The sequence below is a fragment of the Fibrobacter sp. UWR3 genome, from assembly GCF_900143055.1.
Lineage (GTDB): Bacteria > Fibrobacterota > Fibrobacteria > Fibrobacterales > Fibrobacteraceae > Fibrobacter.
Genome location: NZ_FRCW01000009.1, coordinates 57,672 through 167,059 on the forward strand (window position 1 = coordinate 57,672; position 109,388 = coordinate 167,059).

Here is a 109,388-nt window from a genome sequence, read left to right on the forward strand (position 1 = left end):
GCCATCCGCAACGAGACATCCATCGCCCCGAAGCCCGTACAGTTCTCGCCGTTCCTCATCATCGAGGACGTCATCAAGAAACTTTCTCTCACGCTCCCCGCAAACGTCCACATATCGGCAGACAACCTGGACCACGAACTGCAAATCGTCTGCCTGCCCGCGGCACTCGACCGCATTTTGAGCAACCTCGCGAACAACGCCATCTTCGCCATGAAGGAGACCGGCGGCACCCTCACGTTCGCGCTCGAACGCGAAGAGGTCAAGCGCAAGATTACACACCCCTTCTCGGACCCCATCGAAAAGGGAATTTATGCGAAATTCACGATTGCCGATACGGGCTCGGGCATGGATTCCAACACGCTGGAACGCATCTTTTCGCCGTTCTTCACCACAAAATCGCCCGGCGAAGGGCTCGGGCTCGGGCTTTCTTCGGCGCTTAGGTTGTTAAAAGACGGCAATGGGCGATTCACAGTGACCACCACCCTCGGCAAGGGTACTAAATTTAATCTATATTGGAATCTAGCAAACGAAAAAACGGAGGATGCGTAATGTCCACCATCTTGATTATCGACGATGACGAGCAGTTCAACCTGATGATGAAAACCGCTCTCGAGGTTAAAGGGTACGAAGTAGAAACCGCAAGCAACGGTAAGGAAGCGAAGGCCCTGTACCAGAACAAGAAGTACGATGTCATCGTGACCGACATCATTATGCCCGACGTGGACGGCTACGAGGTCATTCTGGACCTACGCCGCATGGGCATGAGTGACCGCACCATCGCCGTGAGTGCCGGCAGACGTACTGCTGCAGACGACTACCTGCTCACCGCCAAGCATTTCGACGTGGCATGCACGTTCAACAAGCCCATCGACATCCAGCAGTTCCGCGACAAGGTCGAAGAAATCATCAAAAGCCACCAGTAATCCATGCCGATGAACATCCTGATTGCTGATTCCGACAAGGAGTTTATCAGCGACATTCGACGTTCCTGGAACCTGGACGACACGGAGATTATCCTCTGTGACGACAAGGACAATTTGATGCCACTGGTAAAGAACGACCCGATAGACCTCGCGTTTATCGAGGTTCCGCTCCTTACCTTCGACAATATGGACTTGGTCAGTTTTCTCAAGGAGAAAAATCCCGGCATAGAGATTTTTGTCCTGTGCGACAACAAGAACTGGCCCGGCGCCACGAGCGCCATCAACCGCGGTGCAAACAGCTTCCTCATGAAGCCGACCACCGTGAACCAGCTGGAAGAGACGGCAAAGAAAATCCAGACCCTCCAGCAGAACAAGTCCACGCACCAGCTCATGGAATCGCAGGTGCTGGACAGCCTCCTGGGCGATACGCCCGAGATGCGGAAGATTCTCAAGACGGTCTACAAGATTGCCCCCACCACGAGTACCGTGCTCATTACCGGCGAATCCGGTTCGGGCAAGGAATTCCTCGCAAACGTGATCCACCGCTACAGCAAGCGGGCGGGCGAACCGTTTATCGCGGTCAACTGCGGGGCTATTCCCGAAAACCTGGTCGAAAGCGAACTCTTCGGCGCAAAGAAAGGGTCGTACACCGGGTCCACCGCCGACAAGAAGGGCCTGTTCGAGGCCGCAAACGGCGGCACGCTGTTCCTTGACGAAGTTGGCGAACTTTCTGCCGCAACGCAGGTAAAGCTCTTGCGCTTTTTGCAGAATCACGAGATACGCCGCGTGGGCGAGACCGAGGCGCGCTACCTCGATATCCGCATCATTGCGGCTACCAACCGCGACCTGCAGGCATCGATGCTCGAAGGTTCGTTCCGCGAAGACCTCTTTTACCGACTGAACACGTTTCACCTCACGCTCCCGCCGCTGCGCGAACGTAAGCCGGTAATACCCACGCTTATCCGTTACTTCATCCTCAAGTACAAGGAAGCGCACGGCAAGAACATTACCGATATAGAACAGGCAGCCCAGTACGCGCTGACCAAGTACCACTATCCGGGCAACATTCGTGAACTCGAGAACATCGTGGAACACGCGATTGTACTTTCGGAAGGCGGAATTATCCGGCTCGAAGACCTGCCCGAAAACGTGCAGGAAGAGGCCCGCGAAAAGATGCCCGCCATCCCGCACATCAAGGACGGGAACGGGAAAACGCTCGCGCTCCCCGCAGGCGAAAGCGCGCCCGCAATCCATATCCAGGGTGGCGATACGCAGGGCAGCCACGACACAGATGCAGGCGAAGAAATCCTCTCGCTCGAAGAGGTGGAACGCAGGCACATACTGCATGCACTGAGCGTGTGCAAGAACAACAAAACCGAAGTCTGCCGCAAGCTCGGCATTAGCCGCGCCACACTCTGGAGAAAACTCAAGGAACTGCAGATCCAGATGGACGGCGAAGAAGACTAGGACGCACCTCACGGATATTTTACCATGATGCGAATAAACAAGTTTATTTCCCTGTGCGGTATAGCAAGCAGGCGCGCAGCCGACACGCTCGTGCAGGAAGGCCGCGTGCAGGTGAACGGCTCTACTGTCAAGGACCTGGGCCACCAGGTAGACGAGAATACGGACGAGGTTCTCGTGGACGGGAAGAAGGCGACGCTCCCGAAGAAGACGAAGGTCATCATGTTCCACAAACCCGCGGGTTGCGTGTGCACGAAAGATGACCCGCAGGGGCGACGCACCGTATATGACTACCTGCCGCCGGGGTATGCCTCCTTCAAGTACGTGGGAAGGCTTGACCTGCAGAGCCGCGGGCTATTGCTGTTTACCGATGACGGGGAACTGCTGCACCGGCTGACGCACCCGAGTTTTGAAATCCCCCGCAGTTACTATGTGTGGACAACGCGCCCGCTGAGCGATGCCGCCGCGCAGAAACTCGTAGACGGCGTAGACATCCGTGACCCCGAAGACCCGAACGCACAAGAAGAAATCGCGTTTGCGACCGACGTGTATCTTGAAAACGGGTTTGCGGAACTCGTGCTTATCGAGGGCAAGAACCGCGAAATCCGCCGCATGATGCGCGCCATCGGGTATGAGATTCGCGACCTCAAGCGCGTAAGCTACTGCAAGCTCCAGCTGGGCGACTTGCCCGCAGGCGAGTTCCGCGAGCTCACCGCCGACGAGATGAACAAGCTCAGGCAAGCAGTACACATTTAGACGAAAGATAGATGCTTGCATTTATCCATCATCAATTATAAACCATGTCCAGGACTCTTTACATAGGTGACGTTCACGGTTGCGCAGATGAACTCGAGCGCATCATCGATGCTTTCGGGTTCGTGCGCGGGAGCGACACGCTCTACCAGACGGGCGACATCATCAACAAGGGTCCCGATATGTGGCGCGCCCTGCAGACCGTTCTCGACCTCGGGATTCTTACCGTGCGCGGAAACCACGAAGAGCACCTCATCCGCATGATGGAAACGCCGGAGAACACCTGGACCGACAAGCAGAGGAAACGCTTCAAGGCGCTCCCGCTGGAGCAGTGGAACTTTATCCGCGATACGGTGAAAGACTGGCCCCTCTGGCGCGACACCCCGCACGCACTCCTAGTACACGCGGGCCTCGAACCCGGCAAGGCACGCCTTGAGGACATGAGCCCCGAGGTGTTGCTTTCTATACGCAACTGGAATGACCGCCCGTGGTTCGAGCAGGTCAAGTGGAACAAGACGGTCGTGTTCGGGCACTGGGCCAAGATGGGCTTCGTGAACGTTCCCGGATTCATCGGGCTCGATTCGGGCTGCGTGTACGGCAAGTGCCTTACCGCCTGGTGCCCCGAAGAAGACAAGTTCTACACCGTGCCCGCCGCCCGCGAGTACACTCCGGTAAAGGACAAGGCGAAGGAATCCGAAGGCGCCCCCTGCAAGGTGCTGGGCGACAACACCCCCGAATCCGTACCGCCAAAAACATTCGACGAAATCAAAGCGCGCATTGAAAGCGGGGACATCGCACCCGCCAAAGATTCGCCCGAAGATGCGGCCATACGCAAGGCGAGCCCCTCCATAAGCGCGGAATGGGCCGGATACTAAGCAAGCGCAAAATCCCCAGTTTTTCCGCTAGTCGAAGCACAACGCTTTTTTGTATATTTGTACAGCAATTGGGGTATTTGGGTAAAGGAAAACATGAAGCGTTTTATTATTATACTTTCACTGTTGTTTGCAACCGTATCTTTTGCCGAAGATGCTTGGCCGCGTACATTCTTCGGCAGCGTAGGCATGGGCCTTTACGCAAGCAAGGGCGACCTTAACGAAAGAGTCCTTTCCCTGAAAGATACTTCCGGCCAGAAGCAGACCATCCATTCCCCTGCACTCAATATCTTCGCGAGCCCGGATTTCACTATCGGCGTGAACGTGCGCGAATTCACCATCGACCTGAACTTTCAAATCTGGGAATCCGAGCAAATCATAAACGGGTTCCCCGACGAATCCGTAAGGGGCAACAGCCTGTACTGGCGCATAAGCATGGAATTTGTATACAACCTGTTCTGGCCTGAATTTTTCCAGGTAGGGCTCGGCGGGTCACTTTCCTACACGACGCTCACCACCGACAACACGGCCTATTCCGGCGACGAGGTGAGCGAATCCGAATTCATGGGCTCGTCATTCGGTTTTATCGCCAATATCAAGTACTACGTGCACGACAACATTGCCATTGTTCCCTATGCCAAGATTTACGAGAACTGGTTCAGGAACGTGTACACCGAGGCCAGCGGGCTTTGCGACCTCGATTCGTACATGTGGCAGACGTTCTTCTTTGTGGGCGTAAATCTCCAGTTCCAGTTCTAGCCCCCGAACGCACCTGGCCCCATTTTCTATATTTGGCGGCGTATGAAAACGCTTGCCAAGTACACTATCGCAATTTTAATGGGAGCATCCACCTTCGCACCTGCCATGGACGAAGACGGATGGGCATCCATCTACGAATCCATCGCCGCATTCGAAGACCGCCCCGGCGGAGACGCCCGCATCTTCAACCGCCCCGGCTACGTAAAGCCCATCATCGAGAACCTGGGCAACGTACTCAACAGCAACTGGTACGTGAGTGCAAATGTGCCGCAGAGCCTCAACTTTGAATTCGGCCTTCCCATTTCGCTTATCCCGATAGGCGATGACGACCGCACATTCAGCGAGACAAGCCTCATCTACGGCGAGCGCGACGTGCCCACAATTTTCGGCGACAAGTGGGACGCGACTGCGGACCCTGCGAACCTGAACAATTTTGTCTACGGCAACGAGACCCTGAACGGGCTCGGCGTATTCACCTACCCCTACCTGCAAATCGGCGTGAGCGCATTCCACGCGCGCGTGGTGCTTCGCGGAATGTGGCTCCCGGCAGTAAGCGAACTGCGCGGTTTCAGCCTGCTCGGCTTTGGCCTGCAATACAGTTTTGGCAGGTGGTTCCAATACATGCTCCCGCCGGCGGCACAGGGCCTCGACGTGAGCCTTGTTTTCGGTTATAACTCGAGCAGCATTGGCTACAGGCCCAAGGATTACAATGGACAACTCGACCTCGACGTGAGCGCAACGACATTCGACCTGGTTATCGGATACAAGCCGTTCAACTTCTTCGAAGTCATGATGACGCTCGGCTACCAGTCCGCAACGATGGAATCTTCGGGACACCTGGAATTCAAGGAAAACCCCACCGGCATGTTCATCAACCCGAATATTTCTGTTGACGGGAATTGCGGATTTAAGTTCGGCATCGCTATAGCACTCCAGCTCGGCAAGAGCTATCACCCGGTTGTCGGGTTCGATTATGCGGGCAAGTCGAGCTTCACGACGAACATCCTCTACCTGCGCCAGCAATTCGGCGAAGACAAGACGCCGGATGAAATCGCGAAGGAGAAGGGCTACGTGCGCGGCGCCAAGAAAGAAGACAAGGCAAACGAAACTGCAGAAAAGAACGCCGCTACGGAAGAAGCAAGTAGCGAAGCCCAGCAGGAACTGAGCCAGGAGACAGAACAGCCCGCAGAACCTGAACCGAGTGAACCCGCAGAATAGTTTTTAACTAAAAAAGAAGGCATAACATGATTACATTCCTTATCGGTGTCGCCATACTGATTGGCGGATACTTTACCTACGGAAAGTTTGTCGAACATGTCTTCGGCCCTGACGACCGCAAGACTCCGGCACTCGCTAACCCCGACGGCGTTGACCGCGTCCCGATGAAGCACTGGAAGAACATGCTCATCCAGCTTCTGAACATCGCGGGTATCGGCCCCGTCATCGGCGTGATTCTCGGCATCAAGTTCGGCGCCATCGTATTCATCATCCTCCCGCTGGGTAACGTATTGGGCGGTGCGGTGCACGACTACTTCAGCGGCATGATAAGCATGCGCAACAACGGCTACAACGTGCCGGCACTTTCGCGCAAGTTCCTGGGCAAGGGCCCCTCGAAGGTGGTGATGGCGCTCATTTCCATCGCGCTCATCCTCGTGGGTGCTGTGTTCACTAACACGCCGGCGCAACTCATCAACACGCCCATCATCGCGGGCTCCGCAGTCTCCCCCACGCTCTTCTGGGTAGCGGTCGGCGTGATTTTCGCCTACTACTTCGCAAGCACATTCTTCCCCATCGACAAGATTATCGGCCGCATCTACCCGATTTTCGGCGGCATGCTCATTCTCGCCTCCCTCGGAATCATGATCGGCATCGCGCCGCACCTCAATGTGCTTAGCGAATTCAACCTCTCCGACATCGCCTCGAACTTCACACAGCATCCGGCACACCAGCCCATTATCCCGATGCTCTTCGTGACGATTGCCTGCGGCATCATCAGCGGTTTCCATAGCACGCAGAGCCCGCTCGTGGCCCGCACCGAAGTGACCGAGAAGACTGGCCGCCAGACGTTCTACGGCATGATGATTATCGAAGGCCTCATCGGCATGATCTGGGCCGCGGGCGGCATGTTCATCTACCACATGCAACCCGAACTCATGGCGGCTGGCGGCGTGAAGGTATTGAGCGTACTCGTCTCTACCGTCATCCCGTTCGCCCCGATTTCCATTCTCGTGGTGGTGGGCGTCATCATCCTCGCGATTACGAGCGGCGACACGAGCCTGCGTAGCCTGCGCCTCACGATTTCGGAACTCTTCGGCATCGACCAGACCGACCCGAAGAAGCGCCTGCTCCTCACCGTGCCGATGTTCGCCATCTGCCTCGTGATTATCTTCTGGAGCAACCTGAACCCGCAGGGTTTCAACATCCTGTGGAACTACTTCAGCTGGAGCAACCAGCTCATGGCCGTGTGCAGCCTGTGCGTAGCAACAGTTTACCTCCGCAGCAAGAAGAAGAACTACGTGATTGCGCTTATCCCGTGCATGTTCATGGCATTCATCTGCTTCGATTACATCCTGTGGGTAAGCCCCGAAAACCTGAAGGGCGCCCCGCTCGGATTCGGGCTTGACTACAAGACGGCCCTCGTGCTCGCTATCGAGAATGCGGCCGTGCTCGGTGCGCTCCTGTGCCTGCGCGGCAAGAAACTCGCCTCCCGCAAGGAATTCAATCCCGATAAGTGGGACAAATCCATCGACGAGAAGAACGACTACGAACCGGATTAAGGAGCGCTAGCCTCTGCAGCTCGAAGGAACCATCAAGAGCGTTACGTTCCACAGCGCCGATAGCGGGTTTTCCGTTTTCCGCGTGACCGTGGAAGGCGAAAAAGCCCCCGTCGTGGTGACGGGGACTTTTCCCGATTTGGGGAGCGGCGAAAAGCTCCTGATGGAAGGGGAATGGGGGCGCCACCCCAAGTACGGCAGACAGTTCAAGTGCACCTCGTACAAGGTCGCGGCCCCGCAGGACAGCGATATCGGCGCATACCTCGCTTCGGGTATATTCCGCGGCATCGGCCCCAAGACGGCAGAAGCAATCGTGAAGGTGTTCGGCGACGATACCGCGGACATCCTCGACAACCATCCGGACATTTTCCGCAAGGCAAAAATCAAGGGGCTTACGGGCAAGAAGGTCGAAGCCTTCCTCGCCGCATGGCAAACAAACCGCCACAGCAGGGAAACGATGCTGTTCCTGTACGGGCACGGCATCGCGGGCAGTGTCGCGAAACGCCTGTGGAACCAGTTCGGCGCCGAAACGATTTCCCGCATTACCGAGAACCCGTACCTGCTCTGCGAAGAAATCTGGGGCATCGGGTTCCTGAAGGCCGATGAAATCGCGATGAAGGTCGGCATCCCGAAGGAAAGCCCCAAGCGCCTGCAGTCCGCCCTCATGTACGTGCTGCAGGAATCGAGTTTCAGCGAAGGGCACGTGTACCTCCCCAAGGATATCCTTCTCGAAAAGACCTTCCGGATTCTGCGCATCCCGATGGAAGACGACGACGCCGTCTACGGGCTCATACAGCAGTTCGATTACCTGTGCGAACGCGAACGCATCAAGCGCGTCGACGATGACTGCTTCTACCCGCCGATATTCCGCGCCGAGCAGAGCATTGCAGACAACATCCTGTACCGGCTTGCGGGCAACGCGCTCCCCACCGCGGGCTTCGAGCGGGCACTCATGGACTGGGAAAACCAGCACAAGTTCGCATTCGACCCCATCCAGCGGCAAGCTATCCAGATGGCGCTCGCCTACCGCATATCGATTATCACCGGCGGGCCCGGCACCGGCAAGACGACTATCCTGAAAGGCATTTTGCACCTCGCGCAGAAGATGGACGAGAGCGTGTTCCTCGCCGCCCCCACGGGCCGCGCCGCCAAGCGCATGGGCGACCTCTGCGGATTAAAGGCCCGCACCATCCACCGCATGCTCGAGATGGACCCCGCCACAAAGAAATTCAACCGCAACGCCGAAAACAAGCTGCCCTGCGATTTGCTCATCGTCGACGAGTTCAGCATGGTCGATACCTGGCTTGCGGCGGCGCTGTTCGAGGCGATTCACGCGAAGACCCGCATCGTGCTCGTGGGCGACGCGGACCAGCTCCCGAGCGTCGGCCCGGGCAACGTGCTGAACGACCTCATCCGTTGCCCGAAAATCCCGACGACGCGCCTGCAGCACATATTCCGGCAGGCGGGCGGGAACGACATCGCCGACAAGGCAGCGAAGATAAACCAGGGCATTGTGCCCTCGCCCATCGACGGCCCGAACTTCCACTTTATCCCGTTCGAGGAACCCGAGCAGGCCAAGCAGATTATCGCGGACCTTCTCGCTACGGGCGTGCGGAGCAAAATCGATATCGACCAGAAGGCCGACCTGCAAATCCTTACCCCCATGCGCAAGGGCCCGCTCGGCATCTTCGAGCTGAACGCCTTCCTGCAAGAATTGCAGAACCCCGGAGTCGCCCGCCACAGGATTATGGGAGTCCCCTGGAGCGACGGCGACAAGGTGATGCAGATAAAGAACAATTACGACAAGAACGTGTTCAACGGCGACGTGGGCGTAATCTTCAAGGTACACAAGAGCGACGACAAGGTGACGGTGTTCTATGACGACAAGACCGTCGAGTACGAGGGCGACGAACTGGAACAGCTCGCGCTCGCCTACGCCTGCACCATCCACAAGAGCCAGGGAAGCGAGTACCCGGCGGTCATCGTGATTCTCGATTCGAGCCACTACATGATGCTCCAGCGGAACCTGATATACACGGCGATCACCCGAGCGAAGGGGCACGTGTGGGTACTTTCTGCACCTGGCGCGTTCGCGACCGCCGTCCGCAACAACAGGAGCGTGCGCCGATTTACCCGCTTGACTGAGCGGCTCGGGTAGCGAAATCACAAAAAGCGCCCTTTTTCGAGCATTTTTCGCCTTTTTAAAGTAAAAAAAACATTTTCTCCTTTGCTTTTTCGTTCATTTTTGTTTATTTTCATAGAAAACAAACAGAGGTAACTCATGAACTTCAAAAAGATTCTTCTTGGCTCGGCTATCGCCGCAGCTTCTTTCGGTTTGTATGCTTGCGGTGACGACTCCAGCAGTCCCGATACTCCGGTCAATCCCGACAATCCGGGTGCCGAGATCATCGACCTTCCCAAGCAGTCTGAACTTTCCCCGGTGATTTTTGACAACCTGAAAATCACGGTTATGTCGGGCATCAACTCCCTGCGCGGTTCCCTCTCCGGCATGATCAAGCTCGACGACACGTTCCTCGACACGAGCGAGCCCTACACTGCCGATGTCGACGTCAAAATCGATAGCGTCGGTTTTGCCGTGGGTAGGCTCATCGATGGCAACGCGTTCCAGGAAAAAATCAACATCCACCTCGATGGCGTGGTGTTCCCGACCGAACGTGTTTCCCTGTCGCAGAAGTACTTTGAATTCTCCGACCTGAGCGGCTGTGGCGAATTCAAGCTCTACATCTTTGTGTACTCGAGCAGCAAGGAAGAAGGCATCCAGACCTCGCTCTACACGAGCGTCTATGACCAGCTCACCTTCACTCGCCCCGAACAGGAATGCCAGGCAGCCCTGCCGCCTTCTTCCTCTTCTGAGGTCCCGCCTGCACCGTGCACTCCGGTTACCGCACACCCGGTATCCCTCTCCAACAGCATGGGCACGAGCCAGAGCGCCATTAACTTCGAAACCGGCCTCGCCGACAATCCGCACATCACGATCAAGTTCGCGAACAACATGGCCACTATCGTTCCGGGCGCAGGCGTGACCGTTTACGAAGACAACTCGCAGACCACCGGTCTTGACGCCGAACCCAAGGCTGGCCAGACCCAGATTTGCCGCGAAGACTTCGTGAAGTCGAACTTCCAGCTCGAAGACGAACTCACCAGCGGTCTCTGGATTGACGTTGTCACGGCTGACGGCAAGATGTACCCCGTAATGATTAAGAAGGCTATGTTCGAAAGCGCCACGAAGGGCACGGTCGACATCGTCTACTACAACTAGTCTCGAATAAAGACCTTTACAGGAGCCCTCCCCTCACGGGAGGGCTTTTTTTTCTATTTTTACCCGCGTAATTTAAAAATGGAGTAAATCATGCTCAAGAAACTTTCCAATTTTCCCGGCATCAAGGGACCGGTCGTAACCATCGTGATGGATGGTTTTGGTATCACCGATAGGGTCGAAGGCAACGCCATCAAGGCTGCCCGCACCCCGACTCTCGACAACCTCTTCAAAATGTACCCGAACGTGCTTTTGAAGGCTCACGGCCGCGCCGTGGGTATGCCGACCAACGAAGACATGGGTAACTCCGAAGTGGGCCATAATGCCATCGGTGCTGGCCAGGTGTACAACCAGGGTGCCGCCCTCGTGCAGGACGCCATCGTCTCCGGCGACATCTTCGGCCGCGACGCCTGGAAGGAAATCGCCTCCAACGTGCGTGACCACGGTTCCGTGCTCCACTTCATCGGCCTCTTCAGCGACGGCAACGTCCACTCCAACATTTCTCACCTCAAGGCCATGGTCGCCCAGGCCAAGAAGGAAGGCCTGAAGAAGGTCCGCGTGCACATCTTGCTCGACGGTCGTGACGTTCCCGAAACTTCCGCCCTCGATTACGTTGGCCCGTTCGAAAAGTTCCTCGACGAACTCCGCAGCCCGGAATTCGACGTCTGCATTGCTAGCGGCGGTGGCCGTATGCAGATTACCATGGACCGTTACAACGCCAACTGGAAGATGGTGGAACTCGGCTGGAAGACCCACGTGCTGGGCGAAGGCCGCTACTTCGACAACGCCACCCAGGCTATTGAAACCCTCCGTGGCGAAACCAAGGCTATTGACCAGGACCTGCCTCCGTTCGTGATTGCAAAGGACGGCGCTCCGGTCGGCACCATCAACGATGGCGACTCCGTGGTGTTCTTCAACTTCCGTGGCGACCGCGCCATCGAAATCACGCGCGCCTTCGAAGAAGAATCCTTCAATGAATTTGACCGCAAGCGTTTCCCGCACGTCTGCTACGCCGGCATGCTCCAGTACGACGGCGACCTCAAGCTCCCGAACCGCTTCCTCGTGCCGCCTCCGGCCATCAAGGAAACCAGCGGCGAATGGCTTTCCGAAACGGGCGTGAAGCAGTTTGCCTGCTCCGAAACGCAGAAATACGGCCACGTGACCTACTTCTGGAATGGTAACCGTTCCAGCAAGTTCGACGGCGAAACCTACCTCGAAATCGAATCTGACGTTGTTCCGTTCGAACAGCGCCCGTGGATGAAGGCTGCCGAAATTACCGACGCCATGATTGAAGCCTTGAAGAGCGGCAAGTACCAGACGCTCCGCTGCAACTTCCCGAACGGCGACATGGTGGGCCACACCGGTAGCTTCCGCGCCGCTACGATGGCTATCGAAGCCGTGGATATCGGTCTTGCACGCCTCCTCCCGGTGATCGACGCCCTCGGTGGTGTCGCTATCATCACGGCTGACCACGGTAACGCCGACGAAATGTACGAAATCGACAAGAAGACCGGCATGCCGAAGGTCAACAAGGACGGCACCTTCAAGGCAAAGACCAGCCACACCCTGAACAAGGTTCCTTGCATCCTTTACGATAACGTAACGGGCGGCAAGCTTTCCCTCAAGGAAGGCGACTGGGGTCTTTCCAACATCGCTGCAACGACCGCGAACCTCCTCGGCCTCGAAAAGCACGAAGCGTGGGATGACAGTATGTTAATCATCAAATAATTGATGATCAACATAAAACAAAATTAAAAATGGACCCCGTAAGGGGTCCATTTTTGCCACGCTTCCAAATCCTTGTTAAGAGCTGCGGCAGCCATAGGCTGGCGCATCTCTAATAACAACGATTTCGTTCGACGAACGGAGGGCATAAAGCCCTCCTCCCGCACCATAGGTGCGGAGTCTCACGAGAAGCGTGGGACGACTCGATGCTCATCATCAAGTAAATATTCGTCATCCTGAGCCCTTCGACAAGCTCAGGGTAAACTCCGTGCCAACGGCACGAAGTCGATATACAAGACTTGGGGCTTTAGCCCCATAGTCGCGTTAGGTTCGAAGGAGCAGGATCCAGACCAGAACTAGATTCTCGCCTCCGCGAGAATGACGAATGAAAGGGAACCCGCAAGGGTTCCTTTTTTGCATTAACATAAGAATAAAAAAACGCTCCCGAAGGAGCGCGTTTGGTCATAAAATCAAGCGATTACTTGCAAGAACCCTTCGGGCCAACTTTGTAGATTGCAAACTCACCCGGATCACCATCGGCAGCATTTTCTTCTCCCTGAATCTTGAACTTAAGAGAAGAAAGCTGCTTGGCAGACTGAGCACCGGAAAGAACCTTCGTGGCCCATTCAGGAGGTGCAAACGATGCCCAAGAGAGATCCACAACCTTCTTGGCAGTAGATTTCGGCAACTCATAGAAGGCGTTTGCGCCGCCATCAATAGTCTTTTCCTTAGCCGCCGTAAGACCAAGTTCCAAGTGGATGGGTGCAGTAGAAGTGTATTCCACACAAACACCAAGCATCGCGCTCGCATCACCGGAATACTTATTGTCTGGCCCGAAGCCGAACGCAAAACCGATGAACGGCTGCCATTCATTGGTACCCACGATTAGAGTGTACGAGCCACAGAGAGAGCCACCGCACGCTTCAAGCACGGGAGTCATGTCACCATTAGTGCCCGGCTCACCTCCCCAAGTAATCGCGGATTCACCACCATTGTTACTATCGTCGTAGCCATACCACCAGCCACCTTTCTTATTGCTGACAGGGACTTGCGGTTTAAGTTCAGAAGCATCCCACAGTTCCATAGTGATGGTTCCGTCATCTACAGCGGCGGAACTCTTCGGGACAATTGCGGAGGAACTAGACCTAACAATCGCAATGCTGCTGGAGCTTGCGAAAGAGGAACTGGACACGGTCGGGAAAACCATGGAGCTGCTGGACAGCGGCATAATAGCGGAACTGCTCAGGAAGAAGTCCACGGACGAGGACGAGAACGGGTCGATTGCGGCAGAGGACATTGCCTGCGCCGCGTTAATCGAATCGAGCACATGCTGGTAAATGGAGTCGGCATTCACCTGCTGCTGGTTCGGGTCCTGGTAAGCGTTCTGATTGCCGCCCGATACGGGAGCAACTGCGGTTTCGCCGGATTCATTGCAAGCCACAAGAGTGCAGATTGCCAAAAGTCCGAGTATCTTTTTCATCTTGTTTTCCTCACTGTTGTAAATTCTAGTTAGTGAATATATATTTTTTTGTTACAAAAAGCAAAATGCCTTCCGTTTTTTTACATCACGAAAGACACTTCTTGAACATTCCCGGTATATTCCGCTACTTTACGGAGAAAATCCGGTTAAAGTTACCGTCCTTGACCACATACAGGCCCTTTTCGATGTTCATCGCATCGAGTTTCGCCTGCACGTCGCCCATGCGGGTTGCCTTCAGTTTGCACACGAAGGCGCCCTTCATGTTGTACACGCTGAACGTCCTTTCTCCCGCCTGCAGCAGGGCCTTGCCCGCAATGGAGGTTGTTCCGCCGCCGACTTCGGATTCGTCGATTTTTGCAATAACAACGTTGTCTATATACACGCTCCCCTTCGCAAGGCCCGCATTGAAGGAAATGCGCCCGTTCTCGTCGGTAGATTCCTTCATGGTGAACGTTATCTCGAAGTTCTTCTTGTCAGTCCCGAGGTCAAACGTCTTCGCTTCGCCCAGGTAGCTGGTCCACGGGTCGGTATCCTTCTCGAGGTTCACTTCGAGCGACCTTGCCTCGGAGGCGTACGCATCGAAGGTCAACTTGTAGCTCTGGCCCTTCTCGTAGTGCATCCCGTTCTGGATCATCTGGATGTCGTATGCATTCGTACCCACGCTGGTCACCTTGATTTCGGCCATGCCTTCGGTATGCTTCAGGGAGCCTTCGCCGCCATGGGTCTGCAACTTCCATCCGGCAAGCTTGAGCGAATCCGAGAACGTTCCGTTGAAAACGGTATCCCTGTTGGTCGGGACCTCGATTGCCCCCGCAACGCCGTCGAGCGAGAACATCTTCACGAAGTTCCAGATATCCGAGACATCTGCCTTGGAGGGGCTATGCATACGGCCCTCGAGTTTCAAGTGCTTCACGTAGACACCGTCATCGCACGGGCCCCAGGAATAGAGCGTCGCCCTGTTCTCGCTATTCGGGTGGTTTTCCTCGACTTCCGCCTGCGCGGGGCAGTTGAACTGCTGGCGGTAACTCTTGAGGTTGTTTTCGAGATTATTGTAGCCCACCACATCGTCGCTGGTTCCATGCGTATGGAAAATAGGCACCGGACGCATGGCCTGGCCCGGGCCGCCCATCAGGTAGCCGGAGCAGGGGGCGAACGCAGCAATTTTGTCTGCAATCTTGCCCATCGCATGGTAGCTGAGCATGCCGCCCATCGAGAAGCCCGACATGTAGACGCGCTTGGTATCGATGTCGTAGTCCTTGGCGAGCTGGCTAATAATTTCGGTAATCCACTTGGTGTCCTTGTCACCGCTAATGTCCCACGTGCTGTAGCCCGTAGCGCCCTTGGGGTATGCCACGACAAAACCGGCCGTATCGGCGACCGCCTCCCAGTGGGTATTCGACTGCTGATAATTGGGGTCCTGGTCCATGCCATGGAAAGAAAGCAGCAACGGGCTCTTTGCCGCGACACCGGACGGCGCGTAGACATAGACGTCCCGGCCCGAAACCGAGACCCTCTTGTAATCGTTAATGGATTTTCCACCGCCTCCCCACTGAGCGAAGGAAAGCGTAACGGCGGCTAACAGAAGTATTGGAAACTTCATATCTGTACTCCTCAGAATTTCCAGTTTTTACATCGTGTTGGCCTCCATATACCTACCCATATATAATGTATATCAATAATGTAGGAATGGGACTGCGGCCAACCAAATTGCGGTGTAAACGACTACAACGCAGTAAATGGCGAAATTATCATAAATTAGGCGGTTTTTCGATATTTCACAACAAGCAGTTGGGTTTTCCCGAGAAACACAGGCGTGTTGACATTTTTCAGTACAGTTTGTATTTTCGTCGCAAGCAACGGTACACCCCTTGGAAAAAGTCTTCTATCACATTCCCGGACTGTTCGAGTTCTACGACCTGTACAAGGCCTTCTTGCCGCTATGGCGCGACCACCGGGAATACTTTTACGACTGGTGTGAAATCGGCTCCATCTACGGGGCACCCAGCGGCTGCCTCTGGGGCGGCGGGCGCGTCGGTTTCGGGGATGCCGAGCCAGAAAAGGTTGCCGCACTCGTGAAGGAATACGGGATTTCGGCTCGGCTCACCTTCAGCAATTCATTGATTCGCGAAGAGCATCTGGCCGATGTAGAGTGCAACGCATTGTGCAAGATGTTCGAGAGCGCGGATACTGGGCTTGTAGATGGGAGGAACGGCGCTGGAAACGGTGCGGGTTTGAACGGCGCCGAGTTCGATGTAGGTTTGGACGGTGCGGGCATCATCGTCCACTCGGACCTTCTGCTCGATTACATCAGAGCGAAGTACCCCGGATTCTATTTCATATCTTCCACCACGAAGGTGATTACGGACTTCGGGCAGTTTGTCGCCGAGCTGAACCGCGACGAATTCCGTTACGTTGTTCCGGATTTTCGACTCAACAGGCAAATTGACAAACTGAGCACGCTTACGGACGCGCAAAAGCAGAAGGTCGAGTTCCTGTGCAATGAATGCTGCTGGTTCGGCTGTCACGACCGCAAGGCCTGCTACGAGAACGTAAGCCGCAAGAGCCTCGGCGAAAACTGCGAAGACCACGTTTGCGTTTCGCCCACCGCCCAGAGGGGCTACCGATTCTCCGACGCGATGAAGAACCCGGGATTCATCGGAATTGACGACATCCGGAACGTGTACGCGCCCGCGGGATTCAGGCACTTCAAAATCGAAGGCCGCAGCCTCGGCAGCGCGCTCATTCTGGAATTTCTGCTTTACTACATGACCAAGCCCGAGCACCAGTTAAAAGTGCGCGAAGAAATCTACCTGGACAGTTCTCTGGATTTGTTCTAGCGCAATCACGCAAATATTGGGCAACTGCATTTTTTATGAATGTCATGTTTTGACATTCTGTTATTTATATTTGATCGTGAGCAGTACAAAAGCGACATCAAATACGAGGGAGCCAATAAAACTTTTTCTTAGAAGCAAGCACTTATAATTGTATTTTGGCATAATTTTAAAGTTATTTAGCGTATTGACAATTTGTAATACAATTTGTATATTAATTATGAAAATCATAAAACACACATTTGAAAAATTGACGGAGATATATGGATAGTCGTATTAGAAAAAGACCTGTACACAGTCGTCACGGCAAGGCGTGCACACAAAGACGAGCAAAATCTATGGCATTCAAGGTAATGGAAAAGCCCGACATGACGGAAGAAGAACTCCGCTATTTTAACGAGCACGATTTTGCAGAGGAATTCCGCAAGGGTTTGGAAGATGGCACAACGATCGTCAGCAACGGCCCCTGGGAAGAAACCGTAAAGGAAATCAAGGCCCGCAAGGCCCGCGAAGCAACGAAGATGGCATCTTTCCGTTTGCCGACTTGGGTCATTGAAGGGCTGAAGCGCAATGCAGCAAAAGGCGGCGTCAAGTACAGCGAATACGCCATCGAGGTCTTGTCAAAGGCCGCTGTATAAATTTATATTCAAGGTATGAAACTCCTCGACCAGTTCAGCTTTACGGAACTCATGCCCGTCCTCTCGACCGAGGGGATGCGTGCACTTGACAAGGCGGCCAAGGAAGCGCTCGCCAAGGACGTTCGCCAGACAGACGCCCCAATTGAAGGTGAGACGCGCGCGGCGATTGAGGCCGGTTATGAACTGATGAAACAGGCGGGAGCCGCGCTGTTCAAGAAGGTGGTCGAGGTTTTAGATGCTTATCGCGGGGCCGGGAATGCACCGCGATCGGTGGCGGTGTTTGTCGGCGGGGGCAACAACGGGGGTGACGGGCTCGTACTTGCGAAGTTGCTTATCGAAGCGGGAATCCCCTGCACAACGTATTCGCTTGCCGCCGCAAGCAAGTTCCAGAACGAAGCCAAGATGGCTTTAGAGGATTTTTCGCAGGCGGGCGGAAGGTTGATTGCCTATTCGCCGGCCGATGACAGTTTATCGCAGGCAGAAACTGCGTCGGAAGGTTTGGCGCGGGCTGAAACTGCGCCGGAAAGTTTACCGCAGGCTCCAAGATTCGCGGGCTTCACGCTGGCCATAGATTGCATGCTCGGGAACGGAGCGCACGGCGAACTGCGGGAACTGTACGCAGCCGCGGTCCGCGACATTGCCGCGTCGAAGGTCGCGGTTGTCGCGGCCGACGCCCCTACCGGATACGACTCCCAGGAACACGTGCGTCGCGAACCCTGCATACACGCACTTGAAACCCTGATGTTCGGGTTCCCGCGGCTGGATGCATACACGCGCGAAGGCGGGCCCGCATTCGGGGAAGCCTCGGTCGCGCCGCTCGGCTACCCCGCAGGCATCGTCGAGCAGTTCAACGAAAACACGTTCCTCGCCACCGAATCGCTCATCCCGCAAATGTTGCCCGAGCGCGACGACTGGGGCGACAAATGCAAACATGGCTGCGCCATGATTGTAGCAGGTTCGGGCGATATGCCGGGAGCCGCCGCGCTCTGCACGCAGGCCGCCCTCCGGAGCGGCGCCGGCCTCGTGACCCTCGCGAGCCCCGAAGCCGTGATGCCCGTACTGCAAGCGAAACTCTCGGAACCCGTATTCGTGAACCTGCAAGATATCGCAGGTCAAGATGCGGATTCCACGGACGACCGCGCCACAGCACTCTCGCCCGCGCACATCCCGCAAATTCTCGAGAAAGCGAAGCACAACCAGGCACTCGCCATCGGGCCGGGGCTAGGGAGCGCCGAATGCACGCGCGACGCCGTAATCGAAATACTCCCGCAGCTCAACTGCCCGCTGGTCATCGACGCCGACGCGCTGAACGCCATCGCCACACACAACAAGACATCCGCAAGCCCCACTTCGGGCGCGGCATCTTACCTTCACAGCATCGAAACTGCGGCAATCCTCACGCCGCACCGCCGGGAATTCGAAAGGCTTTTCGGAGCGCTCCCGACAAACGATATCGACATACCCAAACTACTTCGTGACATCGCCCGCAACACGAAAAAGGTCATTCTCCTGAAGGGAGCGCCCACCTTCGTCGCCGTTCCCGACGGACGCGTGTTCATCGCGCCCGCACACAACTCGGGCCTCGCCAAGGGCGGCTCGGGCGACGTGCTTACCGGCATCATCACGGCTCTGCTCGCACAAGGCTTGCCCACCTGCGAAGCCGCCGTGCTCGGTGCGTTACTGCACCAAAAAGCGGGTCGCATAGCCCGCACAAAAATGGGAGCATTCAGCATGCTCCCAAGCGATGTCATCGACGCACTGTCGCAAGCATTCGGTCGATAAATTTATCCTTAGAACTAATCCTTGAGGCAACGGACAGAAAAACCGCTGTACTTGTCGCTGGAGCCCACGTCCGCATTGACGTCGTTGTAGTGGTACAAGCTCATGAGGTACGCACCGTAGCTAAGGAATTCAGTAGAACTCCAGAAAGATGCATCGTAGCCCGCATTGTAGAAATCCTCACTGTAGCCCCTGTTGCCAGCAGGCAACGCCGAGAAAGAATAGGCGTCCGTACCGTTGCCGCCATCGTCCCAGCCGCTCGTAGACTTGAGTATCTCGCACGGCGTCGATTGGTCCCCGACTGCAACAAACAACGTATTCCATTCCGTTGTATCTGGCAAATGCCAACCTTCGGGACAAATGCCGCGCACCGGATAAGTCAGTGTACATGTCACATTATAGCCGCACCCCTTGCCATTCGTACCCCACTCGCCTACGCTGTCCATCGCGGCTGCCCACGTATAAAGACGACCATACTTGAAACAGTTGGCTGGGTCATTGCCATAGCACCAACTAGTGGAATCGGAGGTATAGAGGGTATCCCTATAGGTGTTTTTATAGGGGACGTCAGTATATGCGTAATTCAGATTTTCCGCCATCCATACTTGGTCACCGATGGTTACAGTCTTGTAAATTTGACCGTCGCGAAAATCCGTAAGGGTATTATTATCCGCATCATACTCGCTGCCATCGTTTTTTGTCTTGCTATCGCTCGATTTCGGCGAGATGCTCGAAGAAGAAGCCCCGCTAGACGACGATTCCTTCCCGTCCGGACGTGTCGCAAAATCGCTGTCGTCATCGCCGCAGGCGGCCAGACACAATAATGCAGCCAGGGCAAAAATTCTCCATTTCATAGCGGTTCTCCCTTTTTACACAATGTAATAAAAAGCGCCCGCTGTTACGCGGACGCCGGTATTTTGGAGGAGAAATTTTTCGTTTAGCGGGCATTCACGCGCATGGCGCGCGGGCCGATTTTCAGTATAAACGTTCCCGTATGCGGGAGTAGCGCCGACTCGACGGAAGTCGCTATGCGTTTTGTCAAGAGCAGGCGGCCCTGCATGTCGAAAATCGCCATCGTATTGCCCGCTGCATTCTGGACTTGCAACAGGCGACCTGCGGTAGAGACCGTGAACTGCAGGGCAAAATCTGTTCCGCGAATTGCATCGGAAGCCTCGCTGCTGCTGGACACGTCTGTCTCGCTATCGCTCGACTGCGGTGTGACGCTACTGCTGGACTTTGCAGAGGAACTCGATGCAGGCGCCGTGCCGTTCCCCGTCACGGTAATGGTCCCGCTCTTCGAGGCATTCGTCGTAGCGCCCGTCGTAGTAACGGTGAACTTGTACGCACCCGGCGCCACCGTCGCAGAGACCGTTCCCGAAATGTAGAAGTCAGAACCCTTGAGCGTACCCGACACGCCATCCGGAAGGCCCGTCACCGTGGCACCCGTCGCGCCCGCGATCGTGTAGTAGAATTCCGCAATCGATTCGCCTGCGGCAACCGTCTGCGTGGTGCTGCCCGAGCCGTGCTTGGTAAGGCTAGCCTCGCCCGCGACAGGCGTCTGCGACGAGCTGGACTTTGCAGAAGAACTCGATGCAGGCACAACGCTGCTGCTGGACTTCGCCTGTGAAGAACTGGACGCAATGCTGCTGCTAGACTTGGCCGAGCTCGAACTTGCCGGAGTCACCACAGGACTGCTGCCCGGATCCGGGAGTGTAGCACCTGCATACAACTTAATGGAATCGCGCAGGGCATACGCCTTCGCCTGCGTGCTCACGTCGGTAAGGCTCATGGAATAGCTCGGCTTGAACGCCGTGCCCGTACCGGCTTGCGGCTTCTTCACGTTCTCTTCGTAATTTTCGATCATCTGCGCCGCCGTGATAGCGCCATCGCTCGTGTAGAGGTCAAGCGCCTTCTGCACGCCAATGAACACGTTCCTTTCGATGCGGATGTCCGCCTCGATGGCCGCACGCACGCAGTAGCTCGCGTCCTTGCTGTCGAAAAGGTTGTTCGCCACATGCACCTTGCCAAAGCGCACGCGCGGCATGCGTTCCACCACGCCGTCCGCCCACCACGTATGGTGAATCGTCACGTTCAGGTGCCCGCGGTCGCTCGTCTTTGTCTTGCTGTTACCAATCAGGTTGCTGAACTGGTGGCCGGTCGATGCCGAAGTGTAACTGAACTTGGTCCACGAAATCGTCACGTAGTCCGAGGCGTTGGTAATGTCCAGGTTGCCATCGTGACCGTCATACACGTCTACGTGGTCAATCCACACGTTCTTCGATTCGTGATTCACCTGGAGGCAATCCTCGTCGTCGTCGTCATGCGCGCCCACGCCCTTGAATTTCAGGTTGCGGATGATGACGTTCTTCGAGCCGCTCAGCTTCATGGCGCTACCCGAGCTGGGCTGTGCGATGATGGCGCCCTGGTAACCGTAAATCGTCACGTTGCTACCGACTTCCACCGGACCCATGTATGTACCCGGCTTCACGTAAATAATCTTGTTGCCCGCCTTGGCGTAGCTCTTAAGGTCACTCACGTTGTCCACCGTGACCTCGGAATATCCCTTGCCGCCCGTGGTGCCGCCATTCTGCGTGGCAAATCCCGCCATCGGGAAGTCCGGCGAAGTGACCGCGAACGCGGAAGTCGCCGTACCGACAACCGTCGCCCCGCACACAAGCAGCGCCGAGAGCGACATTTTCAACGAATTACAACCCATAACATCCATCCTTTTTTTGAGTCGCGGACAACCCGCCCGCATTGTTCTCAAAATTTTTCTCAAAATTTATATTCAAAAAAGGAAAAAGTCAATAGGAAATTTTAACATTTTGCCGCTCTTTCACCCGTAATTAGCCACAAAACAAACAAAAATGGCGAAATCAAAAGAAATTCGCCATTCTTAAAATGTTCTCAAAAATTTATTTTACAATTACAACAGGTCGGGCACCCGAGAAAACACGCGCCTACACAAGTTCTTGAACGAGTTTGTCCATCGCCGCTTCGGATTCGGCGCTGAGCGTCGACTTCACCGTCACCACCGTTTCGGCAAGCGTCACGTTCTTGAGCGTAGCGAGAATTTCAGTCATCTTCTTGGCGGCCATCGGAGCCCACGTGCCGTTTTCCACGATGCCCACCTTGCGGTTACTGTAGTTCTTGGCCTTCAAGTGATTCAAGAAGTCTTCCATCACCGGGAAAAGGCCCGCGTCGTACGTGGGGGCAGCCACCACCATGCGGTCGTAGCGGAAGGCGTCTTCGATGACTTCGGCCATGTCGCTGCGGGCAAGGTCAGAGACTACCACCTTCTCGACACCGGCGGCCTTGAGCTTTTCGCCGAGCAATTCCGCGGCCTTCTTGGTTCCGCCGTAAATCGAGGCGTAAGCCACGAGCACGCCCTTGTCTTCGGGAGCGTAGCTGCTCCAGGTGTTGTACTTGTCGATGTAGTAGCCGAGGTTTTCGGTGAGCACCGGGCCATGCAGCGGGCAAATCGTCTTGATGTCGAGCGTGGCAGCCTTCTTGAGAACCGCCTGCACCTGGTTGCCGTACTTGCCCACGATGTTGAAGTAGTAACGGCGGGCTTCGCAGGCCCAGTCATCCGGGTCGGCATCGTACACGCCGAACTTGCCGAACGCATCGGCCGAGAGCAAGACCTTTTCGCTCTGCTCGTAGCTGAATAGGACTTCGGGCCAGTGCACCATCGGGGCACCGATAAACTGCAAGGTGTGCGCACCGAGCGAAAGCGTCTCGCCTTCCTTCACGGTCTGCTTCTTGACCGATTCAGGGAGAGCCATGAACTGCGGCAAGAGCGCGAAAGCCTTCGCAGACGCCACGAGCGTCGCCTCCGGGTACTTCGCCACGAAATCAGCGATACCGCCGGCGTGGTCCGGTTCCAAGTGGTGAATCACCAGGTAATCCGGCTTGCGGCCAGCGAGAGCAGCGTCCAGATTGGCAAGCCACTCGCCCACCTTGTGGGCATCCACCGTGTCCGTCACGGCAATCTTTTCGTCCACAATCACGTACGAATTGTACGCCATGCCCTCGGGCACCACGTACTGGCCTTCAAACAAATCCAAGTCGCGGTCATCGACTCCGATGTACTTGATATTTTCGCTAAAGTTCTTCATACCGACTCCTATTTTTTTTGAAATTTAGAAAAAAACACCGACCGCCAATTTTGCCCTCACTTTTTTTCGCTATTTTGCTTGATAGAGGGTGCTGGGTGTCATCTTTTCCTAATCTTCCAAGAAATACTGCACGTTCGTCACGACGCGGACTTTCTTGATGTACGGCGTATTTTCGTCGCGGTTTTCAATGGAGAACACGCCCTGCGTAGCCGTCTTGATTTTGCCAAGCTTGCTGTCGGAATCCTTGGCAAATTTTTCGGCAGCGGTGCGCGCGTTCTTAGTCGCTTCGTCAATCATGGCAGGCTTGATTTCGTTGAGGCCGTTAAAGCTATAAATGGTGCGGTACTGGTAATCGCTACCGCTAAAGGCTATTCCATGTTTCAGGAGTTCGCCCTGCTTTTCCATGGTCTTGCGGACAAGGGCCACATCGTTTGTCGCAACAGTTGCAACCACGGTTGCCACATAGCGGTAATTATGTTTACCGCCGCTGTACAGTTCGCCATCGGCATCGACTATGGCCGGGGTCGAGTAAGTAATGTTTTCTTTTTTAACGCCGTTTTCGAGCAGGAACTTTTCAAGTATCTGCGTCTTGGACTGTAGCGTTGCAGAAAGTTCCGCAAGGTCGTTGCCCACTTCTTTGTAAACGATCGGCCAAATCACGAAATCAGCCGGTACTTCGCGTTCAGCAAGGCCGCGCACGAACACCACGCGGTCGCGGTCCTTGACATCGATTTGCGCGCGATAGAAAAATGCACCCAGGCACAAAATGGCCACTGCCAGAATGACAGTCTCTTTAACTCTTGATTGCATATTCAACTCCTTTTTTCTTTAAGTCAATATACAAAATTTTATATATTACCAAAGTAAAAAAGGAAAACAAGATGATTTGTCCTAAATGCGGCAGAAAATACGAAGACGACATGCCCCAGTGCCTGTGGTGCGACGCCCCCAACCCCAAAAGAAACAAGGAAACGGAAGAAGTTTACGAAAGTTCGGAATTCTCCGAAACGGCAGAATCCGAAGATGACGGCAAGCCCCGCAAAGGAACGCTTATTTTCTGGATGAGCATCATTCTAGGAGAAGCGGGCGTACACTGCTTTATGAGCGGGAGATCCTTACGAGGATGGTTGTACTTCATTTTTGGCGGAGTTGCATTCAGCTTTTGGGTGGGAGTTTTAAGTCCCTTCGAAATATATTTCCCGGTCGCAGTACACTTCATCATGTACTTTACGTCCATTGCAGTCTCCGTACTCACCTATATTGACGCATGGAAAATCGCACACGGGAAATACACGAACACCAAAAAAGGCTTCAATTACACAGGCGCCAAGTGGATGACGGTCATCACCATTTTGAGCATCGTCTTCAGTGCGGCTTACACATCAATTAGCTTTGTCGGACATGCCAAATCCGGATTCCTAAACATTGAATCCTACAACAAGGACTTGAGAGAAAAAAGCATCAAGGAAAAAAGCAAAAGTGACAGCGAAAGCATCGCCGCCGTCATCGAGACTTACATACTAAAGCAGGAACAATTCTTTAAATCGGAGAATAAACTCGGCCGCTTTAAAGAAATTGGCTTTGCAGATACGACGGCTTCCATGTATTTCCAGATACAGGACCTGGGCGCAGGTATCGGCGTCACATACAAAAGCATGTTTGGTTGTTCCAGGAATTCAACGTGGCTTTACACGACTTCCATTCAAGACGGCAAGCTCACTTGGTACACCTCTGCTCCCCAAGACGAAAACTGCAAGGAAGCATTCCCAAAGCTTTACATCTTGACTCCGAATTCTGAATGCGTCAACCAGGAATAACGGGTTAAATTTCTACATTCAAAAGGTTTCGATGATGCACGGCTACTGGGGTGCGGTGCTCCGCATTTTGGCCCAGCACAAATCTATATTTCAGTAAAAATATTTATCCTAAATACGATAAACCTTGGCACAGGCTCCGATGTGTTCCTGACTTTACACGTTTCTCGGCTAATTTTTCACGCAACGGACTGATACTCCCATATTCCGGTCTGTATAATTGAGTGACGCATAGCTAAAAGTCAGGTCAAACATTGTCGCAGAATCGTCCCCGATTTCCGTTGAGCTCCACTTAACAAAAAAAAAAAGACGAAAGCTTTATTTTTCGGCATACATACTTCTCAAATGGCGCAAGGTAAGGCTTGTGCCATTTTTATTGTAGTCGACCTACGGCAACTCTCCGCCATTTATCAATATACCTTTAGGCCCCACTTTCAGCTTCGTTTTTAGCCAAAGGCCCGATTTTGACGTAAAACAAGCGATTTTTAGTCTAAATCTATAATAATTTATAAGATTTAGACTAAAAATATCACACATTTAATCTAAAAGTCGAACATTTTTATATATTTAGACAAGAAATCTGAAAACAGGGGGCTTAAATGCACATTGTCGGCAGAAAAAAGGAAATCCTCAGACTTGACCGGTTCGTTGAATCCAAGCGCTCCGATTTTGTCGTGGTCTATGGCCGCCGCCGCGTGGGCAAGACATACCTGATTCGGGAATACTTCGACAACACTTTCGACTTTCAGGTGACGGGCATTTGCAACGGCAGCAAGGAAATGCAGCTTGCCAACTTCGGACTCGCCCTGCAGAAATACTTCGGCGAGTCGCGAGTTCCCAGGACTTGGCTTGACGCGTTTTCGCTTTTGCAGGCGGGGCTAGAAAAAAAGAATACCGGCGAAAAGCTGGTCGTGTTCCTTGACGAAATGCCGTGGATGGATTCCCAGAAATCCGACTTCTTGAGAGCGTTCGAAGTCTTTTGGAACGGCTACGCCGCCTGGGACAACAACATTTTGCTGATTGTATGCGGTTCGGCAACCACATGGCTTACGGACAACATCTTGAACAATGTCGGCGGGCTTTACAACCGCGCCACTGGCCGCATTTTCCTTGAACCGTTCACCCTGGGAGAGACCGAAGAGTTCCTGAAGGACAAGGGTATCGTCTGGAGCCGTTACGACATCATCCAGCTCTATATGGTCATGGGAGGAATCCCCTTCTACCTGAGCCACTTGCAAAAGGAACTGTCCCTGGCGCAGAACATCGACGAGCTGTTTTTCAAGCCGCACGGAAAGCTCTGGAACGAGTTCAATAACCTTTACGCAACTTTGTTCAAAAATGCGGACGCGCACGTCAAGGTCGTGGAGGCGCTTTCCCAAAAGAACAAGGGACTCACCAAGAAAGAAATTTCCGAAGCGACAAAGTTGCCCGAAAACGGAACGCTTACAAAGATTCTCGACAACCTCTCCAATTCAGGATTCATTCGCCCCTACAACTACTACGGCAACAAGAAGAAACAGATGACTTACCAGCTCGCCGACTACTACACCCTTTTCTACTTCCGGTTTTTGAAAGACCAGAACGGCAAGGACGAGAATTACTGGCAGAATACGCTGGACAATCCGGCGAAACGGGCGTGGTGCGGGTATTCCTTCGAGCAGGTCTGCAAGGACCATATCGACAAAATCAAGGACAAACTCGGCATCGCGGGAGTCCTTACCGAAAGGTCGTCGTGGTCCAGCAAGGGGGAACCCGGCGCGCAAATTGACCTGGTCATCGAACGCCGCGACAGGATTATCGATCTGTGCGAAATGAAGTTTTCCCAGTCCGAATTTGCGATTGACAAGGAATACGACCTGATTCTTCGAAACAAGGCGGAAACCTTCAGGACGGAAACGAAGACAAAAAAAGCGTTGCACCTGGTCTTTATCACCACCTACGGGCTAAAACGCAATATGTACAGCGGCATTGCCCAGGCCGAAGTCAAGGGCGACGACCTGTTCTGAGTCCTCCTTTTTTCTACATTCAAAACATGTCTGAAAAAACTCTACTTTTGCTTGACTCCTACGCGCTCGCGTTCCGCATGTTTTACGCCTATTCGCAGAACCCGCTGAAAAACAACCAGGGCGAAGAGGTCTCGATGATGCACGGTTACTGGGGTGCGGTGCTCCGCATTTTGGCCCAGCACAAGCCGACGCACTTTGCGATTGCGCGCGACGTGGCACACACCAAAACTTTCAGGCACGAACTTTACCCGGACTACAAGGCCAATCGCGGTCCCATGCCCGAAGAGATGGCGGCGCAGATGCCGCTATTGGGCGAAAGTCTGGAAGCGAGCGGAATCCCGCTACTTTCGGAGCCGGGCTACGAGGCGGACGACGTGATGGCAAGTACCGCCACGGCCGCCGTCGAAGCAGGCTTCGACCATGTGGTGATTTTAAGTAAAGACAAGGACATGTCGCAAATCGTAACCGACAAGATCCATCTTTTCCACCTGACAAAAGGTGCCGACGGCATTGACTTCGGTCCGGAACAGGTGCTCGAAAAATACGGGCTCCCACCGGAGAAAATCCGCGACTACCTGGCGCTCATGGGTGACACAAGCGACAACGTTCCCGGCGTGCCGAAGGTGGGGCCCAAGACGGCCATCCAGTTGCTGAACGATTACGGCGACATGGACAACCTGTATGCGAATCTCGACAAGATTACCAAGAAGGGTTTGCACGACAATTTGGCGAACAACCGCGAAAAGGCATTCCTCAGCCGCGAACTGGTGACGCTCCAGACCAAGCGCGCCTTTAGCGGAAACTTGGACGCCCTCGAATACAACGGCCTGCACGTGGATACCTTGGCGCAGATGTTCAAGGACCACGAAATCAACAGTCTGCTTCGCCTGCTTGAGAAGGTCCCGAGCAAGGCGGGATTCGTGCGGGATGGAGAAGGTGCGGAAGGCCCTTCGGCTAATTCGACAGGCTCATCAACCGGCTCAGGGACCTTAAACGGGGATGCCGCGATTCAGGCAGCATTCCCGGTTGACGTTCCTCCCCCGTATATTTGCGTTGATACCGACGAAATCTTTGAGCAGATGAAGGCGGAATTTTCCGCATCGTCTTTGATTGGCGTAGACACCGAAACAGACGGCCTCGACCCGATGCAGTGCGGCCTCGTGGGAATGTGCCTCGCCTCCGCCGACAGCGATGGCAAGGTTGCGAAGGGCTACTACATTCCCCTTGCGCACACCGACGAAATCGGGTTCCCGCTCCCCGCGGGCAAGGGCGGCAACTTCGACTTCAACAAGGCGAAGGAGTGGTTCAAGGAATTTTTCGCGGGCGCGACATCTCAACGCGCGTTCGTATTCCATAACGCGAAATTCGACTTGCACGTTCTCGCACGCGCATTCAAGATTCCGCAATCCGTTATCGACAACGCAAACATCATCGACACGCTCATTGCCGCCTGGATGCTTTCGCCGGGGCAATCTGGCCTCGGGCTCGACAACCAGGTGATGCAGCGCCTGCAGCACGAGATGATTCCCATCGAGAACCTTATCGGGCGCGGCAAAAACCAGATTACGTTCAACCGCGCGCCAATCAAGGACGCCACCGAATACGGCGCCGAAGATGCAGTCTACACGCTCCGCCTTTGGAAACCGCTCAAGCAGGAACTCGAAAAGCTCGACTACGTGAAGTATTTCTTCGCGCAGGAGATGCCGCTCTTGAAGGTACTGTACCAGATGGAATCCGTGGGTGTCGCCATCGATGTTCCGGCCCTCAAGACGCTGGAGCAGGAACTGGCCCGCCGCATCGAAAATCTGGAGAAAGAAATTTGCGACATGGCCGGTGTCGAGTTCAACATCGGAAGTCCAAAGCAGCTGGGCGACGTGCTTTTCGATACGCTCGGACTCCCCGAAATCAAGAAGCGCAGTACCGACGCCGTGGTTCTCGAAGAACTCAGCTACAAGGCGCCGCACCCGATTGTCTTTGCCGTCATCGAGTACCGCGAGCTCAAGAAAATGCAGAGCACCTACATCTCGGTGCTCCCGACGCTCATCAATCCGGACACGCACCGCATCCACACGAGCTTTATCCAGTGGGGTACCGCGACAGGCCGCCTTTCGAGCCGCGATCCGAACCTGCAGAACATTCCCGTGCGTAGCGACTTGGGTAAGAAGATTCGCGCAGCATTTATCCCGCAGAGTAAGGACAACGTAATTCTTGCGGTGGACTACTCGCAGATTGAACTCAGAATGCTTGCGCACCTGAGCGGAGACGAAGCACTCATCGAAAGTTACAAGGAAGGCATAGACATTCACGCCCGCACCGCCGCCGCGATTTACGGAGTTGACCTAAATGCCGTCACGAGCGACATGAGGCGCGATGCAAAAGTCGTGAATTTCGGCGTGCTCTACGGGATGACGGCCTTCCGCCTTGCCCGCGACCTAAAAATCCCGATGTCGCAGGCAAGGGATTTTATCGACGGTTACTTCGGGATGTACCAGGGTGTACAGCAGTTTATTGAAGATACCAAGGCGGCCGCCCACCGCGACGGCTACGTAGAAACGCTTTCGGGCCGCCGCCGTTACATTGCAGGTATCGACAGCAGCGACCGCATGGAATCGCAGATGGCCGAGCGCATGGCCGTGAATACTCCCGTCCAAGGCTCCGCCGCCGACCTCATCAAGATTGCGATGATTCGCATCCAGAAGCGCATCAACGCCGAGAACCTCCCGCTCCGCATGATGTTGCAGGTGCACGACGAACTCGTGTTCGAATGCCCCCGCGACCAGGTAGAGGCGATGGCCCAGATGGTGAAATCCGAGATGGAAGGCGCCATGCAGCTCAAGGTTCCGCTCGTTGCAAGCGTCGGCTTCGGCGAGAACTGGCTCGAAGCGCACTAAGCGACCGTTCGGCTCACACTCCCGTAAGGCTTCTCCGGCTTCGCCTCACTCCCACCTAAAGGTGGCCATGTACACTAAGCGCTAAAGCGCAAGTGTCCAAAGGTCGCCGACACGACTCGTTAATACGAGTCGCTTACGGCTCACCAAGCGCGCGAACTAGCCTACGCCTATTCCGCGTCCTTTATGCAACGGACGCTATACGCATCCGTTATCTTGCCTCCCGAAACGGAGCTAGAAACAAAGTTTGTTTCCTCGCTAGACAAATACAACGCTTCATACTCGTTCAGCGAGCAGTCCTGTGCATACCAGAACCATGCTTCCTGCGTAGCGCTTCCATACGAGTTCTCTCCATACATGATTCCGCCAGGGAGAGCCGTAAAGCCCAACACATCCGTTCCATTATTGACATTGTCTGAATAATCTAACCAGCCATCCTTCGCCCGCAAACCACTCTGCGGGTCACCACCCATAAGCACTATAAAATTGTACAACTCAAACCAATCCGATATCGACGGCAAATGCCAACCCGCAGGGCATACCTGGCTGGACAATTCGCAGGAATAGAAAGAGCCGTAAGCGTCGCACTGTTCTGCCTCATTGCCGTAGCACCAGCGGTTCCCTTCCAGTTCGGGCTTTGCAACCGAATCCCTGTAGTCCAGGTTTTCAGCCATCCATGTCTGGCCCCAGATGTCAATTGTCTTGTACACCCTGCCGTCGCGCGCATCCGTGAACGAGCCATATCCCCATGCGGTCGAATCTATTTTCCAGCCCTCTTCGCCACACACGAAATGCGTATTGTTCACCGTAATTTTCTTACCGTAGATATAACTGGTACAGCCTAAATTCAATCGCATTTCCCTTTCCGTGGGCAACCGGAATCCGCCATTCTCGCAAACGTAGACGCGGCCTGCAGCTCCGTTATGCTCATCGTGGAACGAGCCGTCGCCATACAGCCCTGTCGCGTTACACTCGTCACGATCATCGTAGGTATCGTTGTAAATCTGCGGAGCCAACTGCCAACTCCTGAATACGGTACCCCAGGTTTGCTTTTTGCAAACATAGTACTCATCGTTGTACTTTACTGTGGATGTATCGCCTTCCACAAGGCACGCCGTTCCGCCCAATGACACCATGATGCTGTCCATCCTGGTGCCTTCGCGCCACTTGCCATCCTGGAACACACAGTAGCGGCGCGTCGCAGGGCATCTCAGGACTTCGCCTTCCTCGTAGTCTGTGCCCAGCAGTATTGAGTCCGCCGTTTCGTCCTCAACATTTTTCCATACGAAATTATCGCACATGTACCACATGTCATTATTAGACGATCTTTCCACTGCACCCTGGCGCGCTGCCGTGCAGCCCCGAAATCCCAGCAGGCAATTGGAACTATCTCGTTCGTGCCAGGCTCCGCTCTCGTACACAAAGCATTGACGCGGAATTGCATTTTCCCTCCACTTGACCTGGCTTTCTTCCCCTACCGTCCAGCTGAAGTCTTCATATTCGTCATTGCTCATCGGAATCCAGTTCCCGTTCTGGCAGACATATACCGCAATGTCATTGTAGTGGACCGCCGTATTCATGGTCGCATCATTGCAAGGCATGGACATGGGGGCATCCTAGACGCAGCGAACAGAAAGGTGCATCGTGCTACCCAGCGTTCTCGCCATGGACACTCCCGTTTTTTGAAATATCATGTAATACGAAAGTTTTTCTTCTATAGAATTGTAGTAGAATGAACTTGTCCAGAAATGCGTTTTCAACTGTCCGGGAGGAATCAGCGTCATGCCAAACCTTTCAAAGTCCGATGCCTCCAATCCTCCTACAGACCTAAACAGCTCATTCCATTCTTCCATGCTCGGCAAGTGCCAACCCGCAGGGCAAGCTTCCTTGGCATCGTCCCAATAATATTCAGAGCTTTCTCCGTAGTTCAAATCATCGGCCATCCAGTTCTGGATCCCTATTTTGATGGTATGGTAAGCCTGTCCGTCACGGGCATCCACCAGCTTGCCGTAATCGAAGCTTACCGTATCCTTATTTTCTGTCGTATCCTTGACAACCGTAGTGTCTGTAACACCTGTCGTATCCTTAACACTTGTCGTGTCCTTGACCTGTACCGTATCCGCAACACCCGCAGAGTCCTTAACGTCCGTAGAATCCTTACTGTCATCCCCCCTCCTTTCGGGGATCCACTTGCCGTTCTTGCATATAAAGTAAACACCCCTATTTGCACTGTAGGGATTGTCGTTCAGCCATGCGGCCCCATCCAACGTTGAGTCGCACGCATCGAACCCATAGATTTTCCACCAGAAGGAATCTATGTAAGAAACGACCTGCGTACGGAACGTATCGAACTTGCCGTTCAAGCCCTGTTCCACCGCCCAGTCTGCCATATTTGCGGCGGTGCGCCCGTTTTTCCATAGGCCATCCTTTTCAAGGTCTTCTGCAAAATCCGTGATTCGCTCAGCAAGTTTCGAGTTTTCCTCGCCATCGTCATTCTTCGTTGCAAGGCCGAACGGGAGTCCGGATCCGCCATCCTTCTCCAGACCACCCAGCATAATCACGCTTATCGCTAACAGTGCCGCATTTCCGTCGCCATTGCTATAGATATTCAGGTCTTCGGCCAGGGCAAAGTCGCCACTGATTCCAAAGGCCCTGAGCACCTCTCGCTCCGCCTGCATTTTCGCTTCCGCGACGGTCAAGCCCTCTTCCCTTACAAGGTAGAGTACGCGCAAATATTCCAGGTGCGTAAGCAAGTTCACGTTCGCCGACTTGCGGGCAGTAAGGTCTACCAGCGCATTCAAGGTCACCGTCGCTTTTGATTTTTCACCCGTGAGTTCATCGCGGTACGTACCCACGGCCGTAAGCAGTGCATACGGGGATTCGAATTCGCTGAATTCCAGGGAGTAGGTCCCCTCGTCATTCAGCACCCCGCCCTCGGAAACATTCCCCACCGGCAGGAGCGTAGTTGCCTCCAGTTCCTGTATGGAAATTTTCGAACCCTTCGAGAACGGGCCCTTCTGCACAAAGCCCGCGAGCGTTCTTTTTTCGGTATACGGGGAATCCAGTTCTTTGTCGGTACCGCTATCACCGCACGCACCAAGCAAAGCAAACAGCGTCGCATATACAAGAGCAGCAAAAAATGTCCGACCAAAATGAATCATCCTAGCCCGCCTTTTTCGAGAAAAACACCCTATTGGAAATATAAAAACTCTTCTCGCAACAAAAAATTTACACTTTGTTGTAAATCGTTCAATAGTATTTGGGCAGGGCAGTCAATTTTTCGCGCACTCCTGCCATTTTCAATATACATTTGAGGCGTGTAGTGTTATTAGGGTTACTTTCAGAGGAATCCAAATGAAGCAAATTCTCGCAAAAACAGCCATTTTCGCCATCGCGGGCGCAATCTCTGCAACGGCGGCGCTCCCCACTGCAAAGCAGGTCCAAGCCAACATGGGCATGGGGTTCAACATCGGCAACTCGATGGAAGTGCCGAACAACCCGACCGCATGGGGCAACCCCTTCCCCACGCAGGCCCTGCTCGACTCCGTGAAAGCGGCAGGCTTCAACACGGTGCGCATTCCCTGCGCATGGGATAGCCACACGAGCGGCGGCAAGGTCACCGAAACCTGGCTCGATTCCGTAAAGACAGTCGTTGACTACGCGATGCGCGCGGGCCTCTACACGATTTTGAACATCCACCACGAAGGTGAAGGCGGCTGGTTCCAGACAAACATCGGCACGAGCGTCAACTCGACCGTCGACAACAAGATGAAGACGTACTGGACGCAGATTGCGAACAAGTTCAAGAACTACAACGAACGACTGATTTTTGCGGGCGCGAACGAGCCCGGCCCGAATGTGAACACCTGGACGGCCCAGCATGTAAGCACGCTGATGCACTACTACCAGACGTTTATTGACGCCGTGCGCGCCACCGGCGGGAACAACGCCACCCGCACGCTCATTATCCAGGGCCTCAACACCGACATCGACAAGTCTGTCGCGAACGCTCCCGTTAGCACGTTCCCTAAGGACAAAGTAACAGGCTACCTGATGTTCGAGGTGCATTACTACGACCCGTACCAGTACACGCTCATGACTAGCCAGCAGGACTGGGGCGCAAGCGAACCCATCATGCCGCAGTACTACTACGGTAATTACCAGAAGGCGAGCGAACCCAAGCGCAACGCGGGCTACAACGCGTGGGCAGGTTCCATCGATTCCAAAATCGCAGGCATCGGCCACCCGCAGGAACAGTTCGCCAAGATGAAGACAAACTACGTGGACAAGGGTTACCCGGTCATTGTCGGCGAATTCGGCGCGAACGTGCGCTCTCCGGAACTGAGCGGTTCTGACCTGAACCTCCACAAGCAGGGCCGCGTGCAGTGGCACAAGGACGTGGTGAGCGCGGCCAAGCAGTACGGGCTCACCCCCATCCTCTGGGACATGGGCAACGAGAGCAATTCCGGCTACGACAACATGGCCTACATCCGTCGCCAGAGCAGCCCTGTGGGCAAGGTGCTCGAAACCGACGTCATCAACGCGATGCGCAGCGTGTACAACCTCGGCAACTATGTGAACACGGGCGTGACGCACGTAGAAGACTTCATTACCGGCGGCAGCGAGAACCCGGCTACGAGCAGCAGCACGGTCGTTCCGCCGGCATCAAGTTCTGCAATCGCGCCCACATCAAGTTCCGCAATCGCGCCTGTTTCCAGTTCAGCAATCGCGCCGGCATCGAGCAGCACGGAAATCTACCCCTGCGATGCCATGATTCCGGAATGCGGCTGGACGGGAATAACGCCAGACGTTCTCGCGGGCAGTCACGTTAACGCGAATCTCGTACGCGAGGGAAGCATGCTCCGCTCGAACGCCACCATCCGCCTGTTCGACCTGAACGGCAACATGGTGCGGGAGGCAAGCGCAGAAATCGCAAGCGGCCATAGCGAAATGGACCTGCGCGGGCTCCGTCAGGGCATGTACATTGCCCGCAGCGGCTCGCAGACCCTCCGCGTGCAGGTGAAATAACGCGAACTGATGCGCCAATAGCGTGCGAACAGATGCGCGGCCCCAAAAGCCGCATTACAAGCTTTAAAATAACACCCTTTACATACCACCATATAGCAAAACAACCCCACGGTATGTAAAGGGTTGTTTCTTTTTTTCCGGTTTACATACTTTTCCGGCTTTTTCAGGCAAAAATCAGCAAAAACACGCCTAGAAGTCGATTTTTCACACGATTTTCGGCCATTTTTACATACTAAAAGCGTGTTTTCATGCATTTGGTATGTAAAGACGCCTAAAAACAGCAGTAAAACCGGCAAAAACAACCCGAAATCGGCCCTGTTGTACCCCGTTGAGTATTCTACACCGCAAAAAACACGCTGGAACACATTTTTCTTTATTTTCGGTGTCCCAGAATCTAATTTCATAGAAAACAGACAACCGGGCAAGTCATGCCCACACATACCATATAAGGAGTCAAAATGTTTGGTATCGGAAAGTTTGGTCTCGTGTTCGGCGCGCTCTCGCTCGCAAGCACGGCTGCGTTCGCCCTCCCCAAGGCGACCGAGATTTACCCCGACATGGGTCTCGGCTACAACATCGGTAACACCATGGAAGTGCCGGGCAACCAAGGTGGTCCAACAGGATGGGGCAACCCCTTCCCGGATGCCGCTTACGTGAAGGCAATCAAGGACGCCGGCTTCAACACCGTTCGTATTCCCTGCGCCTGGGACAGCCACGCCTCTAACGGAACAATTAATGCCGGCTGGCTTGACTCTGTAAAGACCGTCGTCGATCTCGTCATCAACAACGGCATGTACGCCATCTTGAACAGCCACTGGGACGGCGGTTGGCTCGAAGACCACGTGTTCGACGGCGAAGGCTACGACAAAACTGGTCTCGTGAACAGTTCTGCAGCAACCGTTGCCGCCAAGCAGGAATCTTACTGGAAGCAGATCGCTACCAAGTTCGCCGCTTACGACGAACACCTGATTTTCGCATCCGCCAACGAACCCGGCGTGAACGACCCATGGAACGGCGGTGCGGACAACGGCCAGTGGGCCTTCGACGAGAACCGCATGAAGGTTCTCAAGCAGTTCCATGAAGCATGCATCAAGGCAGTGCGTTCTACCGGCGGAAACAACGCCACCCGTATCGTGGTCGTGCAGGCCCCGCGTACCGAAATCGACAAGTCTCCGCTCCTCGCCTCCATGTACCCGACTGACCCGGCTGGCGACGGCTACACCATGGCCGAAGTACACTTCTACCCGTATCAGTTCTCGCTCATGACTGGTGGCGACGAAGACTGGGGCAAGATGTTCTACTACTGGGAAGACCAGACTCCGGGTAACGACGCGGCACACACCTGCTCCGGCACGGCCCTCGGTTCCAAGAAGTCTATCAACGAACTGTTCAGCGGTCTCAAGAGCCGTTTCTACGACAAGGGCATTCCGGTCGTAATCGGCGAAATGGGCGCAGTCAAGCGTTTCTCCCTCACAGGAGACAACCTGAAGGCGCACCTGAAGGCTCGTGCCGCCTGGTACGGCTACACAGTCGCTGCAGCCAAGCAGAACGGTCTCGTTCCTTGCGTGTGGGACACCGGTGACGAAGGCGATGGCAACTTCACCATCATCCGCCGTCAGGTGAACAAGTTCGGCGGCAACGTGGGCGACATTACCGACGTCGAAACTTTGAACGCCATGCGCGAAGCATACGGCCAGGCTGCGCTTCCGGGTGGTTCCATTGATTCTCTCGTCAACCAGAACCCCGACGTTCCCGAAGGTTCCGGCAAGGGTGTCGAAGTTACCTACAAGACTGCAACATCCGACTCCAGCGAAGTGGGCACGCTCCGTATCAACCTTTCTGGCACCAAGAAGGATCTTTCCCAGTACGTGGGCATTGAAATCCGTCTGAAAGGTTCCGTCGAAACTGCAGGCCCCTGCACCGGTGCAGGCGATGGCTGCGGTGAATACGGCTGGACCTCCATGGACCTCTTCATGATGACCGGTGGCAGCTGGGCATGGTTCGACGCTCCCGTGCTGGAACAGGCCGACCAGGAACTCGATGCGACCAAGTTCCAGACCATTCAGGTCAAGTGGGATGAGTTCCGCACCGAACCGACCGACCTCAACTCCGCAAACGCCATCGGCCTGAACCTCTATGGTACGCAGGTCACCGGCACAATCACTTTTGACTACATCGCGGGCATCAAGGCCGACGGCTCTACCGAAATCATCGATGACTTCGACAAGAAACCCGGACTCGAAGGCACCGCCACCGGCAAGGTTGTCGCCCTCAACGGCACAGGCGACATCGGAGCGAACGCCATCAAGCCCACACGCGTCGCCAGCAGCAAGATGCTCGTGAGCGTACGTCCGAGCTCGGTGACCGCCTCGTTCAGCGCCGCCACCGCAGGCATGGCAAGCGCCACGCTCATGAACTTCATGGGCCAGGTCATCGACCAGAAGAACTTCAACGCAAGCAAGGGCGCGAACAGCGTCGAACTGCAGAGCAACTACCGCGGGGCCGCAATGCTCATCGTGAAGCAGGGCAGCCAGCGCTACGCCCAGAAGGTTCTCCTGAAGTAACATAAAGCCCGCAAGGCAGGAGTGTCCTTGTCGGGCTAATCCCCAAGAGGGATGTGTGGAAATCCCCCGCAGCGAATGCCGCGGGGGATATTTTCAGACCGCTCGTTCGTCGTATCAGGAACTGAACCTACGGTTTCTCACTCACTCTCACTGCAAAGGCCCGTTTATCACGGGCCTTTTCCGTTCACGGAGACCGCTCGTTCGTCGCGGTCCTTACCACATCTTGTCGAATTTCTTGCGGCTCTTTTCCTCGTCCTTCTTCTCCTGCACAATCGCGTCGATTACGGCGGCGACCGTCAGGTTGAAGATATCGTGCACGGAGGCGTCGGAGTCGGTGAAATGCACCGGCTTGTTCAGGCCCATCTGCACGGGACCGATGGACTCGCCCACGCCCATCTCGAGAAGCATCTTGCAAGTAGTATTCGCAGAAGAGAGGCACGGGAAGATAAGCGTGTTGACCGTCTGGCCCTTGAGCTTGTTGAACGGGTACTTGGTATCGCGCAGCTGCTTGTCGAGCGCCACGTTCACCTGCATTTCGCCATCGATCATGTAGTCCGGGAACTGCTCGTGAATCATCTTCACCGCATCGCGGGCCTTGTTTGCCGTACCGCGGGCCGCTTCCTTGTCACTGCCGAAGTTCGCGTAGCTGAGCATCGCCATCACCGGTTCGTGAGCGAAGAACCGCACCGCGTCGTGCGTGAGCTTCACGACATCCACGAGCGTTTCGGCATCGGGGTCGCGGTTCACGAGCGTATCGGCCAGGAAGAACGTTCCCTTGCGCGTGCTCAGGATATGCATTGCACCGAAGTGCTTGTATTCCTCGCGGATGCCGATGATTTCCTTCGCAAGTTCAATCGTCTCGCTGTACTTGGAGTAGCCGCCCGTAATGAACGCGTCGGCATCGCCCGTCTTGACCATCATCATGCCAAAATGGTTCGGTTCGAACATGTCGTCGCGGGCCTCGTCGAGCGTCACGCCGTTGCGGCCGTTTTCCTCGGCGTAAATCGTCGCGTACTTGCGGCGGCGTTCGAATTCCTCGGGCGAGCGCGGGTTTACAATCCTGATGCCCGTAAGGTCGAGCTGTTCGCGCTGGGCGATAATCTGGATGCGTTCCGGGTTGCCGAGCACAATCGGGTGTGCAACGCCTTCCACCTTTGCCTGCACGGCAGCCTTGAGCATGTTCAGGTTGCTCTCGGCGAACACCACGCGCTTCGGGTTGCTGCGGGCGGTATCGCTGAACTGGCGGATAAGCTTGTTGTCGTAGCCCATCATGTCGCGGAGCCTGTCGTAGTAAGCGTCCCAGTCGGTAATCGGCTTGCGGGCCACACCGCTCTCGATGGCCGCCTTCGCCACCGCGATAGAAACTTCCGTAAGCAGGCGCGGGTCAAGCGGCTTCGGAATCAAGTATTCCTTGCCGAAGGTAAAGCGCTGCGCGTTGTAGGCAATGTTCACCACGTCGGGCACCGGCTGGTGCGCAAGAGCGGCAATCGCACGCACAGCCGCATGCTTCATGTGCTCGTTGATGCAGGTCGCGCGCACGTCCAGCGCCCCGCGGAAAATGTACGGGAAACCGATGACGTTGTTCACCTGGTTCGGGTAGTCGCTGCGGCCCGTCGCAAAAATCAGGTCGCCACGGCTCGCCATCGCCTCTTCATAGCTGATTTCGGGAGTCGGGTTCGCGAGTGCGAAGACAATCGGCTGGTCGGCCATGCTGCGCACCATCTCGCGGGTCAGAATGTTGCCCTTCGAGAGGCCAACGAACACGTCGGCGCCCTTCATGGCATCTTCAAGAGTCTCGATGTCGGTGCGGTCAGTCGCAAAGAACGCCTTCGCCTCGGTAAGGCCCTTGCGGTCCTTGCGGATAACGCCCTTGCTGTCGCACATCACCAGGTTTTCTTTCCTGAGGCCGAGCGACAGGTACAAGCGGGTGCAGGCGCAGGCGGCAGCGCCGGCACCGTTCACCACCATCTTCACGTCGCGGATGCTCTTGCCCGCAACCTCGATGGCATTCAGGAGGCCCGCCGAAGAAATGATGGCCGTACCGTGCTGGTCATCGTGCATCACGGGGATGTCGAGTTCCGCCTTCAGCGTGTTCTCGATCTCGAAGCATTCCGGAGCCTTGATATCTTCCAGGTTGATGCCGCCGAACGTCGGGGCGATACCCTTCACGATTTCGATGAACTTCTTCGGGTCCTTCTCGTTGATTTCGATGTCAAATACGTCGATGCCCGCGTAAATCTTGAACAGGAGCGCCTTGCCTTCCATCACCGGCTTGCCCGCGAGGGCGCCGATATCGCCGAGGCCGAGAACCGCAGTGCCGTTAGAAATCACCGCGACCAGGTTGCCCTTGCCCGTGTATTCGTAGGCCAGGTTGTTATCCTTTTCAATTTCCAAGCAAGGAACAGCTACACCCAGAGTGTACGCAAGACCAAGGTCGGTCTGCGTGCTGTGCGGCTTGGTCGGCACGATTTCGATCTTGCCGGGCTTGCCCATGGAATGGTATTCGAGCGCCTGTTCCTTCAAATCCTTGCTCATCTTGGCTCCTTTCCGCGAGCATCTAGCCTTGTTTTTGGGCATTTTTATGCCATTTCGGGCATCTGGACGCGCGGACGTTCATTTTTTGCGCGCAAATATAGAAAAAAGTTTACATTTCTACAAGGAGGGAGAAGGAAATTTAAATCACACGGTTTTATCTCGACCTGGTCGAAATACCTCCCCCGCCACCACCAAAAAGACCACCACGGCTACCAGAACTTTTTCTAGCAGCTTCTTGGTCGCATTCTTCCACAGATTTCGTCAAATACGCAATATAATTCGGATGGTCAATATTTTTTCGTAAATCATTCTCCAATCTCCAGTAGTCCACCTCACTATATTGCTGTTGGATTTTGCCCAAAACACAGTAACACACCTGCTGGTTCGCCCCTTTAATACACTCACCGACAAAGCGCTCCCTTGTCTCAAAGGAATACGTGAACCCTTTCGCCTTGCTTTTCTTGGCGACAACAGATGCCGAACCTCCGGCCTGCGCACAAGCAACAGCAACCAGCATCCCGAGCAATATGATTTTTAAATTTCGCATAGGTTTGCCTCCGAAAATTATTTTAAGCCTTTTTCTACAGCACGGAATCCTGTTCGTCTTCAATATTATCCGAGTTTTTGAAGAAATAATAAAGAATTAAGAATCCCTGATGAGTAGAAATCTCGCTTGCGGAACACTCGAGGATGACCATATCAAGATTATCAGCAAGATTTTCGTCCTTTCCCCAAATGGCGGCCAAAGTACGAGCACCACCCTTTAAAGTGTACATCCAGTAATTACCATCTTGAAAAACTGATCCCGGGTCAATTTCATCGCGAATCGTAGGTTCCCCGTATCTCTTTGCGACACGATCTTTTGTGGCGTTGAATGAACTTTGCAATTCTGTTCCATAATCGTTTGTACTGATAGCCGAAGAAATTGCTTTAATCTGATACAAACCCTTATTTTTATCAACGAATACAATATAATGTTCAAATGACGGATGACTTTTCTTAGGCCTGATTATGTAGGCGTCATTTTTTACGAACTCGGGTTTGCCCTCGCATTCCTTGGCAATATCCTTAAGAGTCATGCCCATTTTCAGCCCAAAAGGCGACGCCATTGCAAGGGCGGGAAATATCGCCACAATAAGAAGAAAAAGAAGCCTTTTCATATTATGCCTCCTGGAAAGAGTGTTTCTGCCCATAAAGATACATTCTTCGAGTGTCAAAAGATGACAATCGCGGAAATTTTCGTAAAAAAAGCGAAAAAGGCGGGAATTTGGCACAAAAACGCGGGGATAGGCATTGAATGTGCTGCGCCTAGAAAACGCGAAGCTCAATTCTATTTCCGTTTCGCTTTCCAAACTTGTAGAATCCGAGGCGAGAACATTAGAAATGATTTCGCCGCTTCTTTTCAACAAAGACTTCTTTTCATTTTCATCAACAACTTCAGGAACGCGAGCAATGGCACGAGACAACTCGCGAATTTCTACGAATGTATTGATGATGTTGATAGTTGTTTGCGTTGCGACACTCCCTTTCAAAATTGTCGCAAGCATGTAGAGACCGCGTTCAGTAAAGGCAGTCGGATTAACAGGACTGTATTTTAGTTTGACAAGGTGGTCAAAATTTTTGACCACCTCCTTTTTCTCGGCAACATTAACTAATCGCAATCAAGGATAACTCGCTGATCTCTCAACACAAGAATTTTGCTTTCAACTTCATTCATCTTCTACTCCAATCCGCCTACAAGCAAAAAAAAAGGCGGGGTAAAGTGTTCTCAATGCAAATATACATTCCTCGTATGTCATATTATGACAATTTAAAAAAAGCAGATTTTTTGCGCTTCAAAGGTAATGGAACTGACCGGCTGCAAGCCGACCGCCGCGGCTTCTCTTATTAAGAAATTGCTAGCGATAGAAATGATCGAGCCCATTGCGGGGCATGGCAAGGGTAAGTACCGGGCGAAGGGATAGGTAGCTTCAAGCGACAAATTACGCTCTCGCAAATTTCACTCTAAACAACGGCACCCAAGTTTCTTGTCCATCTTCAGATGTCCAGCGGACAACTTGCGAAAGAATTGCCTTTTGTGGAACAAGGATATTCTTTGCCAGGCTTTTCACAAGGCCACCAGTAAAATCCTTTGCGAACCATGCCCAATAAAGTGAACCTTGTTTTATACAGTAGTTTCCTGTTTTGGGATGAAATTCTACGGAAAGGGATGTTCCTATCGATTCTTTTTCTAACACCTGTTGTAACTTTTCAACAAAAACATCGCTAGAATCACCTTTTTTCAGATACTGTCCCAAAGCCATGTCACCGAGTCCCGTTTCGATATGCAGAACCTTCGGGATGGCCACACCATTAATTTTATCTTGCTTGACAAAATGACTTAACCATTCTCGCGGCAGCATTTTTTCAGCGCCAATAATAGTTAGCGACTTCTTTGCACGTGTTGTCGCGACATAAAGCAGACGATAATTTTCTTGTGCTATTTTCTCGTCGGCATCTTTCAATGCCCACGGACCTAGCGCAAGGATTACATTATCCCATTCAAGTCCTTTTGCACTATGCATTGTCCCTATAGAAACCGCACCCATGTTTTTCGTTGCAAAGTCACTATACGACACTTCACTCAAATATTGGTTGAAATCACCTAATGTAATTTCGTCTTCGCCGCAAGCCGTTTCGGTCTCTATAAAATCGTTTACCAGCGCATCCAGCAACTCAAAAGAACTTTCTGTTTTATGGCTTGTTTTGTAATCGTCTGCAAGTCGCCTGAATTCTTTTGCACTCCACGGGAATTTACCTACGCGCGGGTCCTCCTGGAGTATTTTGCTGAATCCTAAAATTTCTCGTGTTTTTTCAACGGGACATTTGTCCTTGTCTCGCCCTTTAAGAAGGCGATATGGGATATTTTTCTCCTCTAATTTCGCTGCGGCTAAGAAGGCTTCTGCATTATCTCTCGTCAGAATACAATAGGACTCTGTTGAATTTGATGAAAATTTTTTTGCGAGAATTTCCGCAGCTACAAAAGCCGCTGTAGCTTTATCACCTTCTTCATAAAATACTAGAGTCGCTTTGTCCTGTTTTAGTGCAAACTGTTGTGAGCCTTCTTTTACTCGTTCTGTCATCAAATCAAGTAATTTTGCATTCGCTCGTACAAGTCCAGCGACAGAGCGGTAATTTGTCGTTAAATAGAATTTTTCTGTATTCGGGAATTCATCGGCAAATTTTTGGAAATACTGAGAAGAACTTCCACGGAAAGCAAAAATACTTTGATCATCGTCTCCAACGACAATAACGCGGGGATCTTTTTCTCCTAAATCATAAAGAGCTCGCAATAGGCGGTATTCTCCTGCAGACAAATCCTGGAATTCATCAACAAGAATAACACCGGGGGCACCTACGCCAACGTCTTCTCCGGATTCAAGAAGTTCAGCCGCCTTAGAAACAACATCGTCGGCATTTTCAAGAGCTTTTTTATTACCCTGTACTCCGAGTATAGAGAAGGCTAGTGAATGGAATGTGGTAATGACTACTTTTGCCGCCAAAGGTCCAGCCAAATCGAACAGGCGCTTTCTGAGTTCTCGGCATGCAGCGCGTGTGTATGTCAAGCACAAGATAGAATCGGGCTTTGCCTCTTCTATCCACAAGAGCGAAGCGACTTTATGGACAAGCAAATGTGTTTTTCCCGAACCGGGACCAGCTCCTACCAGAATATGTTTCTTGCGACTTTTTATGACTTTGCGTTGTTCGTCATTGACTTTTTCAATTTTTCGCTTTAAGCCATCGGATACAGAATCCATCTGGGCAACACCCTGCATATACTTCAAACGGAAATCTGCAATATCCATTACAAAATAATCATCTAGCAACTGCTGAGCCATTTGCTCATTGGTAAGCATCATCTTAGCATATTCACCAACAATATGAATCGCTTCTGCTTTATGCTTATAATGTGCATTAAGCATTTCGAAGTCTTTTGGAGTAAAACTGCGCTGTTTTGCATCTGGATTCAACTCCAAGACAAGTCCGGTATAAAAAACAACAAGGCCATGGTCCAATGTAATGGAACCAACTAAGTGCAAGAAGAGAAGAGCATACTCCAGTTGCTTTTGCATTTCAATACGGCCAACCGCTTTCTCGCCGTACATTTTTCTCATTAAACTATTTAAGGAGAACCAGACGATATTTCCATTTTTATGAGCTTGTTCCTTTTGCATATCCGTCAATGCATCAATGGCCTTGTCAAATATCTGCCATTGCTTCTTGAGGTTTTCCTTGACACTTTCAGGAGGAACAAGAAATTCTATCTGATAAACCTGATGTCCTGCTTCTACTAAATGGATTTCAGCGACACTTTCGTGGGCCCAATAACGCAGAATGCCACGGAAAATGAAAAGATTCCGTCTAGATGTAGAAGCACCGATAGAGTCATCTCTTTGGTTTAACTGGGAATTGAGTTTGGTCATGTCTATGACAAAGCGGTCATTAACGCCCTTGCCTTCGCATGCTTTCAGCAGTTCTTCCTGCAATTCAGATGCGGCTTTTAAGAGTGAACGTGGAGTATCGTTACCCTTTCTCTGTAATCTTGCGCTCCAATCGTCTTCCTCGTTCAAAAGATTGAGCGTTCTCAATAGCCGCAGTCCATCATTTGCCTGTTCGCGCGTCAGGCCTAAATTTACAGTAAGTTCGTCAAGAGCGCATTCAGGAGAACGGGTCCATCGTTTGCTGATGATATGATGTATTATGCGATATGCAATATTTTCAACAGAATTAGTGATTTCTATCTTGTCTGAACCGATTCTTTCTCGGGCTTCTTCTGCAGAATCAACCGAAATAGATGAACCATACATCTGAGTTCTATTTCGTTTGCGCTTCAAGAATCCTTGCTCTTCCAAAACAAGTATGGCAAGTTTGACTTTTGTCGTATTGACACTGGCGTCAGTTTCTTTTTCTGTCCATCCGCATAGATCGGCAATTTCAAGAGCCGACATGATAATGCGATTCTGGTTGCCAGCCGTTTTTTTCAAAACCTTCCAGACGGCTGAAATTTCTTGTGCAGAAAGCTTGGATTGCTGGAGAATTTGAAAGTTCGTGTCAAGATCTTTAGGATTGAAAAGCGCTATACAGCTGGCCTGCAATTTAGGGTCGCGACCCGCACGTCCTGCTTCTTGCACGTAATTTTCTAGCGTACTTGAAATTTCGTAATGCGCAACTAGTTCTACGTTATCTTTGTCAACACCCATTCCGAAAGCCGTAGTCGCCACCATGGTATCCACTTCGCCATTCTGGAATTGGTCCTGAATGGTCATTTTCTTTTCGGATTCCATTTTACCGTTATAGCAGGCGCTAGCGAAACCGCGATTGTACAATTCCTCGGCTAAAGATTCCGTCGTCTTCACCTTGGATGCATATATGATTTTGGGACCTTTATATTCGCGAAGAACATTTACTAACTGTTTGCGCCGTTCGTTGGGAGATTCCGAAGATTCGATAACCTTATACGTCAGATTTGTACGCTTTGCTGGGCTAATGAATTTTACCAGTTCAAGATTTAGGCGTTCCTTAAAATAACCACAGATATCGTCAACAACGGATTGCTTTGCGGTTGCCGTAAAACAACTCACCGAAATCGGAGATTCTAGATTCTTTTCTCTTTGCAAGTCTTTCAAAAAGTCTGCCAAATAAAGATAATCGACTCTAAAATCGTGTCCCCAACCACTAAAGCAGTGCGCTTCATCTACAACGATTCGCTCCACTCGACGATGCTTCAGCAAATTGAACGTTGTATTTGAACGCAGTGATTCTGGAGAAATATATAGAATGTTCTTTTCGCCGTTGCTGACTTTCTCAATAACATCTTTTCTTTCTGCGGGAGAAAGCATGGAATTTATATAGGCAGCATCTCCGATTTGCCTTCGTTTTTCCAAAACATCAACTTGGTCCTTCATCAAGGCGACAATCGGCGAAATCACGACTGTCAATGCGCCTACTTGGGTGCCAGCAATCAATGCCGGTAATTGGAAGGTCATTGATTTCCCGCCACCCGTCGGAAAAACTGCCAATAAGGATTCCCCACGCATCGCCGACTCAACAACCTGTTGTTGAAGAGGAATCTTTTCCCCGTTAAAAGAGCGAAAACTATCGAAGCCAAACCATTTTTTTAATTGCTTAGTCGAACTTAATTGTTCGGAACAGTATGGACATTGGGAGTCTCCGCAAGGAACAAGACGTCTGCGATGCAGAATATTTTCAAGATGCGGATATTGATAGCGTACCCAATAAGGCACATAATCGCTAGGGCCTTCTTCATGGAACAATGTTAGGAGAAAACACCATTCAGCACGGTACGCTTTCCATTCATTCTGAAAATTTTGACGCAAGCAAATTGCTTTTTCGTAATTAGAAGTAAACCAGCGCTGTATTTCCGCTATTTTTAGGCGTAGCTTTAGCGTATTAGGGACATCGACCAGTTCAAAAAAAGGGGCAAAACCAGGCTCATTTTTTAAAAACTGGAAGAGAAGATATTGAAGTTGCCACGGATAACTTCCCCATTTTTCAATGCAGTCTTCTAGCAATTTTTTGCAGAGTCTTGCATCTTCCTGCGGATCAGACGGGTCGTCTTCACTGTGAAGGTATTCTTTGCGCAATTTATGATACGGTTTGCGTGGGAATAACAATGACGACAGCATCAAGGTGTCAAGCGCCTTGACGTTCGGAAAGTCGATAGAAAAGTATTGCCGGAGTATCGGGGCGTCATGACGCAGTACATTGTGCCCAACAATAAACTTTGCTTTTGAAGCTGCCGATTCTAATTTGGCAGGGTTCTTATCGCGAACTTTCTCTTCGCCCAATATATAGCCATATTCCCGAACTTTCTGCGTTTCGGGGTTATATTCCAAGTCAAAGAATAAGAATTTGCTAAAATCGGGCATTCACTTGAAATATAAATGAATCTAGGCATAAAAGACGCCATTTTAGCGAGAATTGTTAAAAATTTTGAAGTTTTTACCCCACTCTATCCACAATAGGCTTGAAATACACCTTGATTTGCTCAACAACCTTGTCGAAGGTCACTTGCACCATAGCATTTTTCTTCTTCACGAAAGCATTCCATCTTTTAACGCGTTCTTCATCCGTTGCGAAAGAATCTTCGAAGACGACTATGTCATTGAACGTAGTCCTTCGGTTTTGGAATGTCTGGACAATGGCCTCTTGCAGCAATTCAGCATCAATTTTTTCGCTCTGCAAAATCACGTAGATATCGTAGAAGTCCTTGAAGCGGCTATTCGCATAACCCAACGAAACTATCGCTTCAAATTTTTCTGCAAGCACGGATTCAATGGAATAGCCGTAAATCAGCGGACACTCCATATCCAGCAATACAGGGAAAGACATTTCTTTTTTCGAAGGAACGATTACATCACCAAATCCAATATCAATAGACACGGGGAGTCGCGTGTTTCCAAGTAAAGCTGTGATACTGATGTTTGTGCCTAGATATTCGTCTTGCTTTTTTATTTCGCGAGCCTTGAGCGACGCCAAATCAAATACAAGTCCGTCATCCGCTGGGATAGAAAATATCTCACCGAAAATCGAAAAAAGCGATTCCAACGTCCCGCTAATTTTGTCAGCCCGAAGGTCTATATCCGATGTAGAACGAGGGTAGTCCTTCCCGTAGAGGGCATACAAAAAGATGCCCCCTTTGAGCGTGAAGTTTTCTCTATACTTTGACTTCCCAATTCTGAACAAGGCCCGTTCCAGTCCATAGACAGTAAGCAGTTCCTGATACAGTCTGAAATTCGTCTTGGCGACATTCTTCAGTTTATCCTTTATCGACTGGACATTCATACGAGAACCTCCAGGTAAGTCTTCAGGATTTTCAGGCACGAAAGTTTTCCTGCATAGCGATAGAGTTTATTTATGTTCCGGTCTTGCCTTGCAAGGTAATTGGTCAGGATTTCCTTGGTTTCTTCGATCCCTACCTTGTTCCTGTTGGAGACGATATCAACGACCGTTTTCTCTATATCGTAAATTTTGAAGGTGTTCTTGTTTTCGCTGATTGTGCGCACGCCAACGGTATGCCGCCTATCCGAGAAATAATGCAGCGAAAGTCTTTGCGATTCTGGCAGCGAGGAAAGCTTTGTCTTTGGCGGAACCGCAACATCGATGGCATCGGGACGGAAGGTCGTCAGACCATAGTAAACGGCAGCGCTCAGAAGGCACACTACCCCCTGGGGTGCAAATGCCTGAACGTAGTAGAAATCGTTCATCTCGCCGGCAAAGTTCGCGTTTTCGTAATACGATTTATTGAGCCGAAAAAGTTTGCCCTGTTCGACCATTTTCGTTATTTGGTAATACGAAAATCCCTGCTTTTGGAGTTCCTCGCTCGAAAAGACAAGTTTTTGGTCGGATAGAACATTCTTTTGTGCCATACCGTAAATATACCTTTTTGACGGCAAAATTTCAACCAAATACGGAAAATGTTTAGACATTCCGTATTTCATTGAAAAATTATCAAGAAAACGACTACAATTTTGAATATTTGTAGTTGTTTTGTACAGGTTTAGAGAAATATTCATGTCCCCAATCTATACTCGCGCGCGATAGCGGTCAAGGGCTCGAGCCGCGAGTAACAATTGCCGTTTTTAGCCCAAAAGTCGCAATTCTCGGCAAAACAGTTCCCGGCAAGCGCACCTCGCTGACAGTACGCTTTCATTTTCCTATCTTTTTGTCTGTCAACGAGTTACGACAGTCGCATTCTGTAAAGATTCCCGCCTTCGCGGGAATGACATCATCCGCGGGGATGACAATTCAGGAAGCGACGTCTTTAACATAGGGAGTTTCAGATGGAAACTTTAAACGCTATTCTCGATACCATCGACGGTTACGTGTGGGGTATCCCGCTCATTGCCGTAATCCTGTTCGTGGGCATCTTGCTCACCAGCCGCCTCGGCGTTTTGCAGGTGACAAACCTCGGCAACGCGCTGCGATACATGCTCCACAGCGAAAAGGAAGGCGAAGGCGAAGTCTCGAGCTTCGCGGCGCTCTGCACGGCTCTTGCGGCCACCGTCGGCACGGGTAACATCGTGGGTGTCGCGACCGCCATCGGTACCGGCGGCCCGGGCGCTCTCTTCTGGATGGAAGTTGCCGCCTTTTTCGGCATGGCCACAAAATACTCCGAAGGCCTGCTCGCGGTCAAGTACCGCAAGGTCGATACCGACGGCAAGGTATTGGGCGGCCCCTTCTACTACATCGAGACGGGTATCAAGGAACGTTTCGGACTCAACTTCAAGTGGCTCGCCGTGCTGTTCGCGGTGTTCGGCGTGCTTGCGGGCCTGCTCGGCATCGGCACCATCACACAGGTGAACGGCATTACCTCGGCGGTCGCGACAGTCATCCCCACCGGCGAATTCATCAACCTCGCCGGCAACTCGGTCTCTTACTCCACGGCCATCGCGGGCCTGCTCTGTGCGGGCTTCACCGCCTGCGTCATCATCGGCGGGCTCAAGCGCATCGCGAAGGTTTCCCTCTACATCGTGCCGTTCATGGCCATCTTCTACATTCTCTTCTGCCTGCTCATCCTGGGCTTCAACTTCTCGAAGATTTCGGGCGCCATCGAGACCATCATCCAGGCGGCATTCAACCCGAGCGCCGTCACGGGCGGCGTGGTAGGCACCATCTTCATCGCAATGCAAAAGGGTATCGCCCGCGGCATCTTCAGTAACGAGGCGGGCCTCGGCTCGGCCCCGATTGCAGCCGCAGCGGCCAAGACAAAGGAACCGGTGCGCCAGGGTCTCGTAAGCATGACGGGCACGTTCATCGACACGATCGTCATCTGCTCCATGACGGGCCTTGCCATCGTAGTCACCGGCGCTTGGACTCCGGAACTTGGGCTCCAGGGCGTGAACATCACCATGGAAGCGTTCTGCCGCGGGCTTACGAACTTCCCGGGCGGTTCGACCATCGCGCCGTACATCCTTACCGTGGCGCTCGTGTTCTTCGCGTTCACCACAATCCTCGGGTGGGCTTACTACTCCGAGCGCTGCCTGGAATACCTTATCGGGCGCGGCAAAAAGAACGCCATCCTCGCCTACCGCTGGGTTTACGTGGCCGCGGTGTTCATCGGCCCCTACCTCACGGTGAGTGCGGTGTGGACTAGCGCCGACATCTTCAACGGGCTCATGGCCTTCCCGAACCTCGTGGCACTGGTATTGCTTAGTGGCATTGTCGCCCGCGAGACGAAGAAGTTCTTCGTGAAGCTGGAAAACGAGAAGTAACAACATGCGGAATAAGCGCGAAATTAGCACAAAAGCGAATTTCGAATAGCAAAAAACCGGAAATTGGGTACCAAACGGCGTGGTTCAGCCTATTTTGGTACCCATTTTTTAGAATAAACTAACACAAAAGCAACTATCGGGGAGCAATAAAGCCTCGCAAGAAGGTTTTACTGGGTACCAAAATGTGAAATTAGAGCAATTTAGTACCCATTATCGTCATCAATTCGCGATCAATAGTGCAGACAAACTAAAATTTTTGGGTACCAAACGCCCCATTTTTAGGTGTTTTGGTACCCATTTTTGCACTTTTTCCCTTTTTCAGCAGCTTTTCAAGCAACTTGCGGGCTTTACCAGCCCATCATCTCGGCGATTTCGGCGCCGATGAGGCCATCTTGCATAGTCATCGAAAGAATGCGCTGTTCCAATTCACTTGGCGGGTCCTGCGGGCCCGCGTTTTTATTTGCTGTGGCCTCCCGCACGAGCAATTCACCGAGGGCGGCATGCAGCGCGAGCGACGCATCGATGTACTTGAGATGCGTCGGCTCTTCCAGAATAAAATTCAGCGGTTTCTTTTCGGCGAGCACGCGACTCGCCGGAACGCCCGGCCCGTATTCGTCCTCAACGCCCATGTTGGCAAGCACCGCGCCCGAGGCGAGCAAAGCTTCCACGATTTGCGGGCGGTCGAGCGCGCCCTTCACGCCGGTCGCAGTCACCACGAAGTCGGCACCGCGCACGAGCGACGCCACCGCATCGAGGTCATTGCAGTCCGTGACCGGAACGCCGTTGGCATCCAGGAACGGGTTTGCACCTCGCGAGCAGTCCGTGACCACATGGACATCGGCACCGGACCGCAACAGCTGCAACACAATGCCCTGCCCCACCTTTCCGCTCCCGAAGACAATAAACTTCTTGCCGCCGGAAGGCGCGCCGTCCGTACCCGAATCTAAGCAAAAATCGTACCCGAGTTGCGCGAGCGCACGCACGTAGCCCTCGCCCGTCCCAAGGCAAGTCTCGATGCGTTTTACCACTCCGCTATCGGCCACATACACCGGATGTTCGCACTTCTCGTAAAACTGCACTCCACTGCGCGTGAGTTCCACAAACCCGAACCGCGGGTGGCATGCCGAAAACTGGCCCGCACAATCCAGAATCAGGTCGAACGCGCAATCACCCGACTCCGCGCAACGGGCCTCCATCTCGAGGGCCTCTTGCAGCCCGATTACGGGAATCCCGTTCCCGCGCAAGACTTCCACGATACCCAGGTCGCAGGGCATCCCGCCTGCCACGCCCACGACAAGATCGGCACCGCCCGCGATAAGCGCACGGTACTCCAGCAGCGTATTGCGAAATACGGGTGTCGCCACCAATACACGGAGAGCCCGAAACGGCCTCGTACCCGACCATTCGGCAAAAAAAGCGGAAAGTGCCGGGTATTCACGTTTTTCGTAGGCGTCGTTCAGAATCTCGTCGAAAATCATGCCCCTAATATAGAAATCCGGCGCGGCCCGAAAAGCCGGGGCAAACCGCCCCGCAGCGCCTGTAAAATTTTAACAACACCCGCAAAAAACAGCCATTTCACGCAAAATTCGCCATTTTTGCGTTGCTAACCTATACAACGGAAACGTTTTGCCGCATAAGCAATCACCCCGACAAAAACATAATTTAATGGTATAAATCATGATTATGGAGTATATCTTATGAAAAAGGTTCTCTTTGCCGCATCTGCGGTTGGGTTGTTCGCGGTGGGCTCCGCGTTCGCGCAGAGTGTCGAAATCGCAACCTGGTCGGGCTTCCGCAAGGGTGCCGCCTCGTTCACATTTGACGATGGCGCTCCGAGCCACGTAACCGACGCTGGTCCGATGTTCAAGAAGTATGGCTACAAGGCTACCTTCAACGTGGTGGTGAACTGGAACCCCAACTGGAGCGGATTCCAGGGATTGGCCGACGAAGGGCACGAAATTGCAAGCCATAGCAACAGCCACGGCCAGAACATGAGCGGCGAAGAAGCCTCTTCGAAAAAGGCAATCGAAGGCAAAATCCAGCAGAAGTACGGTATTATCACAGTCGCCTATCCGAACTGCAACGTGCCTAACGAAAGCGCCGTTCTCCAGAACTACATCGTGGGCCGCATCTGCAACGGCAGCTGGAAGGGCATGAATGATGAAATGGGCAAGGACGGTCCCTCCAACTGGGCCCAGGTCCCTGCCACCATGACCGGTGCCGAAGGCCAGCTCAAGAGCACGAACGACTTTACCGGCAGAATGCAGAAAGTCATCCAGAGCAACGGCTGGGCTGCATTCCTCACGCACGGTTTCCAGGGCAAGAACAACGGTAACGCCACCTACTCGCCGACGGATATCAACGCCATCGACGGTGCCCTCAAGTGGGCCCAGCAGAACGATAAGGACATCTGGGTCGCCCCGATGGGCCATGTCGCCATGTACCTCAAGGAACGCAAGGCATCGAAGGCCGAAGCTTCCTCTAGCGGTAGCACCATCACGGTCAAGCTGACCCACAACATCAAGGACAACATTTCTAACTACGACTACCCGCTCTCCCTGCGCGTAAAGTACAGCGGTTCCACCGCCAACGTGACGCAGGCGGGCGCAAAGCTCGAATCCAAGATTGATGGCGGCTACGTGTACTTCGACGCCGTGCCGAACGCAGGCGATATCGTCATCGCGGGCGAAGGCTCGGGTCCTGCTCCGGAATCCTCCAGCAGCATCGTGGCGGAATCCTCCAGCAGCATCGTGGCGGAATCCTCCAGCAGCGCTACGAATCCGGCATCTTCCTCGTCCGTAACAAATCCGTGGGGACCGTGGAACCCGCAGTCTTCTTCGGGCACGGACGCAATCGAGGATATCGCATTCACGAACAGCCACTTCTCGGTGTACAGATCCTCTGACAACTACATCGTGGTCGGCGGCGCACAGGGCATGCCGATTACGGTATACAACCACATGGGACAGGTCGTCCGCGTTACCCGCGGGCTCGGCTTTGAACAGAAGGTCTATTCTGGAGCGAAGGGTGCATACATCGTGCGCGTAGGCAACAGGACCTTCAAGGTGAATCTCTAAACTTCATAGGAAATCTCACAAATCCATAAAAGGAAGCACCCTGCAAGGGGTGCTTCCTTTTATTTGCGAGGAGTCTGCCGAAGGTCACACCGATGCTGGGCACAGCCCAGCGAGCGTGTCTGGATACGCTTGCGCCTTCGGCGCTGCGGTATGACGCGGGTTTGGCGTTAGTGGATACGCTTGTCGCTACGCGACTGCGGTGTGACGAAGGTTCGCGAACCGAAGCCGTACAATAGTACGGCGAGATAGTTCACATGACGCCGTATGGCGAAGCTTATAAAGCTATATCAATAATTCGCCTAGAAGCGAGCCAGACAAAGAACGCGAACCGAAGCTGTATAAGAATACAGCGAGTGCGAGCGAGATGCAGTATGGCGAAGCTTATAGACGAATTAGACTAGGTAGAGAACTTCTTGTTGGTATGCGCCTCGACCACGTTCACCACGTAGTCGCCGAGCTTTTCGCAGTCGTTCACCACATCCATGTAGTGCACGCCCATCTGGTAGCTGTACTTTTGCGATTCGATATCGGCAATGTTTTTCTCCTTGAGGAGCTTGCGGTAATCGTTGATTTCGTTTTCCAGGTTCAGCGTGCGGTTCGCATCGGCCGATGCCAGATCGCTAATGACATCGATCATGTTCGTAAGCGCATTGTCGCACAGCTGCATGATGTGCTTGATATGGCCGTACTGCTCTTCGGTAAAGTCGTCGGTGCTCCTAAACTTGCGGTTGATGGCGCGGGCCATATTGTAGCAAGCGTCGCCGATACTTTCGATTTCAGAAATTTCGCGGAGCATCGACTGGATGTTCGTCTTACTTTCGGGGCTCAAGCGACCTTCGGAAACCTGGTTCAGGTACTTGGCAATCTCGATTTCCATATTGTCGCTGATGCCTTCGTACTTCTCGATGCGGGCAAACAGCTTGACGAAGTCATTTTCGTCCTTCATCTCGAGCAGTTCGGGCACCATGCGGAACATCTTCTGCGTGCGGGTTGCAAACAAGTTAATTTCCTTGCGGGCTTCGAAGAGCGAAAGTTCTGCGGTACTCATGAGGCCCGCACTGATAAACTTGACCTTGAAATCCTCGCCGTCTTCCTTTTCGCGGATAATCTTGCAGATGATTTTTTCCATCGGCTTGATGAACCAGATGAGGATAAGCACGTTGCAGAGGTTGAATGCCGTATGGAATGCCGAAAGCGCGTAAGTGACACGGACGCTTGCCTGGGCAACTTCTTCTTCGGTATGCGGCACGAACGTCGGGTCAAACCCTACGATGCTGCAAACCATGTTCACGAACGGGCGGAACACAATCAACACCCACACCACGCCGAACACGTTGAAGAGCATGTGCGCCAAGGCCGCGCGCCTCGCCTGCGTACTTGCCGAAAGTGCCGCGAGGTTCGATGTCACCGTGGTACCGATGTTTTCGCCCATCACGAGCGCAATGCCCTGGTAAATCGGGAGCACGCCGCTACTGCAGAGCAAGAGCGTAATCGCCATGATGGCCGCAGACGACTGCACGCACATGGTAAGGATGCTACCCAGCAACAGGAAGAGGAGCGTGCTGAAGATGCCCCAACCGCCGGTCGTCGTAAAGAAGTTGATGACGGCCTGGTTGTGGGCCAAGTCCATCGCCACCGCATTTTCGCGCAGCGTAGTAAGGCCGAGGAACATGAACGCGAAACCGAACACGAATTCGCCGATACTCTTGGTCGAGTTCTTCTTGGTGTATGAAAGGATGATGCCGAGGGCGAAGAAGGGCCACACCACCGAGCTCATGTTGAACTGGAACCCGAATATGGACATGAGCCACGCCGTGGCCGTGGTACCGATGTTCGCGCCCATAATAACAGGAATGGCCTGACTCAATGTGAGCAGGCCAGCATTAACGAAGCTTACGGTAAGAACGGTCGTAGCGGTAGAAGACTGCACCGAGGCCGTAACGAACGTGCCTGTGAGGAGGCCTCCGATACGGTGCTTGGTCATGGTGCCAAGAACTGCGCGGAGGTGCCCGCCGGTGAGTTTCTGCAAGCCTTCGCTCATCGTCTTCATGCCGAACATGAGCAGCGCAAGGCAACCAATCATTTTGAGAATCATAAGTGTCATAGGACATTCCTACGGAACACCACTACCGGATCATCGTCGCTGCCTTTCAGCTAGTTCGGGCTCATGGCGGTAAATTGTTTATTTTAGAGCTGGCGTAAATATAGAAAAAATATGACCGATTCCAAATAGTAAAAATTTCCCAGTCGCATTGGACCGGGGGATGATAACCATGAAAGCTACCGAAATAACTACAGACTTCTTACCATCGCGATAGCCTGGCTCGCAATGCCCTCGCCCCTGCCCGTAAACCCGAGCTTTTCGGTCGTGGTGCCCTTGATGCCGACCTGTTTTACGTCGATTCCGAGCACGCGGGCGATGTTTGCCTTCATGGCGTCCTTGTGCGGGTTCACCTTCGGGCGTTCGCACATCACGATGCTGTCGATGTTGATAATCTCGTAGCCGGCCTTCTTGACTTCCTCGCCCACCTTGCGCAACAGTTCCAGGCTGTCGGCGCCCTTGAACGCGGGGTCCGTATCCGGGAAGTACGTGCCGATATCGCCGAGACCTGCGGCCCCGAGCAGGGCATCGCTTATCGCATGCAGCAACACGTCGGCATCGCTATGGCCCAAGAGGCCCTTCTCGTACGGGATATCCACCCCGCCGATAATGCACTTGCGGCCTTCCACCAATTTGTGAACGTCAAAACCAATTCCAGAGCGATAAATCTTGTCCATAATTATACCTACATTGTCATCCCCGGCTCCGACCGGGGATCTCCTTTCCTATAAAATAAAAAAATTCAGCCTATCCCAAAGTAAAGTTTCTCCATCGTTTCGGCAACTTCGGGGAAATCGTATTCGTCGACGAAGAAAATTCCCTCGTTCATGCGGAAAATAAGGACTCGACGGCCAGCCCACCTGATTCTCCTTTTCTGCATATCCGCCTTGTCGAACGGGAGGGTAACCCTATCATAGCAGCCGTACAGCACGAATTCATCCTTGTGGCATTCTATTTTTCGCACGACATTTGCAGAATAAAAGGCATCCCAGAAAATCATTACGGCACCAACAAAGAAGGATACAGACAAGGTAACGCCACGCGAATCAAACGCATCCCAGATGATGAATCCAAAAGAAATAGAAATCAGTATGCAGATTATTGCAACGATGTGCCGGAAAATAATCTTTAATTTCCCGGCATGTTTCCTCTTGCTGTTATACGTAAAGTATACTTCCTTTTCCTCGGCATTTTCAATTTGAGAACCGGAAGGTTCCGCCCCCTCATCAGGCTTCTCTTTTTCTACAGGCTTCGCAGCCCCGCACCACGGGCACTGCGGCTCGTAGTAGTTATACCTTTCTCCACATTCCGGACAAATCATCTACTGCTCCCTAGCCCGCTAGTCCTTCACGCAGCGCACGGAATACGAGCGTCCCTTCATGGTACTTCGGATAATTTCTGGCGAGTCGTAATTGTAATAGAAATTAATGCCATAAAAGATTGCCACACTAGAGCCGCTTCCCGAAGCGTCCGATGTCACAAAATACGCATTTTCTTTTGTAGTCCACGTCACCGGAGCTGCCGAGAAGCCAAACATATCATCGAAGTTCGGCCTAGTCAGCCAATCGGTTTCTGCCTTAAGTCCAACGCCAAACGCCCCGTCATTCTTGTATGTCGCATAGCGCGCAAGTTCGTGCCACTCTTCAAGAGACGGGATATGCCAACCCGCAGGGCAAATCCCCTGCACCGGGGCACACGTTTGCGAAACAACTTCGTCCTTGGTTCCGTGCACTAGGTTCATTGCCGCATACCAGTAATACAGACGCCCCGTAGCCTCGCAGGAATCAACGTCGTCCGAGCACCCCGTAAGGCCAATCATGTTCGGGGCTGCGAGCGTGTCGTAGTAGTTCATGTTTTCTGCCATCCACACCTGCTTGCCGATAGTCGTCACGCGGTAGCGGCGGCCGTCACGCGGGTCGGTAATATAGCCACCTTGCTCTTTGACCGGAGTTCCCCTTGCCGCTAGTTGTTCATCAGAACATTTTTCCCATTGCACATAGCGCGTCGGGTCATTACGTTTATCCTCAATCTTGCCAAAGAAATTATAGTGCGGATACGAAACTCTTTGGTAGGCAAGGACAGAATCCGCATTGTAGTCACAAATAACATCGACATCCTTGCCCATTATTTTCTCGTACCCAACTTTTCCCAAATCCTCAATGTCATCGCAGCCATCCGTCACTTTTTTTGCGAATTCTTCAATAAGCATTTCTATAAGCGAATCTTTCTGTATGCGGGTAAGTACGTACACACCACCGTTCTCCTTGCAGTAGAAATAATAGCCATAGGCATCCTGTCGATACTCCAGCGTATCGGGATTTGCGCTACAAGCCTCCAGGTTCGATTCACCGGCAAGGCTAGCGTAGTAATCCGCCTGTCTTTCATTTATCTCCACAAATACATACTTTCCGTCATGCTTTTCGCAATGGAAATAATCGCCATACAAGGAATCACGCACAAAAGAAAGCGTATCCGTATTCGCATCGCATGTATACCTCGCATTCACATCAGCAAGCCCTTCCAAGTCCCGGCGCTTCCCGTAACCCAGCGCTTCGTACTGGTACTTCCCGTCAATAAATGCACAGTGGAAATACGTATTCCAGTCCTTATGGCGCGTCTTCTCGAAATAAGGATGTACAAAAAGTTCGAACGTGTCGGACTCCGCGGTACACTCCGGCAAAGTCTTTAAATACTGCTCGTTCAAATATTTTTCGGCATGGTCGTAATCCGAGTCGTAGAACTTGAGAATAGTGTTCCTGATTTCGCAATGGTAGTAACGGTTTGTGGTCGTATCGACGATGTACTTTACCGTGTCCGCCAACGATTTACAGGGCGGCATCGAAGCGATAAACGCAAGCGAATCCGCAACGCGCTTTGTCGTCTTTTCAAACGTATAGATGCCGTTCCACTTTTTTCTTTTGTCGGTACAGATGTAATATATGGAATCGTACATGACAACGCGAAGCGAATCCGTCGCCTTATCGCAAGGGCGCTGTTCCGAAAGGAACCGGAGAGTATCGTTCACGGGCGTCCAGGAATCAAACGTACATACGAACTCGGACGAATCCGGCAACATCTTCCGTTTCCAGATATCACCGCTAGTGCAATTTCCCAACATAAAACTCAGCGTATCCGTTCCGTCATTCCTCCAGCCTCTATTATAGGCGACACATACATAGATGGTATCGCCGAATTTTTTTCTCAGTCTGGTGGAGCCCCTCGGGGCCTCATTCTCAATCAAGGCGTTGCTACATACTCCTAGTTCATTATCAAGGACCTCCCCCCATGTAGCCTTGACCCACGTGCTCAGGACTCTAGTCGAATCGTACTGTGTCTTGTGCTTGCAGACATAGAACACCGAGTCCCCATCCGAAACGAAATTCTCCGTACTGATTGCGGTGCAAGGCCCATACAGAAGTTCTTCGGGAGCAAAAGGCCGGTGGAAAAAATCCCCATTCCCGCGCTTGTCGCAAAGAAGGGAATCTCCATCCAGTTTCGATTTGCCGTTCTTTACATACGAGACTTTTTCGCCCGCCGTCACGCACGATTCCAGGCCATAGGCGTTTTCTACAAAGCGCTCTATAAGCCTCCAACTGAATTTATATCCCGACCACTCTGGATTCAGGTCGTACATGCGCATACGCATGTTTTGCCAGTTTTTCACGACATAATCCGCAAACTCGACAAGGGCAAGCGAATCCTCGTAGACTCCATCCGCCAAATCCAGCCGGAAATCCTCGATGTTTTCTACAAAAGAGGAATCCGTATAATTCCGCATGAACAGCGCAAGCAACGAACCGGTTTCGTCGTAGGCCCTTCCGACAGATTCCGCGGGCAGGGATTCCTGCTTGAACCCGAAATTTTCGATAAATCGCCGCATGGCGAGTTTCTTCGCGACACTGAACGGATAACCCTCGCCCACAAGCGCCTCGACAAGCGGGACTTCCAGGTGGGTCATCAGGTTCACGTTCGGTTCGGCGATATTCGAAATGTCGCTAACCGCCTCCAGCGTAAGCGGAACTGCTGTCGAATCCAGGAATTTCCACTTTCCCTTCACGCGGACCTTCACATAGGGAAACCTATAATCGCGCGTGGGCATCTTGAAAGAGATTTCCCTTCCTGTATTGAGGGTTCCCGTAGCGGAATCGTAGGGCGCAAGCGAACTGTCCAGCTGGATAATCCGAATTTTCTCGGGAACGAAGGCGCCGGTATTAGCACTAGAGGGGAACGTTATTTTCCCTTGTAAAAGGCGTGTCTTCAGCGGATATTCCCCCGAAAGGTCATGCTCCGAGATTGTCGTGTAATCCGTTTCCGCATTCTCGTAGTACGTATCTTCGTAATAGCAGCCGCCGGCAACGAGTGCAAAAAGCAAAAGCATACCGGCAACTATATGCACCGAGCCTTTCGCCAAACGGGAGGGGCGACCCGAAATCATCCACAGAAACCGTAACATATCGCATCCCTCTCGAGACAAGTTTCCGAGCCCCTCTGCACATCCATGTCAAGTTTTATTTCGTCGTCATCCACAACTACATGAAAAAAATATTCCTTCGTCACGTCGCAATCGTATCCGTGTTCCCGCACATAGAATTTTTCCTTGGGTTCGGATATTTCGAATTTATCCTTCTTTATCAGCCTGGTATAGGAATAGTCTTCGTTGTGAACGACAACCTGTTCGGCGTTCTTGCATCCATAATCGGTACAGCCGTAAATATCCACGAAAAGAGATTGTCCAATTCCGCGTGCATACCAGTCGTATTGATCGCTTGTGTTCTTGTACTGCAGGCCAAGCTTTATAGACAGCGCCTCGGCCGAATTCTCAAAACTAGCGGTCACGGAGATAATCTGGATTGTAGAATCCTTGGCCGGGAGTTTCTTTATCTTTTTAGACGAAGGCTTGTATCCATTAAAATTGAAGGCCGAGATGCTATCGGATTCGGCAAAGGCGATAATGGCAGAATCGGCACCAGGCCAATAGGCCGAATCGAAAGTCACCCTGTCCAATTTATCCGTAGTGCTGTAGTAATCATACGCAGACCCACACCCTTCAAGAACAAGGGCAAAAAGCACCAGGCACAAACAGGGTATTATCTCCATTCTTTTCATCGCCTATAATATAAATTCGTCACGAGTGTTTTCAAAACTCTCGGGTAGTTTTTCCGACGAAATAGCACAGCAGGGAGACAAAAAGCCCCATTCTGAACCTCTTTTTTAGTATATCCGTCTTGCCATACGGAAGGACTGCCGAGTCATTGAGCCTATACAACACAAAATCGTCCTTGCGACATTTTATTTCCCGTCACGTTTCTTGCGGGCCTTGTACGTAAAGAATACTTCCTTCTCCGGGGCATTTTCTATTTGAGAACCGGAAGGTTCTGCCCCCTCGTCAGGCTTCTCTTTTTCTACCGGCTTTGCAGCCCCGCACCACGGGCACTGCGGCTCGTAGTAGTTATACCTTTCTCCACATTCCGGACAAATCATCTACTGCTCCCTAGCCCGCTAGTCCTTCACGCAGCGCACGGAATACGAGCGGCTCACCTCATCCGTGAATATTGTCGGATTGTCGCCACCATAGGTAAACCGGATTCCAAGAGGTTGCCGGTTGGTAAGATTCGTAATAACATCTGCGGCAGCAAAATAGGCCCTTTCGTCGGTAGTCCACGTCACGGGCGATGCAGAAAATCCGAACAAATCCCCAGACCAGTTAATGCGATAGCTCCAGCCATCCTTGCCCTTCAAGCCGCCACCGTAACCCGCACCGTCATTGTAGTACGAAACATACTGGAACAGTTGCGACCATTCTTCTACCGTGGGGATATGCCACCCGGCGGGGCATATTCCCTGCACCGGCAGGCAAAGGTTCTCTTTCACAATTTCCTGGTCAAAATAGTTCGGGACACCAACCGCGGCATACCAGTAGTAAAGCCTTCCCGTCGCTTCGCACTGTTCCGCATCGCTTGCGCACCCTTGCGGGTCTGTCATGTTCGGGTTCGCCACCGGGTCGTAGTAATTCAGGTTTTCCGCCATCCACGTCTGCTTGCCGATAGTCACCACGCGGTAACTGCGGCTGTCACGCGGGTCCGTAATGTAGCCATCATGCGCTTCTATCGGAGCACCACGCGCCGCAAGCACATCCTCGCTGCAAGCATCAATCTTCACGCCTTTCTCGCCGACGTTCTTCCTTGCAGTATACTGGCCGTAATACGCTTCGTCCACCCGCATCATCACAAAGTTCGCATTCGTATCGTAGTCACATACAAAGTAATACTTATTCGACATGAAATTATTCTTGTCGCTCCTCCATCTTGCGACAGTAGCATCGCAGGGTTCAAGTTTCGCCATATACTGGTCGGCAAGCATGTCAGCCAAGGCCTTTTCCTCAATTGGTTCCAAGTGGTATTCGCCACCAGTCTCGACGCAGTAATACAAATACCCGTAAGCATCCCTCGTGTAGTGTATTTCTTCGCCTGCATCATTACAGAAACTGGACTCCCTCGCCTCCCTCATGCTCTCGTAGCGTTTCAGGTCCCAATAGTCCACCTGTCCATAACCGTACTTGCCGTCGACATTCGAGCAATGGTAGAACACATTTACCGTAGATTCATACCTTGTGACGTTATACGGGCAATCGATAATTTCGAGCGTATCAGACTCGGCGTTACAGGCAGGGAGCGTTTTCACAAACTCGCCGCACATGGCCTGCCTGCCTGCCTTTTCGTCGACCTCGTAGTACTGGTACTTATCATCTCTGGTTTCGCAATGGTAAAAGTGGTTGCCAGTCGAGTCGTACACGTACTGGTACGCATTCACCGGATTGCACGGTTCCTGCATTGCGATAAACGCAAGCGAATCGGCGACACCACTCGAAACCCCCTTGAAGGAATATATTGCAGGCATATCGCCAATCTTCACATCGTCACACCTGTAATAGAACAGGTCGCTATAAGAGAACGAACGCAGGGCATCCGTTTCCCTATTGCACTTGCGCTGCTCCGCAAGGAACTTATTGATATCGTTCGCAGGGCTCCACCGCATGCTCAGGGAATCGTGCGTACAGACATATTCCGAAGAATCCGGCATGCGCCCGAGCGTCCAGACGCTACCCGTATCGCATTCGCCCAGGTAGAAACCGACAGTATCCTGGCTCTCGTAATTCCAGGAATACGTGTCGTCCGAAACCACGTGTTCGCAGACGAATATCGAGTCGTGGAACAAGGACTTTTGGCCCAAGTTTTCGGAATGGCATGCGCCAAAGTGATAATTCCGGATAAACTCGTCGTCCGCTACTTCCCACCCGTTCTTGAATTCCATGCGGCGACCATCCGCAGACAACCCGAACGAGGCATAATTGCCGGTGCACTTGTAAGAAAGTCTCTCGCTTACCTTTTCCAGCCGAGGAGTGCTACCGACAATGCAGGGGCCAAACTGTTTCTCCAAATCGGTCAGGAACCTCCTGAAATACACGAGCGAGTCATTCTTGTTAAGGACTGCATCGCATACCAGCGAATCCTTGTAATAAGAGGATCTGGAGTTTGCAACCGAATCGACCTTACCCAGGCGGTCCTTGCAGTCCGGGAGCCCGAAGGCTTCTTCAACCATGCGTTCAAAGAACTTCCACTTGTTAACGCCAGCGGTTGAATCCAGCTTATCCAGCAGGGAATCTACACTCAGCCATCTATTGACAATGAACTCGGCAAACTCGATGTTTTTATCAGTATCGTCGATACTCCCATCCGAGAGGTCTTCTTTCAGGTAGGACTTGTTTTGGGCAAAGCTACTTTCCGACAGGCCTCGCAACAAGTATGCGTACAGCCCGGCAACTTCCTCGAACGGGCGCGCATACAATTCTGCAGGGAGCGTATCCTGCTCCGTAAAGTGAAACGCCTTCGCCACATCCTGCATGGCCTTCTTTTTCGCCTCGCTGAACGAGTAGCCCTCTGACACGAATTCCCAAATCATCGGGACTTCGATATCCGTCATCAGGTCAATCCTCGGATTTTCTACTTCCGAAATATCCGTTATCACGGAGAAATAAATTCTGTTCGCCGTGGTGGGCCACATGATGCGTGTAGCATAGGACAGCGAGACTGCTACGTAGGGAGACTTGTAATCGTGAGCAGGGAATTCGAACTCGCTCCGGCTGGCATCGACAGGGGAACCTTCCACCGAGTCAATTACATAGAGCGAGGAATCAAGCACATAGGCTACGGCTCGTGAATCCGGGATAAACCATGCATTGGGAGCCATGTTCCGCACGCGGAACGACTTGCCTACCAGGGCGTAGTCTTCAGGAGTCGCTTCGTCCTCGATTATCGAGTCTACGCCCGCGCGGTTATAGTCCGAACCGCCGTCACAGCCCATAAGGCATAACGCGCCTAGAACGAGCGGCAGGCTGGCGGCATATGCGAACTTGAACAAATTCATCGTTATAAATATAGATTCTAATGTTTGAAAAAGCGCACGGGTCGCCCGTATTCCCGACAAAACGTAAAGTTATGCGACAAGGGAGGGTTTCCAACCCTCCCTAAGACCCTCCCGGAAACAAAAAAAGATCCCCGCCTACGCGGGGATGACAAGACTCACGCAAAGGCGAGCCTAAAGGTCTTTTTTACAGGTTTCGCTAGCCGAGCAGCGCCTTGCCGGGGAACATGCTCATGGCGATGAGGGCAATCGCAGAAATTGCCACCGCAAACTTGAGCATGTAGGTGAACGCGGCCTGGGACTTGCAACAGCAGCACTTGCACTCGCCTTCCGCCTTCACGGGCATAAACAGCACGTAGGCAATGCGCAGGTAGTACACCGCCGCCACCAGCGAAAGCACGAAGGCGAATATCGCAATGGCGCCATGGCCCGCGGCGAACACGTCGGTAAAGAGCGCGAACTTCGCGAGGAAGCCTGCAACAGGCGGGAGACCGGCGAGGCTAGCGAGGCAAACCGTAGCGCCGAGCGCCACGAACGGATGCTTGCGGCCTGCACCCTGCAGGTCTTCGAGATTTTCCTTGCGGTCACCCTTGCCCGAAAGGTAGGCAACCCCCGTAAGGGCACCCGCACTCGCAACGGCGTAGGTCACCAAGAAGTAGAACATTGCACCGAGCTGCACCGTACCGTTCTTCAGGTAGCTCGGAACCAGGAGGCCGAGTACAATGAAGCCCGCGTTCATCACGGCAGAGAACGCGAGGATACGGCGAATGGACTTCTGGGCAAGGCCGCTAAACGCACCGACAAGAATCGAGAGCACGGCGACAATCACCACCAGGTAGAAAACCGGCTTGGACTGCCCTGCGGCAGTAACCTGTTCGGAGAGGTTCCAGGCACCGGCGACACCGGCGCGGGTAACGAGCATGCCGAGCCACACGGAACCGAGAGCGGCGAGCGCCCCCACCTTCACGACGGCAGCCATGAAGCCCGTGACCGCGACAGAAGCACCCGTATAGACGTCAGCCACCCAGTAGTGCACCGGAGCGGCGCCCGCCTTGAACAGGAGCCCGAAAATAGTGAGCAGAATGCCAATCGCATAGATGGGTTCACGGCCCTGCAGAATCAGCGCACTGAAGTGAGTCGTGCCGGTCGCACCGTAAACGAGCGCCACACCGTAGAGGAATATGGCACTGAAGATGGAGCCCGAAACGAAGTACTTGAACACGCCTTCACCCGCGTTAGTATCCTTGCGGCGGATACCCACCAGGGCGTACACCGGGAAGCTCGTGAGTTCCATGGCGATAAACAGGGCGACAAAATCAATCGCCTGAGTCATGAGGAGTGCGCCGGTCGAAGCGAGCAGCATGAGCCCGTAGGCCTCGCCACCCTTGTGGCCTTCGTGACCGAGGGTCCACTGCAGGCCCGAAACGCCGAGCAGCGTGCAAAGCAGCACGGCAAGCCCGAGCAGGCGACGGACCGGGTCCATGGCGAACAGGTCGTGGCACGTATCGGTTGTCACGAGCGCGAAAGACGCCATGCCCAGAGCCACGAATACGGCAGCAAACCAGGGGATAATCTTGTGCTTGTTGTCGTCCTTAAGGAACGGTTCCATCACCAGGGTAGCGAGGGCACCGAGAGCGACAACGATTACCGGGAAAAAGTTGACGATACTAGTCATTGGAAGCCTCCTTCTCGTTCACCGGAGCGGCATCTGTCGCGGGGTGAGCGTCCATTTCGGCATCATTGAGTTCGTAGTCCTTGTCTTCGACGCCGCGGACCTGAGTTTCTTCTTCGCGAGCCTGCTTTTCTTGGGCAAGCACCGTGGAGCGCGCAATGTTCGCCTCGGTCTCAATAACCTGGCGGATAAGTTCCTTGCGTTCTTCTTCGGAGAAGCCCGCCTTCACCAGCGAGGAATCGAGCTTGCCGATATCGCTGGAAGTAACGATGTGGGATTCGAGCGGTTCGACCTCGCCTTCCTCCTCTTCTTCGACTTCTTCCTCAACGACCAGCTCTTCGGCAACAGGCGCGCCCTCGGTCTGTTCGACTGCAGATGCGTCATTGATAAGCAGGGATTCCGTCACGAATGACGGGTGGAAACCGAACACGAGGAGAAGCAGGAGCATCGCACCGTAGGCAACACCCTCGATGCCCGAGACCTTCACGCCTTCCTTGCATTCGCGCTTCGCCTCGCCGAAGATGACCTTCTGGATAAAGCGGAGCACGTAGGCCGCAGAGAGAATCATGGAGAATCCCATGATGCCCGCGCAAACCGGGCTCAGGTCCCACAGGGAAAGCAGCACGGTGAATTCACCGATAAAGCCCGCCGTTCCGGGAACCGCAAGAGCCATCACGCCGGCAGCACCGAACAGGAAACTGAACGCAGGCGCCTTGTGGGCAAGCCCGCCCATTTCGTTGATGTCGCGCGTGCCCGTCATGCGCTCGGCAATTCCAATCAGGTAGTACTGCACGCCGGCCGAAATACCGTGGGCCACCAGCAACACGAGAACTGCCGGGAGCATCGCCTCGGAGAGGCTGAACACGCCCGCGACCGCAATGCCCAAGTGGCTCATGGAACTGAACGCAAGCAGTTTCTTGCCGTCGCGCGCACGGAGCGCCATCAGGGCGCCGTAGATTGCGGAAGCAAGCCCGAGCCACACCATCGTAGAAATCTCGGTCATGTTGAAGGGGAACACCGGAAGCACCCAGGCAATGAACCCGAACACGCCAGCCTTACTCATGGCACCCGTAAGGATAGCCGAGAGCGGAGCCGGAGCCTCGGAATAGGTAATCGCCTGCCAACCGTGGAACGGGAAAATCGGGGTCTTCACGATAAACGCAATCAGGAAGCACAAGAGCAGCACGAGCTGCGTGTTTTCCGGCAGGCTCTGCACTGCGAGCGCCACGGAGAGGAGCAGCGAGTTGTCCGCAATCGTGAGCAGGTACCAGAGCGCCACCATCATCGGGGCAGAACCGACCAGCGTGTAGATTGCAAACGTCATGGCCGCTTCCTTGCGCTTCTCGCCGCCGAAGCCCGCTATCAGGACGGCAGCCGGAATAACCATCGCTTCGAAGAAGAAGAAGAACAGCACTGCGTCGGCGGCAAGGAACGTACCGTTCATCGCACCCATCAAGGAGAAAATCCCGATGGCGAAGTTGCGGTAGTTGTTCCCGAAAAGCCCGCGTGCAGAGATGAGGGCCACGAGCGAAAGCCCGCAAGAGAGGAACACCATCCAGGCGCCCAGACCGTGGCTGTAGAGGTAGTAGTACGTGGGGCCCTTGCAGCCGGGAATCCAGAACCATTCCACCGGAGTGGTGGCGATGTTCCCGCCCGAGACAAGAGCGACGGAAAGCCCGAGGAACACGACGGCGAAGAGAATCGCCATGCGGGTCGCCGACCTGAAGTCTTCCTTGGAGTTGAGGACCATCAGGATGGCGGCAACAAACGGGGCAAAGACAAGGAGATGTAAAAGCATTAGACCAAACCTCCAGTCAAGAGAACAACAAGCACAAGGAGCGCCACGCCGAACAGGCTAAGCGTAAGTTGCAGGCGCACCTTGCGAACCTGGAACACGGTCGCGCCGTCGCCCACGATGGAGACGATGGCCGAGAGCGTCCACTGGAACGCCTGCAGCACCTTGTCGACAACTACGTCGCAAATCCAGGCGACAATAAGCACAACCTTGATAAAGAACAGGTGGACGTAGTCCCAAAGGAACGTCCAGCCCTTGGCATAGCCCTCGGGAGCGGTAGAAGAGCCCTTCGCAGAAGCCTTGATATCGGCCTTGCCCCAGCCCTTCCAGGCAACGAACATGCCGAAGAGAGCAGCAAGCGTACCGAGCGCGGCAAAGAGCATCGGGTTCACGTGCGTCGTGACGCGCGGGATAAATTCCTCGAGCATCATGTCGGGGCTAAACATGCGTGCGGGGTCGAACGCCTGAGCGGCACCGAGCACCGGAGCGAGCGAATCGGCAAAGAAAGTGATGCCGATGGATTCCGCCCACAGGTAACCCGCGAAGATGGAACCGAACGTGAGCACGACCATCGGGATGAGCATCACGGCGGGAGCCTCGTGGATGTGCGATTCGGTTTCCTTGTCGCCGCGGTATTCGCCAAAGAACGTCATGATGATGAGGCGACCCATGTACACCGCAGTGATAACCGCAGTGAAGAGGCCCGTCACGTAGAAAATCTTGTTCATGGGAACGGCGCCATCGGCAAGCCAGGTTCCCGTGAATACCCAGTTGCAGTTCGTGAAGATGCGTTCAAGAATCAAATCCTTGGACCAGAAGCCTGCAAAACCGGGGAACCCGACAATCGCGAGGAACGCGAAAATCATCACGCAGGCAGTGACCGGAGTCTTCTTGATCATGCCACCCATGCGGCGCATGTCCTGCTCGCCTGCAAGCGCGTGGATAACCGCACCCGCACCGAGGAAGAGCGACGCCTTGAAGAATGCATGAGTGAACACGTGGAAGATGGAAGCATCGAACGCAGATACGCCCGCGGCCATGAACATGTAACCGAGCTGGCTAATCGTCGAGTAGGCAAGCACCTTCTTGATATCGTTCTGGAAGAGGCCCGCGAATGCAGCCCAGAAGGCGGTCAACGCACCCACGACGAGAATGAGGTTCAGCACGTCGGGGCAGAGCACGAACATGTTGGAGAGGCGCGCCACCAGGTAGACACCGCTCGTGACCATGGTCGCGGCATGGATGAGGGCCGAAACCGGAGTCGGACCCGCCATGGCATCGGGCAGCCACGTAAGGAGCGGAATCTGCGCGGACTTACCCGTGCAACCCACGAAGAACATGACAGAAGCGAGTGTGAGCATCGGGAGCACGAGTTCCACGTGCCCGCCAGCAATGACCATCTGGATAAACTGGTTGAGCAGGTCGTAGTTGAGGGCGCCAGCACCGCCAACCGTAACGAGGCAGAGCATACCGAGCAAGAACCCGATATCGCCCACGCGGTTCACGATGAATGCCTTGTTGGCGGCCTTGCAGTTCTTGATATCCTTGTTCCAGAAGCCGATGAGCAGGTAGGAGCAGAGCCCCACGCCTTCCCAGCCGAGGAACGTGAGAAGCAGGCTATCGGAAAGCACGAGCACAATCATGCTGAACAGGAACAGGTTGATGTAGGCGAAGAAGCGGGCAAAGCCGCGGTCGCCGTGCATGTAACCGATGGAGTACAGCGCGATGAGCGTGCCGATACCCGTCACGAACAGGAGCATGATGCGGGAGAGAGCATCGAACAGGAATCCGATATCCACCTTGAGGAGCGGAATATCAATCCAGTTGCAGAGCGTCTCGCGGATGCCGGAGACAGGCATATTCGTAGCGAGGGCAGCGACACTCACGAACGACATCGCCGGGAGCAGCACGGCAATCGCACCCACGATACCTTCGGGGGCGCCCTTCTTGTTAGACGAAGAAGCGACGGCGATGCTCCCGAGGATGATGGTTCCGAGCAGCGGGAAAAGCGGAATGAGCCATAAAGGAATATTCGTCATCTTAGCCCCTCATATCGGAATAGGTGTCGGCATCGATACTTTCGCGGTTGCGGAAGATAAAGATGACCATTGCAAAGCCCACGCACGCCTCGGCGGCGGCAATGGCGATGGAGAACAGCGGAATGATCTGGCCCGCGACACTCATGGTATCGGGGAGCGTCTTCGCGAAGCCCACGAAGGAGAGGTTCACCGCGTTCAGGGCAAGTTCAATGCCCATGAGCACAAAGAACAGGTTCCGCCTGGAAATAGCCACCATGATACCGATGGCAAAGAGCGCCAGGGCAAGCAGCTGGATGAAAATGGGTTGGAGTTCCATCAGTGTTTATCCTCCATATTTTCAGATTCAACGGATCCGAGACGCTTCTTCGCGAGAAGCACCGCAGCCACCATCGAAGAAAGCAGCAGCAGGCCAAGTGCCTCGAAGAGCACGAAGTAGCCGGGGCCAGTCTGAGCCACGTCGAAGAGAGTCTTGGACGTGAGGGCGACAGAGCCGCGGAGCGTCGTCGTATCGAACGCGAGCGGGCTACGCACCAGCGCAAAGCCCACGAGGCCAGCGAGCACGATAACCGCCGGGATAATGAAGAGCGACACCTTGTCGAACATCGGAGTCTTGGAATCGCGGGCACCGTTCAGCACCATGATGACGAACGTAACGAGCATCATGATTGCACCGGCGTAGACCATGACCTGCACGACACCCAGGAACGGGCTACCGATGAGGCCGTAGATTCCGGCGAGCGAGACCATCGAAACGATGAGCGAAAGGCCGCCGTAGAGAGGATGACGGCTCAGGAGCACGCACGCAGCGGCACCGAGCGTAATCACCGCGAGAATGATGAAATAAATCAGGGCTAACATTACTTAACCTCCATTCCCCAGACCTTTCTGGCCTCGGCATTCTTGGTACCGCCCGGAGCCACCTGGCTCTGTTCGTCGTCCGGGTAATCCTTCGGATCCCAGTTGGTGAGGTCCTCGAGGTGGGCGACAAACTCCTCGCGGGAGCGGTGTTCAAAGGAAATCTTCTTCGTGTCCATGCGCAGTGCATCCACCGGGCAGGCTTCCACACAGAGGCCGCAGAACACGCAGGTCAAGTGATCGATGTCGAAGCGCTTGACCTTCTTCTCAATGCGCGGGTCATCACTGGCTGTTGCCTCGATAAAGATGCAGTGGGCCGGGCAGGCAGCCGCACACATGCCGCAGGCGACACAGCGCGGAGTGCCATCGGGGCGCAACATCAGGCGGTGCTTGGCACGGTAGGTATTGCGGACTTCCGGCTGGCCTTCCGGGTAAGAAATCGTCGGGAGTTCTTCGTAGCGGAACAGACCGCGGGCAGCGTGCTTGAGCGTCGTGAACAAGCCACGCAGGGCCTCGAAAATGTAGAGGCGTTCGCCCAAGGTCATGGGTTTCTGTCTAATAACGCGCATTAGTTACCTCCTACAAGCTTCGCGATGACCGCAGTCACCACAAGGTTGATGAGGGCGATATTCAGAATAATCTTCCAGCCGAGGCTCATCACGTGGTCATAGCGGAAGCGCGGGAGTGTCCAGCGCACCCAGATCCACACCCAGCAGAAGAACACGCTCTTGACCACGAGCACCAGCAGGTGGATGAGCGCGGTTCCGAGGGCAGTCGAGAGGCTGCCGACGGCGACGCCGCCGATGACCATGGACTGCGGATTGTAGAAGAACCAGGCGAAGAAGGCGAGAATCACGAGCACCACGACTGCGGTCCATGCCACAATGTTGTAGAGCTTGTATTCGCGCAGGATTTCAAAACGGTTCGTGAGGTTTGTCGCAGCGAGCTTCTTAGAATAGCGGTGAATCATGTGCAAGAAGGCGAGCGCGAGGAACGCGAGCACGCCGCAAAGCACCGCAAGGGAGCCGCCCATGTGTGCCTGCATCGTCTCGGTCGTAATGAACGGCACCGAGTAGCCACCCAGGAAGAGTGTTGCAATGAGGAAACTGTTGATGCAGATATGCGAGTATTCACCCATGTAGAACAGGCCGAACTGCATGGCGCCGTATTCGGTATGGTAACCGGCGACCAGTTCGGGCTCGCCTTCGGCGACGTCGAACGGGGCGCGGCCGGTTTCGGCGATACTTGCAATCAGGAAGCAGAAGAACGCCACCGGCTGGGCAACGATACCCCAGACGTGATGTTCCTGCCAGCTAACGATATCGGTCAGGTTGAAGGAACCCGCGAGGAGCAGGATGCCCATCATAGAGAGGCCGAGGCACACTTCGTAACTGATGGTCATGGAACTCGTACGCAGCGCACCGAGGAAGCTGTACTTGGACTTGGACGCCCAACCGGCCAATACGGCGCCGAATGCGGAAAGCGAGCTGAAACCGAACAGCAGGAGCACGCCCACGTCGGAATCGATGATGGAACCCGGGATGCGGACCATCTGGCCGCCCCACTCGAACACCATCGGGCCAAACCACGGGATAACGCAGGGGCTCAGGAACACGATGGCGAACGGGATTGCCGGAGCCACGTAGTAGAGCACCTTGTTCACGCCCGCGGGGGCGAACATTTCCTTGAAGAACAGCTTGGTACCGTCGCACATGTTCTGTACGTAACCGAGCAAGCGGATCTTGCCGAAGTACGGAATCTTGATGTACGAGCGGTTCGGGCCCTGACGGTCCTGCATGAAGCCCGCACCACGACGTTCCATCGGGATAAGGAGAAGGATATACAGCACCGGCACGAAGCAGAAGGCGAACTTCGCAATCGTGATGAGCCATTCTATCCAGGTTTTGGATTCAATAATATCCATTATGCTTCACCTCCTTCGAGGAGTTTGCCTGTGCTCTTGATAGCATCGTACGTGAGCCCGGCGAGGACCGGCGCATACTCGCCCGCCTGTCTGAAGGCGTCGGCTGCGGCCTCGAACTTGGACCCGGCCATGTAAGATACCACCTGGTAGGCAGCCCAGAGATTTTCGTCGGGGCAGACCGGGCAGGCGTTCAGTTTCTGCAGCATGTTGAGGCTGTTCACCATCGTGCCCTGGACTTCGCTCCAGTGGCGTACACCCATCGCGATGGTCGCCTTCTTCGCGGTAGCATCGTCGAACGGGGTGATGGCGATACGGCAATTGATTTTCTCGAGAACGCCAGCCGCAGCCGGGTCCTCGCCGAACAGGTCGGCGTTCACCGTCACGAGGGTCTCGAATTCAGTGGCGCGCTTCATGAAGTCGGCCACATCGGCAAAGCCCAGGAGCTTCATGCCGGCGCGGTTCGCCACCGGGTCACCGCTCTTCGCGATACCGTCGGGAGCGTTCACCTTCAAAAGGGAGCCGCCGAAGATTTCAGCGCGGTCACCGAGAGTTTCCTTGAGCATGCGGATTGCGGCGAGGTCTTCGAGCGTGCAAGTTCCGCCCGCAACGAGGGCAATCTTGCCGTTCCCGAAAGACGGAGTATGCACTTCCATTGCCGGGAGGCGGTTCTTGTCAAACTGCTGGAACGCAAGGCGGCTCGTGTTAGAAAGCCAGCTGCGGTTCACCACCGGGTTGCAACGCGGCATCACGCGATAGATGTGACCGTCGGCGTAATCGAGCCAAATGTTTGCGCCGAGGGAATCGTCCATCGAAATAGTCGGCGTGTGGCTGAGCAACCAGACGCGCTTCTGGAAGCGGAAATACTTCGCGGTCATCGCACCCACGGGGCACACGTCCGTCACGCACAGGTCGTATTCGTGATCGAGCTTTTCACCCGGGAACGTGGTGATGTAGGTGTGGTCGGCACGGCCGGCGAGCTGCAGCTGTTCGGAACCGGCGATGCTACGCATAAAGCGCACGCAACGGTCGCACTGCACGCAGCGTTCCTCGTCGAGCAACACGCGGGGGCCCAAGTCCACGTGCTTACCGCCACGGAGCTGGCCCTTCGCGTCAATGAACTGGTGCGCGGGATTGCCGTGGTAGTTCTTGCCGTATTCCGGGCGCATACGAGATTCGTTCTGGCCCGCTTCCATGTAGTTCTCTTGCAGGGTGCATTCACCGGCCTTGTCGCAAATCGGGCAATCGAGCGGGTGGTTCACCAGCATAAATTCCTGCGTGGCCTTGCGGGCGTTCTTCACGCGGGCACTGGATGCCGGCGTGTAAATCTTCATACCCGGAGAAACCGGCGTGTAGCATGCAATCACGAGCATGCGGCCACGCGGGCCTTCCTGTTCCACCAGGCACTGGCGGCAGTTACCCGATACCGGGAGGTAAGGATGGTAACATACGTGAGGAGTTTCAATCCCGACAGCCTTGAGGGCCTCGAGCAGGTTCGTATCGCCAGGAACCATCACCGGCTTATCGTCCACGAAGATTTCCACCTTCGGGCTGTTCTCGGTCGGGAGTTTCGGCATGTTGTAGTAGTTACTCATATTATTACCAGAAAATTCCAGGACGATAGTTTTCCTGAACACGCGGCTTGGCGTGGTCGGGGTTCTTTGCAATCAGTTCGTCAAAGTCCTCGCGGAACTTTGCGGTGTAGCTGCTCACGGGGCCACCGAGCGAAATGGACAGCGGGCAAATCGTCACGCCGCCAAAGCCGCCAGACAGGCTCTGCATCAGTTCCACGTCGCCATCGTGACCCTTGCCTTTCACAATCTGGTTCAGAATGCGGTGCAGGAGTCCGGTACCTTCGCGGCACGGAGTGCACTGGCCGCAGGATTCGTGGCTGTAGAAGTTGCCAAGCACGTTCAGGAGTTCCGCCATGTTGTGCGTATCGTTAATCACGATCATGGCGCCCGAACCGAACATCGTCTTCATGGAGGCGAGGCATTCGTAGTCCATCGTGGCTACGGCACATTCGCCCGCGTTCAGCGGAGCACAGGAAGAACCGCCCGGCAGCACAGCCTTCAGATTCCCGCCTACGATACCGCCGGCATATTCGTTAATCATCGTCATCATCGGGGTTCCGAGAGGAGCCTCGTACACGCCCGGGTTCTTCACGTCGCCACTGATGCAGAACACCTTCGTACCGCCGGCACGGGGCGTACCCATCTTGGCGTATTCGCTCGGGTCGTGCTGCAGAATCCACGGGAGAGCCATGATGGTTTCCACGTTGTTCACGCAGGTCGGGGACTTCCAGGCACCGCTTACCGCCGGGAAAGGCGGCTTAAGGCGGGGCTGGCCCTTCTGGCCTTCGAGCGAGTTGATAAGAGCAGTTTCTTCACCGCAGATGTAGGCGCCGGCGCCGCGATGCACGAAGATATCGAAGCAGAACTTGGTGCCCATGATGTTCTCGCCGAGGTAACCGGCGGCGTACGCCTGGTTCAGGGCCTTGTTGATGCTCTCGATGCAGGGCAGGAACTCGCCGCGGCAGTAGATGTATGCCGCGCGGCTTCCGAGCGCCCAAGCCGCGATAATCAGGCCTTCGATGAGGCGGTGCGGATCTTCCATCATCAGGAAGTGATCCTTGAACGTACCGCCTTCGCCTTCGTCAGCGTTCACCACGATGTACACGGGCTTGCCGGAATTGCGGGGCACGAAGCTCCACTTCATGCCGGTCGGGAAGCCTGCGCCGCCACGACCGCGGAGGTTAGAACGTTGTACGTAGTCGATGAGTTCGAACTGGCTCATGTTGAACAGGCGTTCCGAAATGTTCGCGTAGCCGCCCAGCTTCTTGTAGACTTCAATGTCCTGGGCGCCCTTGCCGAAATTCGCTGTACAAACTTTTACACATTCAGCCATAATTACTTAGCCTCCTCGACCGGAGCCGGCTTCTGGGTGGTCACGGCCTCGTTAGAGGGCTTGGCCGTGCGTTCGCCCGAAGTGGCAATCATGCGGTAGATATCGCCGACCTTGCCGGCAGCATCCACAAAAGCCTTGTCCTTCACGCCGGGCTCGCCCACCGCGACCCAAGAAGAGCCGTTCTTCTTTTCCACCACAATCTTCGTGAATTCGGGAGCGCCCTTCCATGTGAGGGTGGCACCCGTCTCGTCGGCTTCGGCCTTCACGTTCAACACCGGAGAAGGCGGAGCGTAGTCGGCAACCTGCGGCTTGGCAGTTGCGCCCGGAGCACCGGGGTGACCACAGTGACCCTTCACCACACCGCCAAGCACGTCGTGCTTCGGCATGTCGTTCACGTGAGCCTTGCACCAGTCGATAATGCGATCGATGCTTGCTTCGGTAAGGGTCGTACCGCGCTTCATCTTGAGTTCGCCGTCCACGACGTCGGTCGCGAAGTCATCGTTCACGAGCATCATCGGGCCGTTGCCGCAGCTACCCAGGCATTCCACCTGGAGCACGGTAAACATGCCGTCGGGAGTGGTTTCGCCGCTCTTGACGCCGAGCTTGTTTTCCACATACTTGATGAGCGGCTGGGCGCCCTTGATGGAGCAGCTGATGTTGCGGCAGAACTGCAGCAGGAACTTGCCCTTGGGGGCGTGGTTATACATGGTATAGAACGTCGCAACACCGAGCGCATGGGCCGGAGCGCAACCGCAAACGTTGGCCGCCCAGCGGATGCCTTCCGTCGGCACCCAGCCGAACACGCCCTGCACGAGCCACAGCACTTCGAGGAGTGCACCCTGGCCCACCGGGTAACGGCTGAGCAGGTCCGCGCAGCGTTCCTTGATTTCGGGAGTATCGAGTTTCGCAAGCACTTCCTTCGGGGCAGGCTGCGGAACAGGCTTGTTCACATAGCCAAAAGTCTGACCCGGATCCGGAAGAGCCGCAATAGCTTCGCTCGGACCATCAAACTTCAAATGGTTGTTCGAAACGAACTGGACTGCACCTTGAATATGTTCTCTCATCGGTCAAGTTCTCCAGCAATGATGTTGAGGCCCGAAAGTACGGCCATGGAGTCGGCAAGCTGGCCACCTTCCACAAGTTCGTGGAATGCGGCAAACTGCGTGAGGCAGGGCGGGCGCACCTTGATGCGGTACGGATGGCCCGAGCCGTCAGAAACAATCGTGAAGCCGAGTTCGCCGTTCGCGCACTCGCTCCCGCAGTAGTATTCTCCCTCGGGGACGCGGATGCCCTCGTACACGCTCTTGAAGCGCCCGATAAGGCCTTCCATGTCCTGGTAGGCAAGCTTGTGCGCCGGCACGCGGATGCGTGGGTCGACGATGTCGACCGGGCCCGGAGCGAGGCGCTTCAGGGCCTGGCGCACGATCTTCACGGATTCCTCGATTTCGGCGAGGCGCACCTGCAGGCGGTCGTTGCAGTCGCCCTGGGTGCCGACCACGACTTCCCAGTCGTAGGTCTCGTAATCGTAGTAGGGTTCGTCCTTGCGCAGGTCACTTGCAACACCGCAAGCGCGCAGGCACGGGCCCGTCCAGCCGTAGCTGATGGCGCGTTCTGCAGAAATCTTGCCGATTCCCACCGTACGGTCGAGGAAGATACGGTTACGGTCCAAGCAGGCGTGCAGGTCCTTCAGGGCCTTCTCGGTAGAATCGAGGGCGGCGAGCACATCCTGTTCAAAGCCTTCGTAGCTATCGCGGTAGAGGCCGCCAATGCGGGCAAAGCTGTTGGTAAGGCGCGCACCCGTGAGCTTTTCCCAGATGCACATGATTTCTTCGCGCGGGTTGAACGCGTACATGAACGGGGTCGTACCGCCCAGGTCCTGGAATGCGGCAGCGACGCACACGAAGTGGTCGTTGATACGGCTAAGTTCGTTCACAATCACGCGGAGCACCTTCGTGCGTTCCGGAATCTCGACGCCGAACATGTTTTCCACAGCGCGGCAGTACGCGATGTTGTTCATGATGGCCGAGCAGTAGTTGAGGCGGTCGGTATACGGGACCACCTGCTGCCAGGTGCCGCGTTCCACCATCTTCTCGAACCCGCGGTGCAGGTATCCGATTTCTTCTACGCTCGCGACAATCGTCTCGCCGTCCATCGCGGCCAAAAAGCGCAAGCAGCCGTGAGTGGCCGGGTGGCTCGGGCCCACGTTCAGGGGCATCAGGTTCAGCTTATCGCCATTCTTATCCAGTACAATCATTCCTTGATACTCCCTTCCAAGAATTCGTTATCGTTCGTCTCCACTTCCTTGCTGCGCTGGATGACCCTGTAACCGAGGTCCTGCAGGCGCTTTTCAAGTTCCGGAAGCAGGTAGTCGTTCGTCGAGAGCCACTGGCGCTTCTGGGCCGGGTAGTCCTTGCGGAGCGGGTGACCGACAAATTCAACGTGGTTCAACAGGCGGCGGAGGTCCGGGTGGCCTTCGAACACAATTCCGAACTGGTCGTAGACTTCACGTTCGTACCAGTTGGCGTTCGCATACAGGTCGCTGATGGTCGGGACCTTCAGGGAATCCTCCCCGACCAGCACCTTGAGACGCACGCGCACGCACGGGGCGGCGACCGTCTTGAACGAGTAAGAAACCGCAAAACGCGGGCCCTCGTGGTTCGGGTAGGTCAGGTAGTCGATACCCGCGATATCCACGAGCATGTCGAACTTCACGGCGGTTTCGTCCCTGAGGAACTGCACCGCATTGCGCAGGTAGGCGGCACTCACGACGGCGGTCACGCCCCACTTGTCGAGCGTCTCGCGCTTCGCGCCGAACTTTTCTTCTAGGCAAGCGAAGATTTCTTCAGCAGTCATTATCTTCTACTCCTTCCAGAATTGGGCTTTCTTTACGAGGTTCTGTTCTTTTTCCACGACGAAGTCCTTGATGTCGGTAACCTTCTCCTGGGCAAAGGCCTTCGCATTGGCCTTGGCTTCGGCAGTCTTCGCCTTGATCATCTCGAGCTGGTCCTTCACCTGTTCGGCGCGCTGCTTCATGAACGATTCGTCCTTGATCTTCTTCTGCAGGTCGAACATGGCATCGAAGAACGCTTCCGGACGGCTGGGGCAGCCACCGATATACACGTCCACCGGGATAATGTGGTCAATACCCGGAACAGTGCAGTAGCAGTCGTAAAAACCGCCCGAGCAAGCGCACGCACCCATAGCGATAACCCAGCGCGGTTCGGCCATCTGCTCGTAGATACGCTTCAGAATCGGAGCCTGCTTGTAGGTGATCGTGCCAGCGACCAAAAGCACGTCGGACTGGCGGGGCGTAAAACGCACATACTCTGAACCGATACGAGAAAGGTCGTAGCGGCCCACTTCCGTACTCATGAACTCGATTGCACAACATGCCGTACCGTAGGGGAACGGCCACAGGGAATTGGTACGGCCCCAGTTGACCAAAAAGTCAAGGGAGGTCGTTATGATATTCGGCTTTTCTGCCTCATTACCCATGATGTTACCTCATAAAATTCGCGCCAAAAGATAGAAAAAACGCCATTATCGGCGGAATTTCCCGCCCAAACGGAGCCCCGTCTGCCATTACGGAATGCTTATAATTTTCTGTTAATCCTAAGAGTATCAATACGTTACGACATATTTCACGTTTTGTAACGCCCCGGGAGCGCCCACGGCCATGCCACTACAAAAAATGTTCTCAAAATATTTCTCACTCCCCGATTTAAAAATGTATATTTATAACTAAGGACCCAAGATTACTGGCCAAAAACCAACACCCATCTACTATTGACCACCGACTATTGACTATTGACCAATGACTAATGACCAATAACTAACAACGCATGAATCGCTTTTTAGACATATACCAGTTTACGCACTTCCGCAAGTTCCTGGAAGAATACCAGACCGCCCGCGCACAGGCGGAACCGGGCTTTACGCGTACCGAAATCTGCAACCTGCTCGGGCTCGAGAAGAGCCGCAGTTACTTTGCCGATGTCCTCAGGGGCAAGAAGGTCAGCCCCCGCATGGTGGCAAAGTTCATCGAAATCCTCGAACTCGACAAGAAAGAGGCGAAGTACTTCGAGACGATGGTGGAACTCGACCAGGCGAAAAACGACGCCGCCCGCAACGCCGCGATGCAGGAACTGCTGAAACTGCACCCGAACCCGCAGCATATATTAAATGAAGACGCCTACGAATATTATAGCCGCTGGTACCACAGCGCGCTCTTCGCCATACTGGACGCGATGGACGTGGGCGACGACATGGCGCCCGTGCAGAAGAGGATTTTCCCGAAGGTCCCTCTCGGCAAGCTGAAGGATTCGCTCGCCCTGCTGGAACGCCTCGGGCTTGCCCGCAAGAACGAAGAAGGCTTCTGGAAACCCACCAAGGAAAGCATCAGCAGCGGGCCGTACAACAACGCGGAACTCATCAAGCAGTACCAGCTGCAGTGTTTCGAACTCTCGAAGCAGGCGCTCATCACGTCGCCCAAGAAGCCGACCGTCATGAGCACGCTCACGTTCAGCATCTCGAGCGAGGCGTACAAGAAGCTCGAGGCCGAACTGCAGGAATTCAAGGCGAAGGCAAGGCGCATCATCGGCGAAGACAAGGAAAAGGCCGACGGCGTCTACCAGATGAACATCCACCTGTTCTCACTTTTAGACGAAAGACGATAGACGATAGACGAAAGATAAGTTCCTACGTCATCCTGAGCGAAGCGCAGCGAAGTCGAAGGATCTAGAAGAGGTTTTATGTTTGGACGAAAGACGATAGACGATAGACGAAAGATGTGTCCTAGTGTCATCCTGTTCGCGGGGGCGGTTTTCGCGCTCCTCAGCGCATGCAGCAACGGCACGGACACCGCGGGCGTGATTTCCGAGACGGAATCGGGGCAGACGGCCCAATCGGATTACGTAAAGGTGACCGGCATCGTGAACGGGACGGACGGCAAGCCCATCCCGCAGGCACTCGTGTACTACACGGGCGATGACACCCTCACCCACCACACCACAATCCTCGACTCCACCCTTTCGGATGACGACGGATCGTTCGCGTTCGACAGCATCGCCGATTGCACCCGGCTTCACGGATGCACTGCAAGGCTTTTCGCAAAGGCCACCGTCAAGGAAGATACGCTGGTCGGCTTCATTTACGACTACCATTATTTCTCCTCGCGTGATTCGAGCATCGTCCATCAAAATATCGAAATCGGCGAACCGGCGACACTCAACATAGCCACGGCAGAATTGCGCGATTATCACGATGTTGACGCCGATTCCATCTGCTTCGAAGGAAGTTTCGTCTGCGCGGCCATCACGCAAGAGGACCTCGAAAACGGTTACCTCACCATCGAAGGCGTCCCCCCGGGAATAATCGGGGCCAAATGGATTTGGCACGAAGGAGAGGCACAAGAAGCGGGGGGCACCCTGGAACTCAAGCCCGGCAGCACATTTTTCTGGGGCGTGGGAGGCGGCGGCTATGCAGTCGATTCCATCAGGCTCGCTATCCCCGAACGCGCACTCCACATGCTCGACTCCCTCGGGCTCGAACCCACACTGGATTCCCTGTTCATTCCCTACAAGCTTTCGACAAAGGTCGGCGATTACCCGGAAAATGACGACTACGGCAACACCCCCGATCCGCTCGTCGACGAGTTCGGCAACCGCATCTTCTCGCTGAAGGCCGAAGGCGAAACGCAGGAAGCCCGCTACTGGATGTCCGTCAGCACGATCGGCAAGGATACGCTAACAGCCCGCTGGCTACAGGGCGGCTACATCGCTGACGAAATCTACCCCAACATCCAACACCTCTATGCCACCATAGAACCCGGGACCACGTTCGAAGACACGCTGTTCAACACGCACGGCGTCACCCTCAAGACATGCGTTATGTACAAGCGTCAGCAAAATACGGTAGCCACGGAAGTTGCTGTAGACAACTGCAGGGAAACAGGTTCTTACAACTGGCAAGAAAACAGTTTCGCAGTCAGCTTCTGGATCGACACCAAGGATATCGACACCGACTCGAAGCCCGTTCTCTTCTCTGCGGGCAACGACACGCTGGGTTTCAAGATAGCCCAGTGCGAAAGCGACCCGCAATCTGTGTGCACCATGCTCAAGGCTAGCGCCGATTCGGCCAATAGCGAAATATACGGAAAGACAAAATTCTTCGACGGAAAGAAGCACCACTTCTCTCTTGTTATCTACGAGAAGCACCTAACCATCGCCATCGACGGGCAGACCGTCCACGACACCGACCTGAAACCCGCAGCGGAATTCTACGGAGGAATCCGCGGAATCCGTACCGGCGACTACACGCTCGAAGACTTCGTCGTGTTCCTCCCCGGTAGCTACATCCGCAAGGACGGCGAAAAGGACTGGACCCGCCTCCAGGCATGGCTCATGGCATTCTACGAACTTCAAAAGTAGACTAGTTCGCCTAACTTTTCTATATTTGCCCCCGCTTGGCGCATGTCGCGCCGCATTTAACGGAGGCTAAAATGGCTCTACAGTTCTACAACACCGCATCGCGCAAGAAAGAAGTATTCACACTCCCCGAAGGCGTTCCCGCCGTGCGCATGTACTGTTGTGGCCCGACGGTGTACCATTTCGCCCACATCGGCAACCTCCGCACCTACATTTTTGAAGACTTTTTGGTCCGCACGCTCAAGTACTACGGCTACAAGGTGAACCACATCGTGAACATCACCGACGTGGGCCACCTCACCAGCGACGCCGACTCCGGCGACGACAAGATGGAAAAGGGAGCCGCCCGCGAAGGCAAGTCCGTTTGGGACATCGCGAAGTTCTACACCGACGCGTTCATGGCCGACTGGCACCGTCTCAACATCCAGGAACCGACCCGCTGGACGCCTGCAACGCAGCACATCCAGGAACAGATTGAACTGGTGAAGACCCTCGAAGAAAAGGGCTACACCTACCGCACCAGCGACGGCATCTACTTCGACAGCCTCAAGTTCCCGCGTTACGCCGACTTCGCTCGCCTCGACGTGGAAAACCTGCGCAAGGGTAGCCGCATCGACATGGGCGAAAAGCACAACGCCACCGACTTTGCTCTGTGGAAGTTCAGCCCGAAGGACAAGAAGCGCGCCATGGAATGGGACAGCCCGTGGGGCGTTGGCTTCCCCGGCTGGCACATTGAATGCTCCGCCATGGCCATGAAGTACAACGGCCCCACGCTCGACATTCACTGCGGCGGTACCGACCACATCCGCGTGCACCACACGAACGAAATCGCCCAGAGCGAATGCGCGAACGGCGTTCAGTTCGCCCGCTTCTGGATGCACGGTGAATTTCTCCGTACGGCAAGCGAAGAAAAGCTCGAAGACGGCACGACCGAACAGAAGTTCGGCAAGATGAGTAAGTCCAGCGGCGAATTCCTGACGGTATCTCTCCTGATGGACCGCGGCTTCAACCCGCTCGACTACCGCTTCTTCGCGATTGGCAGCCACTACCGCAACTACCTGAACTTCACGTGGGAAGCCCTGGAAGGCGCGAAGGAAGGCCTCAAGAGCTTGCACAAGAAGACGGACCCGCTGATCGGTAAGGCCACCGCTATTACGAGCAAAGCCGCCAAGGCATTCCAGCAGGAATTCAAGGACGCCATCGGCGACGACCTGAACATGCCGCGCGCCCTCGGTATCATGAACACGATGCTCAAGAGCGATATCGATGACGGCGAGAAGGCGGCACTCGTGGCCGACTTCGACAAGATCTTCGGATTGAAACTCGACCAGCCGCGCGAAGAATACGTGAAGAAGGGCGCGAACGATGGCGTGGATGTTGCAAAGATTGAAGCGCTGATTGCCGCCCGTAAGGAAGCCCGTGCCGCCAAGAACTGGGCCGAAAGTGACCGCATCCGCGACGAACTCGCCGCCATGAACGTGGTCATCAAGGACAGCAAGGAAGGCACGACCTGGGAAATCAAGGCGTAGGGCGGCAAAGCCACCTGCGATTACTTTGTTTGCAACAGTGAGCTACCGCCCCAAAGGGTTACATACCAAGCCACAATTTCGCAGGTTTTAGTATGTAAAATTCATTCTTTTTGAAGCCTAAAACGACATGTTTTAGGCTTTTTCTTTTACTTTCATCTCAAAAAGTATCAAAAAGGGAGCAATGGCGACAAATATTACATACCACTCCCCCGAAAAAAAGCTTTTAGTATGTAAGCAAGAAAAACAGCAACGGCAGATTACATACTATTTGCACAACAGAGACAATTTAGTATGTAATACAGGCCTTTCCAGCACCAGCCTTTCGCCTTAAAGGAAGGGGGCTTTAAAAAAAGAGAACATTTCTATATTGTCTTACATGGTTATCAAGCAATTTGTCGTGAATCCCTTCGGCGTGAACGGTTTCGTTTTAAGCAACGACGCCGGCGATGCGATTCTGATTGACCCAAGTGTCAGCAACGAGCGCGAAGAAGCGGCATTGGCGAACTATATTGCCACAAACAACCTGACCGTGCGCCACCTGCTGAATACGCACCTGCACCTGGACCACGTGCTGGGCAATGCGTTTGTCGCCCGCAAGTACGGCGTGCAACCCGAGGCTCACGAAGAAGACGCCTTCTTGCTTGACCTGCAGGAAGAGCAGAGCCAGATGTTCGGACTCCCGCTGCGGGAACATTCGCCCGGACTCGGCAACTACCTTGCCGAGGGCGATGCCGTCGAGGTACCCGGCATCAAGTTGCAGGTTTTCCACATCGCGGGCCACTCCCCCGGCGGCATCGCGTTTTACTGCGAAAACCCGGGCGAAGTGAACGGGCAGAAAGATGTTCCTCCCCTGCTGTTCCCCGGCGATATCATGTTTGCGGGGAGCAGAGGCCGGAGCGACCTCTTCGGTGGGGACGACGACGCACTTGTAAGCGGAATTAAGAGCAAACTTCTCACGCTCCCGAAAGAGACGGTGGTTTTCCCCGGACACGGGCCCATGACTACGATCGGGGATGAGAGAAGGTGGTATTGATTGAAGATCCCCGCCTTCTCCTCAAAGAGGATAACTCTACTATGGCAACAAGTTGCCAAGTATCGTATAGCGGGGATGACAAGAAAATGCGGGGATGACAGTTGCGGGTATAGGAATGAGTGACAAGGCGATGGCAAGAATTGGGTGGATTGACGAGTTCAAGGGATTCGTGTTGTTGCTCGTGTGCCTTTATCACGTGGAGCAATCGTTCCCGCAGGCGCAAATGGGAATGCTCCGCCTGAGTGCGCTCCGCATGTCAGCCTTCTTCTTCATCTCAGGAATGCTATTCAGCACGCGGCGCTTTCCTGATTTCAAAAGCTACCTTGTTCACAAGACGCGCGTCTTGCTCGTCCCCTACATCCTGCTTTCTCTCCTGTTTCTGGCGCTGGACCCGGTGCTCTACAACTTTGACTTGTTCCCGAAGGCGCCGCGCATGACGGTCATGAACATCAAGCCCGAAATCGCGACCGTATGGGATTATATCTACTGGAACCTCGCAAAAATATTTGTGGCCGGAAAATCTTCCATCGGGTCGGGGCCGCTGTGGTTCGTGTTCACGCTGTACTCGGTAAGTTTGCTGTTCTATGGGGTGCAATGTGCCGCAAGGAAGATATCCGAGATTCTATCGCCCCTACGGGGCTCCAGAATGACAGCGGGGGTAACCGCACTTGCCGCAATCGCAAGTCTCGCAGGCGGCTGGTTCCTGTATGTCAATCACATCCGCCTGCCGCTCGGGATAGAGCGCGATTTGACAGTGCTTTTCTTCTTCGCGAACGGCTGGCTGTGCAAGGGCGCGTTGAAAGATCCCCGCCTTGGTTCGGCGACGCTCACCACAGGTCGCGGGGATGACGTTCGAGGCAAAAACATCTTGGCTCTCGTCGCCGCCACCATCGTCGCATTCGCCGCCTACGCATACCTCGAAGTTCCAGACCCGAACTTCAGCATCATGAACAACGATCTCGGGAAATCCCTCCCCGTATTCCTCACCAGTTCCTTCTTCGGCATCGCTGGCCTTGTCGCCACATTCATATTTGCAGACAAACTACCAAACATTGCGCCATTCCGCATCATCAAGGGAATCCTCCGCAACATCTCGCGCAACGCTCTCGTGATTCTCGCCGTTCACTGGTACACCCTGCTCGTCATGCGGTTGCTCTTCCGCGACACGTTCAACAAGCCGGGCATTGCCTACCTCGCCATCCCTGTGGTTGCAATCGTGGTTATCGGGGCAATTCCGCTGTTCCGCTGCAAGCTCTACCGCCTGCTCGGCAAACAAAAAATCAGCGTCCGCGAGAGCCTAAACATCAAGGACTAGGGCCGCGCAGTTCTTGCCGACACATCAAACTGCGTCACTCTAGCCCGCGCATTTTATACTCAAATTTCGCGCGCATCCTTTAACCGCAAACAGCGCATTCCGCGCCACTAAAAAAACTAGAGATAGCTCTTGCACTGGCGAACGGGCTCGACCTCTTCGGGCTTCTTTTTCGGCACATACACCTTGATGGCGTAAACATTCTGCTCCGTCTCCGCCACGATATCGCCTTCCTGCAAATCCTCGTTCAGTTCGATTTCCACCTCGACTCCATCGCGGGCAATGCAGCGGATAGAACGCGCCGTCAGTTCCTCGTGCAAAAGAGGAACGTCAACGACTTTCTTGTAAGTACCGTGATGTGTCGTGCCGAGAATTCTGTTACAGTGCATGCGGCGCAATATAGAATTTTTAGTCATCGGCCATTCGCGATTAGTTCTCGGCTTGACTTTTTCTATCTTTCGCAAAGAAATATGGCACGCGCACGCAAGACAATCACACCTGACCCGTATGCGAAACCGATAGCGAAACCGCTACCGCCCGAGCAGAGCCTGCCGGGAAAGCTGAAGCAATTCCAGTCGCCGACCCGCGCGAACTTCGAGCTCGTGAGCCCCTACGGTGCAGCGGGCGACCAGCCGAAGGCCATCGAAGAACTGACCGAAGGTTTCAAGCACGGTGAACAGTTCCAGACGCTGCTTGGCGTCACGGGTTCCGGCAAGACTTTCACGATGGCGAACGTCATCAAGAACGTGGGCAAGCCGACGCTGATCCTCACGCACAACAAGACGCTTGCGGCGCAGCTCTACCAGGAATTCAAGGCGTTCTTCCCGCACAATGCGGTGGAATACTTCGTGAGCTATTACGACTATTTCCAGCCCGAAGCGTACATTCCGCACACGGACACGTTTATCGAGAAAGACGCGAGCATCAACGACGAGATTGACAAGCTCCGCCTGCGCGCCACCGCGAACTTGCTCACCCGCCGCGACGTGATTATCGTTGCCTCCGTAAGCTGCATCTACGGCTTGGGAAGCCCGAGCGAATATTTCGACTTGATGGTTCGCATCAAAAAGGGTGACGTTTACGACCGCGACAAGATTCTGCATGACCTCGTGCGAATTCAATACACGAGAAACGATTTCAGCCTGGATCGCGGCAGCTTCCGCGTGCACGGCGACGTGATTGAGATTCACCCGAGCTACGACGAAGAAGGCCTCCGCATCGAGCTTTTCGGCGATGAAGTCGACAGGCTCGTTCGCTTCAACATCATTACCGGCGAAGTCACGCAGGAAATGGACGAGATGACCATCGCTCCGGCAAAGCACTTTGTGACCAAGGAAGAAGGCCGCGCAGGAATTTTGCAGCGCATGCAAGTGGAACTGACCGAGCGCCTTGCGGAACTCGACAAGGAAGGCAAGGTGCTGGAATCGGCCCGCCTCAGCAGCCGCACCCGCTACGACATGGAAATGATTCGCGAGACCGGCATGTGCAGCGGCATCGAGAACTACTCCCGCATTATCGAGAACCGCGCGCCGGGTACGCGCCCGTTTACGCTCATCGATTACTTCGGCGACGACTGGCTCCTGATGGTGGATGAATCCCACGTGAGTATTCCGCAGGTAGGCGGCATGGCCGAAGGCGATAAGAGCCGCAAGACGACGCTTGTGCAGTACGGATTCCGCCTCCCCTGCGCGCTGGACAACCGCCCCATGAACTTCGCCGAATTCGAGTACATGTACCCGAAGCAAGTGCTTTTCGTGTCTGCAACTCCCGGCGATTACGAACTTACCAAGACGGGCGGTGTCGTTACCGAACAAATTAACAGACCCACCGGACTTTTGGACCCGAAAATCGAGATGTTCCCCATCAAGGGCCAGATGGACGTGCTCCTGTACCGCATCGAGGAGGTCGTCAAGAACGGCGACCGCGTGCTGGTTACCACCCTCACCAAGAAGATGGCGCAGGACCTCACCGACTTCTTTGTAGAATCGGGCATCCGCGCGCGCTACCTGCACAGCGATATCAAGACCTTGGAACGTCACGAACTCATCCGGGGCTTGCGCACCGGAGAATTTGACGTGCTGGTGGGCATCAACCTGCTGCGCGAAGGCCTGGACCTGCCCGAAGTGAGCATGGTCGCGATTCTCGATGCCGACAAGGAAGGATTCCTGCGCAACTACCGCAGTTTAATCCAGACGATGGGACGCGCGAGCCGTAACGTGAACGGCACAGTCTTGCTCTTTGCAGACAACATGACCGACAGCCTGGAAAAGGCCATCACCGAAACCGCCCGCCGTCGCAGCGTGCAGGAAGAATTCAACAAGGAACACGGCATTACGCCGAAGTCCGTGACCCGCAAGATTGAAGAGGATTTGAGGATTAACGACCCGCTGGGAATAGACGGCGACGATTCCGTCGACGAGGACGAGGAGATCCCCGCCTTCGCGGGGATGACAAATGGGGAACCGGGCATCCGCCCGATGGAACCGCTGCAGCCCAGTTCTAGACGAAAGACGAAAGACGAAAGACGAAAGCAAGGTTCTAATTACTCCAAGCGCGCGGAGAACGCCAAACTGAGCGCGGCCGTCGGCGCCACCGCAACACGTCATCCTCGCGCAGGCGAGGATCTATCGGCAAAACTTGCCGACCTCGAGCGCCAGATGAAAGAAGCCGCCGCGCGACTCGACTTCGAAGAAGCCGCACGCCTCCGCGACATCATCCGCGGCATGCAATAAACCCTCATGTCATCCCCGGCTTGACCGGGGATCTCCCATAAAAAAATCCCGCGAATTTCTCCGCGGGATTTTTCACATTCGTCATGTTCGCGACAATTACACGTCGACCACTTCAGTCCAGCCGAACGGGTCGGGAGCTTCGCCGAACTGGATAGCAGTGTACTTCGTGAAGAGTTCCGTGCAGACCGGGCCCGGATTCTTGCCGTCACCGTAGGTGAATTCCTTGCCGGCAACCGGATCCACAATCTTCTTGATCGGGGTAATCACGGCGGCGGTACCGCATTCAGCCGTTTCGGAGAATTCAGCGAGTTCTTCAAACGGAACCTGGCGGCGTTCCACGGTGTAACCGAGGTGTTCAGCCAGCTGCTGCAAGCTCTTGTTCGTAATCGACGGCAGAATGGATTCGGACTTCGGGGTCACGTAGGTCTTGCCCTTGATACCGAAGAAGTTTGCCGGACCGCATTCGTCGATGTACTTCTTTTCCTTCGCGTCCAGATAAATCGTGCTGGAGTAACCAAGCTTCTTGGCCTCGGCGAGGGAGAGCAAGCTGGCAGCGTAGTTACCGCCGACCTTCACCGTACCCGTGCCCTGCGGAGCGGCGCGGTCATAGTTGCGGCTAATCATCATGTCGACCGGCTTGAAACCGTCCTTGAAGTACGGACCCACCGGAGTCACGAACATCAACAGCAGGTATTCGTCGGAGGGCTTCACGCCGACTTCCGGGCTCGTACCGATGAGGAGCGGGCGGATGTAGAGCGTTGCACCGTGACCGTACGGCGGAATAAAGCGGGCGTTGGCCTTCACCACTGTGTGGACCATCTCGCGGAACAGTTCGACCGGCGGAACGGCCATGAGCACGCGGTTCGCGGTGTTCTGCATGCGCTTCGCATTCTCGTCAACGCGGAAGATACGGACCTTGCCGTCCTTGCCCGTGTAAGCCTTGAGGCCTTCAAAACCTTCCTGGCCGTAATGCAAGCAGGTAGCGGCCATGTGGATGCTGATGTCCTTGGAAGAAGAAAGTTCAACCTTGCCCCACTTGCCATCGCGGTAGTAGCAGCGGACATTGTAATCGGTATCGTAATAACCGAAGGGGAGCGTCTTCCAATCGACAGTGTTCAAATCAAGCATATATTCACCTTTTTGTGCAATTGTGCATTTTTAAAGGTATCGTTCGGTACCGCACAGAAAAATACAATTATCGCAGGGATTTTGGCATCCCTTGTTCAAAAATTTTGCAAAAAAATTGCACCCTATTACAAAGGGGGAAGTCTCCCCCTGATTGCAGCCCCGGCTCCGCCGGGTCTTCCATCACCCCTTCGAGCGGGGGCACCCCGCAACGCCCCACCTAAAGGTGGCCATGTACACTAAGGCCTAAAGGCCAAGTGTCCAAAGGCCGGCCTTATTCAGAGTCCTGGACGCAACGGACAGAGCTTCCGAAGTACTTGCCATAGCTACCCATGTTCGCACCGTCACCGATGTAGAGCAAATCCAAATAGTATGCTTCGGTGCTATCGTTCTCAGTAGAACTCCAGAAATTCGTATAGCTACCTTCATCGCTGTAATTTCCTCTGAAGAACCGGTAACCAGCAGGCAAAGCCGAGAAAGCGTAGGCGTCCGTTCCGTTACCCCTATTCGTCCAGCCTCTAACGGACTTGAGCAACTTGCCCGCTGTAAATTGCCTACCAGCTGAAATACGCAAAGTATCTAACTCAGCCATCGTAGGCAAGTGCCAGCCCTCGGGGCATATGCCTCTCACCGGATAAGTCGGCGTGCAAGTATTGCCTTCACCACAACCCATACCGTTTGTAGTCCATGTCCCCATACTATCCATCGCAACAGCCCAAGTGTAAAGGCGACCGTATTTGGCACAACTGTCCGGATTATCGTGATAGCACCAGCTAGCGGAATCGGAAGTGTACCCCTGATACTCATAAGGAACATCTGTGTAAGCATAGTTGAGGTTTTCCGCCATCCAAGTCTGCGTACCAATAGTCACCGTTTTGTAGGTCTGGCCATCACGCTCATCTGTCATGGTTCCCTTAACTACAGTCGATGGATCCACATACCCCTCGGGGGCACTGCTACTTGGCGCAGCACTTGACGATGAACTTTGCTTATAGAATTCATCTTTGATACAACGAACAGAATTGCCACCAGACATATCGTGGTAGGACAGGACCGCAGATTCATTATCCAGACTCAAACAACACGCTTGGAGGGCATTGTTCACATTAGAGCACCAGAAATACGCATAGTAGCCCTCGCTGACGAAATTCCCATAGAGGTGCCTCCAGCCGGCAGGCAACGCAGCAAAGGAATAGGCGTCTAAGTCGTTGTCGTTAAGTTTCCAGCCACTATTGGATCTGAGTTTTTCATCCGCTGTAGATTTCCCGCCAACGGCAGCGAAAAGTTTATTCCAATCTGATTTCCTAGGCAATCGCCAGCCCGCAGGACATACGCCACGCAACGGAGTATCCGGAAAACATCTCACTCCATAACCACACCCCTTTCCATCTGAGCTCCACGTGCCTGCACTATCTATAGCCGCACTCCACAGATACAGGCGACCATATTTCTCGCAATAACTCACACTATCATTATAGCAGAAACTAGAGGAATCTAATTCCGCAGTTGGCTGCAATTGTTCGTAGTTCAGGTTCTCCGCCATCCACGTCTGCGTGCCGATGGTAACCGTCTTGTAAGTCTTTCCATCACGCTCGTCAGTCATAATTCCCGTAACTACAGTCGAAGGGGCTACATACCCCTCGGGGACACCGCTACTCGACGAAGACTTCGCCGAACTACTCGTCATGGCGGCCGAAGAGCCGCCATCGCCCTGTTTTTCACTAGAAGAAGACTTTGCACTGCTTGATGTCATGCCGGACTCAGTTCCGGCATCGCCGTTTTTACTGCTACTAGACTCCCTTGTCTCGCTATCGCTCGACTTCGATGTGACGTCCTTGGAACTGCTGGACTTCGCCTTCGAACTGCTCGAACCGTCGCAGTCCTCGCAAGCAGACGAAGAATCCCCACTCGGGCGTGTCGCAAAATCGCTGCTGTCGTCGTCACCGCATGCAACCAGCACCGCCACCACAAAACCAATCACCAGAAAACGCATCAAAGCCATAAACGCTCCTCCAAATAAGCACCTAAAATATACATTCAAAGCCATGATTTCTGCATTTTTATTACAGAAAATGTACAGCAGGGTCTTAGGGGCTTCCCCCTTTTGCCTACAGAAAACTTGAAAACTCCCCCTAAAAAAACTATCTTTGCGCGCGGAATTTTTAACAGGACCAAGGTCATGAGCTACAATCCTCTCGCCGAACAAGCAAACGCGGAACTCTCCGCAAACGGCTGCAACGTTCTCTCCATGCTCTCCGAAAGGGGCAAGGCAATCTTCTTCCCGCGCAAGGGCATTCTGGGCCAGGGCGCCGAAGCCAAGGGCTCCGAAATCAACGCGACCATCGGCACCGCCCTCGAAGACGACGGGAGCCCGCTCGTGCTTGACTGCGTGCTCAAGAGCCTGAACCTCCCCAAGCAGGCGTTCCTGTACGCCCCGAGTTTCGGCAACCCCGACCTCCGCAAGGCCTGGAAGGAACAGATTGTCCGCAAGAACCCGAGCCTCGCCGGCAAGCAGTTCAGCAACCCGGTCGTGACCTGTGCTTTGACCCACGCCATCAGCTGCGCGGGCTACCTCTTCCTTGACCCGGGTGACGAAGTCATCATCCCTGACCTCTACTGGGACAACTACGAGCTCGTGTTCGTGAACAGCTGCGGCGCGAAGATCAAGACGTTCAACACCTTCAAGGACGGCGGGTTCGATACCGAAGCCCTCAAGGCCGCCCTCGCCGAAAGCAAGAGCCAGAAGAAGGTCGTTCTCCTGAACTTCCCGAACAACCCGACCGGCTACACCGCCACCGAGAAGGAAGCGGTCGAAATCGCGAAGATCCTCACCGACTGCGCCGCCGCGGGCAACAAGGTCGTGGCCCTGCTTGACGACGCCTACTTCGGACTCGTTTACGAGGAAGGCGTGACCAAGGAATCCCTGTTCGTGAAGCTGCTCGAGGCCAACGAGAACCTGCTCGCCGTCAAGCTCGACGGTCCCACCAAGGAAGACTACGTGTGGGGCTTCCGCGTCGGGTTCATGACCTTCGGTTTCAAGGGCGCAAGCGAAGCACAGCTCAAGGCCCTCGAAGACAAGGCCGCCGGTACGGTCCGCGGCAACATCTCTAACGCCCCGAGCATCAGCCAGAGGATCTTGCTCGCCGCCTACCAGAGCCCCGAATACGTGGACCAGAAGGCCGAGAAGTACGCTACCCTCAAGAAGCGCTACGACATCATCAAGGACGTGCTCGCAAGCCACCCGGAATACAAGGAAGCCTTCGAGGCCATGCCGTGCAACAGCGGTTACTTTATGTGCATCAAGCCGAAGGGCGTGGATGCCGAGGAACTCCGCCAGAAGCTCATCAAGGACTACAGCACGGGCACCATCATGCTTTCGGGCCTTATCCGCATCGCTTTCAGCGCCGTCCCGACCGAAAAACTCGGCAAGCTGTTCGAAAATATTTATAATTGCATTTTGAAGATGAAATAATTGGCGGTTGAAACCCGCCCCTCCGGAGGATAAATGTCCGAAAAGGCTACACTGAACTATAATGGCAAGAGCTACGAACTAAGCGTGGTGGAAGGTTCCGAGGGCGAACACGGCCTCGACATCAGCACGCTGCGCAAGGATTCCGGGCTTGTCACGCTGGATTACGGCTACCTGAACACGGGCAGCACCAAGAGCGCCATTACGTTTGTTGACGGCGAAAAGGGCATCCTCCGCTACCGAGGCTACTCCATCGAAGATCTTGCCGAGAAGGCGACCTTCCCCGAGACCGCGTGGCTCCTGATTTACGGAGAACTCCCCACGCAGGAACAGCTCGGGCACTTCCGCACGCTCCTTACCGAGAATGCGCTCCTGCACGAGAACCTGCTGCACTTCTTCCGCGAAATGCCGCCGAGTGCACACCCGATGGGCATCCTCAGTTCCATCGTGAACGCCGTGGGCCTCTTTACCCCGCGCTTCTACGACGACGAAAACATCGCGAGCGCCTTCGAACTCACGACCGCAGGCCTTATTTCCAAGATCCGCACCATCGCCGCCTTCGCCTACAAGGCAAGCATCGGCGAACCGTTCGTTTATCCGGAAGCAGAACGCAGCTACTGCAGCAACTTCCTCAACATGATGTTCAGCAGCAAGGCCCGCCCCTACCACCCGGACCCGATCATGGAACGCGCGCTCAACACGCTCCTGATTGTGCATGCCGACCACGAGCAGAACTGCTCCACGTCGACCGTGCGCATGGTGGGCAGCTCGCAGGCGAACCTCTACGCGAGTATCTGTGCGGGCATCTGCGCCCTGTGGGGCCCGCTCCACGGCGGTGCGAACCAGGCCGTGCTCGAAACGCTCCTGCGCATCCAGCAGAGCGGCATGACCATCGAACAGGTGATGGACAAGGCCAAGGACAAGAAGGACCCGTTCCGCCTTTCCGGATTCGGCCACCGCGTGTACAAGAGCTACGACCCGCGCGCCAAGGTGCTCAAGAAACTCATGTACCAGGTGTTCGAGCGCGAGCACGTGCACGACCCGCTCCTGGATATCGCCATCAAGCTCGAAGAAGCCGCCCTGAAGGACGACTACTTCATCGCGCGCAAGCTCTACCCGAACGTGGACTTCTACTCGGGCATCCTCTACCGCGCCATGGGCATCCCGACGAACATGCTCACCGTGATGTTCGCCATCGGGCGACTCCCCGGCTGGATCGCCCACTGGAAGGAAATGCACGACGACCCGAATTCCAAGATCAACCGTCCGCGCCAGATTTACACCGGCTACACGGAACGGCCTTGGATTGACAGGGACAAGCGATAAACAATAGGCTCGCCAGCCCTGCAGACCACTTTAAAGCAAAATGAGCGGACGACAATTATTGTCGTTCGCTTTTTGTATAAGATTTCTTACTTCACCACCAACGCCACAATCGCTGCAATCAAACCGCCGAGCAACAGCGCGGCGATTACGACGGCGATGACCATAAACCATTTGGCGTATTTTAAGATTTTCACCATGGCGCTATTCTGGTCCTTTGTGAACTGCTGAACCGCATTCATGGTCGCAGTCACGAGGAATCCGATGTCGTCAATCCAGCCCACCACAGGAATGGCATCGGGAGCCAAGTCGATGGGCGATGCCGTGTACAAAAGCGACATAATGACGAAAAACACAGCGAGCCCCTTTTGCAGGGGCGAAGCGCCGTTCATATCCTTCACATCGAAAACTTCGGGTTCTTTATCCATACCTTACCTCAGTCTTCTCAGCCCGCGCGGCATCGGGATTTCCTCGCCGTCTTCGCCAAGCAGGTAGATGTTGTCAAGGCTGATGTAGCCCATACCGCTATGGCGTGCGCGGAAGGCGAAGTTCTTGATTTTGGTCGGGTCGAGCTGCGGGATAGTCTTGCCCCAGCCTTCCTGTTTCATGTTCTCCCAGATGAGCGTGTCGCGCACCCATGAACCGCGGGTGTTCTTGAGGCGGACCATGAATTCGTCGTAGTCTTCCACCTGGCTGCTAGCAATCTGCACTTCGAAGTAGCCGTCGGGATTGTTGTGGTTCGTCGCGTAGTCGAACACGATGCCCACGGAGTTGTGGACTTCTTCGGGTATCACGTAGTAGGCGCCCGCGAAGTTCGGCCAGCTCTGTGCAGACGGCTGCTCAATCTGGAAGTCATGGCGGATAAAGCCTCCGTGCGGGGGCGCGCCGTTAAACACCTTCGCGCCGATAGTTGTCGCATTATCGCCGTTTGCCACTGGGTACCAGTCAACCGCATCGAGGCCGCTGTCGAATCTCTGCATCGCCATCGTCGTACGGTAGGCGCCACGCACGCGGAACGGGATGTTGAGGGCAGTCACCTTGCCCCCGAGCCCCCGTACAACAACGCGGAGTTCCCGCGGGGCGGAATACATTTCGGGCGGAATCGGAATTTTCACGTGGAAGCTCTCGATGGACGCATTCCACTTGCCGTCATCGGGAACGGCGGCTACCTCGATCATGCCGCGCTTGCCCCAGTTACCCACGCTCACAGAGCCGTTCGTAAGCTGGCCGTTTTCCTGCACCGCCGTCACGAACAGGTCTATCGTATCGCCCGCAAGGAGCACCTTCTTCTCGAGGGATGCGGAAATGATTTGCGGGGTCGCCGCATCCTCCTTCGTCGCCTTGTCAAGCCCGACAACCTTCGGGTTGATGCGCACCACGGCAAGCCCGAACGCGGGAATCGTGATGTCCTTCGACTTGCTCGGGTTTATGCGGCGCCCGCTCGGGCCCATTTTCGGGTACGGGAAGGCATCCTGCCGGGTCCCCACCCACTTGAACTGCTCTGCGCCAAAGATGTCCACCTCGGTACGCACCAGGTCGCCCTTGCCCACTCCGGCATCGTTCCCGTTCGCGCCGACGCTTGCGCGGTCCACCTGCACCACCTGCGGGACTTCGGACAAGTTCACAAGCATCACACGCACGGAATCGCCCTTGCCAATCGCATACGCCTCCACATCGGGGCTCGTGCTCGAAACGGGCAGCACGGCAAAACCGTCTTCCAGGAACTGCTTGTACGTCATGTACATGCCGTAATATTCCGCGGTCGGTTCCAGCGACTTCCAGTAGTTCCAGGAACCTTCCTTCAACAGCGCCGTCATGCTGATGGTACCCCAGGTATCGTCCGGGCCCTTGAACAGGTTGCCGAACGCATCCCACGGGAGCACCTGCAGGCGGTTACCAAAACGCATCGCGTGCTGGGCAAAGATGCTCGCCACCGCGGTCGCCTGCGGGTAATCCATAAGCAAACTAAATCCCTGCACGCACGTGCTGAATTCCGAGAGGAACACACGGCGTTCACCTTCGAGGTGGCGCTTCATCCACACGTCGAGCGTGTCCATGTTCGGGCCCACGTCAAGCATCGCCTTGAGCATTTCGGCGGGCTTCGGCTCGTTGGGCGTCCAGTACGGATAATTATGCAGGTCCACCACGTCGAGGTAGCGCTTGCCATCCTTCTTTTCGGCCTCGCCCACAATGCGCAGGAATTCTTCCATCCAGTACTTGCCATCGAGCAGGCCCGCGCCCTTCTGCAGCATCTTGTGCGTGCTGAACAGCGGACCATGCAAGATAATCGTAGAATCCACGGCCTTCATCGCGCGGGCGTATTCCAGGTAACGTGCCGCATAATGCCTTGCCGAAATCGGGCCCGATTCTTCCCACTCGCCGTCGAGTTCGTTACCGATTTGCCACTGCCTGATGTTGTAGCCTTTTACTTTGTTTGCATATCGCACCCAGGCGGCGGCTTCCTTCGAAGTTCCCGTGCCCGCGTTCACGCAAATCACGGCCTGCGCGTTCGGGAGCGTCTTGATGTATTCCATAAACGCTTCGAAATCCCACTTGATGTCGGTCCAGTCCGTGCGGGCCTTGTCGCCATTGCGCGTAGACATCGCGTAGAACTTGTAGTTGTTGCCCTCGAGCAAGTCACTCTCGCCGCTGAACAGCTTCATCTCGCGAATCTGCACGCCCTTGCTCGGCAGGTCGGGAGTCTTGAAGCGTATCGCTACGTAGCGGGTGCGGATCTGCTTGAACTTGTACTTGGTCGTCTCGGAGTTCACGCGCACCACGGATTCCGTCTTCAGCTTGTTTTCGAGCGCCTGGTGCACGCCCGGATATTCGGCATAGTCCTCGGTCCAGTACGCGAACTCGAACGCCTTCGGGCGCAATTCACCCCAGTCAATCTGCAGCGAGTCAAGATTCATCTTCTCCGGAAATTCCACCACTATCCACGGCGGGTCCACCGGGTCGAGGATTTCGCCCCACCACATCGTTTCCTTCTTGCCGTCGGCAAGGTGACTCCTGCGAACAAAGCCGTAGTTGTCCTTCGTCGTACCGCGGTAAATCGTCTCGCCCAAAAATCCGCGCGCCCACTTCGTAGTATCCGCGGTCCAAAGCCCGGTGCTATCGTAGCTGCCGATTCCGTTCCAGTGATAATCGTTCGAAAGGCTCCCGTTCGGGAAGCGGAACAGCGTGTAGCCGCCATCCACGAGCGCACTGGTCATATCGTAGTAACGGCTGGGCGGGTTCCAAATCGCAAGGTCCGCCGCCATCATGTTCTGCTTGTCGATAACGACGCCCGGATGCAGGTCATCGACAATCACCACGTTCTGAGCGGCAAAAGAAGCGCCCGCACAAAGGCCAAGGATGGCAGCAGCCGTTTTCGAAATGCGGCGGAGATTCTTATTCATAACTACCTACGGTGTAAACTATTCTCCTTGAATATATAAATAAAGACCGCAGTCATGCACCGCAGTCTCTATAATCGAAAACGAATTAGTGTATCAAATGTATTCCGTCCCGTTATTCTGCCGGGCGAGAAACCTCAAAGGAAAAACTCCCCATACCAAATTGCGAATTCGGCGATCCAATTGCGAATTCATAATTTCCCTCGGGCAATCCATATACATAGACAAACCCGTTCTTCTTGTCCTCTTCAGTCACCATCTGGCAGGGATAGAAATCATAAGGGAGGCCATCCCTTTCATAGTGACGCGACAAGATTCCATCTTCCACTTGTACGCAAATTCCAAAACCAGCTTCCGCGATGGTTTCATCGAGCCTATCGTGGTACCATTCATCTTCTTCAGGCAAATAGATAGAATCCAGGTACAGTTTTGCCGAATACACCGGCTCCACGACAATCTTCTGCAATTCGGCCACGGGTTCCTCATCTATCATCACGACACGGGCGCGGGCAAAATAGGAGAACACATTGGCGCCAAGGCTAGAATCCGCAGAAATTACACGCAACTGCAATTCCTCATAGCGAGATTCATAGGCCTTATTCGATCCCAATTCCTCCAAGGCTCCTTCATATTTTTCCAAATAGGTCAAGTAGTTTACGCTATCCAGATAGATATAGCCATCCCTGTCCGTAGTATAATGGCAACCTTCATCACCATAGGCACACCTGCCTTCATAGACATCCGCTCCCACCACAGGATTACCCGCAGCATCCACCACCCGGACTCTCGCGTTCATGTACATATAGATATCCACATACGCTCCGCACATACTCCTACCGAGACCGCTTGCATATGTTTTCTTGGCCAATACATGAGCTTCATCCAAGAGATCACTGCAGGGGTCGCCATCGACAACTTTCTTTCGAACAAGCGACGTATCCACGTCCGCAATGGGAGTCCCAGAACTCGTTTCACTGGATGTCGAAGCAGTACTGCCATTATCGCCACCACAGCCGGCAAGCATTCCAATGCCAAGTACCGCAAATGCAAGGCTCATCCTTGTCAATCTCTTAATAAACATACTGATTCCTCCTTAACTTACTTTTTCAAATTTGTGAATAAATGAATGTTCAACTGGTGGACCCCAGTCGCCTTTTTTCTGTCCTGCGCAATAATCTTGCGCACCCTGGCCTTCAGGCCCTGGATTTCCTTGGCTATCGCCTTGAAAGCGTCATCGGAAACGCTGAAAGTAAACGTTCCCATATCCGACGGATTCTCATTATTCGCAAGTAACGCCTGCTTGGAAAGTTCGAAGCACTGCAACTGATACTGGCGAACCAAATCGCTGTTGTTATAGGCACCGCTGCTTACCGACTCACGGCAACTTTTCCAAAAGCCGTCTTCGTTCTTCCGAACAAAACCAAGGCGTTCCAGCAATTCCAGGGAACGTTTCAGGGTACCCACGGAAACCTTCGGGAAAATCAGTTTCTGGACGGGTTCAAGGTCGTCCGAAACATCCACGACTTCCAACGCCGTAAACAGCACGCTGTTATACCAGTGGTTGTAATATTCGTAGGCGTCTTCGTTCAGGATGCGGTGGGAATCCGGATGCTGTTTCAGCAGTTCCTCGAAAAAAGCGTTCCGTTCCATCGCGGTCTTCGCCTGGTCCAGATTCACCAGAGTTTCAAAATACCTTGCCTCTTTTTTGTTCAGGCCAAGCACTTCAACAAACTTGGGAATCATGCGACTGGAAAGTTTTTTACCCTTGACGATGTCGTTATAGTAGCTGCGAGTCTTGGGGAGCCCCAGCAGCACACATGCCCCAGCCCTTGTAAAATCAGGGTCTGTCAACACGCGGGCCGCCTGGTACTCGTCCAGGTACTTGCGGAAATTTGTGAACTGAAATATGTCAATAATTTTATCCATGTCCTAAATGTACTCAAATTTTGACTCAATGTCAAGACGTTTTCGCAAAAATTTGAGATTTTTTTTGAGTACATTTTGTGATTATGGACTAACGGCCCTTGAACTGGTCACCGAACTTGAGTTCAGTTTCCTTGGCGCCGTTCAGGTTCACGAGGCGGCCGGGGTCGAACACCAAGTCCTTCGCAACGCCTTCCTTGAGGGACTGCGCACGGTCCAGAAGTTCGGCGGCGCAACTGCTCGAAAGGAGCGCCTGGCGCAACTGCATCGCGACATCCTCCGCGCCGTTCAGCACCTGGATCCTATCGCCTTCGGCTCCAGGATGACATTCCGACGAGGCAGCCCCATCTTCATTTAAGCAGAACCCCTTGCAAAGCCTTGCGGCAAGCTGTTTGAGCCTGCCCTCGGCACCCTTGTCGGTACTGCCGTCCTCAATCTTGAATCCGTAGTAAAGCTTGAACACGTCAAGCGCCTCGCCCGCGGTTATCACGCGCTTCGGCTTGCCTTCCCAAGCATCCGCAATCTGCCCGAAAATCCAGGGGTTGTGCATGGCGCCGCGCCCGATGGCCACGCCGGACACGCCATAATTTTCAATTCGCTCGCGGGCGACTTCCACGCTGTTCACGTCGCCATTCCCGATAACGGGAATCTTCGCGGCAGCGGCGACCTTCCCTATCCAGTCCCAGTCGGCGAGGCCGTTATAGCCCTGCAGGCGGGTGCGGCCGTGCACCGTAAGCATTTCAACGCCCTCGCCTTCAGCAATCCGGAGAGTTTCCAGCACGTTGATGCTCTCGCTATCCCAGCCGATACGGCACTTGAGCGTGAGGGGCATATCCACCCCGCAGCCGTCCAGCGCGGCACGCACGTCGTGCAATATCTCCTGCAGGCGGGGCAGGTCACGCAACAGGCCCGAGCCGCTGCCCTTGCCCGCCACCTTCGGCGCCGGACACCCCGCATTCACCTCGATGTAGTCGGGTTTGAGCGCCACCGCAATCTTCCGTGCGGCATCCGCCATCTTGTCGGGGAAACGCCCGAAAATCTGCACCCCGAAGGGCCTCTCCTCCGGGAAAAAACGGAGCTGCTTGTGGCCTTCCAGGTTGAACACCGCATCGCCGTCCGTGGGCACGAACTCCGACACCAGGAGCCCCATGCGGTCACCCGAAAGCACGCGGCAGAGCCTGCGGAAGGGCGCGTCCGTTACCCCGTCCATCGGGGATAGAATCGTGTTCGGGAACACCTCCAGCCCCCGCAGACGGAACGTTGTCCGTGGCGGCTTTTCGGCGTTTTTCAAACTTTCAACATTTTTCAACATATTAACAACAATTATCCACACATTGTCCGCAACGAGAGCCCCAAAAAAATATTTAATTTTCGGTTAGGCCTTCCGCTAACTCTTTGTTAAACTTATATTTAAGGCATCAACTAATCTATCAACCAAGATTCTAGTCGTGTCCAACATAACAAAACAATCCCTGATTCAAGATATCGCCAAGTCCACCGGATTTGTGCGTAACGACATCAAGACTGTCATTGAGCAGTTCCTCGACCTCCTCGGAGAAAAGCTCATCGAAGGTAACACCATCGAAATCCGCGGATTCGGCACGTTCGCTTGCAAGCCGCGCAAGGCCCGCCCCGCACGCAACCCGCGCACCGGCGAGACCGTCCAGATCGAAGAACGCATGGTCCCCACCTTCAAGTTCAGCAACGACATCAAGAACAAGATAAACAGCCTCGAAGGCGTTGTCGGCGAAACCGTCGAAGAGCCCGAAGAAGATACTGTCCAATCCGAGATTTAACCCGAGCCGGGTTCCGCAGAGCCCACCCGGATATGCAAAAACCGACGCCAAGCGCCGGTTTTATTTTTTTACATCAGCGAGGCAACCTCTTCGTCTGTCAGGAACCGCCAGCCCCCCCTCTCCAAGACTCTCATCCAGCACAAGCGGACCGATGGAAATGCGTTCCAGCGTTTCCACGTGGTTCCCTACCGCAGCGAACATGCGGCGCACCTGATGGTAGAGCCCCTCGCCTATGGTAATCACCACCGAGCCCTCCTCGCGCACGATCTCGCGGGCACAGACGGGCCTGCGCTCGTCCTTGAGCATTACGCCGGCGAGGAGTTCCTTCTCCTGCGCGTCCGTAAACTCGCGGGCCAGCGTCACGCGGTAGCGCTTGAGGCAGCCCTTCTTGGGGCTTTCCACCCTGTGGATAAAGTCGCCCTGGTTCGAAAACAGGATTATTCCCGAGGAATCGGCATCCAGGCGGCCCGCCGACTGAATGCCCATCGCCGAAAAGCGGTCGGGCAAAAGTTCGTACACGGACCTGTGGTCGCGCGGGTGATGGCTGCACTCGAAATCCACCGGCTTGTGGAGCATCACGTACAACTTCTCCACCGTCGGGACCTCTTCCCCATTCACAGTGATGTTTTCGGGGCGTTCCTTGAGTTCCATGAACGGGTCTTCCAGCACGTTGCCATCCAGTTCGACAAGCCCCATGCGCACAAGAGCACGCGCTTCCTTGCGGCTGCCAAAGCCGATGCTCGAAAGTAAACGGTCCAGGGTCAACGCAGGCATCAATCCTCCACGAAAAAGGCACGGACTTTCTGGCGGACAAACCCGAGTTCGGGCAGTTCACCGGTCTTGAGCACGCGGGCACGACGGCGCCAGAAAATCAGGAACACGATACCCGCAAGCAACGCCAACTCAAGCAGGTAAAACAATACGCGGCAAAGGTTCGTGCGGGCAAGGATATTCCCTTGCAAGCGCAGGTCTTTCTCGTTGCACCAGTCCATGCGCAAGTCCCAGTCCTTAAGGAACGGGAACCCCTTGATAATGCCGTTGAGTGCCGCACCATAGCCCATGGTCTTGTAGTCGGCACGGATACCTTCCACAAAGCAGTTCTCGAACTTCATGTTGAACAGGCGGACAAGATCAATCAGCAGGCGCTTCAAGTAACGGAAACCGCGCTCGTCCAGGTCCGGAGTGAGCACGAGAGTCCAGAACTCAAAATCCGTAAGGTCACGCTTCTCGGGCTTCTTCTTTTCTTCTGCGGGCTTCTCGGGTTCAGCAGGCGTCTCGACCTTCGCGGGCTGTTTAACTTCCGCATCAACCTTCGCAGGCTTCGCCGTTTCAACTTTCGCGAGTTCCGCGGGCGATTTATCACCGGCATCAAGCTTCGCGGGCGTCTCATTACCAGCGGACGTCTTGTCACCAGCGGGCGCAGCAGATTCCGCAGGCTTTTCTTTCCCAACATCAGCCTTCACCGGTTCAGCAGCCATCTTCTCCACAGGCTTCGCGGGTGCCGTCGCGACAAACTCCGGCACAGCGCTGTCTTCGTCGTGCGATTCATCTGAAGATTTGTCGCGCGATCCACCTGAAGATTTGCCCGCAAATTCATCATCGTCCAGCGACTCGTCTGAATCGTGGCCCTTCCCCTTGCGGAACTTTTCCCATGTGTAGAAGTTCTTCTTGTATATGAAGAATTTCGCACCGCCGCCATTCTCGTCCGCACCGAAGTCTATCCGGAACCGAATCGGGAAAAACAGCACAACCAGCGCAACAGCGCAGGCGAAAATCAGCAAGCCAAGAAGAACACCGCCCATTACTTTTCGGCTTCGTCAGCCTTCTTGCTGATAATGTCGATGAGTTCGGCGAAACTCTTGGTCTTGAGGATCTGGCCGAACTGTTCCTTGTAGTTGCGTGCGGTCGAAAGGTCGTCGATCACCAGGTCCCACGCCTTCCAGTTGCCGTTCACGAGGCTCATCTTGTACTCGAGCACAGATTCCTTGCCCTTGTTCCAAAGGTGAGCCACCACGCGGGCTTCGTCCGTACCCTTCATCTTCGCGGGCTCGTAGATGGTGGAATCGGCGCGGTAGAGTTCAAGCCTCTTCGCGCTGGAATTGCGGACCATGCGCTGGAACTCCGCAACAAACTTTTCCTGCGAGGCGGCATCCTGCTTGTCCCAGTCGCCCTTCGCAAGCGACTTCTTCGCCAGGAGCGCAAAATCGAACGAGTCGTTCAGCAGCGACTTCACGCGTTCAATCTCCTTCGCGTTGCGGCTCGACTTCTTGAGCAGGGTCTGCAGTTCAGCATCCTTCTTCTTCACCGCAGCGACAGGGTCTTCGGCGGCAAACGCCATTACGGCAAACACCGTAAGCAGGGCTAACATCTTCCTAATCATACACTACTCCTATTTGTTAAATTCCCCGCGGAATTCCCTGAGCGACATGCCCATGCGGGAAATCAGTTCCGCGAATTCCACATTATACTTGCACACGGCAAAGTAATAGTCCTTCTGCATCGTCACGTTCTGCGTGTATGCACTCACCAGGTCGCCCGTCTTGGACTTGTCCAGGTCGTACTGCATTGCAGCGCCCTTCAGTATGGCTTCGGATGCACGCAGGCTCTCCCTGAGCGCGTCCATCTTCTCCTTGGCGGCTTCCACCTGGTAATACTGTTCCACCGCCTGCGCCACGAGGCCCGAGGCAGCATAGTTCTCCTTGAGTTGCAGCCCGCGGTATTCCGTACGCGCGGCACGGAAATCCGACCAGTTCTTCCAGAAGTTCAGGCGGTAGCGGAGCCCCACCCCGATAAGGCCCGAAAGTTTATTCACGGCATCTTCTGCAAAGGCGTCCTTCACCATCACCTTGCGGTTGCCGGCCCAGCTCTTCACGTACTCGATTTCGCCCATGATAAAGAACTCGGGCGCAAGTTTTGCCTCGGCAAGGTCCATCTGGAGCTTGCGGGCATCGAGCCCTGCGGCAAGTTGCTTGAGTTCCGGGTGGTAGCGCATGGTAAACTGTTCTACCTCTTCCAGGCTCGGCAAGCGTTCAGGACGCTCCGTGAGGCAGGTATCCTCGGCGGTAAACACGTCATCTTCGCCAAGCCCGAGCGAGAACCTTATGGCAAGCTGCACCCGCTTCATGCCCAGGTTCGCCTCGGTGACGCCTTCCTTCACCGTATGGAGTTTAGCCTTCAGGTTCAAAAGGTCCATCTGCGAAACGTTCGGGTCATCGTCGTCGAGCGCCTCCTCGAGTTTCTCGTAGGCCTCGTCCACCCGCTTCTGTGCATCGCTTGCCAGTTTCTGCATTTCACGTGCCAGCAGGTAGTTGTAGTAATACGACTGCAGTTCCACATCCTTCTTGTGGATTTCCTGCTCGATGGCGTACGTTTTCTGCTTCAAGTCGGCCTCCAAGGCCTTCTTGCCCGTACGGTACTGCCCAAAGTTGAGCGGCTGGATAAACTTGCCCTCGATACCCCAGAACGGGCCCATCTTGGTAAAGTCGTAAACGTCCACCGTATCGCCCCAGTTATCCACGGATTCCTTCAAGCCAGGGGCGGGGCCCACCATCATCGCGATGTTGAGTGTCGGGAGGATTACCTCCGAGGTAAGCGCATTGAGGCTGTTTTTCTTCGCCTCGGTCGCGAACTTGGCCTCCACAAGGCGCGGGTCCTTCGCAAGCCCCTCTTCCACAAAATGCAGGCAGTCGTACCGGATTTCTCCGGCCAGGGCGAGCCCCGCAAAAACGAGTGGGAAAAGAAGCCTAAAATTCATCAACCTAAATTTACTAAAATGCAGGCGCACTTTCTGCCCCCACCCGACGAAACTAAAAAAATATCGGATTAAAGGAACGACTTGTTCGCGAGGTTCCTGTACTTCGCGAGCACCTTCTCATAATAGCCCGTAGGCAGCGGCTGGCCCTGTTCTAGCATCCTGTCGACGGCGGAATGCCCGATGTTGTAGGCGATAAGCGCCTCCTTCCAGTTGCCGTACTTGCCTATGAGGCGGATCAGGTAGGCTGTACCCACGGTCACGTTCACCTCGGGCTTCAGCAGGTCTTCCGTAGATTCAATGCGCATCCCGAAGCGGGCCGCCATCTTCTGCGCCGTCTCGAGCTTAATCTGCATGAGCCCCAACGCACCGGAAAAGGCCCCCGACTGCAAGCGACCGCGGGCATTCGGATTCCCGTGGCTCTCCTGCGCCACCACCGCCAAAATCATGAGCGGGTCGGTCGTATAGGAATGCGAAATCTGCCAAATCTGTTCCGTAAGTTCCCGGCGGGTATCCTCGGTAAGGCGGCCTTTCGAAAGGTAGGCAAGCGCCTTGTCTATCTTCACGTACTCCATGGTCCAGCGGCCCCAGGTATCGAGCCTCTGCAAGTCGCTCCGCAGGCTCATTTCCTGCTTGCCCAGGTCCGCCATGTGGCGCTGCCTCACAAGCCAGATGTCGGCAAACACGAGTATCGTCAGGAAGGCGACCGCGAACAGCGCGATCACGAGCGGGCCGGGAATCCGCACGCTACTTTTCACGGCGGGAATTCTCCAGGAATTCGAGATACGACACCCAGTCCTGAATTACACCGAACGACGTAAGCATCGTGGTGTCTTCAATAACGCCCAGCTTACGGAGCGGACCAATGGAAGTTTCCAAGCGCTCGATTTCGTGCACGTAGCGGTCTTTCTGGCTCTGCAACGCTACAATCTGGGCCTGCTTATCGGCAATGTCGCGCCCCTGCGCAGCGATTATCAAGAACAAAGTAATTGCCCAGCCGACAATCAATAGCGAAAGCGCGATAGCCACGCTCGGGCTCAGGCGTATGCCCGTCTTGGAGCCGTAATGCACGCCAATCTGCAGCAACTGCTTAGAAAGTCCGGAATCCTTGTAGGCCTCGCGGCTCTCGTATATCTCGAAGATATTCCTGTACTTCGCGAAATATGCTTCCTGTTCCTCGTTCTTGAAAATGAGAATCAGCTTGGAATCCTTCGCCTGCAGCTTGTTCAAAAGTTCCAGGAACAAGTCAAGGTAGTCGCCCACCTTGAAATGCGCGTGCTCCAGGTTCACAAAGATAAAGCAACCGGGGCCATCGGCAAGCATTTCTATCTTCTCGCGCACGGCGGCAAGCTGGTACGACCCGAGCGAACCGGAGAGCGTAATCTCCACATCGTCGCCGTGGTCCTCGACCTGTATGTCAATCAAGTCCGCGCGCACGTGTTACCCCTTCGATACCGAAACAGTAATTTTGAAGTTCATCTCGTCGGCAACGGAAAGCGCCGTACGCCAGAACGGGTACACCCTCACGCCCTGGAACAACTCGGGCGCAGCCGAAGAAGAAGCACCGAAAATTGCCCCGATAAATACCGCAGCAGGCTTTACAAAGGACATCGTGACGGTACACTTCGTGCCATAATCGTGTATTTCCAGCTTGTTGGCTTCCGGATAAACTAACGGGTTCTTGCCGTCCCACTTCATATCGAAACCATCCACCACGATGCGCCCGCCGGTCTCGCCCATCAGGCCGAATTCGAATATGGAACCGAAGAAGCAACGGGAATCCATGTAGGTGGAATTGCCCAGCTGGTAATTTGCGACAATCTCAGAGGTAGACGGGTTCAGCGTGAACTTCTTGTCCACATGGAACACGCCGCGTTTTGCCCCCACGGCAAAACCCTGCTCTTCCAGGAGTTCAATCTCCGCTCCGGAATCAAGGCGTTTAATACGGTACTCGTACGGGTCGCGCAAAAGGTATTCACGCATCGAGAGCGCCTGCTCTATCTGTTGCGCGGTCATGTCCGCATTCGGCAAGAGGCAGTCCAAAAAGCCGAAGGTCGGTTCCGCATCGTCGCGCCAAGCGTTCAGCAGGTTCACCGCGGAATCCTTGTGGTACAGGGAACGCAGCACACCGCCCGCATGGTAATCAAGCAACAGCGACATGTCCGGGTTTTCGACCCATATCTGCTTGCGACCCTGCAGCAGGTAGTCGCAAACCTCTATGCGGAGCCCGTTGAATTTCATCAGCGAATCGAGCGTGCTGGACGCAGACACCAGGTAGCGGAACCCCCACTCGCGCACCTTCAGGCTACGCATGCCCTCTTCGTTCGCGAGGTCGCGGAAGAACATCGGGGACATCGCCGGCAACAGCGCGTCACAGAATTCCGTGAAGTCCTTGCCCGCAAGCTTGTCGCGCCCGCGACGGTACAGGTTCAGGAGGGATTTCTGGAACAAGTTAATCTCCGGCCTGCGCACAAGAGTCTCGCGGCATGTCATCGCGGAGGAAGGCAGCCCTAGCTTACGGCCTGCCGACATCAGGTAACTGAGCGAACCTTCCGGCGGGAGCTGGTTCACCAGGTAACCCACGGGCCAGGTCTGCACGTCATTTGTCTCTACAAAGTCAACAAGACGCTCGAAGAACGCCACAATCTCGCTTGCCTGCGCAGGCAGGTCGAGCACCACCACCGCGGACTTTCCGCCATGGCAGTACGATTCCGCAATCACCCTCCACCTCAGGTCGTCCTTCTCGATGGCTTCCGTCAGGCTATCTGCCACAGGTACAACGCGCATAAGCGTTCCGCGGTCTTCGACCGTAAACCAGCCCGATACAGGCGTGGAACGCCCGACCGTAGCCTGGATGGCGGCCTCGCTCACAAGCGCGTAGTCGAATCCCGACCTCTCGAGCACGGCAGTCATGCCCATTTCCCACACGAACGAGGAATTGAAGTAGCCCTGCGGCTCTATGTCAAAATACTTCTTGAGGATATCGCGATGCTGGTCCAACTGCTGGGACTGCGTTTCTTCCGGGAACAGCGGTAGCATCGGGTCATAGAACCCGCCACCGAGAAATTCCAGTATTCCCTCGCGAATGCCGTTCCTTATCTTGCCGAATGCAAGCGGCTTCGCCACCTTGCGAAGCATCTTGAGAGTCGGGCCGTCCATGAACACGGAGCACTTGACGAGCCCCGAATTCAGCAACACGTCAAGCCCGTCAAGCACGTTGCGGGCAACCGCCTCGAGGTTCTCGTAGGCAGTGGACGGTGAAAGTTGCAGGACAAAGGAAATTGTCGGCTTCATGTAGTGAAGAATAGAAATTTTAGTTGCTGGTTATTGGTTGTTGGTCATTGGTTATTAGCAACTGTGGGTCTCGGGATGTTTATTGAGGGTGTCGGAGATGACAATTGCGATTAAAAACCGAGCTGCAATAGCAGGCCGCCGCCGGGTTGTTGCAAGTTTATCGCCGGTGCAAGGCGGAGTTTCCAGGCCTTTTCGCGTTCCTCGTATTTCTGGACCCGTTCATCAGGAGACTTGAACAACCAATAGATTGGAGCAATAATGTCCACAGACAGGAATGCAATCCCTGTTACCAGGAAAAGCACACCGGTGCCCCTTCCCAAAATCTTTGTAGCGGAATTGTCGTAATCAACGTAAAGCAGTCCAATACCCGCTGCAGTAGAAAGTCCACCAACCAAGAAACTATATAGCCACGTGCCAGTATGTCTTCTGGATTCTTCTTGTTTGCAGTCCGATGCCCATTGGCCGTAGACCTTTGAACTATCCTGCAAGGGCTCCGCTCCATACACTCTTGCAAGCAGCGATTCGTTTGACTCGCTGGGGTCAACCTTTTCATTTACCGCAAAATATTCCTCGCGACAACCGCGAGCAACCACGATGCAAGACTGCGCACATTCATCACAGCCAGAAATGCCATACTCCACCGCAGTAGAATTCTCTACGAAGACTGTATCAGAAAGAACTGGAGAAGGATCAAACGCAGCAAAACAGCATGCACTACATACAAGCGCAAGGAGAACGGCACACCGAATTTTTGCAGGAGCAAGCAACATCACTAATAAAATAATAATTAGATGATGATGGGCATTGGAAACCGCGGGTCCCGCGATGTTTCTCGGGCGGTTCGCGGGTATAAAAAAAGCCCCCCACGAGGTTTACCTCATGGGGGGCGTGAATCCAGCGGCGCCCTACTCTCCCGGGCCCGGGGGCCAGGTACCATCGGCGAAGGGAGGCTTGACTTCCGTGTTCGGAATGGGAACGGGTATGA

General features: G+C 54.3%; 81 protein-coding genes and 1 rRNA gene (1 of these 82 only partly in view). 30 read left to right on the forward strand and 52 right to left on the reverse strand.

The annotated features are described in order from the left end of the window. The 11 genes from BUA44_RS11815 to gpmI form a co-directional block, all read left to right on the forward strand. A protein-coding gene (locus BUA44_RS11815; protein WP_072812285.1) for a PAS domain-containing sensor histidine kinase crosses the window boundary here: on the forward strand, window positions 1-549 show its end. It extends 1,815 nt beyond the left edge of the window; 549 of the gene's 2,364 nt are visible here — the last part of the coding sequence; the start codon falls outside the window, past its left edge; its stop codon occupies window positions 547-549. Further along, window positions 549-923 carry a response regulator transcription factor gene (locus BUA44_RS11820; RefSeq protein WP_072812287.1) on the forward strand — a complete coding sequence of 125 codons (375 nt, stop codon included), beginning with the start codon at window positions 549-551 and terminating at the stop codon, window positions 921-923. Before BUA44_RS11815 ends, BUA44_RS11820 begins: the two co-directional genes overlap by 1 nt. A 3-nt stretch (window positions 924-926) precedes the next feature. Beyond that, window positions 927-2,390, forward strand: a complete 1,464-nt coding sequence (locus BUA44_RS11825) for a sigma-54-dependent transcriptional regulator (protein ID WP_254794738.1) — start codon at window positions 927-929, stop codon at window positions 2,388-2,390. Between the two features lie 24 nt (window positions 2,391-2,414). Then, entirely contained in the window at window positions 2,415-3,143 is a 729-nt protein-coding gene (locus BUA44_RS11830) for a pseudouridine synthase (protein WP_255370552.1), read from the forward strand. Between the two features lie 44 nt (window positions 3,144-3,187). Then, complete coding sequence (locus BUA44_RS11835) at window positions 3,188-4,015, forward strand: metallophosphoesterase (RefSeq protein WP_072812289.1); 828 nt, start codon at window positions 3,188-3,190, stop codon at window positions 4,013-4,015. A gap of 93 nt (window positions 4,016-4,108) precedes the next feature. Beyond that, window positions 4,109-4,771, forward strand: a complete 663-nt coding sequence (locus BUA44_RS11840; protein WP_143151979.1) for an outer membrane beta-barrel protein — start codon at window positions 4,109-4,111, stop codon at window positions 4,769-4,771. Between the two features lie 42 nt (window positions 4,772-4,813). Next, window positions 4,814-5,989: a DUF6588 family protein gene (locus tag BUA44_RS11845; protein ID WP_143151980.1), complete on the forward strand. Its 1,176-nt coding sequence runs from the start codon at window positions 4,814-4,816 to the stop codon at window positions 5,987-5,989. A 26-nt stretch (window positions 5,990-6,015) separates the two neighbouring features. Next, window positions 6,016-7,548: a carbon starvation CstA family protein gene (locus tag BUA44_RS11850; RefSeq protein WP_072812295.1), complete on the forward strand. Its 1,533-nt coding sequence runs from the start codon at window positions 6,016-6,018 to the stop codon at window positions 7,546-7,548. Window positions 7,549-7,579: 31 nt separating this feature from the next. After that, window positions 7,580-9,703, forward strand: a complete 2,124-nt coding sequence (locus BUA44_RS11855) for an SF1B family DNA helicase RecD2 (protein WP_255370556.1) — start codon at window positions 7,580-7,582, stop codon at window positions 9,701-9,703. A gap of 123 nt (window positions 9,704-9,826) precedes the next feature. Beyond that, complete coding sequence (locus BUA44_RS11860) at window positions 9,827-10,825, forward strand: hypothetical protein (RefSeq protein WP_072812299.1); 999 nt, start codon at window positions 9,827-9,829, stop codon at window positions 10,823-10,825. A gap of 90 nt (window positions 10,826-10,915) precedes the next feature. After that, window positions 10,916-12,550 carry a 2,3-bisphosphoglycerate-independent phosphoglycerate mutase gene (gpmI, locus tag BUA44_RS11865; RefSeq protein WP_072812302.1) on the forward strand — a complete coding sequence of 545 codons (1,635 nt, stop codon included), beginning with the start codon at window positions 10,916-10,918 and terminating at the stop codon, window positions 12,548-12,550. Window positions 12,551-13,025: 475 nt separating this feature from the next. Here gpmI and BUA44_RS11870 read toward each other — a convergent pair whose 3' ends face one another. Together BUA44_RS11870 and BUA44_RS11875 are read right to left on the reverse strand one after the other, a co-directional pair. Beyond that, on the reverse strand, window positions 13,026-14,027 hold the full coding sequence (locus tag BUA44_RS11870) for a hypothetical protein (RefSeq protein WP_072812304.1): 1,002 nt from the start codon (window positions 14,025-14,027) through the stop codon (window positions 13,026-13,028). A 124-nt stretch (window positions 14,028-14,151) separates the two neighbouring features. Further along, a complete protein-coding gene (locus BUA44_RS11875) occupies window positions 14,152-15,627 on the reverse strand; it encodes a carbohydrate binding domain-containing protein (protein ID WP_072812307.1) in 1,476 nt (491 codons plus the stop codon). A 268-nt stretch (window positions 15,628-15,895) separates the two neighbouring features. On the opposite strand from BUA44_RS11875, the gene BUA44_RS11880 reads away from it, so the two are divergent. The 3 genes from BUA44_RS11880 to BUA44_RS11890 all read left to right on the forward strand — a co-directional run bounded on the left by BUA44_RS11880 (window position 15,896) and on the right by BUA44_RS11890 (window position 19,281). Then, a complete protein-coding gene (locus tag BUA44_RS11880; RefSeq protein ID WP_072812309.1) occupies window positions 15,896-16,864 on the forward strand; it encodes a hypothetical protein in 969 nt (322 codons plus the stop codon). Window positions 16,865-17,199: 335 nt separating this feature from the next. Next, window positions 17,200-17,499, forward strand: coding sequence for a hypothetical protein (locus BUA44_RS11885; protein WP_072812312.1), 300 nt, complete (start codon window positions 17,200-17,202; stop codon window positions 17,497-17,499). Between the two features lie 15 nt (window positions 17,500-17,514). Continuing rightward, on the forward strand, window positions 17,515-19,281 hold the full coding sequence (locus tag BUA44_RS11890; protein ID WP_255370553.1) for an NAD(P)H-hydrate dehydratase: 1,767 nt from the start codon (window positions 17,515-17,517) through the stop codon (window positions 19,279-19,281). 14 nt (window positions 19,282-19,295) lie between these two features. On the opposite strand, the gene BUA44_RS11895 is transcribed toward BUA44_RS11890, so the two are convergent. From BUA44_RS11895 to BUA44_RS11910, 4 genes are all read right to left on the reverse strand, one after another. After that, on the reverse strand, window positions 19,296-20,132 hold the full coding sequence (locus BUA44_RS11895) for a fibrobacter succinogenes major paralogous domain-containing protein (RefSeq protein ID WP_072812316.1): 837 nt from the start codon (window positions 20,130-20,132) through the stop codon (window positions 19,296-19,298). An 83-nt stretch (window positions 20,133-20,215) separates the two neighbouring features. Then, complete coding sequence (locus BUA44_RS11900) at window positions 20,216-21,994, reverse strand: pectate lyase family protein (protein WP_083579613.1); 1,779 nt, start codon at window positions 21,992-21,994, stop codon at window positions 20,216-20,218. A 244-nt stretch (window positions 21,995-22,238) separates the two neighbouring features. Further along, complete coding sequence (locus BUA44_RS11905) at window positions 22,239-23,396, reverse strand: FprA family A-type flavoprotein (RefSeq protein WP_072812321.1); 1,158 nt, start codon at window positions 23,394-23,396, stop codon at window positions 22,239-22,241. 108 nt (window positions 23,397-23,504) lie between these two features. Further along, on the reverse strand, window positions 23,505-24,206 hold the full coding sequence (locus BUA44_RS11910; protein WP_072812324.1) for an SIMPL domain-containing protein: 702 nt from the start codon (window positions 24,204-24,206) through the stop codon (window positions 23,505-23,507). A 71-nt stretch (window positions 24,207-24,277) separates the two neighbouring features. Here BUA44_RS11910 and BUA44_RS11915 point away from each other — a divergent pair, with 71 nt between their 5' ends. The 3 genes from BUA44_RS11915 (at window position 24,278) to polA (ending at window position 30,107) form a co-directional block, all read left to right on the forward strand. Further along, entirely contained in the window at window positions 24,278-25,213 is a 936-nt protein-coding gene (locus BUA44_RS11915; RefSeq protein ID WP_143151981.1) for a TM2 domain-containing protein, read from the forward strand. Window positions 25,214-25,809: 596 nt separating this feature from the next. Beyond that, window positions 25,810-27,216 carry an AAA family ATPase gene (locus BUA44_RS11920; RefSeq protein WP_072812329.1) on the forward strand — a complete coding sequence of 469 codons (1,407 nt, stop codon included), beginning with the start codon at window positions 25,810-25,812 and terminating at the stop codon, window positions 27,214-27,216. A 26-nt stretch (window positions 27,217-27,242) separates the two neighbouring features. Beyond that, a complete protein-coding gene (gene polA / locus BUA44_RS11925) occupies window positions 27,243-30,107 on the forward strand; it encodes a DNA polymerase I (RefSeq protein ID WP_072812332.1) in 2,865 nt (954 codons plus the stop codon). Between the two features lie 167 nt (window positions 30,108-30,274). On the opposite strand, the gene BUA44_RS11930 is transcribed toward polA, so the two are convergent. Together BUA44_RS11930 and BUA44_RS11935 are read right to left on the reverse strand one after the other, a co-directional pair. Then, window positions 30,275-31,711: an FISUMP domain-containing protein gene (locus tag BUA44_RS11930; protein ID WP_083579609.1), complete on the reverse strand. Its 1,437-nt coding sequence runs from the start codon at window positions 31,709-31,711 to the stop codon at window positions 30,275-30,277. Window positions 31,712-31,720: 9 nt separating this feature from the next. Then, window positions 31,721-33,265 (reverse strand): FISUMP domain-containing protein, encoded by a 1,545-nt coding sequence (locus BUA44_RS11935; RefSeq protein ID WP_072812337.1) that lies wholly within the window; start codon window positions 33,263-33,265, stop codon window positions 31,721-31,723. A 193-nt stretch (window positions 33,266-33,458) separates the two neighbouring features. On the opposite strand from BUA44_RS11935, the gene BUA44_RS11940 reads away from it, so the two are divergent. Together BUA44_RS11940 and BUA44_RS11945 are read left to right on the forward strand one after the other, a co-directional pair. Then, window positions 33,459-35,132: a glycoside hydrolase family 5 protein gene (locus BUA44_RS11940; protein ID WP_255370554.1), complete on the forward strand. Its 1,674-nt coding sequence runs from the start codon at window positions 33,459-33,461 to the stop codon at window positions 35,130-35,132. Between the two features lie 458 nt (window positions 35,133-35,590). Further along, window positions 35,591-37,696 (forward strand): glycoside hydrolase family 5 protein, encoded by a 2,106-nt coding sequence (locus BUA44_RS11945; protein ID WP_072812340.1) that lies wholly within the window; start codon window positions 35,591-35,593, stop codon window positions 37,694-37,696. Between the two features lie 213 nt (window positions 37,697-37,909). Here the strand turns inward: BUA44_RS11945 and BUA44_RS11950 are convergent, their stop codons facing one another. The 6 genes from BUA44_RS11950 to BUA44_RS11975 all read right to left on the reverse strand — a co-directional run bounded on the left by BUA44_RS11950 (window position 37,910) and on the right by BUA44_RS11975 (window position 48,660). Continuing rightward, window positions 37,910-40,231 carry an NADP-dependent malic enzyme gene (locus BUA44_RS11950; protein WP_072812342.1) on the reverse strand — a complete coding sequence of 774 codons (2,322 nt, stop codon included), beginning with the start codon at window positions 40,229-40,231 and terminating at the stop codon, window positions 37,910-37,912. Between the two features lie 154 nt (window positions 40,232-40,385). After that, window positions 40,386-40,778, reverse strand: a complete 393-nt coding sequence (locus tag BUA44_RS11955; RefSeq protein WP_072812345.1) for a hypothetical protein — start codon at window positions 40,776-40,778, stop codon at window positions 40,386-40,388. Between the two features lie 34 nt (window positions 40,779-40,812). Beyond that, a complete protein-coding gene (locus tag BUA44_RS15825; protein ID WP_218587604.1) occupies window positions 40,813-41,892 on the reverse strand; it encodes an ORF6N domain-containing protein in 1,080 nt (359 codons plus the stop codon). A 321-nt stretch (window positions 41,893-42,213) separates the two neighbouring features. Beyond that, window positions 42,214-47,160, reverse strand: a complete 4,947-nt coding sequence (locus BUA44_RS11965) for a RecQ family ATP-dependent DNA helicase (protein ID WP_072812347.1) — start codon at window positions 47,158-47,160, stop codon at window positions 42,214-42,216. 73 nt (window positions 47,161-47,233) lie between these two features. Continuing rightward, window positions 47,234-48,076: a nucleotidyl transferase AbiEii/AbiGii toxin family protein gene (locus tag BUA44_RS11970; RefSeq protein ID WP_072812349.1), complete on the reverse strand. Its 843-nt coding sequence runs from the start codon at window positions 48,074-48,076 to the stop codon at window positions 47,234-47,236. Continuing rightward, window positions 48,073-48,660, reverse strand: coding sequence for a type IV toxin-antitoxin system AbiEi family antitoxin domain-containing protein (locus BUA44_RS11975; RefSeq protein WP_072812352.1), 588 nt, complete (start codon window positions 48,658-48,660; stop codon window positions 48,073-48,075). Before BUA44_RS11975 ends, BUA44_RS11970 begins: the two co-directional genes overlap by 4 nt. Before the next feature lie 414 nt (window positions 48,661-49,074). On the opposite strand from BUA44_RS11975, the gene BUA44_RS11980 reads away from it, so the two are divergent. After that, window positions 49,075-50,505, forward strand: coding sequence for an alanine/glycine:cation symporter family protein (locus BUA44_RS11980; RefSeq protein WP_072812353.1), 1,431 nt, complete (start codon window positions 49,075-49,077; stop codon window positions 50,503-50,505). A gap of 347 nt (window positions 50,506-50,852) precedes the next feature. Here BUA44_RS11980 and BUA44_RS11985 read toward each other — a convergent pair whose 3' ends face one another. Beyond that, window positions 50,853-51,983: an NAD(P)-dependent oxidoreductase gene (locus BUA44_RS11985; protein WP_072812355.1), complete on the reverse strand. Its 1,131-nt coding sequence runs from the start codon at window positions 51,981-51,983 to the stop codon at window positions 50,853-50,855. Between the two features lie 219 nt (window positions 51,984-52,202). Here BUA44_RS11985 and BUA44_RS11990 point away from each other — a divergent pair, with 219 nt between their 5' ends. After that, window positions 52,203-53,582: a polysaccharide deacetylase family protein gene (locus BUA44_RS11990; protein ID WP_072812358.1), complete on the forward strand. Its 1,380-nt coding sequence runs from the start codon at window positions 52,203-52,205 to the stop codon at window positions 53,580-53,582. A 397-nt stretch (window positions 53,583-53,979) separates the two neighbouring features. On the opposite strand, the gene BUA44_RS11995 is transcribed toward BUA44_RS11990, so the two are convergent. From BUA44_RS11995 to BUA44_RS12090, 20 genes are all read right to left on the reverse strand, one after another. Beyond that, entirely contained in the window at window positions 53,980-55,686 is a 1,707-nt protein-coding gene (locus BUA44_RS11995) for a Na/Pi cotransporter family protein (protein WP_072812360.1), read from the reverse strand. Between the two features lie 188 nt (window positions 55,687-55,874). Then, on the reverse strand, window positions 55,875-56,360 hold the full coding sequence (ispF, locus tag BUA44_RS12000; protein WP_072812362.1) for a 2-C-methyl-D-erythritol 2,4-cyclodiphosphate synthase: 486 nt from the start codon (window positions 56,358-56,360) through the stop codon (window positions 55,875-55,877). Between the two features lie 65 nt (window positions 56,361-56,425). Next, on the reverse strand, window positions 56,426-57,004 hold the full coding sequence (locus BUA44_RS12005) for a hypothetical protein (RefSeq protein ID WP_072812365.1): 579 nt from the start codon (window positions 57,002-57,004) through the stop codon (window positions 56,426-56,428). Between the two features lie 18 nt (window positions 57,005-57,022). After that, window positions 57,023-60,061, reverse strand: coding sequence for an FISUMP domain-containing protein (locus BUA44_RS12010; RefSeq protein ID WP_072812367.1), 3,039 nt, complete (start codon window positions 60,059-60,061; stop codon window positions 57,023-57,025). Window positions 60,062-60,114: 53 nt separating this feature from the next. Continuing rightward, complete coding sequence (locus BUA44_RS12015; protein WP_143151982.1) at window positions 60,115-60,789, reverse strand: hypothetical protein; 675 nt, start codon at window positions 60,787-60,789, stop codon at window positions 60,115-60,117. 183 nt (window positions 60,790-60,972) lie between these two features. Next, window positions 60,973-61,164 carry a hypothetical protein gene (locus BUA44_RS12020; RefSeq protein ID WP_072812372.1) on the reverse strand — a complete coding sequence of 64 codons (192 nt, stop codon included), beginning with the start codon at window positions 61,162-61,164 and terminating at the stop codon, window positions 60,973-60,975. 18 nt (window positions 61,165-61,182) lie between these two features. Further along, the gene (locus BUA44_RS12025; protein WP_072812374.1) at window positions 61,183-64,107 is read right to left on the reverse strand and encodes an FISUMP domain-containing protein; all 2,925 of its coding nucleotides are present in this window, start codon (window positions 64,105-64,107) and stop codon (window positions 61,183-61,185) included. 196 nt (window positions 64,108-64,303) lie between these two features. Continuing rightward, a complete protein-coding gene (locus tag BUA44_RS12030) occupies window positions 64,304-65,779 on the reverse strand; it encodes an NADH-quinone oxidoreductase subunit N (RefSeq protein WP_072812376.1) in 1,476 nt (491 codons plus the stop codon). Further along, complete coding sequence (locus tag BUA44_RS12035; protein WP_072812379.1) at window positions 65,772-67,574, reverse strand: complex I subunit 4 family protein; 1,803 nt, start codon at window positions 67,572-67,574, stop codon at window positions 65,772-65,774. The genes BUA44_RS12030 and BUA44_RS12035 overlap by 8 nt, the downstream gene beginning before the upstream one ends. Next, a complete protein-coding gene (gene nuoL, locus BUA44_RS12040) occupies window positions 67,574-69,610 on the reverse strand; it encodes an NADH-quinone oxidoreductase subunit L (protein ID WP_072812381.1) in 2,037 nt (678 codons plus the stop codon). Before nuoL ends, BUA44_RS12035 begins: the two co-directional genes overlap by 1 nt. A gap of 1 nt (window position 69,611) precedes the next feature. After that, window positions 69,612-69,926 carry an NADH-quinone oxidoreductase subunit NuoK gene (gene nuoK / locus BUA44_RS12045; protein ID WP_072812383.1) on the reverse strand — a complete coding sequence of 105 codons (315 nt, stop codon included), beginning with the start codon at window positions 69,924-69,926 and terminating at the stop codon, window positions 69,612-69,614. Then, window positions 69,926-70,468 (reverse strand): NADH-quinone oxidoreductase subunit J family protein, encoded by a 543-nt coding sequence (locus tag BUA44_RS12050; RefSeq protein WP_072812386.1) that lies wholly within the window; start codon window positions 70,466-70,468, stop codon window positions 69,926-69,928. Before BUA44_RS12050 ends, nuoK begins: the two co-directional genes overlap by 1 nt. Further along, window positions 70,468-71,034: a NuoI/complex I 23 kDa subunit family protein gene (locus BUA44_RS12055; RefSeq protein WP_072812388.1), complete on the reverse strand. Its 567-nt coding sequence runs from the start codon at window positions 71,032-71,034 to the stop codon at window positions 70,468-70,470. Before BUA44_RS12055 ends, BUA44_RS12050 begins: the two co-directional genes overlap by 1 nt. Then, complete coding sequence (locus tag BUA44_RS12060) at window positions 71,034-72,389, reverse strand: complex I subunit 1/NuoH family protein (protein WP_072812390.1); 1,356 nt, start codon at window positions 72,387-72,389, stop codon at window positions 71,034-71,036. The genes BUA44_RS12055 and BUA44_RS12060 overlap by 1 nt, the downstream gene beginning before the upstream one ends. Further along, the gene (locus tag BUA44_RS12065; protein WP_072812392.1) at window positions 72,389-73,981 is read right to left on the reverse strand and encodes an NADH-quinone oxidoreductase subunit G; all 1,593 of its coding nucleotides are present in this window, start codon (window positions 73,979-73,981) and stop codon (window positions 72,389-72,391) included. The genes BUA44_RS12060 and BUA44_RS12065 overlap by 1 nt, the downstream gene beginning before the upstream one ends. 4 nt (window positions 73,982-73,985) lie before the next feature. Continuing rightward, window positions 73,986-75,293, reverse strand: a complete 1,308-nt coding sequence (nuoF, locus tag BUA44_RS12070) for an NADH-quinone oxidoreductase subunit NuoF (protein ID WP_072812394.1) — start codon at window positions 75,291-75,293, stop codon at window positions 73,986-73,988. Between the two features lie 2 nt (window positions 75,294-75,295). Then, window positions 75,296-76,357 (reverse strand): NADH-quinone oxidoreductase subunit NuoE family protein, encoded by a 1,062-nt coding sequence (locus tag BUA44_RS12075; protein WP_072812396.1) that lies wholly within the window; start codon window positions 76,355-76,357, stop codon window positions 75,296-75,298. After that, a complete protein-coding gene (locus BUA44_RS12080; RefSeq protein ID WP_072812398.1) occupies window positions 76,354-77,547 on the reverse strand; it encodes an NADH-quinone oxidoreductase subunit D in 1,194 nt (397 codons plus the stop codon). The genes BUA44_RS12075 and BUA44_RS12080 overlap by 4 nt, the downstream gene beginning before the upstream one ends. Next, window positions 77,544-78,146 carry an NADH-quinone oxidoreductase subunit C gene (locus BUA44_RS12085; protein ID WP_072812400.1) on the reverse strand — a complete coding sequence of 201 codons (603 nt, stop codon included), beginning with the start codon at window positions 78,144-78,146 and terminating at the stop codon, window positions 77,544-77,546. The genes BUA44_RS12080 and BUA44_RS12085 overlap by 4 nt, the downstream gene beginning before the upstream one ends. A 6-nt stretch (window positions 78,147-78,152) precedes the next feature. After that, window positions 78,153-78,788 (reverse strand): NADH-quinone oxidoreductase subunit B, encoded by a 636-nt coding sequence (locus BUA44_RS12090; RefSeq protein ID WP_072812402.1) that lies wholly within the window; start codon window positions 78,786-78,788, stop codon window positions 78,153-78,155. A gap of 347 nt (window positions 78,789-79,135) precedes the next feature. Between BUA44_RS12090 and BUA44_RS12095 the strand changes: the two genes are divergently transcribed. The 5 genes from BUA44_RS12095 (at window position 79,136) to BUA44_RS12115 (ending at window position 85,595) form a co-directional block, all read left to right on the forward strand. Next, window positions 79,136-79,969 carry a TIGR02147 family protein gene (locus tag BUA44_RS12095; RefSeq protein ID WP_072812404.1) on the forward strand — a complete coding sequence of 278 codons (834 nt, stop codon included), beginning with the start codon at window positions 79,136-79,138 and terminating at the stop codon, window positions 79,967-79,969. A 75-nt stretch (window positions 79,970-80,044) separates the two neighbouring features. Next, on the forward strand, window positions 80,045-81,721 hold the full coding sequence (locus BUA44_RS12100) for a carboxypeptidase-like regulatory domain-containing protein (RefSeq protein WP_143151983.1): 1,677 nt from the start codon (window positions 80,045-80,047) through the stop codon (window positions 81,719-81,721). Window positions 81,722-81,792: 71 nt separating this feature from the next. Further along, window positions 81,793-83,247 (forward strand): cysteine--tRNA ligase, encoded by a 1,455-nt coding sequence (gene cysS, locus BUA44_RS12105; protein ID WP_072812408.1) that lies wholly within the window; start codon window positions 81,793-81,795, stop codon window positions 83,245-83,247. Between the two features lie 376 nt (window positions 83,248-83,623). Beyond that, complete coding sequence (locus BUA44_RS12110) at window positions 83,624-84,280, forward strand: MBL fold metallo-hydrolase (RefSeq protein WP_072812410.1); 657 nt, start codon at window positions 83,624-83,626, stop codon at window positions 84,278-84,280. A gap of 130 nt (window positions 84,281-84,410) precedes the next feature. Then, window positions 84,411-85,595: an acyltransferase family protein gene (locus tag BUA44_RS12115; protein ID WP_072812479.1), complete on the forward strand. Its 1,185-nt coding sequence runs from the start codon at window positions 84,411-84,413 to the stop codon at window positions 85,593-85,595. 116 nt (window positions 85,596-85,711) lie between these two features. Here BUA44_RS12115 and BUA44_RS12120 read toward each other — a convergent pair whose 3' ends face one another. Continuing rightward, on the reverse strand, window positions 85,712-85,981 hold the full coding sequence (locus tag BUA44_RS12120) for a hypothetical protein (protein WP_143151984.1): 270 nt from the start codon (window positions 85,979-85,981) through the stop codon (window positions 85,712-85,714). Between the two features lie 81 nt (window positions 85,982-86,062). Between BUA44_RS12120 and uvrB the strand changes: the two genes are divergently transcribed. Further along, the gene (uvrB, locus tag BUA44_RS12125) at window positions 86,063-88,324 is read left to right on the forward strand and encodes an excinuclease ABC subunit UvrB (RefSeq protein ID WP_072812414.1); all 2,262 of its coding nucleotides are present in this window, start codon (window positions 86,063-86,065) and stop codon (window positions 88,322-88,324) included. Between the two features lie 96 nt (window positions 88,325-88,420). On the opposite strand, the gene BUA44_RS12130 is transcribed toward uvrB, so the two are convergent. Continuing rightward, window positions 88,421-89,443, reverse strand: coding sequence for a branched-chain amino acid aminotransferase (locus BUA44_RS12130; protein ID WP_143151990.1), 1,023 nt, complete (start codon window positions 89,441-89,443; stop codon window positions 88,421-88,423). Between the two features lie 280 nt (window positions 89,444-89,723). Further along, the gene (locus BUA44_RS12135) at window positions 89,724-91,451 is read right to left on the reverse strand and encodes a fibrobacter succinogenes major paralogous domain-containing protein (protein ID WP_178348797.1); all 1,728 of its coding nucleotides are present in this window, start codon (window positions 91,449-91,451) and stop codon (window positions 89,724-89,726) included. 177 nt (window positions 91,452-91,628) lie between these two features. Here BUA44_RS12135 and BUA44_RS12145 point away from each other — a divergent pair, with 177 nt between their 5' ends. Next, complete coding sequence (locus BUA44_RS12145) at window positions 91,629-92,921, forward strand: aminotransferase class I/II-fold pyridoxal phosphate-dependent enzyme (protein ID WP_072812423.1); 1,293 nt, start codon at window positions 91,629-91,631, stop codon at window positions 92,919-92,921. Between the two features lie 33 nt (window positions 92,922-92,954). Continuing rightward, a complete protein-coding gene (locus BUA44_RS12150; protein WP_072812425.1) occupies window positions 92,955-94,244 on the forward strand; it encodes a citrate synthase in 1,290 nt (429 codons plus the stop codon). A gap of 86 nt (window positions 94,245-94,330) precedes the next feature. Here the strand turns inward: BUA44_RS12150 and BUA44_RS12155 are convergent, their stop codons facing one another. The 5 genes from BUA44_RS12155 to BUA44_RS12175 form a co-directional block, all read right to left on the reverse strand. Further along, window positions 94,331-94,669 (reverse strand): DUF1232 domain-containing protein, encoded by a 339-nt coding sequence (locus BUA44_RS12155; RefSeq protein WP_072812427.1) that lies wholly within the window; start codon window positions 94,667-94,669, stop codon window positions 94,331-94,333. Between the two features lie 3 nt (window positions 94,670-94,672). Continuing rightward, window positions 94,673-97,642, reverse strand: a complete 2,970-nt coding sequence (locus BUA44_RS12160) for a discoidin domain-containing protein (protein WP_072812430.1) — start codon at window positions 97,640-97,642, stop codon at window positions 94,673-94,675. Between the two features lie 112 nt (window positions 97,643-97,754). Then, window positions 97,755-98,720, reverse strand: coding sequence for a hypothetical protein (locus tag BUA44_RS12165; protein ID WP_072812432.1), 966 nt, complete (start codon window positions 98,718-98,720; stop codon window positions 97,755-97,757). Window positions 98,721-98,737: 17 nt separating this feature from the next. Then, window positions 98,738-99,565, reverse strand: a complete 828-nt coding sequence (locus tag BUA44_RS12170; RefSeq protein ID WP_072812435.1) for a TIGR02147 family protein — start codon at window positions 99,563-99,565, stop codon at window positions 98,738-98,740. A gap of 88 nt (window positions 99,566-99,653) precedes the next feature. After that, complete coding sequence (locus BUA44_RS12175) at window positions 99,654-100,874, reverse strand: tRNA dihydrouridine synthase (RefSeq protein ID WP_072812438.1); 1,221 nt, start codon at window positions 100,872-100,874, stop codon at window positions 99,654-99,656. A 127-nt stretch (window positions 100,875-101,001) separates the two neighbouring features. Between BUA44_RS12175 and BUA44_RS12180 the strand changes: the two genes are divergently transcribed. Then, the gene (locus BUA44_RS12180) at window positions 101,002-101,358 is read left to right on the forward strand and encodes an HU family DNA-binding protein (RefSeq protein WP_176495176.1); all 357 of its coding nucleotides are present in this window, start codon (window positions 101,002-101,004) and stop codon (window positions 101,356-101,358) included. 60 nt (window positions 101,359-101,418) lie between these two features. Here the strand turns inward: BUA44_RS12180 and BUA44_RS12185 are convergent, their stop codons facing one another. From BUA44_RS12185 to rrf, 9 genes are all read right to left on the reverse strand, one after another. Further along, window positions 101,419-102,132 carry a pseudouridine synthase gene (locus BUA44_RS12185; protein WP_255370555.1) on the reverse strand — a complete coding sequence of 238 codons (714 nt, stop codon included), beginning with the start codon at window positions 102,130-102,132 and terminating at the stop codon, window positions 101,419-101,421. Continuing rightward, on the reverse strand, window positions 102,132-103,160 hold the full coding sequence (locus BUA44_RS12190) for a hypothetical protein (protein ID WP_072812443.1): 1,029 nt from the start codon (window positions 103,158-103,160) through the stop codon (window positions 102,132-102,134). The genes BUA44_RS12185 and BUA44_RS12190 overlap by 1 nt, the downstream gene beginning before the upstream one ends. Next, entirely contained in the window at window positions 103,160-103,738 is a 579-nt protein-coding gene (locus BUA44_RS12195) for an MlaC/ttg2D family ABC transporter substrate-binding protein (protein WP_072812445.1), read from the reverse strand. Before BUA44_RS12195 ends, BUA44_RS12190 begins: the two co-directional genes overlap by 1 nt. 9 nt (window positions 103,739-103,747) lie before the next feature. Further along, complete coding sequence (locus BUA44_RS12200; RefSeq protein ID WP_072812448.1) at window positions 103,748-105,112, reverse strand: TolC family protein; 1,365 nt, start codon at window positions 105,110-105,112, stop codon at window positions 103,748-103,750. Between the two features lie 68 nt (window positions 105,113-105,180). Next, a complete protein-coding gene (locus BUA44_RS12205) occupies window positions 105,181-105,867 on the reverse strand; it encodes a transglycosylase SLT domain-containing protein (protein ID WP_143151986.1) in 687 nt (228 codons plus the stop codon). Beyond that, a complete protein-coding gene (locus BUA44_RS12210; protein ID WP_072812453.1) occupies window positions 105,857-106,546 on the reverse strand; it encodes an STAS domain-containing protein in 690 nt (229 codons plus the stop codon). The genes BUA44_RS12205 and BUA44_RS12210 overlap by 11 nt, the downstream gene beginning before the upstream one ends. Before the next feature lie 3 nt (window positions 106,547-106,549). Further along, window positions 106,550-108,403 carry a polysaccharide deacetylase family protein gene (locus BUA44_RS12215; RefSeq protein ID WP_072812455.1) on the reverse strand — a complete coding sequence of 618 codons (1,854 nt, stop codon included), beginning with the start codon at window positions 108,401-108,403 and terminating at the stop codon, window positions 106,550-106,552. A gap of 110 nt (window positions 108,404-108,513) precedes the next feature. Next, the gene (locus BUA44_RS12220) at window positions 108,514-109,176 is read right to left on the reverse strand and encodes a hypothetical protein (RefSeq protein ID WP_143151987.1); all 663 of its coding nucleotides are present in this window, start codon (window positions 109,174-109,176) and stop codon (window positions 108,514-108,516) included. Between the two features lie 119 nt (window positions 109,177-109,295). Next, window positions 109,296-109,388 (reverse strand): 5S ribosomal RNA (rrf, locus tag BUA44_RS12225); the annotation flags it as partial.

Bases quoted from the DNA above. Each gene is read 5' to 3' on its own strand.
- BUA44_RS12215 (WP_072812455.1), bottom strand. From the start codon at position 108,403: ATGAAGCCGACAATTTCCTTTGTCCTGCAACTTTCACCGTCCACTGCC.
- BUA44_RS12170 (WP_072812435.1), bottom strand. From the start codon at position 99,565: ATGGATAAAATTATTGACATATTTCAGTTCACAAATTTCCGCAAGTAC.
- BUA44_RS12080 (WP_072812398.1), bottom strand. From the start codon at position 77,547: ATGATTGTACTGGATAAGAATGGCGATAAGCTGAACCTGATGCCCCTG.
- cysS (WP_072812408.1), top strand. From the start codon at position 81,793: ATGGCTCTACAGTTCTACAACACCGCATCGCGCAAGAAAGAAGTATTC.
- BUA44_RS12065 (WP_072812392.1), bottom strand. From the start codon at position 73,981: ATGAGTAACTACTACAACATGCCGAAACTCCCGACCGAGAACAGCCCG.
- BUA44_RS11830 (WP_255370552.1), top strand. From the start codon at position 2,415: ATGATGCGAATAAACAAGTTTATTTCCCTGTGCGGTATAGCAAGCAGG.
- BUA44_RS12135 (WP_178348797.1), bottom strand. From the start codon at position 91,451: ATGGCTTTGATGCGTTTTCTGGTGATTGGTTTTGTGGTGGCGGTGCTG.
- nuoF (WP_072812394.1), bottom strand. From the start codon at position 75,293: ATGGCTGAATGTGTAAAAGTTTGTACAGCGAATTTCGGCAAGGGCGCC.
- BUA44_RS12055 (WP_072812388.1), bottom strand. From the start codon at position 71,034: ATGCGCGTTATTAGACAGAAACCCATGACCTTGGGCGAACGCCTCTAC.
- BUA44_RS12120 (WP_143151984.1), bottom strand. From the start codon at position 85,981: ATGCACTGTAACAGAATTCTCGGCACGACACATCACGGTACTTACAAG.
- BUA44_RS11875 (WP_072812307.1), bottom strand. From the start codon at position 15,627: ATGAAGTTTCCAATACTTCTGTTAGCCGCCGTTACGCTTTCCTTCGCT.
- BUA44_RS12185 (WP_255370555.1), bottom strand. From the start codon at position 102,132: ATGCCTGCGTTGACCCTGGACCGTTTACTTTCGAGCATCGGCTTTGGC.
- BUA44_RS11905 (WP_072812321.1), bottom strand. From the start codon at position 23,396: ATGAAGAACTTTAGCGAAAATATCAAGTACATCGGAGTCGATGACCGC.
- BUA44_RS11840 (WP_143151979.1), top strand. From the start codon at position 4,109: ATGAAGCGTTTTATTATTATACTTTCACTGTTGTTTGCAACCGTATCT.
- BUA44_RS12085 (WP_072812400.1), bottom strand. From the start codon at position 78,146: ATGACTGCTGAAGAAATCTTCGCTTGCCTAGAAGAAAAGTTCGGCGCG.
- BUA44_RS11985 (WP_072812355.1), bottom strand. From the start codon at position 51,983: ATGATTTTCGACGAGATTCTGAACGACGCCTACGAAAAACGTGAATAC.
- uvrB (WP_072812414.1), top strand. From the start codon at position 86,063: ATGGCACGCGCACGCAAGACAATCACACCTGACCCGTATGCGAAACCG.
- BUA44_RS12110 (WP_072812410.1), top strand. From the start codon at position 83,624: ATGGTTATCAAGCAATTTGTCGTGAATCCCTTCGGCGTGAACGGTTTC.
- BUA44_RS11940 (WP_255370554.1), top strand. From the start codon at position 33,459: ATGAAGCAAATTCTCGCAAAAACAGCCATTTTCGCCATCGCGGGCGCA.
- BUA44_RS12145 (WP_072812423.1), top strand. From the start codon at position 91,629: ATGAGCTACAATCCTCTCGCCGAACAAGCAAACGCGGAACTCTCCGCA.
- BUA44_RS11935 (WP_072812337.1), bottom strand. From the start codon at position 33,265: ATGATTCATTTTGGTCGGACATTTTTTGCTGCTCTTGTATATGCGACG.
- nuoL (WP_072812381.1), bottom strand. From the start codon at position 69,610: ATGACGAATATTCCTTTATGGCTCATTCCGCTTTTCCCGCTGCTCGGA.
- BUA44_RS12020 (WP_072812372.1), bottom strand. From the start codon at position 61,164: ATGATTTGTCCGGAATGTGGAGAAAGGTATAACTACTACGAGCCGCAG.
- BUA44_RS12075 (WP_072812396.1), bottom strand. From the start codon at position 76,357: ATGAGAGAACATATTCAAGGTGCAGTCCAGTTCGTTTCGAACAACCAT.
- BUA44_RS12095 (WP_072812404.1), top strand. From the start codon at position 79,136: ATGAATCGCTTTTTAGACATATACCAGTTTACGCACTTCCGCAAGTTC.
- BUA44_RS11975 (WP_072812352.1), bottom strand. From the start codon at position 48,660: ATGGCACAAAAGAATGTTCTATCCGACCAAAAACTTGTCTTTTCGAGC.
- polA (WP_072812332.1), top strand. From the start codon at position 27,243: ATGTCTGAAAAAACTCTACTTTTGCTTGACTCCTACGCGCTCGCGTTC.
- BUA44_RS12190 (WP_072812443.1), bottom strand. From the start codon at position 103,160: ATGGGCGGTGTTCTTCTTGGCTTGCTGATTTTCGCCTGCGCTGTTGCG.
- BUA44_RS12060 (WP_072812390.1), bottom strand. From the start codon at position 72,389: ATGGATATTATTGAATCCAAAACCTGGATAGAATGGCTCATCACGATT.
- BUA44_RS11850 (WP_072812295.1), top strand. From the start codon at position 6,016: ATGATTACATTCCTTATCGGTGTCGCCATACTGATTGGCGGATACTTT.
- BUA44_RS12025 (WP_072812374.1), bottom strand. From the start codon at position 64,107: ATGAATTTGTTCAAGTTCGCATATGCCGCCAGCCTGCCGCTCGTTCTA.
- BUA44_RS12100 (WP_143151983.1), top strand. From the start codon at position 80,045: ATGTTTGGACGAAAGACGATAGACGATAGACGAAAGATGTGTCCTAGT.
- BUA44_RS11860 (WP_072812299.1), top strand. From the start codon at position 9,827: ATGAACTTCAAAAAGATTCTTCTTGGCTCGGCTATCGCCGCAGCTTCT.
- BUA44_RS11900 (WP_083579613.1), bottom strand. From the start codon at position 21,994: ATGGGTTGTAATTCGTTGAAAATGTCGCTCTCGGCGCTGCTTGTGTGC.
- BUA44_RS12005 (WP_072812365.1), bottom strand. From the start codon at position 57,004: ATGATTTGTCCGGAATGTGGAGAAAGGTATAACTACTACGAGCCGCAG.
- BUA44_RS12150 (WP_072812425.1), top strand. From the start codon at position 92,955: ATGTCCGAAAAGGCTACACTGAACTATAATGGCAAGAGCTACGAACTA.
- BUA44_RS11920 (WP_072812329.1), top strand. From the start codon at position 25,810: ATGCACATTGTCGGCAGAAAAAAGGAAATCCTCAGACTTGACCGGTTC.
- BUA44_RS11835 (WP_072812289.1), top strand. From the start codon at position 3,188: ATGTCCAGGACTCTTTACATAGGTGACGTTCACGGTTGCGCAGATGAA.
- BUA44_RS11995 (WP_072812360.1), bottom strand. From the start codon at position 55,686: ATGACACTTATGATTCTCAAAATGATTGGTTGCCTTGCGCTGCTCATG.
- BUA44_RS12035 (WP_072812379.1), bottom strand. From the start codon at position 67,574: ATGCTTTTACATCTCCTTGTCTTTGCCCCGTTTGTTGCCGCCATCCTG.
- BUA44_RS11845 (WP_143151980.1), top strand. From the start codon at position 4,814: ATGAAAACGCTTGCCAAGTACACTATCGCAATTTTAATGGGAGCATCC.
- BUA44_RS11955 (WP_072812345.1), bottom strand. From the start codon at position 40,778: ATGCGAAATTTAAAAATCATATTGCTCGGGATGCTGGTTGCTGTTGCT.
- gpmI (WP_072812302.1), top strand. From the start codon at position 10,916: ATGCTCAAGAAACTTTCCAATTTTCCCGGCATCAAGGGACCGGTCGTA.
- BUA44_RS11820 (WP_072812287.1), top strand. From the start codon at position 549: ATGTCCACCATCTTGATTATCGACGATGACGAGCAGTTCAACCTGATG.
- BUA44_RS11945 (WP_072812340.1), top strand. From the start codon at position 35,591: ATGTTTGGTATCGGAAAGTTTGGTCTCGTGTTCGGCGCGCTCTCGCTC.
- BUA44_RS11885 (WP_072812312.1), top strand. From the start codon at position 17,200: ATGGCATTCAAGGTAATGGAAAAGCCCGACATGACGGAAGAAGAACTC.
- BUA44_RS11930 (WP_083579609.1), bottom strand. From the start codon at position 31,711: ATGTCCATGCCTTGCAATGATGCGACCATGAATACGGCGGTCCACTAC.
- BUA44_RS12115 (WP_072812479.1), top strand. From the start codon at position 84,411: ATGGCAAGAATTGGGTGGATTGACGAGTTCAAGGGATTCGTGTTGTTG.
- BUA44_RS12155 (WP_072812427.1), bottom strand. From the start codon at position 94,669: ATGGATAAAGAACCCGAAGTTTTCGATGTGAAGGATATGAACGGCGCT.
- BUA44_RS12160 (WP_072812430.1), bottom strand. From the start codon at position 97,642: ATGAATAAGAATCTCCGCCGCATTTCGAAAACGGCTGCTGCCATCCTT.
- BUA44_RS11965 (WP_072812347.1), bottom strand. From the start codon at position 47,160: ATGCCCGATTTTAGCAAATTCTTATTCTTTGACTTGGAATATAACCCC.
- BUA44_RS11890 (WP_255370553.1), top strand. From the start codon at position 17,515: ATGAAACTCCTCGACCAGTTCAGCTTTACGGAACTCATGCCCGTCCTC.
- BUA44_RS11915 (WP_143151981.1), top strand. From the start codon at position 24,278: ATGATTTGTCCTAAATGCGGCAGAAAATACGAAGACGACATGCCCCAG.
- BUA44_RS11910 (WP_072812324.1), bottom strand. From the start codon at position 24,206: ATGCAATCAAGAGTTAAAGAGACTGTCATTCTGGCAGTGGCCATTTTG.
- BUA44_RS11895 (WP_072812316.1), bottom strand. From the start codon at position 20,132: ATGAAATGGAGAATTTTTGCCCTGGCTGCATTATTGTGTCTGGCCGCC.
- BUA44_RS12195 (WP_072812445.1), bottom strand. From the start codon at position 103,738: ATGATTAGGAAGATGTTAGCCCTGCTTACGGTGTTTGCCGTAATGGCG.
- BUA44_RS11870 (WP_072812304.1), bottom strand. From the start codon at position 14,027: ATGAAAAAGATACTCGGACTTTTGGCAATCTGCACTCTTGTGGCTTGC.
- BUA44_RS12175 (WP_072812438.1), bottom strand. From the start codon at position 100,874: ATGTTGAAAAATGTTGAAAGTTTGAAAAACGCCGAAAAGCCGCCACGG.
- BUA44_RS12165 (WP_072812432.1), bottom strand. From the start codon at position 98,720: ATGTTTATTAAGAGATTGACAAGGATGAGCCTTGCATTTGCGGTACTT.
- BUA44_RS12030 (WP_072812376.1), bottom strand. From the start codon at position 65,779: ATGACTAGTATCGTCAACTTTTTCCCGGTAATCGTTGTCGCTCTCGGT.
- BUA44_RS12090 (WP_072812402.1), bottom strand. From the start codon at position 78,788: ATGGGTAATGAGGCAGAAAAGCCGAATATCATAACGACCTCCCTTGAC.
- BUA44_RS11950 (WP_072812342.1), bottom strand. From the start codon at position 40,231: ATGAGCAAGGATTTGAAGGAACAGGCGCTCGAATACCATTCCATGGGC.
- BUA44_RS12050 (WP_072812386.1), bottom strand. From the start codon at position 70,468: ATGTTAGCCCTGATTTATTTCATCATTCTCGCGGTGATTACGCTCGGT.
- BUA44_RS11980 (WP_072812353.1), top strand. From the start codon at position 49,075: ATGGAAACTTTAAACGCTATTCTCGATACCATCGACGGTTACGTGTGG.
- BUA44_RS11825 (WP_254794738.1), top strand. From the start codon at position 927: ATGCCGATGAACATCCTGATTGCTGATTCCGACAAGGAGTTTATCAGC.
- BUA44_RS11970 (WP_072812349.1), bottom strand. From the start codon at position 48,076: ATGAATGTCCAGTCGATAAAGGATAAACTGAAGAATGTCGCCAAGACG.
- ispF (WP_072812362.1), bottom strand. From the start codon at position 56,360: ATGGACAAGATTTATCGCTCTGGAATTGGTTTTGACGTTCACAAATTG.
- BUA44_RS12015 (WP_143151982.1), bottom strand. From the start codon at position 60,789: ATGAAAAGAATGGAGATAATACCCTGTTTGTGCCTGGTGCTTTTTGCC.
- BUA44_RS12200 (WP_072812448.1), bottom strand. From the start codon at position 105,112: ATGAATTTTAGGCTTCTTTTCCCACTCGTTTTTGCGGGGCTCGCCCTG.
- BUA44_RS12010 (WP_072812367.1), bottom strand. From the start codon at position 60,061: ATGCTTTTGCTTTTTGCACTCGTTGCCGGCGGCTGCTATTACGAAGAT.
- nuoK (WP_072812383.1), bottom strand. From the start codon at position 69,926: ATGGAACTCCAACCCATTTTCATCCAGCTGCTTGCCCTGGCGCTCTTT.
- BUA44_RS11990 (WP_072812358.1), top strand. From the start codon at position 52,203: ATGAAAAAGGTTCTCTTTGCCGCATCTGCGGTTGGGTTGTTCGCGGTG.